Below are 110,006 nucleotides of genomic sequence, written 5' to 3'. Positions count from 1 at the left end.
CGTGGTCTTGCCGGCGCCCGACGGACCGACGAGGGCCACCCGCTCGCCCGGCGCGATCGTGAAGCGGATGCCGTCGAGCGCGGGATGGTCGGGCCGGGCCGGGTACAGGAAGCGCACGGCTTCGAAGGCCACGGCGCCCTTGGCGGGCACCGGCAGGGCCAGCGGCTCGGCCGGTGTGCGGATCGTCGATTCGGCCGCCAGGATCTCGCCGAGGCGCTCGGCGGCGCCGGCCGCCTGGGCGAGTTCGCCGTAGACTTCCGAGAGCTGCCCGAGGGCGCTCGCGCCGAACACCGCGTAGAGGACGAACTGCGAGAGCTGACCCGCCGTCATGGTCCCGGCCAGGACCCCTTGCGCGCCGTACCACATGACGCCGACGACGCTGGCGGAGATGAGGAAGATGGCAACGCCGGTGAGGAGCGCCCGCGCCTGGATCGAATCCCGCGCGGCCGCATAGGCGTTCTCGGCGGCCGCGGCGAAGCGGCTCGCGGTGGTCCGGCCCATGCCGAAGGCCTGCATGGTGCGGATCGCGTTCACGGCCTCGGCGGCATAGGCCGAGGCGTCGGCGAGGCGGTCCTGCGCCGCCCGGGACCGGCGCCGCACGCCGCGCCCGGAGAGGATCAGCGGGAAGACGATGAGGGGAATCGCCGCCAGGACGAGGACCGACAGCTTCGGGCTCGTGATGACCATCATCACCACCGCGCCCGTGAAGAGAAAGGCGTTGCGCAGCAGGATCGAGATCGAGACGCCGAAGACGGCCTTCACCTGCGTGGCATCCGCGGTGAGGCGCGAGATGATCTCGCCCGAGAGCGAGCGGTCGAAGAAGGCGGGATCGAGCTGGGTCAGGCGCCGGAACACGGCGGTGCGCAGATCCGCCACCACGCGTTCACCCAGCGTCGCGACCGTGTAGTAGCGCGCCCCGCTGGAGAGGGCGAGCACCGCCACGACGCCGATCAGAGCGGCGAAGTAGGTGTCGATCACCCCCTGGCCCTCGGGCGAGAAGCCGTGGTCGATGACCCGGCGCAGGGCGATCGGGACCACGAGGGTCGCGCCCGAAGCGGCGAGGAGGGCCAGGAACGCCGCGAGCATCCGGCCGCGATAGACCATCGCGAACGGAATCAGCGGGCGGAGCGAACCGAGCGGTGCCTTCGGCCGGGCCTCCCCGGGAATTTTCTTGTCACGGCCGCGAGCCATGGTGCCTCGTCATCGTTGGTCTTCCAGGAAAAGCGACCGTCCGGCGGTCTCTTCGAGCGGCGCACGCTTGTCGGGCGAAGGTGCGTGAGGTATAGGCGCGCCTTCATCCGATTGCGCGTGATCTATGGCCGCGGGCCGCCAGACGGGCCGGTCGGCTTGGCTATTCAAGGATTTCGTCATGGCAAAGAGCGCGGCCGACAAGGCCAAGGGTACCGAGCATCCCGACTACCACTTCATCAAGGTCGTGATGACCGACGGGTCCGAGTACATGACCCGGTCGACCTACGGCAAGGAGGGCGACACCCTCAACCTCGACATCGACCCGAACACCCATCCGGCCTGGACCGGCGGCGAACAGAAGATGCTCGATCGCGGTGGCCGCGTCTCGCGCTTCAACTCGCGCTTCGGCGCCCTCTCCTTCGGCAAGAAGTAAGGCCATCTTGGTCCGCCGCCGCGCCGACGCAGCGGCGGACCCCTTACAACGCAGAACGGGCGGCTCCCCCCGGAGCCGCCCGTTCTGCGTTTCCAATCCCCTCCCCGGCCCGAGGCCGGGGCGACGTCCGCGTCAGGCGGAGGCGGCTCCGAAGGCCGAGCGCAGCAGGCTCAGTTGGGCAACGACGGGGCTTTCCTGGGGCAGAGGGCTGGGACGCTCGTCGGCGATCAGGCCATCGAGGTGCAGGATCCGACTGTGCAGGCGGCGCGACCGCACGATGAGGTCCTGCAGGGTCGGAGGCAGAACGCCGAACACCTCGCTGCGGAAGGTCTCGGGTGTGGTCAAGCGCACCCGGGTCTTCTCCTGCATCGCCTCGGCCGGCGTCAGCTCGCCCTCGGATACGGCGCGCTGCACCAGGAGCCAGGAGGCGATCTGCATCAACCGCGTGGTGAGGCGCATGCTCTCGCTGGCATAGCTCAGCGTCCCGTCGCGGGACATCAACCGAGATTCCTCGCGGCCGGTCCCGTCGAGATAGGCCGCCGCTTCCTCGACCAGGGTCATGCCCTCGCGGAAGAGCACCTTGAAAGCCTCCGAGGTGACGTAGGTGTCACCGAAATTCACCCAGTCGCGCTCGTCCCGGAACATGACGTCGAACCCGCTCATGGTGCCTCCTGTGCCGCGGCCGGACCGATTGCGTCCCGCGATGGGACGAAGGCGGCGCGTCTGCACCTGTCTGCGCAACTCTAGCGCCGAACGTCCCGGCCCGCGGCCTTTACCCGATGTTAACGTTAACGGAGGCGATCGGTGCCGGGCTGCCGCTGCCGCTGCGAAGACACCGGGCAGAACATCCGGACGTGGGAAGGACCCCAGGGGGGAAGGACCCGGGACGAAAAAAAGGCCGCCCGTCGCGGGCGGCCTGACTAGCGAGTTTCGGGAGCAGTCCAAGCGAGCGAATCGGAAGATCCGCGCGTTGTCCGGAAGAACCGAACAGGATCACAGGATGGCGCGGATCGGTTAACGGACGGTTCACGGATGGCGTCGGGGCGCCAGATCGCGAACCCCGGATTTCGCCGTTTCGGCAGGCTCCGGAATTGACTCGCGCGGGACCTTGCCCCATAAGCCGCGCCATCGCGACGCGGCGCCCTTGAGGGGCGCTGTTCGCGCTTGCAGACACATTTCAGGGCGAGTGAATATTCGGTGCGGCCTTCGGTGCGGCCCGGATCGATCCTCGGCCATTCGGAGATCGCACCATGAAGAGAACCTATCAGCCCAGCAAGCTCGTGCGTAAGCGTCGTCACGGCTTCCGCGCCCGCATGGCCACTGCCGGCGGCCGCAAGGTCATCGCGGCCCGTCGCGCGCACGGCCGCAAGAAGCTCTCCGCCTGAGAGATCCGCGGCGCCGTCACGGGCGGCGCGCCTCATCATGAGCCTGGCCAGGGGCCACAGGACCCGCTGCGAGATCGGATCGGGCATGTCATCGGCCCCATCCGCGATCGGGCGGCTGACGCGACGCTCCGAGTTCTTGGCTGCGGCCGGCGGACGTCGCTTCCACAACGAACGCTTGTCGGCGCAAGGCCTCGTCCGCGCCGTTGAAGCGTCCACGGACGGCGCCCCCGGCGATCCGGCGGGTGACGGACTCCGAATCGGATTTACCATCACCAAGCGGGTCGGCCACGCCACGGAGCGCAATCGCATCCGGCGACGGTTGCGTGCGGCCGTGGCCCAGGTGGCCGGCGATCTGCCGGTGCGCCCGGCCGACGTGGTGCTGGTGGCCCGGCGCCCGGCCCTGCACGCTCCTTTCGAGACTCTCATCGACGACCTGCGCCGTGCCGTCGCCGTGGTGACGAAGCCGCAGGATCAGAAATCTGCGACGTCCGATCCGCGGCCCGCTCGGCGCGGACGCGGCAAAGGCGCGCCCGCGTCTGGCGCATCGGCGGCGGCTCCGCTATTGGCCTCGGGCGCGACGGGCTCCGCCGTGCCGGCCGGTCCCGGTCCGGCGCGCGCGAACGCGCCCTCCCCTCCTCCCAAAGCATGCGACGGACCGACCGATGGGTAATGACAAGACGAACATGATCGTCGCGATCGCCTTGTCGCTGGCGGTCCTGCTCGGCTGGAACTATTTCATCGCCGCTCCCCGCGTGGAGCAGCAGCGTCAGGCCGCCCTTCAGAACAAGGCGGCCACCCAGCCAGCCGGTCCCGACGGAGTGCCCAGCGCCAGCCCGAAGGAAGGCGGCCCGGCCAATCCCGTCCCCGGAACCCTGCCGGGCGCCTCGGGTGCCGGCGGCGGTGTGGTGCCCCGCGAGACGGCGATCGCGCGCTCCCCGCGCGTCACCATCGACACCCCGGCGCTCGCCGGCTCCATCGCCCTGAAGGGCGGCCGCATCGATGACGTCTCTCTCAAGAATTACCACGAGACCGTCGACGACAAGAGCCCGAACATCGTCCTGCTCTCGCCCTCCGGCACCGAGAATCCCTACTACGCCGAGTTCGGCTGGGTCGGCCAGAACGCTGGTCCCCTGCCCAACGGCGACACCGTCTGGGCCGCCGATGCCACCTCCCTGGCGCCGGGCAAGCCCGTGACGCTGAGCTACGACAACGGCGCGGGCCTGCTGTTCAAGCGGACCATTGCGGTGGACGACAAGTTCCTGTTCACCGTTCGCGACGAGGTCGAGAACAAGGGCGGCAACGCGGTTTCCCTCTATCCCTACAGCCTCGTCTCGCGCTGGGGTAAGCCGCACACCCAGGGTTACTACGTGCTGCACGAGGGCCTGATCGGCGTCCTCGGCGCCGACGGGCTGCAGGAATACACCTACGACCACCTCGCCAAGGAGCCGGCGCTCGGCAATGCCAGCACCAAGGGCAAGACCTGGCCGGGCGTGACCGGCGGCTTCGTCGGGATCACCGACAAGTACTGGGCCGCCGCCGCCATCCCGGATCAGGCGACCCCCTACACGGGCAGCTTCACCGAGCGGACCGACGGCGCCACCAAGGTCTATCAGGCCAACGTGCTCGGCAACGTGCAGGTGATCCAGCCCGGTGCCTCGGCCGCCGCGACCCAGCAGCTCTTCGCCGGCGCCAAGGAAGTGAACACGGTCAACGCCTACCAGGCGAACCAGAACATCAAGCAGTTCGACCTGCTAATCGACTGGGGTTGGTTCCACTTCATCACCAAGCCGATGTTTCGGGCGCTGGACTTCTTCTTCCACCTGTTCGGCAACTTCGGCGTGTCGATCCTCGTGGTGACTTTCTGCCTGAAACTGCTCTTCCTGCCGATCGCCAACAAGTCCTACCAGTCCATGGCCAAGATGAAGGCCGTGCAGCCGGAGATGACGTCGATCCGCGAGCGCTATGCTGACGACAAGATGAAGCAGCAGCAGGCGATGATGGAGCTGTACAAAAAGGAGAAGATCAATCCGGTCGCTGGCTGCTGGCCGGTGCTGATCCAGATTCCGGTCTTCTTCGCGCTGTACAAGGTCCTGTTCATCACCATCGAGATGCGGCATGCGCCGTTCTTCGGCTGGATTCAGGATCTGGCCGCGCCGGATCCGACGAACATCCTCAACCTGTTCGGCCTGCTGCCCTTCGCGGCGCCCGACTTCATCCACCTCGGCATCTGGCCCATCATCATGGGCATCACGATGTTCATCCAGATGAAGATGAACCCCGCGCCGCCGGACCCGGTCCAGGCGCAGATCTTCACCTTCATGCCGATCGTGTTCACCTTCATGCTCGGCTCGTTCCCGGCCGGCCTGGTGATCTACTGGGCCTGGAACAACACCCTGTCGGTGATCCAGCAATACGTCATCATGCGCCGCAACGGGGTGAAGGTGGAGCTTTGGGACAACCTGCGGGGGATGTTCCGACGCAAGACTGCCGACAAGAACGCCGTCGCCAAGAGCTGATCGCTCCGTCCACAAGGACCGCGACGCTTGTCCAACCCGGTCCTCTCCGTTTCACGACGGGGAGGACTTCCTGTTTCCGGCGTGTCGGCTCGCGAGAGTGATGAGCACGCCCTCTCCTCCGCCCGGAGCCGCTCGATGTCCCAAGCCGAAGACGATGCCGCCCTGCTGGAGGCCGGCCGCCTGCTGTTCGCGGGCGCGGCCGACTTCATCGCCTCGGCCCCCAACGTGCCCGCCCTTCCGCCGATGAAGGGCGTGGAGATCGCCTTCGCGGGCCGTTCCAACGTGGGCAAATCGAGCCTCGTCAACGCACTTACCGGGCGCAACACCCTGGCGCGGACCTCGCACACCCCGGGGCGCACGCAGCAGCTGAACTTCTTCGATATCGGCGGCCGCCTGACCCTGGTCGACATGCCGGGCTACGGCTACGCGGCGGTGGAGAAGACCAAGGTCGAGGCCTGGACCGACCTGATCCACGACTACCTGAAGGGCCGCTCGAACCTGGCCCGGGTGTTCATGCTGATCGACTCGCGTCACGGCCTGAAGAGCATCGACACCGACGTCCTCGACGGCCTCGACAAGGCCGCCGTGAGCTACCAGATCGTACTGACCAAGGGCGATGCCCTGAAGAAGTCCGAGATGGACGCCCGCATCGCCGGGGTGCAGGCCGCCATCGCCCGGCGGCCGGCCGCCTACCCGGAGATCCTGCTGACCTCGAGCCGCGACGACCGGGGCGTACCCGAACTTCGGGCCAGTGTCGCCCGCCTGCTGCAGGAGCGCGGCGCGTGAACGGCCTCGATCGCGTTCTCCTGGCGCTTGGCGCCCTCGCGGGTCTCCTCGGCGTCGCCGCGAGCGCCGCGGCGTCCCATCTCAGCGGGGCTGACAGCCTGAGGATTGCCGCCCAGTTCCTGCTGTTCCACGCCCCAGCGATCCTCGGGCTCGTGGCGTTGGCCGCCAACGGCACGACGCACCGGCCGGTCACCCGCCTCGCAGCAGCCGCCCTGGTGGTCGGCCTCGCACTGTTCTCGGGCGACCTTGCGCTTCGGGCGCTCCATGGCACACCGCTCTTTCCCATGGCGGCCCCGACCGGTGGCTTCGTCCTGATGGCCGGCTGGCTACTCGTGGCCGCGGCAGCCTTCGTTCCGGCACGTCGGTCCTGAGGTATGAGCCGGCGGCTGGGCGTCGGATGAGCATCGCGTCACCGCGCGGGCGACGCCGCGTCCTCGGCCCTGAAGCCGTGCGCCCTCGTACGCCCTCGACGGCCCCGCAGAGCCGCTGAAGCCCGTCGCTTAACGGATCAGCGGCGGCAGTTGCGGCGCGGCGCCGTCCGGCAGCGCGGTCTGGGCCATATTCATGCTCATGGCGAGCAGCGTGTAATAGCCGTTGATGCCCGCCATCTCGATGGCGCCCTGCTCGCCGAAGGTTTGGACCGCCCGGGCGTAGGTGGTGTCGCTCACCGCCTTGTTGTGATGCAGCTCCGTCGAGAACGCGTAGACCAGCGTCTCCTCCGGCCCCATCGCGTCCGGCCGCCGGCCTTCCCGGATCGCGGCGACGATCGCCGGATCGAGGCCGGCCTTCAGGGCGATCGGCGCATGGATGTGCCACTCCAGCTGCTGCGTCCATTCCCGGGCGGTGATCAGGATGATGAACTCGCTCAGCCGCAGGGGCAGTACGCTGCGGTAGCGCAGGTGCAGCCCCATATTGCTCGCGTTGGTCATCAGCTCGGGACTGCGCAGGAGCGGCACGAACGGACCGAAGACCGGGGTCTTGCGCGCCGCGAGAAAAGCCTCGGAGGCCGCCTTCTGCTCCGGGCTGAGGGTATCGGCCGGAATCGGCGGCAGGCGGTCTTGGGCCAAGGCAGACAGGCTCCCGAAGAGAAGGATCGACAGGACCGGCAGGACGGCGACAAGCATGGGTTTACTCCTCCGGTCCGGCTTCCGGCCGCAATCTACGGCATCACCGGCGGGTGGTAGGTCAGCGTGAAGGCCAGGGCCCAGAGCAGGAACAGCACCACCGGCAGGTGGATGAGGAGCTGTAGGAAACTGAACCCGACGATGTCGCGCGCCTTCAGGCCGAGGATGCCGAGGAGTGGCAGCATCCAGAACGGGTTGATCAGGTTCGGTAGCGCCTCGGCCGCGTTATAGACCATCACCGCCCAGCCGAGATGGACCTGCAACTCGTTGGCCGCCTGCATCACGTAGGGCGCCTCGAGCAGCCATTTGCCGCCGCCCGACGGCACGAAGAAGCCGAGCACCGCCGAATAGACCCCCATCGAGATCGGGAAGCTGCCCGTGGTGTTCAGGCTGACGAAGGCGTGGGTGATCACCTCGGAGACCGAGATCCCGGCGGCGTTCTTCGGCCCGGTCAGCATCGCGCTGATGGCGGCGTAGAGCGGGAACTGGATGAGGATGCCGGCAGTCGCTGGAACGGCCTTGGCCACCGCCACGAGGAAACGCTTCGGGCGCCAATGCAGCAGCAGCCCGAGGGTGATGAACAGGAGGTTGTAGGTGTTCAGGTTCGAGATCGCGGTGATCCAGGATTGCCGCGCGAACTCCTGGTAGATCCAGGCGCCGGCGATCACCACGAGGAGGATCGTGAGGATCGGGGAGTGCTCCAGCCATTCACCGGGTTGCTCGGGCCGGCCGAGATCGGCTTCTTCGCGCGCGACGCTCACGCCGAGATCCTCGGCCGTCACCGCAGTGCTCGGGCGCGGCGCGGAGGCATAGGCGATGATCACCGACATCACGAACAGGATCGCGGCGATCAGCATCGACTGCCAGAGGAAGATGGTTTCGCTGAAGGGAATCACGCCGGTGATCGGCAGGAGCGCCTTCGGCAGGCTCGCCGGGTTCGCCTGGAGCTGGGCCGCAGAGGAGCTGAGGCCCATGGCCCAGGTGGCGCCGAGCCCGAGATAGGCGGCGGCCCCGGCGGCACGGTAATCCATGCGGAGTTCCGTGCGACGGGCGAGCGCGCGGGCGAGAAGGCCACCGAAGATCAGGCTCAGGCCCCAGCTCAGGAACGAGGACAGCATGGTCGCCGCGGCCACGAACCCGACGGCGCCGCGGCCGGTCTTCGGGATCGCGGCGAGGCGATCGATCAGCGCCTGGACCGGGGGTGCCGTCGCCACCACGTAGCCACCGATCGTCACGAAGGCCATCTGCATGGTGAAGGGGATCAGGCTCCAGAAGCCGTCGCCGAAGCTCTTGGCGATGGCGGGCGCCGGGGCACCGTTGGCCAGCGCGCCGAGGGCAACGATGACCACCGCGATGGCGACGAAGATGAAGGCATCGGGAAACCACTTCTCGGCCCAGGCGGTGAAGCGGATGCCGGCCCGCGACAGGGCGCTGTCCAGCGCGGCGGAGTCGGCGCGACGCTCCGGCGTGGGTGTCGACATCGGAAAGTCCTGGGAACGAGGGAATGGCCTTGGGAGGCGCATTGTCCGCAATTGCCGATCCGGCTCAAGACGGAATCCCGCCGGTACACAGGCTTGCCTGTGATGATCGGGTGAGACTGTCAGGGTCGCCGCTTCAGGCTTCCTTGAGGGTTCGCCTCTACGATGCGCCCTGTTCTCGCGTGGGAGATCCTGTTCGTGGCCGAAATCTCGAAGCTCCGAGACCTCGATGCGAGAATGGCCGAACGGCGTCAGGCCAGCACCAAGGTGCGGGATCTGGCCCGTCAGGAGCGGGACAGGACGGACTTCGAGAAGCCCTTCCTGTCGCCCCTCGGGTGGATGATCGCGGTCATCCTGAACTTCGCCCTGGTGCTGGTCGTGGGCCTCGGCACCGTGCTGGTCCCGCCCCTGATGGCCTGCCGCGAGCAGAGTGCGCGCGGTTTCTTCGCCGGCGACTCCTTCCAGGCCTGCGCCGGCCGGGGCATCTCGGCCAGCTTCCAGGACTTCGACCGTCGCATCCGCCGCCTCGTCCTGCGTTCGGGACAGTGAACGGCCGGCCTGACGATGCCCGCAACGGCGGCTGCCGTCGCGGGCCCCGGGATGTCGGGATGACGCCCGGCCTCAGTTGAGGGTGACGCTCTCCGGCCGGCGCTCGGTGCTGAGGCCCGATTTGCCGACCTTCAGCCCGAGGGGACCGACCTCCACCGGCACCACTTCCCCATCGTGGATCAGCCCGGACAGGAGCTGCTCCGCCAGCCGATCCTGCACTGCCTTCTGGATCACCCGCTTCAGGGGACGCGCCCCGTAGGCCGGGTCGTAGCCCTTGTCCGCGAGCCAGTCGCGGGCCTTCGGATCGACGTCGAGGGTGATCTTGCGCTCGTCGAGGAGCTTCTGCAGGCGCTTCAGCTGGATCTCGACGATCGCACCCATCTCCGACCGCTTGAGACGGTGGAACAGGATGATCTCGTCGATCCGGTTGAGGAATTCCGGCCGGAAGTGGCTGCGCACCACACCCATCACCTCCTCGCGCACGACATCGGTGTCGTCGCCCTCACTCTGGTTGACGAGGTATTCCGAACCGAGGTTCGAGGTCATGATCAGGAGCGTGTTGCGGAAGTCCACCGTCCGACCCTGTCCATCGGTCAGCCGGCCGTCGTCGAGCACCTGGAGCAGGACGTTGAACACGTCCGGATGCGCCTTCTCGACCTCATCGAACAGCACGACCTGGTAGGGCCGGCGCCGAACCGCCTCGGTGAGTGCTCCACCCTCCTCGTAGCCGACATAGCCCGGAGGCGCACCGATCAGCCGGGCCACGGAGTGCTTCTCCATGTATTCCGACATGTCGAGACGCACGAGTGCCGTGTCGTCGTCGAAGAGGAAGCCGGCCAGGGCCTTGGTCAGCTCGGTCTTGCCGACACCGGTGGGCCCGAGGAAGATGAACGAGCCGATCGGCCGGTTCGGATCCTGGAGACCGGCGCGGGCCCGGCGGACGGCGGTCGCCACCGCCTCCACCGCCTCGCGCTGCCCGACGACGCGCTCGCCCAGCACCGTCTCCATGGCCAAGAGCTTGTCGCGCTCGCCCTCAAGCATCTTGTCGACGGGAACCCCGGTCCAGCGCGAGACGACACCCGCGATGTGGGCCGGCGTCACCGCCTCCTCGACCATGCCGTCGCGGACCACGGCGCTCTCGGCCTGGGCCTCGATCTCGGCGAGCTGGCGCTCCAGCCCCGGGATCACGCCGTAGGCGAGCTCGCCCGCGCGCTGATACTGCCCCTGGCGCTGGGCCGAGGCCAATTCGTTGCGCGCCTCGTCGAGCTTGCGCTTGAGTTCGGCGGCAGCACCGAGCTTGTCCTTCTCGGCCTTCCAGCGCGAGGTGATCGCGGCGGACTGCTCCTCGAGGTCGGCCAACTCCTTCTCCAACCGCACGAGGCGGTCGCGGGAGGCGGAATCGGTCTCCTTCTTGAGGGCCTCGCCCTCGATCTTCAGGCGCACGATCTCGCGGTCGAGGTTGTCGAGCTCCTCGGGCTTCGAATCGACCTGCATGCGCAGGCGCGACCCGGCCTCGTCCATCAGGTCGATGGCCTTGTCCGGCAGGAAGCGATCGGTGATGTAGCGGTTCGACAGGGTCGCGGCCGCCACCAGCGCCGCATCCTGGATGCGCACGCCGTGGTGCTGCTCGTACTTCTCCTTGATCCCGCGCAGGATCGAGACCGTGTCCTCGACGGTGGGCTCGGACACGAAGACGGGCTGGAAGCGCCGTGCCAGGGCCGCGTCCTTCTCCACGTGCTTGCGGTACTCGTCGAGGGTGGTGGCCCCGACGCAGTGCAGCTCGCCGCGGGCCAGCGCGGGCTTCAGCAGGTTGGAGGCGTCCATCGCCCCATCCGCCTTGCCGGCCCCGACGAGGGTATGCATCTCGTCGATGAACAGGATGATCCCGCCTTCGGCCGCCGTGACCTCGGAGAGCACGCCCTTCAGCCGCTCCTCGAATTCTCCGCGGTATTTGGCACCGGCGATCAGCGATCCCATGTCGAGGGCGAGCAGGCTCTTGTCGCGCAGGGATTCCGGCACGTCGCCGTCGACGATGCGCAGGGCGAGACCCTCGACGATGGCGGTCTTGCCGACGCCGGGCTCGCCGATGAGGACGGGGTTGTTCTTGGTGCGCCGCGACAGGACCTGGATCGTGCGACGGATCTCCTCGTCACGGCCGATCACCGGGTCGAGCTTGCCCTCGCGCGCCGCTTCCGTGAGGTCGCGGGCGTATTTCTTCAGCGCATCGTAGGCGTTCTCGGCCGTGGCGTTGTCGGCGGTCCGGCCCTTGCGCAGGGCGTTGATCGCGCCGTTGAGCGAGGCCGGCGTGACGCCGGCCGCCGCCAGCGCGCGACCGGCTTCGGTGTCCTTCTCGACCGCGAGGGCGAGCAGCAGGCGCTCGACCGTGACGTAGCTGTCGCCCGCCTTCTCGGCCGCCTTCTCGGCGGTGTCGAACAGGCGCACGAGTTCGCGCGTCGCCTGCGGCTGGGACGCGTTGCCGGACACCTTCGGCTGCTTGGCGAGCCAGGCCTCGGTCTGCGCGAGGGCGACCCGCGACTGACCACCCGCCCGATCGATCAGACCGGCGCAGAGGCCCTCGGGATCGTCGAGCAGGACCTTGAGGATGTGGCCCGGCTGGAATTGCGGATGGCCCTCGCGCATCGCGAGGTTCTGCGCCGCCTGGACGAAGCCGCGGGCGCGCTCGGTATAGATCTCGAAATTCATCTGTGTCCCACCTCCCCGTGTCGGCACGACCCGCCGCCCGCTCCTCGCGGCACGACCGATCGCCGAGACGTCGCCCCCACGGCCGATGCCGCTGGAGACCCCGGCGCCACCTAGCCACCGGTCTTCGAGATGTAGTGTTGCAAATCGGCACCACAAGGGTGTGGAGCGCGATGGCAGGCGGCCGGCCGCGGGCTTGCGCCCGGATGCCTTTCAGGGCCACGCTCGGCGCATGACGGACACGCCCAGCCTGCGCCTCGACGCCCTCCATCGCTACCCCGTCAAGGGGCTCTCGCCCGAGCCGATGGACCATGCGACCTTGACGGCGGGTGACTACTTTCCGGGCGACCGCCTGTTCGCGGTGGAGAACGGCCCATCGGGCTTCGACCCGGCTGCCCCGGTGCACCAGCCCAAGATCAAGTTCCTGATGCTGATGCGCGACGAGGCGCTGGCGCAGCTCGACACGCTCTACGATCCCGAGGACGGGACGCTGACGATCCGCCAGGGTGGCGCGATCGCGGCCCGTGGCGACCTCGCCCAGCCGGAGGGACGGGCCGCCATCGAAGACTTCCTCACCCGCACCATGCCCGGATCCCTGCGAGGCCCAGCCCGCATGTTGTCGGCACCGGCCGGTTATCGCTTCACGGATTCCCCGCGCGGGTTCGTCTCGCTTCTCAACCTCGCCAGCGTCGCGGCACTCGAGACCATGACCGGCGCGGCGGTGGACCCCCTTCGCTTCCGGGCGAACCTCCACGTCACGGGCCTCACCCCCTGGGCCGAGCTCGATCTCGTCGACCGCACGCTGACGACGGAGGGCGGCGTGCGCCTGCGCATCCACAAGCGCACTCAGCGCTGCGCGGCGACCAATGTCGACCCGATGACGGGCCAGCGCGATCTCGCAATCCCCCGCACGCTCGCGCAGCATCTCGGCCACACGGATTGCGGTGTCTACGCGGAGGTGCTGGAGGGCGGCGTGCTGACGGTGGGCGAGGCTCTCACCCTGGGCTAGATGGCGTCGCGGTGCACGAGGACGATGGCGGCGGCGTACCCGGCCCGGCGCAGATGGCGCAGGTCCGCGTGACGGCGCTCGCAGGTGACCTTGAGGTAGCGGCTCTCGCCTGCGGTCAGGCCCGTGGCGGCCGCGGCGGTCTGCCCGTGCATCAGGCACTCCATGGGGGTGCGGGCAGGGGCGACCATGACGTCGAGGGCGGTGTCGCGGGAGCAATCCTTGGCGAGGAGCGTCGCGGCACAGACGAGGGCGACGGAGAGCAGTTCAGACATGACGGACCCCTTGTTCGAGATGGCGAATAAGGTCCGCGGTGTGGCTCCGGCGTGTGAGCGGCCGCGTGATCGTTGCCTTGGTGTTCCCCGTATCGTTGTTGTCGTTGGAGAGGGCGAAGCACGGCGTGTGCCAGCGTCGTGTCCCAGGAGGCGCGGATCACCGTCCTACGAGGATGGGGCCGCCGTTGGCGCGACCTCGGTCAGCGGCGGATCTGCAACCAATGCGGCTCGGGCTCGGATCGCGGCAGGACCGCCGCGACGGCGTCGAGATCGACGGTGAATTGTTCGGTCAGGAGGCGCCAGACCTCGGATGGGGAGGCCGCCTGCGGGTTGAGCTGGTCGACCGCGCTGGCGATGTGGTGCGGGCTCAACAGGGTGGGACGCGGATGGTACGGATCGGCATTCAGCATGGTGCAGGATCCCCGGCGACTTTCCGATCATGGTTCGTCAACCTTAAGGAACCCTTACCGGTGAGCGGTTGCAACCCCGTTCTCGATGCCTCCGCGAAATGGTCCCGCGCGCGCTCCGGCAGCTCCGTCACGCGATGGGGGCCGGCAACACCCGGCATCGCCGCGTGAAATTCATTTCCCCGCTGCTTCGCACCGTCGCGATGCTGCGCTAGAAGCCCGGCGTCGCGCGCGGTGCCCGACGCGCCATCGAGGACGAGCCCCACGATGAAAGAACCGCTGCCCAACGTCCATGTGCGCGCCGAGGTCCTGGTCCAGGCCCTGCCGCACATGCAGCGCTACGACCAGGAGATCGTGGTCATCAAGTATGGCGGCCACGCCATGGGAGACCGGGCGGCGGCGGAGGATTTCGCCGAGGATATCGTGCTCCTGGAGCAGTCCGGCCTGAAGCCGATCGTGGTCCATGGCGGCGGCCCGCAGATCGGGCGGATGCTCGGCCGGCTCGGCATCGAATCGGAATTCCGCGGCGGGCTGCGCGTCACCGACGAGGCCACCGTCGAGGTGGTCGAGATGGTCCTGGCCGGCTCGATCAACAAGCAGATCGTCGGCTGGATCTCGGCCGAGGGCGGTCGCGCCATCGGCCTCTGCGGCAAGGACGGCAACATGGTGCGGGCCCGCAAGGCCACCCGGACCATCATCGATCCCGAGAGCCAGACCGAGCAGGAGGTCGATCTCGGCCTCGTGGGCGAGCCCGAGCACGTCGAGCGCGGCGTTCTCGACGCGGTGCTGAAGGCCGAGCTGATCCCGGTCCTGGCTCCCGTGGCCTTCGGGGCGGACGGCCAGACCTACAACGTCAATGCCGACACCTTCGCGGGCGCGATCGCGGGGGCGCTGCGGGCCAAGCGCCTGCTGCTGCTCACCGATGTTCCTGGGGTGCTCGACAAGGACAAGAAGCTCATCCCCGAGCTGTCGATCGACGATTGCCGCCGGCTCATCGCCGACGGCACCATCACGGGCGGCATGATCCCGAAGGTGGAGACCTGCATCTACGCCCTGGAGCAGGGCGTCGAGGCGGTGGTCATCCTCGACGGCAAGGTCAGCCACGCGGTGCTGCTGGAGCTGTTCACCGATTACGGTGCCGGCACCCTGATCCGTCGGGGCTGAACCCCCTCCCCTGCCTCGCGCTCAGGTCGCGCGGGGCAGCGTCCGCGGCCGGAAGGCCACCAGGGTCATGTCGTCCCGACGCGTCTCCTCGCCGCGATAGGCGGTGAGCGCCGCATCGAGGATCGTCACCTGCTCCGCCAGGGGCGCCGCCTGATGGTTGCCCAGGATCTCGGTCACGCCGCGATGGCCGAGGAGGCGTCGGGCCGATCCGGCACCGCCCATCTGGTCGGTGATGCCGTCCGTCATCAGGTAGAAGGTCGTGCCGGGGGCAACGCGCAGGCGCGTCTCCTCGACGGCGAAGCGCTCGCCCGGCCGCTGCGGATAGCCGAGGCCGCGCTTGGCGCCGCGGATGCGGGTCACCGCCGCGCCTTCGAGGGTGGTCAGGGCCGAGCCGGCGCCGGCGAAGCGGATCTCGGCCGCGGCCGGGTCCCAGACGCAGAGGCCGCAATCGAGGCCGTCGTCGGATTCCGATCCCCGTCCGTCCTGGCGCAGCTGGGTCCGCACCATGCCGTCGAGGGCCTCCAGGATGGCGGCCGGATCGCGCAGGCCGCGCTCGTGAATCAGACGGTCGAGGGCGGTGGCGACGATGAGGGTCAGGAAGGCGCCCGGAACACCGTGCCCGGTGCAGTCGGCCACCAGCAGGATGCCGAGGCCGTCGATCTCCTCGAGCCAGAAGTAATCACCCCCGACCAAGTGCAGCGGCTCCCAGAGCACCGCCACCTCAAGGCCCGTGCCGTCGAGGGCCGACCGGTCGGGCAGCACCGAACTCTGGATGCGGCGGGCGTAGCCGATGCTCTCCATCACCAGGTGGTTGGCCTGGGCCAGCTTGTGGTGCGCCTGCTCCAGCTGCTGCAGGAGCTGCTTGGCCTCGTCGCCGGCGCGGAGTCCGTCGACCATGCGGTTGAAGGCTTGGGAGATGACGTCGATCTCGTTGCTGGCGCGGAAGGCGCCATCGAGCTCCACCGGCACCCAGCGCTTGTGCTCGACCTCTCGCATGGCCAGCAGCAGGCGCTTCAGGGGGGCCAGCACGTGCCGCCGCACGTTGGCGTGCAGGGTCAGCACGAAGGCGAGCATCAGGATCAGGCTGGTGACGACGGCGAGGATCGCCTGCTTCTCGGCGTTGCCGCGCAGGGCCTCGGCCGAGATCGACAGGGTCAGGTGCCCCACCGGGGGGGCGACTGGGCCGGCGAAGAGATCCGCCTGCGTGGTGATCTGCTCGAAGGACCGCCCGCGCTTCGGCTCGCCCAGCGTCATCACCACGGTGCCGGCGGCGTCGCGCAGGGTCGCCGCGCGGAAGGCCGGGTCGAGGGTCAGGGCCTCCATCGGGCGGCGATAGACCTCCGGGCTGCCGCTCCAGCCGGGGCCGGCGATGGCCTTGGCAGTCAGGGACGCCATCAGGCCTGCGCGCTCGGTGTAGAGGTGGAGCTGGTCGCGATAATTGACCCAGGCGATGCCGATCTGCGTCACCAGGACGACCACCGCGATCACGGGATAGATCCGCAGGAAGAGGGTGTGGGCGAGGCTGTCGAGGTCACGCCCCTGGGCCGCGCCGCGCAGGGCGCCCGGACGCATCGCGCCCGGCTCGCCGGTCGGGACATCGACGAAGCCAGCCGCGCTGAGGAAATCGCTGCTGCGCCGCGGGCCGGCGCCGCGCAGGGACCCGCCGCGTCCCTCGCCGGAGGCAGGCCGGCTGCCGGCGGACGCGCCGGGGGCGGCGCCGAGGGCCGGGGTCTCTGCGGTCATGGCCGAATCGCGGCGCCGGAGACGTCCGGCGCGCCGGGCCTCAGCGCGATACGATTGCGACCGCAATCCTTGGCCGCGTAGAGGGCCGCGTCGGCCCGCTGCATGGCGCTCTCCAGGGTTTCGCCCGGCTCGGACTGGGCGACGCCGATGCTCACGGTGATCCGCATGGCGGCATCCATCATGGGCACCGGCGTGGCGGCAACGGCCTCGCGCAGGCGTTCCGCGAAGGCCGCGGCGCCCTCCAGGCCGGTATCGGACAGGACAATGGCGAACTCTTCGCCGCCCGTGCGGCCGATGAAGTCGAGGGTGCGCAGGTGCGCTCGACAGATCGCGACGAAGGAGACCAGCGCGGCGTCGCCGGCCGCGTGGCCGAAGCTGTCGTTGAGGAGCTTGAACCGGTCGAGATCGAGGATGAGGATGGAGACCGGGGCGCCGCTGCGGGCGTGGCGCAGCCATTCGCGCGCCGCGACCTCCATGAAGCGGCGACGCGCCAGGGCACCCGTCAGGTCGTCGGTATCGGCCAGACGCCGCAGCTCGGCCTCGAGCCGGGTGCGGTGCTCGATCTCACCGGACAGGGCGGCATTCAGGGCCTGGAGATCCCGGCGCTGATCGGCGAGGCGCTGGTTCGCCTTCTGCAGGTCGAGCTGCATCCGGTCGCTCATCCGGACCAGCCTCTGCTGCTCGCGAAAGCCCCGGCGATAGGCGTCGGCCAGCGCCTGGACGCCGCCGGCGACGTCCGAGAGCCCCGACAGCATCGCCTCGGTGCGGGTCAGCACCGCTTCCTCGGCGTCGTAGAGGCTGAAGGAATCAGCTGGTTCGGAGGCCGCGCCTCCGACGGCTCTGATCGCGCGGGTCATGCGGCCTCCCTCACCATCTCGAACCGCGCGTAGGAGAAGTCGGCGGCGAAGTCCTCGCCCGCCTCCTCAATGGTCTCGTCACCATCGGCGAACCGCCAGCGCACCGTGACCGCGCGCCCTTCCTCGGCGGCGTCCTCGAGGGGCATGAACAGGTTCATCAGCGCTTTGGCGCTCGACGAGTTGAAGTAGGCCAGCCCGACCTCGAACACGATCGGGGTCGCGGAGGTGTCCGCCAGGTAGGCGCGCAGGGCCTGGAGCAGGGGGCCGAAGAAGGCGGCCGCATCCTCGGGGTAGGATTCGCCGTGCAGGGACAGGTGCCCGGTCGCGAAGTCGAAATCGACCCGCGGCGAGCGGTCCGTGGCGGCAAGCTGGATTCGGTCCATCGGTGGTCGGCCCGTCAGATATAGGCTTTGAGGCAGAAGAAGCTGCGCCCGGAGCCGAGCGCCTGGAAGTCGTACTCGACCGGGGCGCTGGAACGCCGTGCGATCTCGATCAGGCCGATGCTGCCGCCGAGGCTTCCCTCGTCCGGTGGCTGGCGGAGCTTCTCGCGGTAATACGCCTTCAATTCGTCGCTGCTCAGGCTCGCGATGTGGTCGAGGCGGGCGCGCAGGGGCGGGACGTCGGGATCGGGCAACTCGTTTCCGCAGACGACGTAGAAGCGTCCCGCCTCCATGCCGACGACGATCACTCCGTTGCTGATCAGGCTCGCCTGCGGACCGGACGGCTTCACGACCTTGTCGGCGGAGTAGCGGATGACGTTCTGGGCCTGCTCGACGAAGATCGCGAAGACCCGCTTGGCCACCGACGCATCGGTCTCGCCCTGGCTCATGCGCAGCTTGAGCACTTCGCCGAGAGAGAATAGGACATTCTCCGAGATGTCGCCGCCGAAGGAGAGGATCACGCCCTGGCGCCGGGACGCATCGAAGAAGTTCATGAAATCGCGTGCGAGCAATGCAATTTCTCCCGCCTCACGGGGCCGGCAGCAGACTTGGACGTCGCGCAATACCGCTCTGATCGAATAGCTCGTCGTTCGTATATGTGGAGTTAATCTGGCCTTTTCGTCACGTCTTTCCGCCAGCAAGCAGAATAGCGCCAGGACAATGACTAAGCTGCCTATTTCGAATCCACACAGGACTGATTCTGCCTAACCACTGATCACTCCATCTCGGGCGCGCGTGGAGAGGCGGCCGTCAACGAACCGGTCGGACGAGGTGGACCCAGGGTACGGTTGGGGGAATGCTTGCGGGATGCCGACGGCCATGCTCTGAAAAGCACGCGCCCCGCTTCCCTTCGCGGTGTCCGGTCCCCATCTCGAACGGCCGGGCTTCGTGGCCCACCCAGAACCACATCGACCGACCTTGTTTCTGCCCGGCGAACCCCACTTCACCACCGCCCAATCCCGCGGCTTTCGTCAGGTCGACACCTGGGTGTTCGATCTCGACAACACGCTCTATCCGAGCGACGCCCGCGTCTGGCCGCAGGTGGACGAGCGCATCACCCTCTACGTCATGCGCCTCTACGGACTCGACGGTCTCTCGGCTCGGGCGCTACAGAAGTATTTCTACCATCGCTACGGGACGACCCTGAAGGCGCTGATGGTGGAGTCGGCCATCGATCCGCACGACTTCCTCGACTTCGCCCACGATATCGACCATTCGTCGATCCGCCTCGACCCGGCGCTGGGCGCTGCCATCGAGCGCCTGCCCGGCCGCAAGCTCATCCTCACCAACGGATCGCGCCGGCACGCCGAGAACGTGGCGGCCAAGCTCGGCATCCTCGACCACTTCGAGGACGTGTTCGACATCGCCGATGCCGATTTCATTCCGAAGCCCGAGCGCTCCACCTACGAGCGGTTCCTGAAGCGCCACGGCGTGGAGCCGCGCCGGGCGGCCCTGTTCGAGGACATCGCCCGCAACCTGATCGTGCCGCACGACATCGGCATGTCCACGGTGCTGGTGGTGCCTCCGACGATCGACCCCTTCCGGGAAGCCTTCGAGCAGGAAGCCGTGCGCGAACCGCATATCGACCACATCACCAGCGATCTCGCCGGCTTCCTGGCGGAGCGCGTGTTACCGGAACTCCCGTGAGCGGCGGCGAACTGGACTGGACGTCGGCTCGGGCACCGGACCTCGGTGCGATCGAGGATCTGGCGCATGCGGCCTTCGCCAATCTGCCCCTGGCATTCCGGAATCTCTGCGCCGGCCTCGTGATCCACGTGGAGGACTTCCCCGACGAGGAGACCCTGCGGGAGATGGATTGCGAGAGCCCCTTCGATCTCCTCGGCCTGTTCCGTGGGATCGGTCTCGCCCAAAGCGGCGAGGCGGCGACCGGACAGATGCCGAATCAGGTCTGGCTCTACCGTCGCCCCCTGCTCGACGACTGGGCCGAGCATGACGAGACCCTCGGCCACCTCGTCACGCACGTCCTCGTCCACGAGATCGGGCACCATTTCGGCCTCTCCGACGCCGATATGGAGGCGATCGAGGCGGCTGCGGACGCCTGAGGCGTCAGGCCTTCTGGGCGGACGGCAACAGGCTGGCCTTGGGCCGGCGGGTGCGGAACTGCCCGCGCTCCACCGCGACGAAAACCAGGACCGCGAGCGCCAGGGTGGTGAGCCACCACATCACCGTCATCCCGACGCCGATGCAGGCGATGAGGAAGGCCGAGGCGAAGGCCGCCATGGCGCCGGGCACCAGCACCGATGCCTCGCGACCCGCGCGGCGGATCGCGGCGTGCAGGGCGAAGGCCGCCGCGAAGGCCCCGACGAGGCCGAGTTCGTACCAGAGCTCGAACAGCAGGGTCCGCGGCGCGTTCATCGGCAACAAGTTGACGTAACGACCTCGCAGGGCCGTCTCGAGGCCGTGCCCGGTGACGAGCCGCAGCGGCTCGCTGGTCACGATGGTCTGCCAAGCCTTGAGGCTCAGGACGCCGGGCGCACGCCCGCCGAACACCGTCGCACCGATCGGCCGGGCGATGAAGGGCAGGACCGGTCCCAACACCAGCAGGGTGGCCGCCGTGACGCCGAGGAGGCGCGGCGCGAGCATGGGCCGGAAGGCCGCGAGCGCGAAGGCGACCGCACCCAGCGCCAAGGCGACCAGGGTTGTCGGGCCGGGCGAGACCAGGAGTGCGACCGAGACGAGCAGGGCGAGCCCGAGGGCCTCGCTGTTGCGCCCGCGCGAGCGGAGCCACGAGACGGCCGGCCAGACGAACAGGATGAGCAGGATCAGGCCCCGGTCGAGGATCGCGTCCTCGTCGGGTCCGAGGAGCCCCTGTCCGAACGGCCCCTGCCCCGTGAGCCCAAGCCCGATGGCGAAGATGGCCGCCGCCGCCACGCCCACCGGCAGGAGATAGAGGTTTGCCGAGCGCATGCGGTCCGGCAGAGCGAGATAGGCCGCCATCGTCATCAGAAGCGTGGCGATGACGTTGAGCAGCCGTTCGGTGGCGAGGCTCAGAAACGGCGTCCAGACCAGCGACAGGGCCGACCAGAGGATCACCAGGCAGCCGGCCAGGAAGGCGCGCGAGCGCAGCAGGCGCGTGGAGGCCGGGCGGACCGGTCGCGCGCGGCCGTCGATGGCGCTCGCCAGGAGCAGGAGTACGATGGAGATCGGCGCGAGGATGACCACCGCGCGGCGGGCGACCTGCGCCGCCACCGGCATGATCACGAACAGGCCGATGAAGCCGATGCGACGCAACAGGGCGGCGGCATCGATGGCTGGGTCGACCGAGGTGGAAGGAACGCGCGCCATGGGTTCGAAGGAGGCCGTGAAACGGCGCCAGGATGAGGCCCGCGCGCTAACCGTCAGACCCTAGTGCAGCCGCGGGAGCCGCGCTGTAGACGGCGGGCAACAGTCGCGTCCTCACGCCGGTCGGGTCATGGACTGCCGGCCACGACCCGCCAGGAGCCACCGACCGAGATCGGCGAGGATGCGCCAGCCGGCCCAGGTGGCCAGGAAGCCGAGCAGGCCGGCGGTCAGGCCGTCGACGGTGGTGGGGATTGCCGGAGTGTAGTCCTGGTAGGTGGCCCGCGCGAGGGCGAGGTCGGGATCGCGCATCAGGGCCACGACGCGGCCGAGGGGGCCGCCGGCCTCCGCGAGCTCCCGGCGCTGCCGCTCAAGGGCGGCGAGGCGCACGATATCCTGGCGCGCCGCCTCGCCGCGCCGGGCGACGAGAGGGTCGCCGTCGCCGCGCAGGCGTGCCACCGCATCGTCGCGACTGCGGCCGGTGGCAACGGCATCAGCCTCGAAACCGGAGACCACGCGGCGCAGTTCGTTCAGGGTGCCGCCGAGCCGCTGGGCATATTGCTGGGCGAATTCCGGCGCCTGCGCCGCCAGCGCGCCGCCGAGGAGTCCGAGGGCAAGCCCCAAGGTGCGTAGGACGCGAAACACCGGCCCCTCCGCGCGGGTGGCAACGGAGGACAAGAGCCCGACGGCGCGGCGGGTTCCGGCGCCCCGCTCAGCCCTGCGACGCCGTTCCCTCCCCGGCGAACGCCGCGGCGATGTCCGCTTCGGTCACGTCGGGCAGGGGGCGGCCTACCTTCAGGGCGCGGGTCGGGAGCCCGGGGGCGAGGATCAGGATGACGGTCTCGATACCCGGGCAGGCCGGGTCGGCACAGACGATCTCGCTCGCCTTGACGGTGATGGCCTCTTCGAGACCGCCGCAGCGGCGGACCCAATCGACGATCGCCGCGCGGGCCTCCTGATCCGCCGGCGGGCGGCGGTTGCCGAAGCCGAACAGAGCCATCGGGGTCAGGCCGGGAGAGTCAGGAGGCCGGCCTGCCCGTCGGCGCAGCCGAAGGCGAGGCGGCTGCCGCGCCCATCCCAGGCCAGGGCCGAGATGGCGCTGCCCTTCACCGCGGGCCGGACCAGCAGTTCCGAGGCGTCGGCGAAGCGCACGAGCAGGATGCAGCCGTCCTCGTAGCCGATGGCCAGGACCAGGGCCTTGGGGTGGAACGCCACCCGCGAGACCCGGGCGGGCCGCACGCCGCACTCGCGGGGTGCCTTGCCGGTGGGGCCTTCCTTGGAGTCAAAGGGCCAGACGATGGCGGCCTCGGCGCCGCTGGTCGCGAGCCAGTGTCCGTCGCCCGACCAGGAGACCGAGCGCACCTTCGCAGGGTATCCCGACATCCGCATGTGGCCCCGGTCGGGTTGCAGACGCCAGCCGTGCAGGGAGTTCTCCTGCATCGTCGTCACGACGAACCGGCCGTCCGGCGACCAGGTCACGTCGATATGCGAGCCCTTCCACTCGATGAAGTCGGGCGCGGTGTCGAGGTTGGGGTACCAGAGGGTGGCGCCGTTGTAGTGCGCCACCGCGAGACGGTAGCCCTTGGGCGCGAAGGCGAGGCCGCGGGCGGTGGAGGGCGCCGCGAAGGTCTTCTCCCGCCCCTTCGCGTCGCGGGCGACGACATTGCGCCCGGCCGCATAGGCGAGGCCGCCCTCGGGATGCAGGGCAAGGGCGTCGATCCAGGCACCGTTCTTTGCGCGGGCGACCTCGACGACGTCGCCCGCGTCGGAGGTCGCCACCACCCGGCCATCGTCGCCGCCGGTGACGAGGCGGCGGCCGTCGCCGGCCGCCACCAAGATGCCGGCCTCCGGATGCGCCTCGACCCGGCGGAGTTCGGCGCCGGAGGCCAGGAGCACGCCGCCGTCCCCGAGGGCGAGGGCCAGGGTGTCCTTCAACCAGACCGTGGCGGTGACGTGGGCACCGGCCGCCAGCGGCGTCACGTGATCGAGGAGGGAGGGGACACTCATCGCAACGGGTCTCTCAACCAGGGGCTCGCGGGCTCACTTGGCGACGGCGGCCTTCGCCGGCGCCGCGCGCCGTCAGGACCGTCGCGACGAGCGCGAGGAGGCCGGCGATGCCGGCGGGAATGGCGAGGGCATACAACGCCAGCCTTCCGTAGGCGACCGTTCCGGCCACGGATCCGACGAGGAGCGCGAGCCAGACGACGCCGTCGCCGATCCAGGCGGTGCGCGCACCGCGCCGGGCGAGCGCCAGGGCGAGCTTCTGGCCGAACCCGAACAGGGCGCCGGTCACGAAGGTGGTCCCGGCCCGGAAGCCCTGGACATGGGACAGCACAGCGTTCTGCGCGCCCATCGCCAAGGCCAGCATCAGCGAGGCGATGCCGGAATCCGGCGCGGCCGTGGCGGCCTCGAAGGCGGCGCCGACGATCGCGGTCTCGAAGCCGAGGATGACCGGGGTGACCCAGCGCGCGGGCGTCAGGGCCGAGAGGCCGCCGCCGCAGATGCCGCCCGTGAGGAAGGCCGCAATCAGCAGGGCCGGCAGAAGAGCGTGGTGCGGGTCGCCGTACCCGAGGGAGACCGCGAACTGGGTCGTGTTCCCGCTCATGAACGAGGTGTAGAGGCCGCCGAGCCTGATGAACCCGAGGGCGTCCACGTAGCCGGCCAGGGCCGTGAGGACGAGGCCGAAGCCGAGATGCCAGGGACGGGTCATGGACGCAACGCGCACCCGCTCACCGGCACCGCCGCAGGGTTAAAGCTTCGCTTACCAAGTCCGCGCAATTGGAGTGATCGGCGGCGAACGATGCGCCTCGGCGACCCGTTTGTCTTGCGATCCGGCTCGGCCCCCAGGGGCTCACGCCGGATGAGTAGGAGTTGCGTCATGATTTCCTTCGCCTGCGCCTTTCCCGCCCATCCCGCCTTCAACCCGCGCGCCGCCGCCGAGACCGTCCTGGTGGTCGAGGATGAAGCCATGGTCTGCGAGCTCGCCGCCGAGGCGCTGCTCGACGAGGGCTACCGCGTCCTCACCGCCGCCGATGCCGACGCGGCGGAGGACATCCTGGCGCGGGAGCGCGTCGACCTGCTCTTCACCGATATCGATCTGGCCCGCAACACGAACGGGATCGCCCTGGCGCATCGCGCGCGCCGCTACTTGCCGAACCTGCCGGTGGTCTACACCTCCGGTGGACGCGGCCACCTCTCGCAGGCCGAGGCCGTCACCCAATCCGTCTTCGTTCCGAAGCCCTACCGCCTGAGCCATCTCGTGGCCCTCGCCAACGAGATCCTGCGTCCCCACCCCCACCACGGTTGAGACCGGACCGCGCGCGGCGCGGGTTCGGCCGCCGGAGCCCGGAGCCTTCCCATGCGCAATCTGTTCCTCCCTCTCCTCGTCCTCCTGGCCGGCACGGCGACGGCCTCGGCCGCCTGCGACGTGAAGGGCGCCAAGCTTGAGGAGGCCATCGCGGCCAAGGCCGAGCTGCGCGAGACGGCCAACAAGCAGACGGTGCGCGACCTGCGCACCCTGCGCGACGCGGCCATCGTGCTGGAGACCTACAAGTACGCCGCCGAGTGCGAGCGCTTGGTCGAGATCGTGCGGGCCCTCGCCGCGAACCCCGAGAAGACCATCGAGCGCGGCGGCGATACCGACGAGGACAAGGCCGAGGACCTGATGGAGGCCCGCGAGCCGAAAGCGCCGGCCCCGGCCGAAACCGCCAAGCCCAAATGAACGCGCCGTGCGTTGAGCTGCGCAGAACGACACGACGAGGGGCAAGCGGAGCGGCATGGCGAAGGACACTCAGATCCGCGAGGCGGGCATCGCGCACGCGGCGCAACGGCTGCCGTCGGTGGTGGTCGACGATTACAACATCGAGCTGAAGGACGGCGACGGCTTCATCGGCGACCGGGTTTCGAAGTCTGCGTTCCGCGAGATGCTGGAAGCGTGCCGGGAGCGCCTGCGCGCCGTGGGCGCCGATCCGCTGGGCGACAAGGCGAGCTGCGATTTCTCCAAGCGCCGCATCGACCAGATCCTCCTCGGCGAGGATCCCCTCGCCGCGGGCGTGGTGTTCAGCGCCATCGAGGACTTCGCGCAGGAACTCGCCCGCGTGGCCCGCCTCTTCCTCGGCCAGGACGGCTGGGAGGGAACGCAGGCGATCGTGGTTGGCGGGGGCTTCAGCGACAGCCGGGCCGGCCGCCTCGCGGTCGCGCGGGCGGGCTACCTTCTGCGCGCCGGGGGCCTCGGCATCACCCTCGAACCGATCCGGCACCATCCCGACGAGGGCGGCCTGATCGGCGCGGTGCACCTGGCGCCGTCCTGGATGTTCTCCGGATACGACAGCCTGCTGGCCGTCGACATCGGCGGCAGCAACATCCGCGCGGGCGTCGTGGTTACGAATCTGAGGAAGGCCGCGGACCTCTCGCGCAGCGAGGTCTGGCGCTCTGAGATCTGGCGCCATTGCGACGAGGACCCGATGCCGAGCCGCGACGAAGCGGTGGAGCGCCTCGTGGGCATGCTCGGCGACCTGATCCGCCGGGCGGACCGCGCCAGCCTGACGCTGGCTCCGTTCGTCGGCATCGGCTGTCCCGGCATGATCGAAGCCGACGGCACGATCGATCGCGGGGGCCAGAACCTGCCCGGCAACTGGGAGGGCCGTGACTTCAATCTCGCCGAGCGGGTGACGGCCGCGATCCCCCGGATCGGCGAGCATCCGACCATGGTTGTCATGCACAACGATGCCGTGGTGCAGGGCCTCAGCGAAGTTCCGCACCGGACGGACGTGACCCGATGGGGGGTACTCACCATCGGCACCGGCCTGGGCAACGCTCGGTTCACCAACCGCGGCACGGAGGACGAGATCTAGCCGCCGGGGCGGCCTCAGCGCGCCTTCGCGCCGGTGCGCGCGAAGGCCTGGGCGATGCGCTCGCGCAGCTCGTCGTTCAGCTCGATGTCGACGATGCGCCAGGTCCAGGCGCGCAGGCGCAGGCGGATCCGCAGGCGGCGGTCCCGGCCCGCCTCCGGCGGCACGCCGACGACCACGGTGCGGAAGCCCCGCATCTCGGAAGCGAGATAGAACGGGATCAGCCGGCGCAGGGTCTCGATCCGCAGGCCCCCGCCCCCCGATTTCTGCTCCGGCCCGTCGCGGCCAAATTCCACCGATTGCGGCCACCCGTCATCGAGGAGGTCGACGACCGTCCTGGGCGTGACCAGGGCCTCGGCGATCGGGATTGCCAGGGCCGCAGCGGCCTCGGCGATGCGCTGGCGCTCCCGGGGCTCCGCATCCGGCGCGGCGGGATCCCGCGCCTGGGCCGCCGCGGCGGCCTGTCGGATCACCGAGAGGCGCAGGGATCGGAAATTGACGTGCTGGGTGATGTAGTCGGTGTCGTGCGCCTGGACCGCGCGGGCGATGTCGTAGAGCGCCCAGAGCGGCGTCAGCGTGTACGCGAACCAGCCGAGCACCAAGAGGATCGGGATCGACCACCACCGCATCGGGCGTCAGGCCGTCACGCCGGGACGCGCCACGTCGTGAACCCGGAGAAAGCGTCGACCACGCCTTCGTAGACCGGCCGCTTGAAGGGCACGATCAGATCCGGCAACCCGGCGATCGGCTCCCAGCGCCAGGCATCGAACTCGGACGTGAAGGCACCGTTGCCCGGCGTTGCGACGTCGATCTCGTCGTCCGAACCGAGGAAGCCGAAGGCGAACCACTTCTGCGTCTGGCCGCGGTAACGCCCCTTCCAGGCCTGCTTCAGCACCTCCTGGGGCAGATCGTAGGAGAGCCATCCCGGGGTCTCGCCGAGGCGCACCACGGAGCCGGCCGAGACGTTGGTCTCCTCGTACAGCTCCCGCAGGGCGGCCGCTTCCGGATCCTCCCCCTCGTCGATCCCGCCCTGGGGCATCTGCCAGGCCCGTCCGTCCGCCACGTGCTCCGGCCCGGCATCGGCCCGCCGCCGCCCGATGAAGACGAGACCGGCGCGCGAGATCAGCGTGATGCCGACGCAGGGACGGTAGGGAAGGTCGGCGCCGTCGGCGAACGGGGATGCGGTCATGGCGGCGACCATAGGCAGGCGGGGCATGTGCCGCAACGCACGAAACGGCGCCGCAGCGCAATTCCGAGCCGGGTCGCCCGGCCCGATCCATTACTCCGGATGTCTCAGGGCTTGGCGCTGGTGAGCCGGGTACTTGCGCCGCTCCCACGCAGGGCGACGCTGACGGGAACGAGGCGGATGCCGCGCGCCTCCGCCTCGGCGGCCCAGCGGGCGATTCGATCGATGCTCATCGGCAGGGCAGAGGCGGAGCCGAAGGCGAAACCCTTCTGACGCGCCTGCGCTTCGAGCCGGGCCAGTTCCCGGTCGATGGCCTCGGGTCGCGCCAGGGCGTCGAGGACGATCTCGGCCCGGGTGAAGGGCACCTTCCCCTTGGCGGCCAGCGCGGGGGCGATCGAGCGCGGGGAGGTGCCGTCGTCGACGAAGCCGAGGCCCCGGGCCCCGATCTCGCGCAGGACCGGCTCCAGGGCAGCCGGATCGCTGGTGAGCTTCGCACCCATGTAGTTGACGATGCCGACGAAGCCCGAGAACCGGCTCATCACCCAGCTCAGGCGATCGAGATTCTCCGGCGGGCGCGAGCTGGTGAGAAGCGTCTGGGGACCAGGATCGCTGTCGGGATAGTCGAAGGGCTCCATGGGCACTTGGAGCAGGGCCTCGTGTCCGGCCTCGCGGGCCCGGGCGACGGTCCGCTCGAGGTCGCTGCCATAGGGCGCGAAGCCCAGGCTGATCGCCGGGGGCAGGCGGGTGATAGCGCTGGCGGTCGCCGCCTGGCCGATCCCGAGGCCCGAGACCAGGATGGCGATGCGGGGCCCGGAACCACCGGGATCCGGCCGTGCGTAGACGTCGAGAGGGCGCAGGCGCCCCTCGCCGAGGCGGGGGATGTTGCCGTGGCGGCCGCGTTCGACGAGCCGCGGATCCGGAGCGGCGCTCAGCTTCACCGGGGTCGTGGACGGAACCTGGATGACCACCGCATCGGTGGGGGCGGCCGTGCCCGTCGGGCGAACGACGGTGACGCCGGAGGCGGTCTCGACGTCGCTGGCGCTGCTTGGACCGGATTTCGCGGCCTCGGGCTTCGATGCCTGTACGGCCGGCTCCGGTAGGACCGGTTCGCGGAGCGCGATGACCGCCACGGCGCTGGGCTCGCCGCCCTCGGGATCCCCGGCCACGACGAGGATGCTGGCGCCGAGCACGAAGCCCGCCACGAGGCCGCCGAGCACCATCGGGGCGGTCACCCGCACCTGCCGCAGCGCCCGCAGACGCTGGCCGGCGGTCGGCTTGCCGCCGAGCGGACGGGTCAGGATGTCGTCGGTGGCCACGCGCAGCCGCTTCCCCAGGCTCCCGGACCGGGGATCGCTGAGGGACTGGCCGAAACGGCCACGGCCCCCAGCGTCGGTCCTGAACCGACATTGGGGGCCGCCATGGTTAACGCTTCGCTAAGGCGCCGCGGATCGCGCTTAGTTCGGGACGGCGGCCTTCGGCGTGTTGGCCGCGCCCTTCTGGATCCCACGCAGGAAGTCGAAAGCGGCGATGAGCTGCTTGTCCTTGGCCGGGTCCGGCGGGACGTAGGCGGACGAACCGCCGCGCTCCTCGACGTCCTTCTGCTTCAGGTGCCCCTTCAGGCCGGCCTCGCCCTTCGTCTCGTCCTTGCCCTTCAGCTCGTCCGGCACCTCCTGCAGGATCTCCTGGTCCGGCTCGATGCCCTTGGCCTGGATGGAGCGGCCCGACGGCGTGTAGTAGCGGGCGGTGGTCAGACGCAGGGCGCCGCTGCCGCCCAGCGGAATGATCGACTGCACCGAGCCCTTGCCGAACGAGCGCGTGCCGAGGACCGTGGCGCGCTTGTGATCCTGCAGGGCGCCGGCCACGATCTCGGAGGCCGAGGCCGAGCCGCCGTTCACCAGCACGACGATCGGCTTGCCCTTGGTCAGGTCGCCGGCCTTGGCCGAGAAGCGCTGCGTCTCGTCCGGGTTGCGGCCGCGGGTGGACACGATCTCGCCCCGGTCGAGGAAGGCGTCCGACACCATCACGGCCTGGTCGAGGAGACCGCCCGGATTGTTGCGGAGATCCAGCACGTAACCCTTGAGCTTGTCGGCGCCGATGTCGGTGTTCAGCTTGTCGATCGCCGCACGCAGACCGTCGAAGGTCTGCTCGTTGAACTGGGTCAGGCGGATGTAGCCGACGTCGCCTCCCTCGGCGCGGGAGCGCACGGGCTTGATCTTGATCACGTCGCGGTTGAGCGTGACCTCGATCGGGTCCTTCGACTCCTTGCGGCTGATCTTCAACTTCACCGGCGAGTTCACCGGGCCGCGCATCTTGTCGACGGCCTGATTCAGGGTCAGACCCTGGACCTGATCCTCGTCGATCTGCGTGATGACGTCGTTGGTAAGGATACCGGCCTTCGAGGCGGGCGTGTCGTCGATCGGGGTCACGACCTTGATCAGGCCGTCTTCCATCGTGACCTCGATGCCGAGGCCGCCGAACTCGCCGCGGGTCTGCACCTGCATGTCGCGGAAGCTCTTGGCATCCATGTAGCTCGAATGCGGATCGAGCGAGGTCAGCATGCCGTTGACGGCCGCCTCGATCAGCTTCGCCTCGTCGGGCTTCTCGACGTAGTCGGTGCGCACCTTCTCGAACACGTCGCCGAACAGGCTGAGCTGGCGGTAGGTCTCCGCGGAGGCCGCGACCGCGCTCGTCCCCGAGAGCAGTCGGGTCTGGGTCGCCACCATGGAGGACCCGACGCCGAGGAACGCGCCGAGCAGAACGAGGGAAACCTTGCGCATTATCCGCGAACCTTCTCGCTGGGGCTTTTCGCCCACCAAGGCTCCGGATCGATGGAGCCGCCGTCTTTTCTGAACTCTACGTACAGGACCGGATCGCCGCGATCCGCGGCTGCCGCATCGGCGCCGGTACCGCCCTCCCCCATCGCCGCCACCGGCTCGCCCGCGAGCACGAACTGGCCGACTTCGACGTTGATCTGGTCCATCCCCGCCAACAAGAGATAGTAGCCATCGCCGGCGTTGATGATCAAGAGTCGCCCGTAGGAGCGGAACTGCCCGGCGAAGGACACCCAGCCATCGGCCGGTGACGAAACCACGGCCTTCGGCCGTGTCGCGAGCGATATGCCGCGGGTGGTGCCGCCGTTGCCGTCGGGCTGGTTGAAGCTGCGCAGGAGCGCCCCGCTGACCGGACGCGGCAGGTCGCCACGGGTGTCGACGAAGCGCACCTTCGGCGAAAGCCGGGCAGGATCCCGGGCCCCGGCGGCAGCGAAGCGCTCCTGCGTCGCCCGGGCCTCGCGGGTCTCGGCGGCCTTGGCCTCCTCCGCGGCCCGGCGGGCGGAGGCGACCTCCCCCTCCATCCGGTCGAGGAGATCTTTGAGGCTGCGGGCCTGTACCGACAGCTCGGCCGTGCGGGTCCGCTCGGCCGCGAGGCCGCTCTCGACTTCGGCCTGACGGGTGCGGCGCGCGGCGATGAGGGCGTTCAGGCGCTGCTGCTCGCGGGCCCAGCCCGCGAGATCGTTGGTCAATCCTTCGCGATCGGCTGCGATGAGGCCCTTCAGCCTCACGAGTTCGGAGAGGTCGGCGGCAAGGGTCTCGGCCTCACCGCGCAGTTCGGGCACCACGGCCCCGAGCAGCATCGAGGTACGGATCACGGCGAGCACGTCTTCCGGCCGCACCAGCACGGCGGGGGGCGGCCGCCGCCCCATCCGCTGCAGGGCCGCCAGGATTTCCGCGATCACGCCGCGGCGGGAATCCAGCGAGCGGCGCAAGGCCGCCTCGCTGGCACCGAGCGTCTTGAGGCGCTCCTCCAGCCGGCTCATCCGGACCTCGGTGGCCTGCGCCTGGCGCGCAGCGTCCAGAAGCGCGGTGTTGAGCTTGGCCCGGTCGCCGCCGATGCTGGCGATCTCCGCCTCGTACTTGGCGCGGGCCCCGGTGCTGGCGGTGAGGGCGTCCTCGATGCGCCTGAGGTTCTCGGCGCGACGGGTCTTCTCTTCGAGAGCCTTCTGAACCGCCTCCGGCGTCGCCGGTTCCTCGGCGCGGAGTGCGGCCGGCGCGGCGAGGAGCGGGGGCGCCAGGAGGACGAGCGCCAGCACGCCGCCCCTCATGCAGTCTCGCCTGCGTCGCGTAGCCGGGTTCATCGCTCGTCGAGGTTTCCGCGGTGGTACGGGTGGCCGGCAAGGATCGTCAGCGTGCGATACACCTGCTCCAGGGCGAGGACGCGCACAAGCCCGTGCGGCAAGGTGGCGGCTCCGAACGAGAGGCTGAGTTCGGCCCGGTCCCGCACGGTGGTGTCCAGGCCGTCGGCGCCCCCGATGGCGAGGACGAGGACGGAGCGGCCCGCATCGCGCCAGGCGCCGACGCGCGTCGCGATGGTCTCGCTCGTGAGATCGGCGCGGCCGCGCTCGTCATAGACCGCCAGCGCCGCGCCGGCGGCCGCATGGGCGAGGATCGCAGCTCCTTCCTCGACGGCGCGGTCCTGCGCGCGGCGAGCCCGGCTCTCGGGGATCTCGGCGATGTCGCAGGCGGCGAATCCGAGGCCGCGCCCGAGCTGTGCGGCCCGTTCGCGGTAGCGGGCGGCAAGGTCGCGCTCGGGTCCGGGCTTCAGGCGGCCGACTGCCGCCACGAGGAGGCGCACGAAGCGGTGCCGGCGCTCACTCGGCGACGGCGGAAAGGGGACGATCGCTGGTCGGCCGATCGGCGCCCCACATCTTCTCGAGATTGTAGAAGCCGCGCACCTCCGGCCGGAAGATGTGCAGGATGATGTCGCCGGCATCGATGAGCACCCAGTCGCAGGCCGGGAGGCCCTCGACGCGGGCAGTGCCGAGCCCCTTCGACTTCATCTCCTGCAGGACCCGGTCTGCGATGGCGCCGACATGGCGCTGGGAGCGGCCGGAGGTGATGATCATGGTGTCGGCCAGGGAGGTCCGGCCCATCAGATCGATCTCGATCGTCTCTTCGGCCTTCATGTCCTCGAGGCAATCGAGAGCCAAGCTCCGGAGATCGTCGATCTTCCGGTTGGTGGAGTCTTCGGAGCCGGGGGCTCCGGTATGGACCGCGTCGTTCAGCGTCTGGGTTCCTGCAATCGCCATCGTCATCCCGTGATCGTACCCTGTATGCGGATAAAGTGGAACGTGGCTCTTGCCTTTTCCATGACCGGCCTAGGCACCGTCCCCCGTCCTGGCCCGCAGCGCCGTCGACGAGAGGGTCGAGCGTGGCCCGTGCAGGAAGACCCAGGCCGGGGCCGGCTTGTCGGCCAGGGTGGGCGCCTCCGCTTCGGGAAGACGCCAGCGCGCCAGGGCCCGGGCGGCGCGGGCGGCCGGGGCCGTCAGCGTGAAGCCGGGCCGGTCGATGATCGCGATTGGCATCACGCGCGCGATCTCGAAAAATCCCTGCCAGCGATGAAATGTCGCGAGGCTGTCGGCGCCCATGATCCAAACGAAGCGCACCGATGGATTGCGGCGGGTGAGGAAGCGCAGGGTCTGGCGGGTGTAGCGCGCGCCGATCCGCGATTCGAAATCGGTGACGTCGATGCGTGGATGGTCGGCGACGCGGTCCGCCTCGGCGACCCGCCGGTCGATGGCCGCGAGTTCGCCCCGATCCTTCAGCGGATTGCCCGGCGTCACCATCCACCAGAGGCGGTCGAGGCTCAGCCGCCGCAGGGCGACGAGACTGACATGCCGGTGCCCGAGATGGGCCGGGTTGAACGAGCCACCGTAGAGGCCGATGCGCAGGCCCGGCGCGACGGGGGGCAGGTGCACCGGCCCCGACGCGTCAAGGCGCATCGGGACCCGGTCGGGTCAGGCGAGACCGCGTCAAGGACGCGTCTGCCCGTTCCCGTGAACGCGATATTTGAAGGTCGTCAGCTGCTCGACACCCACCGGCCCACGCGCGTGCATCCGTCCGGTGGCGATGCCGATCTCTGCGCCGAAGCCGAACTCGCCGCCATCGGCGAACTGGGTCGAGGCGTTGTGGGTCACGATCGCCGAGTCGACTTCGGCGAGGAAGCGGGTCGCCTCGGTCATGTCGTCGGTGACGATCGCGTCGGTGTGGTGCGAGCCGTTGGTCTCGATGTGCTCGATCGCGGCGTCGAGGCCGCCGACAACCCGTACCGAGATGATGGCGTCAAGATACTCGGTGCGCCAGTCCGCCTCGCTGGCGGCGGTGACCCGGTCGTCGACCGCCTGGGTAGCGGCGTCACCGCGCACGGCACAGCCGGCATCCAGGAGGGCGGAGACGAGGGGGGCTAGGTGCGTGTCGGCACAGGCATGGTCGACGAGCAGGGTCTCGGCGGCCCCACAGATGCCGGTGCGGCGCATCTTGCTGTTGAGCAGAACGGTACGGGCCATGTCGAGGTCGGCGTCGGCCGCCACGTAGACGTGGCAGATGCCGTCGAGATGGGCGAAGACCGGAACCCGGGCCTCCGCCTGCACGCGTTCCACCAGGCCGCGCCCACCACGGGGCACGATGACATCGATGCCCCCGTTGAGGCCGGTGAGCATCGCTCCCACCGCGGCGCGGTCGCGGGTCGGCACGATCTGTATGGCGTCGGCCGGGAGGCCGGCGGCATCGAGCCCGGCGCGCATGACGCGGGCGATGGCCATGGCGGAACGGTGACTGTCCGAGCCCGCCCGCAGGATTGCGGCGTTGCCGGCCTTCAGGCAGAGCGCACCGGCATCAGCGGTCACGTTGGGCCGGCTCTCGAAGATGACGCCGATCACGCCAAGCGGGACGGCGATGCGCTCGATGAGCAAGCCGTTGGGCCGCTCGAAGGCCGCGACCTGACGTCCGACGGGATCGGGCAGCGCGCCAATCTTGGCCACAGCGTCCGCGATGCCGTTGAGACGGCCCGGATCGAGGGTGAGGCGGTCGATGAGCGCCTGGGTCTGGCCGGCAGCACGAGCCGCCTCAACGTCAAGGATGTTCTCGGCCAGGATGACGTCGCGCTCGGCGCGCAGGCGCTCGGAGATCAGGCGCAGGGCCGTGTCCTTGGTCTGAGCTGGCGCGAGGGCGATCTGGCGGGCGGCGGCGCGGGCGCGCCGGCCGATGGCGTTCATCTCCTCAGAGAGATCGCCGGGGGGCGCAAAATCGGTTCGCAGGTTCAGAACGGGCACGGCCTTCATCCTCGCGACCGTCGCGGAAAGGGGCGCGGCCGCTATGTGTTCCCGCCCGTCATGCCATGCCGGATACCGTCTCAACAAGCATCGCCGCTGACAGAGCTGCTATTCCCACACCATAGCGAGGTCGTCGCGGTGGACCATCTCGGCCCGACCCGGATGGGTGAGGAGGTCCGCGATCTCCCGGCTCGGCCGGCCGATGATGCGCAGGGCCTGATCGCTGTCATAGGCCACGAGCCCGCGCCCGAGGATGCGCCCGGCCTCGTCGCGGATCACCACCGCGTCGCCGCGGCCGAAGCCGCCCTGGACTTTCGTCACGCCTACGGGCAGCAGGCTCGCGCCGCCCTGGAGGGCCCGCGCCGCGCCGGCGTCGACCGTGAGGATGCCACGCGGCTCCAGGGAGCCGGCGATCCAGCTTTTGCGGGCGGTGACGGGGTTCGAGCCGGACAGGAACCAACTGCAGCGCCCGCCCCGGAGGATGGTGCGCAGGGGATTCTTCTCGCGCCCGTCGGCGATGATCATGTGGGTGCCGCCGCTCGCGGCGATCTTGGCCGCCTCGACCTTGGTGCGCATCCCGCCGCGGGAGAGTTCCGAGGCCGGCCCACCCGCCATGGCCTCGATCTCGGGGGTGATCCGCTCGATCAGGGGCAGGTGGCGCGCCGCCGGATCGGTGTGCGGGGGCGCGGTGTAGAGCCCGTCGATGTCCGAGAACAGCACCAGCACATCGGCCCCGATCATCGTGGCGACGCGGGCAGCCAGGCGATCGTTGTCGCCGTAGCGGATCTCGCTGGTGGCCACCGTGTCGTTCTCGTTCACGACGGGTACGGCGCGCACCTCGAGGAGCTTCAGCACCGTGGCACGGGCATTCAGGTAGCGCCGGCGCTCTTCGGTGTCCTGCGGCGTCACCAGGATCTGGCCGGCGGCGATGCCGTGATGGCCCAGAGCTTCGGACCAGTGCCGCGCCAGGGCGATCTGTCCGACGGCCGCCGCCGCCTGGCTCTCCTCCAGGCGCAGAGTTCCGGGCGGGTAGCCCAGCACCGTGCGTCCCAGGGCGATGGCCCCGGAGGAGACGACCAGCACGTCGGCGCCGCTGGCATGAAGGTCGGCGATGTCCTCGGCGAGCGCACTCAACCAGGCATGGCGCAGGCGCCCGCGCGTCCGGTCGACCAGGAGGGCCGAACCGACCTTGATGACGATGCGACGGAAATCTTGGAGATTGGGGGGCTGAACGGCGGAGGTCATCGGAAGCGTCGGCGAGAGGACGATGGAGCGCTTGTGACGACCGGTTGCCCGCCGCACAAGACCGGGTTGCCCCTCCTCAGGGTTGCCACGCCTCCGCCGGCCGCGCCTCGGCCTCGGCGAGCTTGGCGGCGTCCATCTCCCGGGCGAGCGCCCGCAGGGCGTCCTGCACGCCGAGGCCGGTGGCCGATGAAAGGATGAGGGGCTTCTTCTTCGAGGCACGCTTCAGGCGCGCGACCTGCTCCTTGAGCACGTCCGGATCAACGACGTCGGCCTTCGAGAGCGCCACGATCTCGGGCTTCTCGTCGAGGCCGTGGCCGTATGCTTCGAGCTCGCGCCGAACGAGCTTGTAGGTCTGGCCCGCATGTTCATTGGTGGCTTCGACGAGGTGCAGCAGCACCCGGCAGCGCTCCACATGGGCCAGGAACTTGTCGCCGAGGCCGACGCCGTCATGGGCGCCCTCGATCAGGCCTGGGATGTCGGCGAGAACGAACTCACGCTCGTCGGAGCGCACCACGCCAAGGCCCGGGTGCAGCGTCGTGAAGGGGTAGTCGGCAATCTTGGGCTTGGCCGCCGTCACGGTGGCGAGAAAGGTCGACTTGCCGGCGTTCGGCAGCCCGACGAGACCCGCATCCGCGATGAGTTTCAGGCGCAGCCAGACCCATTGCTCGTGGCCTTCCAGGCCCGGGTTGGCATGCTTCGGGGCGCGGTTGGTCGAGGTGGTAAAGTAGGCGTTGCCGAAGCCGCCGTTGCCGCCCTTGGCGAGACGTACACGCTGGCCGACATGGGTCATGTCGGCGATCAGGGTCTCGCCGTCCTCGGCCAGGATCTCGGTGCCGGCCGGCACCTTCAGCACCACGTCGGCACCGTTGGCCCCATGGCGGTTCGAGCCCATGCCGTGCTCGCCCTTCTTGGCCTTGAAGTGCTGCTGGTAGCGGTAGTCGATCAGGGTGTTGAGGCCGTCGACGCACTCGACCCAGACGTCGCCGCCGCGCCCGCCGTCGCCGCCGTTCGGGCCGCCGAACTCGATGAACTTCTCGCGCCGGAACGCGACGCAGCCGGCGCCGCCGTCACCGGAGCGGACATAGACCTTGGCTTCGTCGAGGAATTTCACGGGCGGACTCGGATCGGTTTGGGGCTCGGCACGGACGCGGCGCCGAAACGTCGACGGGCGACACGTTGGACGAAACGACAACGGGGAAGACGGTTTCCCATCTTCCCCGGGATCATCTGGTGGTCGGGCCCGCCTGGCGGAAGGCCCTGGCTCGGCGCCTTACTCGGCGGCTTCCTGCATCGGCACGACGGTGACGAAAGCGCGACCGCGCTTCGTCTCGAACAGCACCCGACCTGCGGCCTTGGCGAACAGGGTGTGGTCCGTGCCGATGCCGACATTGGTGCCGGGATGCCACTTGGTGCCGCGCTGGCGCACGATGATGTTGCCCGGAATGACGGCTTCCGAACCGAACTTCTTCACGCCGAGGCGCTGGCCGGCCGAGTCGCGGCCGTTGCGGGACGAGCCGCCTGCTTTTTTATGAGCCATGGGGAATTACTCCGAATTCTTGGATCTCAGGTCGGATCGTCAGGCGCTGATGCCGGTGATGCGGACCACCGTGTGATGCTGGCGGTGGCCCCGCTTGCGGCGGGAGTTCTGGCGGCGGCGCTTCTTGAAGGCGATGACCTTCGCGTCGCGGCCGTGGCTGACGATCTCGCCGGTGACGCTGATGCCCGAGAGCAGCGGCGCGCCGACCTGAGTGGCGCCTTCGCCGTTCGTGAACAGGAGCACGTCACCGAAGGTGACGGCCGAACCGGCCTCACCCGCGAGGGTGGCGATCGTGATGGTGTCGTTGGCGGCGACGCGATACTGCTTGCCGCCTGTCTTGATGACTGCGAACATCGTTCTCTCTTCGTGTTCTCTGCCGGTCTCCCGCTCGCCGCGAAGCGAGCCTGGACCGTCTTCTTGTTCAGGTCATCCGCGACACCGGATCGGGGCTTGATGCCTGGGCCGAGCGCGAACGCGAAACGCGCGGACTTCGTCGAGGAAGCCGCGCGAGAGGCGGTGGATAGGCGGGGACGGGGTGATTTGTCAATGCGGGCGCGAAGCCTCGGCGCCCGACAAGCTACCGCTTCGTCAAGCCGCCCAGGACGTTCCGCAGGATCGCGTTGCCCACCTCGGTCCCGACCTTGCGGGCCATCGAGCGGGCGGCGTTGCCGAGCACCTGCTCGGCGAGGCCGGGGGCCGGCCGGCGGCCGCCCTTACCGGCGGGCTTGCCGCCAAGGACGCCCCCGAGCCAGCCGCCGAGCATTCCGCCCAGGCTCCCCTCGGCGGCCTGGGCCCCGTCCGCTCCGCCGCCGAGGCCCTTGCGGGCGGCCAGCATCTCGTAGGCGCTCTCGTTATCGACCGCTTGGTCGTACTTGCCGCGCACCGGGCTCTTCGCCAGGAGCTCGGCGCGCTCGGCCGGGGTGATGGGACCGACGCGGCCCTGGGGCGGGGCGATCAGGGCGCGCTCGACGACCGAAGGCGTGCCTTTCGCTTCCAGGAACGAGACGAGGGCCTCGCCGACGCCGAGCTCGGTGATGGCCTTGGCGACGTCGAAACCGGGATTCTGGCGGAAGGTCTCGGCCGCGGCCTTCACGGCGCGCTGGTCGCGGGGCGTGAAGGCGCGCAGGGCGTGCTGCACCCGGTTGCCGAGCTGGCCGAGGACCGATTCCGGTACGTCCAGGGGATTCTGCGTCACGAAGTAGACGCCGACGCCCTTCGAGCGGATCAGGCGCACCACCTGCTCCACCGCGTCGAGGAGGGCCTTCGGGGCGTCGTCGAACAGGAGGTGCGCCTCGTCGAAGAAGAACACCAGCTTCGGCTTGTCGAGGTCGCCGACCTCGGGCAGCTGCTCGAACAGCTCGGAGAGCATCCAGAGCAGGAACGAGGCGTAGAGCCGAGGCCGTTGCATCAGCTTGTCGGCGGCCAGGATGTTGACGATGCCCCGGCCCTCGCGGTCCACCCGCATGAAGTCGTTGAGGTCGAGGGCCGGCTCTCCGAAGAAGCGGTCCGCTCCCTGGTTCTCGAGCATCAGGAGCTGGCGCTGGATGGCGCCCACGGAGGCCGCCGAGACGTTGCCGTACTGGCCCGAGACCGCCTTCAGGTTCTCGGTGAGGTAGAGAAGCAGGGCCCGCAGATCCTTGAGGTCGAGGACCGGCCACTTGTTGTCGTCGGCGACCCGGAAGGCGATGTTGAGGACGCCCTCCTGGGTGTCGTTGAGCTCCAGCAGGCGCGCGAGCAGCAACGGCCCCATTTCGATGACGGTGCAGCGGATCGGATGGCCCTGATCTCCGAACAGGTCCCAGAACACCGTCGGGAACCGGTCGGGCTCGTAGGGGATCCCCAGTTCCGCGGCGCGCCCGACGAAGACCGGCTTAGATTCCCCGGCCGCCGCGAGGCCCGAGAGATCCCCCTTGATGTCGGCGGCGAAGACGGGGACGCCGGCGTTGGAGAACCCTTCCGCCATGACCTGCAGGGTCACGGTTTTGCCGGTGCCGGTGGCCCCCGCCACAAGGCCGTGGCGATTGGCGAGCCGGAGGGTTAGGCCCTCGGGCTTCAGGCTGCCGTCCTTCAGCGGCGCCTTACCGACCAGGATCGTGCCATCGTCCTGCATGACCGTCCGTTCCTCTTCGCCGGCCTGGGCGCGGCGGCATCGACCGTGAGGGTTATGGGCCGCGACCGCGGCATTTTCCAGCGCTTCGCGGGCCGGCCTTGATTTCGGGGCGACGAGGCCGGAAGGACAACATCCCGACCGAGCAGCAATCCCGGCCGCGCGGAACACCCGGCCACCCAGGAGCCCGTTTGAGATGGAAGAGTTGATCGCCCGCGTGACGAACCGGACCGGCCTCGACGCCGCCACGGCCCAGACCGCCATCGGCCATATCCTGGCCTTCCTCCAGAAGGAGGGGCCCGCCACCGAGGTGAGCCAGCTGCTCAGCGCCCTGCCGGGATCCGAGACCACGATCGCCGAGGCCAATGCCGGCGAAGGCGGCGGCGGCCTGATGGGCATGCTCGGCGGCATGATGGGCGGCGGCGGCGTCATGGCGCTGGGCCAGAAGCTGATGTCGGCCGGTGTGCCGATGGGCCAGATGCAGCCCCTCGGCCAGGAACTGTTCGCCTACGGCCGCGAGAAGGCCGGAGAGGACGTGATGGGACCGATCGTCGGCTCGATCCCGGGTTTGAACCAGTTCGTCTGAGTCCATTCGTGTGCGATCGGCGGGCCCGGTCCTTCGGCGACTACCCATCGGGCGGTCGCCGAGCTGCCGGGTCCTTCCCGTTGCAAACCTCTCTGGCTAAACGGCAATCCGTGTCATAAAAGCGTGTGGGCTTCGTGATGTTGTGACGTCCCGAAGGCACGAGGCCAGGGGCTCCCGCGGAGCCGCCTCGGTGTCCCGACAGGGCGGATTGGACGATGGTCCCGAACTTCGCGCGCGATGCCTCCATGGCGTGGCTCAATGGCTGGGAGGCGCATGTGCACGCCCCCTTCGCCCGGCTGAAGCAGCGCACCGCCGAGGCGGGACGCGGCGGCCTGCCGGCCTTCCATCCCCGCGGTCTGCTGCTCCCGCCCGGGGCGGCGCCGATCCGGTTCAAGCCCCGCCTAAGGAAGCCCCTGGCCGCGCCAGGCCTCCCCCCGACCCTCGGCCGGATCGGTACCCTGGAGGTCCGCCTCGCCACCACCGTCGCGGAGATCCGGCGGGCCCAGCGCCTGCGCTACCGGGTGTTCTACGAGGAGATGTCGGCGGTCCCGAGCGGCTTCGCGATGCTGTCGCGCCGGGACATCGACGATTACGACGCGGTCTGCGACCACCTCCTCGTCATCGATCACGCGGCCGTGAACACCACGCCCTTCGCCACCAAGCCCTTCCGCCGGGCCCGGCCGAAGGTGGTCGGCACCTATCGGCTTCTGCGCCAGGAAGCGGCCGACAGCCACTTCGGCTTCTACACCGCAGGCGAGTACGACATCGCCCCGATGATGGCGGCCAATCCGGGGGCGCGCTTCCTCGAACTCGGGCGCTCCTGCGTGCTGAAGCCCTACCGGACGAAGCGGACGGTGGAACTGCTCTGGGCCGGAATCTGGGCCTATGTCCAGCACCACCGCATCGACGCCATGCTGGGCTGCGCCAGCCTGGAGGGAACCGACCCCGACCGCCTCGCCCTCCCCCTGAGCTTCCTGCACCACCATGCCCGCGCCGCGGAGGGCTGGTGCGCCCGCGCCCTGCCCGAGCGCTACGTCGCCATGGACCGCCTCGCGCGTGAGGCCGTGGATCCCAAGGCGGCGCTGCAGGCGCTGCCGCCGCTGATCAAGGGCTACCTGCGCGTCGGCGCCACCTTCGGCGACGGGGCCGTGGTGGACCATCAGTTCGGCACCACGGACGTCTTCGTGGTGCTGCCCGTCTCGGCCATCGCGGAGCGCTACCGCGACCATTTCGGACCGGCGGCGAACCGCAGGGCTGCCTGACGGCCCATCGGCTCAGGGTCTCGCCGTCCCGGTGGCGGCAAGCCCCGGACGGCCCTCGACGGCGGGGGCCGTCCGGCTTCCGAGGGCACGCAGGAGTGGCCGCTCGAGGGCGTGATAGGCCACGAAGCCGACAGCGACGCCGAGGACCAGCGCCAGGGCGACGAGGAGGTCGGGCGCCAAGCTGTCCCGCGCCACCGCAGCCCGCAGGAGTTCGAACGTGATCGTGTGGGTGAGATAGATCGAGTAGGACGCGTTCCCGAGGCCCTCCAGCGCCGTTCCGATCCGCATGCCGGCGCGCTCCATGAGCAGCAGGCCGCCGACCACGCCGGCGCTCGGAACGCCGAAGACCAGCACCCGGTAGGCGGCCCCCGGCAGGGCGACGGTGCATTCCAGTTCCGAGGCGTGACCGAAGCCGAAGACCAGGTTCAGGGCAAAGCCGAGCAGACCGAAGGCCAGAAGATAGCCCGCATCCGTGCGCCCGACGGTGCCGCGCTGGTAGAGCCACGCGAGGCCGATGCCGAAGCCGAATTCGAGGATGACCGGATTGAGGAGGAACAGGGTGAGGTGCTCGGGCCGCACGAGGGCGAAGAGTCCCGCGAAAAGGGCGAGCGCCGCGGAGAACCGGCCCCTCGGCGTCCAGAAGAGCCAGGCGCGGGCGAGATAGACGCAGAGATAGAACAGCATCTCGAAACAGAGCGTCCAGCCGACGGCGAGGTACGGCATCTCGAAGCCACGCTCACTGAACGGGATGAACAGCACCGTCGCGGGAATTCGGTGCGGGTCGGGCAGCCCGGACAGGAGCGTCAGGCCGACGACGAGGCCGCTCAGGAGCCAGTAATACGGCACGACGCGCAGGACGCGACGCAGGGCGAAGCGATGCGCGGAGGGCAGATCGACGATGCGCTGCGCCGTGAGGGTGATGATGACGCCGCTGATGACGAAGAAGACGTCGACGCCGACGGCTCCGAAATCCTCGAGGTGGCCGAGGCGGCCCTGAACGGGCTGCCGGGCACTCAGGGTCCTGGCGAGGTCGAAGGCGTGGGCGTAGACGACCAGGCACGCCGCGATTCCCCGTAACGCCTGAAGGGAATGGAGGATTTTCACGGCGTGGTCCCTCGGTGAGGCGGGCCGAACCGTCGCGATGGCCGGTGCGACCGGACCCGGGCGTCCACGGGGCAGGCCGGGCCGCTACGCCGTTCGCGCATCCGCCACGAGGGCGGCCAGGCCCTCGCGGTAGGTCGGATAGGCGAGGTCGACGCCGAGTTCGTCCCGGATGCGGTGGTTCCGGACCCGCTTGTTCTCGCCGTAGAAGCTGCGCGCCATGGGGCTGAGGTCGGCGGTCTCGAAATCGACCTCCGGCGGCAGCGGCAGGCCGGCGAGCTTGGCGGCGTACTCGGTGACCACCTGCGGCGGCGTCGGCTCGTCGTCGGTGACGTTGTAGACCGCGCCGCCCCGGGGCTTGTCGATCGAGGCCAGGAGCGTCGTGGCGATGTCGTCCACGTGGATGCGGTTAAAGACTTGGCCCGGCTTGATAATCCGCTGCGACTTGCCTTCGCGCAGCTTCACGATCGGGTTGCGGCCCGGGCCGTAGATGCCCGACAGGCGGAACACCTGGACGGGTTTGCCGGTCTCGCGGCCCAGCGCCAGCCAGGCCTCCTCGACGGCGAGGCGCCCCTGCGAGCGCCCGCTCACCGGACTGGGAGCGGTATCCTCGTCGATCCAGGCGCCCTGGTGGTCGCCGTAGACGCCGATGGTCGAGAGATAGCCGATCCAGCCGATGCCGCTCTTCGCGATGGCGTCGCGGTATACGCCGAGGGTCGTGTCGAGGTCGCGGACCGGAGGGGCCGAGACGAGGAGCACGTCCGTGTCGGCGAGGTCGGCCGCGATGCGGGGGTCGTCGGAACCCGGTCCGAAGGCCCGCATCGCGGCGATGTCGCCGGGTCCGGTCCGCGCCGGATCGGTGACCGTGGCGCGGACCGCGTCGAAGCGGTCGCGAGCGCGCTCCACGAAGCGCCGGGCGGTGAAGCCGAGACCGAAGACGAAGAGGTTCATGCAGCAACGGGTCCTGTCGTCTCGGGGCCGTCGGAATCGAGGGCCAGGCGCCACTCGGCCCGGACGGCATCGTCGGTTTCGCCGAAACCCCGGGCGTTGAAAAGGGCCCGCAACCCTCCCGGAGGGACGAGGCGCCCGAGGGCCCACACCGCCATGCCGCGCACGAGGGGCGACGGATCGGACAGGTTCGCCTCGGCCGCCGCGGCGAGACCGGGCTCGCCGGAGTTGCCGATGGCGATGAGGACGTTGCGCAGGAAGCGGTCCCGGCCCGTGCGCTTCACGGGCGTGCCGGCGAAGCGGACCCGGAAGGCAGATTCATCCAGGCCGGCGAGCTCGGCCAGGGGCGGCGCCGCGAGATCGGCGCGGGCGGCCATGCGGCCCTCGGCGGCCACCGCGGCGAACTTGTTCCAGGGGCAGACGGCGAGGCAGTCGTCGCAGCCGAAGACCCGGTTGCCGATGGCGGTGCGGAACGCCGTCGGAATCGGCCCGGCATGCTCGATCGTGAGGTAGGCGATGCAGCGGCGCGCATCGAGCTGGTAGGGCGCCGGAAAGGCGTTGGTCGGGCAGATGTCGAGGCAGCGGCGGCAGGAGCCGCAATGGTCGGCCTCCGGCGCGTCCGGCTCCAGCTCGGCCGAGGTGTAGATCGCCCCCAGCAGCAGCCAGTTGCCGAGGTCGCGCGAGACCAGCACCGTGTGCTTGCCCTGCCAGCCGAGGCCGGCGGCGGCGGCGAGCGGCTTCTCCATCACGGGGGCGGTGTCGACGAAGACCTTCACCCGGACGTCGCCCTTGGCCGAGAGGTAGCCGCCGAGCTCCTTCAGCTTGCCCTTGACCACCTCGTGGTAGTCGCGCCGCTGGGCATAGGCCGCGATGGCGCCCCGGTCGCGCCGGGCCAGGAGGGCCAGGGGATCGTGCTCCGGGCCGTAATTCATGCCGAGCATGACCACGCTGCGCACCCCCGGCCACAGGGTGGCGGGGTCGGCGCGCTGGTCGGCCCGCTCGACCATCCACTCCATGCTGCCGTGGTGGTCGGCGGCGAGCCAGGCGGGGAGCCGGGCCTTCAGTTCGGGCACGGCGTCGGGCCGGGTGACGCGGACGGCCTCGAAGCCGAGGAGGCGAGCGCGCGCCTCGACGGCGCGACGCAGGTCGGCGCCCGCGAGGACGGTTCGGGGCGCCCTGGTGGCGGCCCGGGCCTGCGGCGTCCGCTTTGGGTTCAAAAATCCAGGTTCGCGTAGTGGTCCGCCGGCGCCATGCCCGGCACCCGGTCGGCCAGCAGGGTGCGGAAGCACGGGCGGGATTTCACCCGCGCGTACCAGTCCCTCGCCGTCTCGTCCTCGTCCCATGGCACGTCGCCGAGATAATCCACGCAGGACAGGTGGGCCGCCGCGGCGAGATCGGCATAGGTCAGATGGTCGCCCGCCAGCCATTTCCGGCGGGACATGAGGTAGCCGATATACTTCATGTGGTAGCGCACGTTGGTGCGCGCGGCGCGAATGGCGTTCATGTCCGGCGGGCCGCCGCCGTTGGCGCTGTTCATGAAGCGCTTCGAGATCTTCTCGGTGACGAGGTACTCGGTCACCTCGGCGTTGAACTTCACCAGGAACCAGTCGAGCAGGCGGCGGACCTCGACCCGGGCCGCCGGGGTCTCGGGCAGGAGGCGCCGGCCGCTGAGGCCGAGCCCGCGGGTCTCGTCGAGATACTCGGCGATGATTCCGGCTCCCGGCACGGCGAGCCCGGTCTGCTCCACCAGCACCGGCGTCGTCCCGGCCGGGTTGATCAGCAGGAAGGCTTCGCGCCGGTCCCAGGCACGCTCCTCCATCAGCGTCGGCTCCATGCCCATCTCGGACAGGACGAGGCGGATGAAGCGGGAATGCGGGCAGAAGGGAGAGTGGTAAAGCGTCGCCATCGAGGCCGTTTCGAACGGGGAGGGTGTGCCGGGGGACGGGCCGCGTCGGTGCCCCGCGGGGATGGTCGGCGGCGATAACACTTATGGCCCGATGATTGCCGCCTCATTAACATGCCTGGCGCGAACGCGATAACCATCCGTCAACCTTGACGGATCAGCCTCGATCCGCGAAGGCCGCGCGAGGTGGATCCACACCCCCCGCTCCGGACCGGCCCGGTCCCCCGAAACACCCCCAACCGTCGAGGCGCTGAGATGATGGATGCGATGGGCATCGCGAAGGCGGTCGTGCTTGCCGTGGTGGAGGGGGCGACCGAGTTCATCCCGGTCTCGTCCACCGGGCACCAGCTCCTCGTCGGCCACTTCATCGGCTTCGAATCGCCCAACAACACCTTCGAGGTGCTGATCCAGCTCGGCGCGATCCTGGCGATCCTGGCCGTCTATTTCCGCCGGCTCCTCGGCATCACCCTGGCGCTGCCCAACGACCCCAAGGCCCGTCGATTCGTCCTCGGAATCCTGGTGGCCTTCCTGCCGGCGGCGATCATCGGCGGCCTCTTCTCGAAGTACATCAAGTACTATCTCTTCAATCCCTGGATCGTCTGCGCGACCCTGGTCGCCGGCGGCATCGTCCTCCTCGTCCTCGACGAGACCGACCTCGAGGTGAAGAAGCGGGACGTCTTCGACTTCACCCTGCCGATGGACTTCCGAATCGGCCTGTTCCAGTGCCTCGCGATGATCCCCGGCGTGTCGCGCTCGGGCGCCACCATCGTGGGCGCGATGCTGATGGGGGCCGACAAGCGCTCGGCCACCGAGTTCTCGTTCTACCTCGCGATCCCCACCATGGCGGGGGCCTTCGCCAAGGACCTGCTCGACAACTACAAGAACCTGTCGCGGGACGACACCGGCCTGATCGTGATCGGCTTCATCGTCGCCTTTATCTCGGCCTTCATCGTGGTCCGGACGGTGCTCGACTACGTCGCCTCCCACGGCTTCCGGCTGTTCGCCTGGTGGCGCATCATCGTCGGCTCGCTGGGCTTCGCCGGCCTCATCATCTTCGGCTGACGCGCGTCGCCCGGTCCCCGGATCGATCGGGATAAAAAATACAGAACGGGGAGGCGATTGCGTCCGCGCGCCGCCCCGTGCAAGGGCTGTCCGGATAAGGATGTCCGGCCACGCTTGGCTGGCGCCAAGCCGCTTGGCCGGAGCCAAGCATCTGCGGAGGCCAGCCCCGATGGAAGACCGTCCCCTCGCCGACCTGTTTCCGCCCGCGACCCGCGCGCGCTGGCTCGGCCTCGTCGACGGTGTTCTGAAGGGCGGCGACTTCGAGAAGCGCCTCGTCGCGAAGACCGCCGACGGCATCCGCATCGAACCCCTCTACGACGCCGCCGCGCCGGTGGCGCAGCCGGTGCGGGCCCCCGGCCCGTGGCGCGTGGCCCAGCGGGTCGACCACCCGGACGGCGCCCAGGCGAGCGCCCTCGCCCTGGCCGATCTCGAGGGCGGCGCCGACGCCCTCACCCTGGTCTTCGCCGGCGCCCCCTCCGCGCGGGGCTACGGCCTCACCGCCACCACCGCCGCCGACCTCGACGCAGCCCTCGGCAACGTGATGCTGCCGCTGATCGCCACCCGCCTCGATGCGGGCGCGCGCGGAATCGAGGCCGCCTTCCTGATCCGGGACGTGGTCGCGGCCCGCGGCGAGACCCTGAAGGGCCTCGACCTCGACCTCGGCCTCGACCCCATCGGCACCCTGGCGGCCGGTGGGTCCCTGGCGGAGGATTATGGCGCCGAGATCGCCCGCACCCTGGCGGCCTTCGACGCGGAGGGCTTCTCGGGACGCGCCTGCCTTGCCGATGGCCGGCCCTACCACGAGGCCGGCGCCAGCGAGGCGACCGAGCTCGCGGCCGTGCTGGCCACCGCGGTGGCCTATCTGCGCGCCCTCGAAGCCAACGGGCACCCGCTGGAGCGCGCCCGGGAGGCCGTGGCGGTGCTGCTCACGGCCGATGCCGACGAGTTCCTGACCATCGCCAAGTTCCGGGCCATGCGCCGGCTCTGGGCCCGGGTGGAAGCGGCCTGCGGCCTCGACCCCCGGCCCCTGCGCCTCCATGCCGAGACCGCCTGGCGGATGATGACCCGGCGCGACCCCTTCGTGAACATCCTGCGCACCTCCATGGCCGCCTGCTCGGCCGGCCTCGGCGGCGCCGACGCGATCACCGCCCTGCCCTACACGGCGGCCCTCGGCTTGAGCGACGCCTTCGCCCGACGGGTGGTGCGCAACAGCCAGATCGTCCTCATCGAGGAATCGAACCTCGCCCGCGTGGCCGACCCGGCCGCCGGCGCCGGCAGCTTCGAGACCCTCACGGACGAGCTGACCACGGCTGCCTGGGCCGCCTTCCAGGCCATCGAACGCGAGGGCGGCCTCGTCGCGAGCCTGCGGGCCGGTGCGATCCAGGGACGGATCGCCGCGATCCAGGCGACGCGGGCCCGGAACGTCGCCACCCGCCGCGAGGCCCTGACCGGCGCCAGCGAATTCCCCTACCTCGCCGAGAAGCCCGTCACGGTGCTGGACGTCGCCCCCGTGGCGGCGCCGCCCGCCGCCGGCTTCGGCAGCGGATCGGCCCTGACCGCCCCGCCCCTGCCGTCCCTGCGCCTCGCCGAACCCTACGAGGCCCTGCGCGACGCCTCCGACGCGGCGCTGGCCGCGAGCGGTCGACGCCCCGCGGTGTTCCTGGCCAATCTCGGACCCGTGGCGGTCTTCAACGCCCGCTCGACCTTCGCCGCCAACGCCTTCGCGGCCGGTGGCATCGAGGCGGTGAACCAGGAGGGCTTTACCGATCCGGCGGCCCTGGCCGAGGCCTTCCGGGCCTCGGGCGCCCGCATCGCCTGCCTGTGCTCGTCCGACGCGCTCTACGCCACCCACGCGGTGGAAGCCGCCCGCGCCCTCAAGGCGGCCGGGGCCAGCACCCTGTACCTGGCCGGCAAGGCGGGCGACCTCGCACCCCCCCTCGAGGCGGCCGGCGTCGACGGCGAACTCCATGCCGGCGGCGACGTTCTGGCGCTGCTGACGGGAGCGCTGGCGCACGCGACGAACGCGTAAGCGCGCAACCCTGGGGCGGTCGCGCTCGTTCTCGGCCCAGTCGAGTCGAAGCACGAACGGATTCCCATGCGACGCGCAGCCCTCGCGGTGACCACCCTTGCCCTCCTGACCGCCTCCGCCGGGGTCGCGGATGCCGCCAAGAAGAAGGTCCAGGTGCCCAACCGCTACGACGGCACCTGGAGCATCGAGGTGGTCACCCTCGACGGTCCCTGCGACCGGGCCTACCGCTACGGCGTCCAGATCCGGCGCGGCGAGGCGAGCTATGCCGGCGGCGAGTTCAACATCAACGGGCGCGTCTCGCAGACCGGCGCCGTGCGGGCGGTGATCTCCCGCGGCAGCGACGCCGCCGACGTGGTCGGCCGGCTGGGCCGCTCGGGCACCGGCAACGGCACCTGGAACACCACGGGACTGATCGCCTGCAGCGGACGCTGGAACGCCGAGCGTCGCGGCTGAGGCCGCGCCCAGGATGGCCCTGTGATGGGCGCGCCACAACCGCGCGCCGATCGTCGTCGGACCGCCCGGTGCCGGACTTCTGCCCTTCTCCGGACCAAATCGCTGGTGAATACTCGCGTCGGATCGAGATCGATTTCGCACGGGGCTTCCGACGATGAAGGCTTTGCTGTTCGGCGCTTTGGTGACGACCTTGGGATGGGGCGCCGCGGCGGAGGCGGCAGGGCGCAATCCGGCGCAACCGCACGGGGTCATGTCCCCCCTCGAGCGGGCGGCGACGGAGTGCTTCGCCGAGACCGTGCTGTCCAACCCCGCCGCGACCCGGCACGCCCGCGCGGGCCGCTGGTACGAGGCCGCTGGCGTCACCGGCTTCCTGTGCCGCCCGGAGGTCGACGCGATGATCCAGGCGCATGATCGCCTCTACGGCCGCGGCACCGGCGCCCGCTACTTCCAGACCGCCTACACCCGCCATCTCGGCCAGCAGCTCGCCGAGCGCCTGCAGCCGATGCTGGAGCGCAAGTCGATGGCGAGCGCCGAGCCGCCGGTCGACAAGGTCGAGGCCCAGGACGGGGACAAGCCGGCCGAATAGGTCGACTCCGCCCGAAACTTCTCCCGCCGATGGCCTCCGTTAACCGGCCTCCCCTTAGCGTGATGACGAGAGGACATCTCGAAGCCGGGACGGCATTGCTGACGATCCGTACCTGCTCCGGGCTGAACACCTTGGCGCGAACGGGGCACGCCGCGTGAGTTCTGACGACGATCCCATCGACCCTCTGCCGACGCCGCACCGCCCGCGCCTGGCGTCCGCCGCCCTCCGGCTGGCCACCCGGGCGGTCGACGCCGCTGCCGCCCAGCGCTGGCGGGACACCGCGACGATCCTGACCCTCCGGGGCGAACTCGCCGCCCAGGCGGCCTTGATCCAGCGCCAGGCCGACGCCCTCGCGGACATGACGCGCATTTTCGAGGCGGCCTCGGCCGAAGCGCGGATCGGCCTCTGGCAATGCGACCTCCCGGACGAGTCCCTGCGCTGGAGCGAGGGGGTCTACGACCTCTTCGAATTCCCGCGCGGATCCCCGGTGAGCCGGCCGGAGACCCTTGCCTGCTACACCGAGGAGGCGCGACGCCACCTCGTGGCCGTTCGAGCGGAGGCGATCGGCCGGCGCTCCCCCTTCACCCTCGATGCCGAGATCGTCGCCGGCCGCGGCAGCCGCCGCTGGATCCGCATCACCGGGTCGGTGGAGACCCGCGCGGGCGTTCCCGTGCGCCTGTTCGGGTTCAAGCAGGACATCACCGAGCAGAAGCTCAGCGCCGACCGCACGCGCTACCGGGCGGAATTCGACCGCATGACGGGCCTGGCGAACCGGTCGGTCTTCGACGAGCGCCTGGCGCAGCTGTCGGAGAGTGGGGCCTTGTTCCTGGTCGACCTCGACGGCTTCAAGGCGATCAACGACACCTACGGGCACGCCGTGGGCGATGTCTGCCTGCAGGAGGCCGCGCGGCGCCTGCGGGCGGCCTGCCAGGAAACGGACCTCGTCGCCCGCATCGGCGGCGACGAGTTCGCCGTCCTCGTGGAGCGGGAGGCCGACGGGCCGTTCTGCGAGGCGATCGGCCGGCGGATCGTCGCGGCCATGCGCGACCCCTACCACCATCGCGGCGTCTGCCTGCGGTTCGGCGCCTCCGTGGGCATCGCCCGGGTCGCCGCCTCGGCGCCGGCGGATCTCTTCACCCGCGCGGACGCGGCCCTCTACGCGGCCAAGGCCGCCGGCCGCGGCACCCTGCGCATGGCCCTGCCGCGCTGAGGACGCGTCCGCCCTCAGGCGGGCAGGACGACCACCTTCGTCTTCACCGGCGTGCGGGCGTAGAGGTGGATCATGTCCTGGCTCAGCAGGCCGACGCAGCCGCTGGTGATGCCCGAGCCGATCGTGTCGGGCTCGCTCGAGGCGTAGATCGTGTAGAGCGTGTAGGCGCCGTTCTGGTAGAGGTGCAGGGTGCGGGCGCCGAGGGGGTTGTCGAGGCCGCCCGGCATGCCGCGGGCGTACTTGGCCGCCTCGGGCTGACGCCGGATCATCTCCGCGGGCGGGGTCCAGGTGGCCCATTCGGACTTGCGCCCGACATAGGCGTCGCCGCTCCAGCGGAACCCGTCGCGGCCGACATTGGCGCCGTAGCGCGTCGCGGTCCCGTCGCCCTCGACGCGGTAGACGTAGTAGTTGGCCGGATCGACGATGATCGTGCCGGCGGCCTCCTGGGTCGGGTACGGCACCGTGCGGCGGAAGTATTTCGGATCGACCCTGCTGATGTCGGTGGCCGGGATGGGGAACCTCTCCTCCGGCATCGGGCCGTAGATCTTGGCCGCCTCGGCGCGCAGGACGCCGTCCGAAGAGACGCAGCCGGCGAGCCCGAGGGCGCCGAGGCCGGTTCCCGTGCCGACCAGGAAGGACCGGCGGCTCAAGCGGCCCATTCGCCCGTCCGTCGTGCCGGACTCAACGTTCCTCGTGTCCCTCGTCATCGCAGGCGTCCCGTCTTCCCGTCGCGCGACGGGCCGACAGATCGCCCGGGTCCGCGCGGCCCCTATGGCCAAGCTGACAGTGCCGGTCCCCGGTCCGGCTGGCAAGCCGGGCGCCGGGGGCGGACGTCAATCGCGAGCAGGAACCGACCGATTGCGTCGCGGATGTGGCCGGGCGGGCTCCGGCGGCGCCTCAGCCGGGGGCGTCCGGGGCGGAGCGCTTGGCCCGGCGCAGGAACGGCAGCCCCGTGGAGGGCTGGCCGCGGGTCGCCTCGTGCATCTTCGCGATCCGGATGAAGCGGCCATAGGCGAGGACGCTGGCCATCACGAAACCGTCGAGGCCGGCGAGGAAGAAGCGCCGCAGGATGTAGAACTTCAGGAAGTTGAGGGGGTACTCGAACACCAGCCGCAGGCCGGTCTCGAAGCGCGAGCCGATCGGCTGCGTGTCGGCGGCGAGCTGCCCGACATAGTTCGACTTGGCGATGGCGTGGTTCCAGTCGCGAAAGGTGTGGTGCCAGACCACGGACCGGATCGTCACCGGCTTCGCGTCCGTGGTGATCGCGAGCTTGTCCCAGTTCGGGTTGTCGGTGGTGCGGGCCACCCGCCGGTCGTACAGGTAGATGTTCTCGGTGCAGAAGGCCCAGGGCGAAGGGCGCGCGTGGTGCGGCAGCACCATCGCCTTGCGGACGATCATCAGGGACGGAATGTCGCCCCCCTGGAAGATCCCCCGGATCTCCCGCACGATCTCCGGCGTCAGGATCTCGTCGGCATCGACGCTGAAGACGTGGTCGTGCCGGCAGAGGTCCTCGCCGAAGCGCCGCTGCGGCCCGAACCCCTTCCAGGGGTTCACCACCACCCGCGCCCCGAGGGCCTCGGCGATGGACACGGTGGCGTCCGTCGAACCCGCGTCGATGACGAGGATCTCGCACCGGAGCGGCAGCACCGAGCGGAGGCAGGCCGCGATGCGGTCGGCCTCGTTCAGCGTCCGGATCAGGACGGTGAGCGGGATGGGGGCGTTCGGGTCCCGGTGCGGATCCACGGTCGGGCGGCCCGGCTCAATCGTCCATCTTCAGGGCGGCGATGAAGGCCTCCTGCGGGATCTCGACCTTGCCGAACTGGCGCATCTTCTTCTTGCCCTCCTTCTGCTTGTCGAGGAGCTTGCGCTTGCGCGAGATGTCGCCGCCGTAACACTTGGCGGTCACGTCCTTGGACAGGGCCTTGATGGTTTCGCGGGCGATGATCTTGCCGCCCAGCGCCGCCTGGACCGGGATCTGGAACAGGTGGCGGGGGATCAGGTCCTTCAGCTTCTCGCACATGGCGCGGCCGCGATGCTCGGCGCGGGTGCGGTGGACCAGCATCGAGAGGGCGTCCACCGGCTCGGCATTGACGAGAATCGACATCTTGACGAGGTCGCCCTCGCGGTAATCCGAGATGTGGTAGTCGAACGAGGCGTAGCCCTTGGAGATCGACTTCAGGCGATCGTAGAAATCGAACACCACCTCGTTGAGCGGCAGGTCGTAGACCACCATGGCGCGCTTGCCGACGTAGTTCAGATCGACCTGGGTCCCACGCCGGTCCTGGCAGAGCTTCAGGACGCCGCCGAGATACTCGTCGGGGGTGAGGATGGTGGCGCGGATCCACGGCTCCTCGATGGCGGTGATCTTCATCACGTCCGGCATGTCGGCCGGGTTGTGCAGCTCCTTGATGGTGCCGTCCGTCATCTGCAGGCGGTAGACCACGGAGGGCGCCGTGGAGATCAGGTCGAGGTTGAACTCGCGCTCCAGGCGCTCCTGGATGATCTCGAGGTGGAGCAGCCCGAGGAAGCCGCAGCGGAAGCCGAAGCCCAGCGCGGCGCTCGTCTCCATCTCGTAGGAGAACGACGCGTCGTTGAGCCGGAGCTTGCTCATGGCGCTGCGCAGGGTCTCGAACTCGGCCGCGTCCACCGGGAAGAGCCCGCAGAACACCACCGACTGCACGTCCTTGAAGCCCGGCAGCATCTCCTTGCAGGGGCGCTTGTCCTCGGTGAGCGTGTCGCCCACGCGGGTGTCGGCCACCTCCTTGATCGAGCCGGTGAAGAAACCGACCTCGCCGGGACCGAGCTCGCCGATATCGGCCATCTTCGGCCGGAACACGCCGATCTTGTCGACGCCGTGGACGGCATCGGCCCGCATCATGCGGATGTTCATGCCCTTCTTGAGCACGCCGTCGACGATGCGCACCAGCACGACGACGCCGAGATAGACGTCGTACCAGCTGTCGACGAGGAGCGCCTTCAAGGGCGCGTCGCGGTCGCCCTTGGGCGGCGGCAGGCGCGTCACGATCGCTTCCAGCACCGCCTCGATGTTGAGGCCGCTCTTGGCCGAGATCGCCACGGCCTCGGAGGCGTCGATGCCGATCACCTCCTCGATCTGGGCGCGGATGCGCTCGGGCTCGGCCGCCGGCAGGTCGATCTTGTTGAGGACCGGCACGATCTCGTGGTTGGCGTCCAGCGCCTGGTAGACGTTGGCCAGCGTCTGCGCCTCGACGCCCTGCGAGGCGTCGACCACCAGCAGCGAGCCCTCGCAGGCGGCGAGGCTCCGGGACACCTCGTAGGCGAAGTCGACGTGGCCGGGGGTGTCCATCAGGTTGAGAACGTAGTCCTTGCCGTCCTCGGCCCTGTATTCGAGCCGCACGGTCTGGGCCTTGATGGTGATGCCGCGCTCCTTCTCGATATCCATCGAGTCGAGCATCTGCTCGCTCATGTCGCGCAGGGCCACGGTGCCGGTGGTCTGGATCAGGCGATCCGCGAGGGTCGACTTGCCGTGGTCGATATGGGCGACGATGGAGAAGTTGCGGATGTTGTCGATGGGGGTCGTTGTCATCGAGGATGCGATCTCCGGCGCGCGCGGCCCGCCGTCCAAGGGACGGACCCGGCGCACGGTTTCTTGGAATGGGAAACAGGTCGCCCGCAGATAGCAGTGCCGGCTCCGTGCGCCAAGCGCAGGCCCGGTGCGCCAAGCGCGCGCCGGACGCGGCCGGGGGCCGAGCCCGGCCCCGGGCTTGCGGCGGCCCGCGATTTCCGGCTGATTCCCCGCGCCCGCCGATTCGCGACGGTGGCCGCATCCTCGGAGCCGAGCCAGAACCATGAACCCGTTGGAGGGCGCCGGGCCGATGCCGGAGCTGGGCCACGTCCTCCTGGTGGAAGACGACGACGGCCTGCGCATCCTGGTGAGCCGGGCCCTGCGCGACAGCGGCTACCGGGTCACCGGATGCCGGAGCGGCGCCGAGATGTGGCGGCTCCTGCCGGAGGGCGGGGTCGACCTGATCCTCCTCGACGTCATGCTGCCCGGTGCATCGGGCCTCGACCTGCTGCGCGCCCTGCGGGCCCGCTCCACCGTGCCGGTCATCGTCGTCAGCGCGCGCGGCGAGGAGGCGGACCGGGTGCTGGGCCTGGAACTCGGGGCCGACGACTACATCGCCAAGCCGTTCGGGCGCCCGGAGCTGCTCGCGCGCGTCCGGGCGGTCCTGCGCCGCTCCGTCCTGGCGCCGGCGGCCTCCCTGGGCGGCGAGACCCTCGTCTTCGCGGGTTGGCGCCTCGACCTGCGCAGCCGCGCCCTGGTCGATCCGGACGGCGCCGGCGTCGACCTCTCGGGCGCGGAATACGACCTCCTGCTGGTGTTCCTCGACCATCCCGGGCGGGTCCTCGGCCGCGAGCAGATCCTCGAACTGTCCCGGGCCCGCCTCGGCTCGCCCTCCGACCGCAGCGTCGACACCCTCGTCAGCCGCCTGCGACGCAAGCTCGACCCGCCCGAGGGCGAACCGCCGGTGATCAAGACGGTGCGGGGGTCGGGCTACATGCTGGCCGCGAAGGTCGAGCGCCGGTGAGGCGCCTGTTCGCCCTGTCGCGCAGCCTGGAGGCCCGGACCCTCGTCGTCCTCCTCGTGGCCATCCTGGCGGTGCATGGCGGGGCCCTGCTGCTCTATCGCCGATCGGCGGCCGCCGCCTCCGCCGAGGCGTTCGCCGCCCAGGTGGCGACACAGCTCGCCCTGGCCCGCGAGGCGGTGATGCGGCGCCCGCCGGCGGCGCGCAACGCCGAGGCCCAGGCCCTGTCCAACCCCCATTTCGAGGTCGCCTGGACGGACGCCCCCGCCCCGGCCGGGCGACGGAGCGACCCGGCCCTGGAGCCCCTGCACCAGCGCCTGACCGCCCTCGACCCCAGCCTCGGCCCCAACCTCTCCCTGGTGATGGAGGGCGACGCGGACCCGCTCCACCGGCTCGATCTCGGCGGCACGCTGGCGCTCCCGGACGGCAGCCAGCTGACCTTCCACTCCGCCCACGCCTCGGGCATGGCGCTGAGCAATCCCTGGGCCATGCTGGCCACCGCGATGGCGATCCTGGTCGGCCTCGCCGCCGTGCTGCTGACCCACCGGATCGCCCGGCCCCTGCGGGCGCTCGGCCATCTCACCGGGCTGATCGGCCACGCCGTCGGCCAGGGCCGGGTGGTCCCGGTGCCCGAGGTCGGCCCCGACGAGACCCGCGCGATCGCCCGCGCCCTGAACGGCATGCAGATGCGCATCCGCGACCTCGTCACCGAGCGGACCCAGGCCCTCGCCGCCGTGTCCCACGACCTGCGCACGCCGATCGCGCGCCTGCGCCTGCGCCTCGACGGCGTCGCCGACGACGGGCAGCGGCACGCGATGGCGTCCGACCTCGACGACATGCAGGCGATGATCGACTCGACCCTGGCCTACCTGCGCGGCGATGCCGATCCGGAGGTCCGGCGGGTGACCAACGTCGCCAGCCTGCTGATGAGCATCGCCGATGCCGGGCAGGATGCCGGACACACGGTGGTGTACGAGGGGCCCGGCCGGGCGCTCGCCGCCATCCGGCCGGTGGCGCTCCGGCGCGCCCTGGACAACGTGGTCGACAACGCCGTCCGCTACGGGGACCGCGCCCGGATCGGCCTGGCGCTCGCGGACGCGAGCCTGGAGCTCTGGATCGACGACGACGGCCCCGGCCTGCCGCCCCACGCGGTCGACCGGGCCTTCGCGCCGTTCACCCGCCTGGAAACCTCCCGCAACCGCAACACCGGCGGGACCGGCCTCGGCCTGACCATCGCCCGCCGGGTGATCGAGGCCGAAGGCGGCCGCATCGGCCTGGAGACCCGGCCCGGCGGCGGCCTGCGGGTGCGGATCACCCTGCCGCGCCCGGTGGGCTGAGGCGGGATCGGATCGGCGACGCGGGCGCGCCGCCGCGTGCCACACTTCGTCACGGACCCGGCATCGGGCAGCCAAACGCCTCGGCTACATCAGGTCTCGACGCAGCCGACGGGGCTGCGGGACACGAGGACGAGACCATGTCGCGCATCAGCATCACCCTTCTCTCCCTGGCCCTGATGACCGCCCTGGCGGGACAGGCCTCCGCCACGGAGGGCAACGGAAACTCCGAGAACCCGTCGCAGGCCGTCCCGAATACCGGCGGCGTCTCGGGCGGCCCGAACCACCACACCGAGCGCGGCGCGTCCGCTACGGCGCCCGAGAGCGGCAAGCCCGTGCAGGCGGCCAAGGACGGCCACACCCACACCCACGCCAAGACGCACACGCACGACAAGAAGTGAGGGCGCGACGGAGCCTGCAGGGCCGAACGCCGATCCGAGCGTTCGGCCCGGCGCCCCCGGTCCCGCGCAGGGGTCCGGGCCCGCGCCTAATCCGCCGGCGCGCCGTCCCCGGCCCGGACCTGGGCCGCCATCGCCACCAGGGCCTTGCGCAGGGCGCCCATCTCGCGGACCGGCTCCGGGTAGAGCACCCGCGCGGTCCGGTCGCCGGTGAGGAGATCCATCCCCTCCGGGTCGAGGCCGGTGAGCCGCCACGGGCCGGGCTCGGCTCCGGCGGCCTGGGCATAGAGGGCGAGGGCGTCGGCGTGGTCGGCGTTCATGTGCGCGACGGCCCCTTCCTCCCCCGCCACCAGCCCTTCCGCGCCGGTGAGGTCGAGGCGCAGCTCGTCGGCCGTCAGCACGGCGGCCTTGGCGAACCCGCCGTTGAGGTGCCCGGCCGTGGGCGCGAGGGCGAAGAAGCCGAAATCGGGGAAGTCGGCGTAGAGCTTCGACTTCGGATGCCGGGCCACGAAGCGGGCGCGGGCCCGCGGCTCCAGGGTCTGGGTCACCCGTCCCGTGACGGTGAGGCGCGGATGGGCGAGCGGGTCGCCCTTGCCGCCGGCGCTGAACAGCAGCGAGGCGCGCGGGTCCTTCAGCAGGTTGCGGGTATGGGCAGAGAGCCGCGAGAGCAGCATCAGGGGCGTGCCGTCGACATCCGTGGCGATGGTCACCAGGGAGGCGAAGGGCGTGCCGTCCTCCGGGTCGAGGGTGGCGAGCGCCCCGGAGCGGATGCTGCGCAGGAGATGGCGGGCGAGGCCGATCGCATCGAACGGCGCCTCGGAGGCCGGCAGCGGCACCGCCGGCCCGCGCCGCTCCCCCCCGGTCCTGGTCTCGCCTTCGGCCATCTTGGTCTCGCCCTCGGCCATGAAGATCCCCCTCGATTCGGTGCCCGCGGACCGGCGCTCAGGCCGCGTTCAGCCGCCGGATCATAGCCAGGGTTCGGGGCTCCGCACGAGGGCACCGGACTGCGGCCCGTTGGCATCAGTCAAGCGCCAAACGAACAAACGACCGAGGTCGCTCGCTTTTTCAGCATATTGCCATTACACAGCCTGACTCTCCGCGCGAACGCGGCCCGCCTCCCCGGCACGGTCGCCACCGCGTTTTTGCCGATCTCTGCCCTCTGTCCGCGACGGAGGATGGGGTGGGATGCGGAGGGGCTGGCGCCATCAGACGTCCGCCGAGCCGCATCCGAGCAACAGGACACGCGCATGCCGACCATCGCCCTCGTGGACGACGACCGAAACATCCTCACCTCCGTCTCGATCGCGCTCGAGACCGAGGGATACCGCATCCAGACCTACACCGACGGCGCCTCGGCGCTGGACGGCCTGAAGCATTCCCCGCCCGATCTCGCGATCTTCGACATCAAGATGCCGCGCATGGACGGGATGGAGCTTCTCAGGCGTCTGCGGCAGAAATCCGACCTTCCGGTGATCTTCCTGACCTCGAAGGACGAGGAGATCGACGAACTGTTCGGCCTGAAGATGGGCGCCGACGACTTCATCCATAAGCCGTTCTCGCAGCGCCTCCTCGTGGAGCGCGTGAAGGCCGTGCTCCGGCGCTTCGCTCCGAAGGACGGCCCGGGCGCCGCCGCCCGCGAGGCCGATGCCGCCGCCCGCTCCCTGGAGCGCGGCCTCCTGATGATGGACCCCGAGCGCCACACCTGCACCTGGAAGGGCGAGCCCGTCACCCTGACGGTGACGGAGTTCCTGATCCTGCAGGCCCTGGCCCATCGCCCCGGCGTCGTGAAGAGCCGCAACGCCCTGATGGATGCGGCCTACGACGACCAGGTCTACGTCGACGACCGCACCATCGACAGCCACATCAAGCGCCTGCGCAAGAAGTTCAAGGTCACCGACACGAGCTTCGACATGATCGAGACGCTCTACGGCGTCGGCTACCGCTTCAAGGAGAGCTGAGGCCCGGCCCGGGCCTCCATTCCCTCCCGCAACGCTGTTCCCTCACCACCGGACGCTCGTGGCCACCACAGATCAAGGCGAAATCCCGTCGCGCGGCATGCTGGGCTGGCCGCGCCAGATCTGGAACGGGATCGGCCAACGGGCCTCGTCGAGCCTGACGCGACGCATCGTCGTGCTCAACCTCGTCGGGCTGATCGCGCTCCTGTTCGGCTTCCTCTACCTGAACCAGTTCCGCCAGGGGCTGATCCAGGCGCGGGTGCAGAGCCTCCTGATCCAGGGCGAGATCATCGCCGGCGCCATCGCCTCCTCGGCCTCGGTCGAGACCGACACGATCCGGATCGACCCCGACAAGCTGCTCCAGCTCCAGGCCGGCGAGGCCGAGGAGCCTTCCTCCCCCCTCACCTTCTCGCTGAACCCGGAGCGGGTGGCCCCGCTGCTGCGCCGGCTGATCACGCCCACCGGCAACCGCGCCCGGGTCTACGACCAGGAGGGCGGCCTCCTGTTCGACACCCGCACCCTCTCGGCGCGGGGCGAGATGAACCGCAGCGACCCGGATGTCCGGCCACGCAAGCGCACCTGGCTGGAGAAGGCCTGGGAGGGCGTGCAGGCGAAGCTCGGGACGAAGCTCGGCGGCGACGGCGCGCCCCCCGGCGTCGAGGATGTCGGCCCGGCCAGCGGCCACGGCCTGAAGGAGGTCCAGGTGGCGCTCACGGGGGCCCGCGGCACCATCGTCCGCCGCAACCCGGCGGGCGAGACCATCGTCTCCGTGGCGGTGCCGATCCAGCGGGCCAACTCCGTGCGCGGCGCCCTGCTGCTATCGACTCAAGGGGGCGACATCGACCGCGTCATCGCCTCGGAGCGCTTCGGCCTGCTGCAGGTCTTCCTGATCGCCGCGGCGGTGATGCTCGTCCTCTCGATCCTGCTCGCGGGCGCCATCGCGGGGCCGGTGCGGCGCCTCGCGGATGCGGCCGAGAAGGTGCGGCTGGGCATCAAGTCCCGCGAGGAGATCCCCGACTTCACCGGGCGCACCGACGAGATCGGCCACCTGTCGGGGGCCCTGCGCGACATGACCCAGGCGCTCTACCGCCGGATCGACGCCATCGAGAGCTTCGCGGCTGACGTGAGCCACGAGCTGAAGAACCCCCTCACCTCGCTCCGCAGCGCCGTCGAGACCCTGCCGCTGGCCAAATCCGATGATTCGCGCGGGCGCCTGCTCGCCATCATCCAGCACGACGTGAAGCGCCTCGACCGCCTGATCTCCGACATCTCCGATGCCTCGCGCCTCGATGCCGAGCTCGCCCGCGCCGAGGCCCGCCGGGTCGACATGCGCAAGCTGATGACCACCGTCGTCTCGGTGGCCAACGAGCGCCGGCGCCCGAAGGACGCGGCGATCCAGTTCGACGTGGACACGCCCGCGGGCGAGATGGACGCGCCCTTCACGATCTTCGGCCACGACAGCCGCCTCGGCCAGGTGGTGAACAATCTCCTCGACAACGCCCGATCGTTCTCGCCCCCCGATGCCAAGGTGCGGGTGGCCCTGCGGCGGGTGCGCAGCGACGTCGAGCTCATCGTCGAGGACGAGGGCCCCGGCATTCCCGAGCACGCCCTGGAGCGGATCTTCGAGCGCTTCTACACCGACCGCCCGGAGCAGGGCTTCGGCCAGAATTCGGGCCTCGGCCTCTCGATCTCGCGCCAGATCGTCCAGGCTCATCGCGGCACGATCCGGGCCGAGAACCGGCCAGGCCCAGCCGACGAGGACGGCGAGCCGACGGTGCGCGGCGCCCGCTTCATCGTCCGCCTGCCGGCCGTGACCCGCTGAGCGGGGAGGCCGGCCGCGCCATGGGCGATCCGTCGAGCCGCACCGATTCGGTGCATGCCACCTGCATCGCGCTGGGCGACGCGGGCGTACTCATCCGGGGAGCGTCGGGCACCGGCAAGTCGACCCTCGCGCTCCTCCTCCTCGACCGGGCGGAGCTGATGCAGGGGTCGGCGCACCTCGTGGCGGACGATCGGGTCCGGCTGACCCGCGCGGGCGAAACCGTGGTGGCCCATGCCGACCCCGCCCTCGGCGACCGGATCGAGGTGCGGGGCCTCGGCCTGCTCCGGGTCGTCGAGGTCCTGCCCCGCGTTCCGGTTCGCCTGGTGGTCGACTGCGTCGCCGACGCCCCGCGCCTGCCCGAGAGCCCCTTGAGCCGCACGCCGCTCCTCGGCCTCGACCTGCCGGCCCTGCGCCTCGACGCGGCCCTGCTGCGCTCTGGCCTCGCGCCGCGCCTCGTGCTCGATGCCCTGGCCGCGTGCTCCGGCGTGGCAAGCGGGACGCACCGTCCGGTCTTGCGTCTGCCGCCGCTCCCGAGACCGTAGCGCCCGTGCCACCAGCGTGGCATGATGATGACGTTCGAGCACACAAAATGCCGCATTCACCTTGCGCTCGACCTTGCGCTGCACAAAATGGCGGCTCCGCTCACAAGGCGTTGGAACCCGCGTCGATGATTGGAATGGTGCTCGTCACCCACGGGCTATTGGCGACCGAGTTCAAGGCTGCCCTTGAGCATGTCGTCGGGCCGCAGAAACAGATCGAGACCATCACCATCGGTCCCGAGGACGATATGGAGCTGCGCCGGCTCGACATCATGAATGCGGTCAGCCGCGTGAATACCGGCAAGGGCGTCGTCGTGCTCACGGACATGTTCGGCGGCACGCCCTCGAACCTCGCCCTCTCGTGCATGAACGGCGGCCAAGTCGAGGTGGTGGCGGGCATCAACCTGCCCATGCTCATCAAGCTCGCCAGCGTCCGCGATGCCGAGCCCCTCGGCGACGCCGTCCTCCACGCCCAGGAGGCCGGCCGCAAGTACATCAACGTCGCGTCGCGCGTGTTGGCCGGCAAATAGGCTTTCTTCCCTTGCCGCCACGGCTTACAGGCAGTCTCGGGCCCCTGGCATGAGCGGTGGGCCGGCCGAGGCCGCAGGATGCGGCGCGGCGCGCCAGCGAGGGGACGGCCGACGCCCATGAGCTACGACGACGACGACGCCGAGGACAGCCTGCCGCCGGTGCCCGAGGGCGGGCTGATCCAGGTCCTTCCGATCATCAACCGGCGCGGCCTGCATGCCCGGGCCTCGGCCAAGTTCGTCCAGACCGTCGAGCGCTTCGATGCCGCCGTCACGGTGACCCGTTCGGGCGAGACGGTGGGGGGCCGCTCGATCATGGGCCTCCTCACCCTCGGCGCCGCGCAGGGGACCTCGATCGCGGTGGTGACCTCGGGCGGCGACGCGGAGGCCTGCATGACGGCGATCACCGACCTCCTCGCCAACAGGTTCGGCGAAGACGAGTAGGCGGAGGGGCGCGGCGCGCTCCCCTCAGGCGCGGCGGCCGAACCGCTCCGGCACCCCCTCGCCCGCGACCTGTCGCCAGAGAACGGCCTGCGCGCCGTGGCCAAGCGTGATCGTGGCCGCGACGATGGCATCGTCCCGCCGGGTCAGGGTGACCGTGGCCTGCCGACGCTGCGCGAACAGCCGCGTCACCACCCGCACCAGGGCCGCCTCCGACGGATCGCCGATGATCGGGGCGGACGAAACCTCGGCATCGAGGAGCAGGAACTCCTCCACCGCATCGCGGACGAGGCCCGGCTCGCTGACCCGCTCGACCTGCGCCGGGTTCGCCCGCACGCCGACGAGGCTGTGGGCCGGGATCCCGGCGCGGCGCGGGACGGCCCGGAGCGGGGCGATGGCGGTCTCCGGCCTAGGCGCGGCCACGGGCTCGAGCGCCAGGACGGCGCGGGGACGCAAACGGCGCAGGCAATCGGCCACGGCCGCGCGCACGGGCTCGAAGCAGGCCGGGGCGATGGCCGGGGTGAGCGTCGTGCCATGGGGCTGCCAGAGGCCGATCCGCTCCTGGCCCCAGAGGGTGTGCGGCATCGCCAGCGGCAGCACGGCGGCGAGCTGGTCGGCCCCCTGCCCGGTCGCCCAGGCGAGGGCGAAGACGAGGTCGCGCCCTCCCGCCTGATGCTGGGCCACCGACAGCAGGTGGTCGGGATCGGACAGGACCGGATCGGCGACCCGGGCGCGCACCAGCAGCGCACGCCACGCCGCGATCTCCGCCTCGCTCACCGCCGCCGCCCGGCGCAGGTCGACGCGCCAGGACACGGATGCCCCGATCGGCGAAGCGGGCGCGCGCTCGATCGCATCGGCCAGAGAAGCGCCGGCCACCGAACCCGCGACCACCGAACCTCCGGCCGCTGCGCCGCCCTCGATCACCGTGAAGCGCTGTCTCATGTCCCGATCCGATCCCGCCGACGTCCCATTCCGGGACACTGGGGCGCCCCGAGGCGCCAGTCGGCATTAAGATTTCAAGATCGGTGCCGCCCGTTTCCGGACGGGGTGCCTCCTAGAGCATGTTCAAGCGAGGGGGATTCCGGCTCGCGTGAAGAAAATGCGACCACACAATAGATTAGGGCAATTTCGGTGATCCAGAGATCACCGAAATTGCCCTAGCCGCCCGGAATCGCCAGGGGATTGTGGGTCAGCGCCGCCGCGTCGGGCGCATCGATGCGCGGCCGTCCGAGGAAGGCGTCCCACAGGCGGGTGACGAAGGCCGGGTCGAGGTCGCGCAGAATCAGGACGAGGCGCGAGCGATGGTCAGCATCGGGCCAGGCCTCGAGATGGACCGGGGCGTGGATCACGTGCTGCACCCCGTGCACCACCAGCGGCCGGTCGGGGGCATCGGCCAGGGCCACGAGCCCCTTCAGGCGCAGCAGGTTCGGACCGTGGGCCGAGCGCAGGAGATCGAGGAACATCTCGAAGGCGGCCCGGGGCACGGGCACGTCGCTGGTCAGGCTGAAGGCGCGGATCGCGGCATCGTGCCGGTTCACGTCGTGCCGGTGGTGGCCGTGGTGGTGGTGCCCCGCGTGGTCGTGCCCGTGATGGGCCTCGCGCGCGGCCTCTTCGCCGAGCCAGGCGCGCACGTCATCGCTCTTGCCGTCGAGGCCGAACAGGCCGCCGAGGAGCTCGGCGGGCGCCACCGCGGCCGCGTGCAGGGGCGCCGTCGGGTTCAGGGCCCGCAGGCGCGCCTCCAGGGCGCGGCCGTCATCCTCCGCCAGATCCCGTTTCGTCACCACGATCTGGTCGGCCACCGCCACCTGCCGCACGGCCTCGGCATGGGCGTCGAGGGTCGCGGCGCCGTTGACCGCGTCGACCACGGTGACGACGCCCTGCAGACGGTACCGGATGACGAGATAGGGGTGGTAGATCAGCGCGTGCAGGATCGGGGCGGGGTCGGCGAGGCCCGTCGTCTCGATCACCACCCGGCGAAAGGGCTGGATGCGGCCGTTGTCTCGCTTGCGCAGCAGGTCTTCCAGCGTCGCGATGAGATCGCCCCGCACCGTGCAGCACAGGCAGCCCGCCCCCAGCAGGACCATGTCCTCGTCGATCCGCTCGATCAGCAGATGGTCGAGGCCGATCTCGCCGAACTCGTTGACGATGACCACGGTGTCGGCCAGCGCCGGATCGCGCAGCATCCGGTTCAGCAGCGTCGTCTTGCCGGCCCCGAGGAAGCCGGTGAGGACGGTGAGCGGGATCGGCTCGGGCGCGCGGGGATCGGGCTTGGACAGGTCGGTCATCCCCCTGACCTAGCCCTCCGGGCGGCGGCGCTCAATCCTCGTGGGTGTTATAATGTTACAGAACACACACGTGTGGGGTTGGCACATGGGGCTGAAGCAGGGCCGTCGTCCCGGAACGCATGATGTAACGCATACCGTCATTCCGGGGCGCCGAAGGCGAGCCCGGAATCCAGAACCGCTGACTTTGGACAGTCCTGCACCCTCGGCGTGTCTGGATTCCGGGCTCCGCTCCGCGGCCCCGGAATGACGTGGGGCTGAAACGGACCCGTGGGCGAGGCCGGCCGCACCGCGCGAACCGCCCCCCGAAACCGTCCTACTCGTCCGCCTGGGCCTTGCTGGCCGCCTTGGTCGCCTTCGCCTTGGCGGCGGCACCGGCCGGCTTGTTCTCGGCCTTGGCACCCGCCTTGGGGGCCGCCTTCGCCGCCGGCTTCTTGACCGCGCCGACCTTCAGCTTCGGGGCGCCCTCCATCACGGGCGTCGACTCGGCGGGGGCGTAGGCGCTGGCCGTGGCCGGAACGCCGGCCTTGCCGCGGGCGAGGGCCTTCTTCGGCTCGGGTTTGCCCGTCGCTTTGGCGGCGGCCTTCGGGGCGGGGGCGGCCGCCTTGGCCTGGTGGGCGGCCTCGCGCTTGGCCGCGACCGCCTCGAGCTTGGCCTTGCGGGCCTCCGCGAGCTTGGCGGCCTTCTCCGCCTTCTCGGCCTCTTCCTGCTCGTTCAGCGCAATGGCGCCCTCGGCCGGGTCGCGGCCGATCCAGACCAGGATCGGCTGCAGCGGGGCGCGGGGCGGCAGGGCGCGGTTGCGCAGGGCGGCGCTGTTCATGGTGGCGAAGGCCAGCGCCGCGGACGGCGGAGCGGCGGCGGCCATCAGCTGCGCGTTGGCGTTGTCGGCGCTGGCGCCCGCGGCGCTCGCGCTGGCCGTGATGGCGCCCTGGCCCTCGTCCACCGGCATCGGCTTCTTGCGGTCGCAGATGTAGGGCCGCATGTCCGGCGGCTCCGAGAGGCCGGAGGACGGCAGGGCGTCGAGGGTCTGGGCGCCCCAGCCGGGGGACTGGCTGAAGCCGTAGTCGAACAGGTCGGCCGCCTTCAGGTCGCGCTCGCGGGCGCTGGGCTGGCCCATCACCACGGTGAGGATGCGGCGTCCGTTGCGGGTCGCGGTCGCCACCACGTTGAAGCCGCCCGAGCAGATGAAGCCGGTCTTCATGCCGTCGGCGCCGGCATAGCGGCCCAGGAGACCGTTGTGGTTGGCCATCACCGAGCGGCCGAACTGGATCGCGCTGATCGAGAACAACGCGCGGCTCTCGGGGAAGTCGCGGATCAGGGCGCGCCCGAGGACCGCCATGTCGCGCGCCGAGGTCCATTGCCGGGCATCGGGCAGGCCGTTGGGGTTGGTCCAGCGGCTCTCGCGCATGCCGATGCGCTGGGCGGTCTCGTTCATCATCTGGGCGAAGCCCTCGACGGAGCCGCCGAGATTCTCGCCGATCGCCCAGGCCACGTCGTTGGCCGACTTGACCATGATGATCTTCAGGGCGTTGTCGAGGGTGAGCTTGGTGCCCGGGCGGAACCCCATCTTCGAGGGCGGCTCGGCGGCGGCCGCCGGCGAGATGGTCAGGAGCGTGTCGAGGGAGAGCTTGCCCTGCCGGACGAGGTCCAGGGCGACGTAGGTCGTCATCAGCTTGGTGATGGAGGCCGGGAACCACGGGTCCGTGGCCGCCTGCCCGTAGATCACCTTGCCGGAATCGACATCGACCACGAGGATCGGTGCGGTGGTGGCGCTCGCGGAACCCGCACCCAGCAGGCCCGCCGCCACCGCGAGACCGACGACGAGGCGCCTCAACAATCCGTTCGACATCAGGCCTGTCTCAAGAAGGAACGCCCCGGCCCGATCGATGATCGGCCCTAGCGGGAAGCCGGTCAACGGCCAAGCTGGCATGCCACCCCTCCGGGAGCGGCGGCAAGCGCGCCTCGCCGGATCGTGACACGGTCTCCACAAAGCCGCGTTCCGTGGCAGGAGCATGGCAGAGCCTCTCGCAGATGCGAGAGGCCGGCGAAATCATGGTATACCGCCGCCCTCCGCATGGGTGGGGGCCGCCGGGCCCCGTGGTGCCCGCGCCGGGGACCGCTTATGTGCGCGTGGGGCGCTTATCGCGGCCGACGGATGTTTCAGAGGATGGGGTGCGCTTGGCCCGGACGGTTCGCCGGGGCGGGTACCGAGGACGTGATGGCGTACGCAGTCAAGGAACTGTTCCACACCCTGCAGGGCGAGGGCGCGCAGGCCGGCCGCGCGGCGGTGTTCTGCCGCTTTTCCGGCTGCAATCTCTGGTCGGGCCGCGAGGAGGACCGCGCCACCGCGGCCTGCCGGTTCTGCGACACCGACTTCGTCGGGATGGATGGCGAGGGCGGCGGGCGCTTTTCCACGGCGCCGGACCTGGCCGACGCCATCGCGAAGACCTGGGCCGGCGGGCCGCGTCACCGCTACGTCGTGTTCACCGGCGGCGAGCCGCTGCTCCAGCTCGACGACGCCCTGATCGCGGCCGTCCACGCAGCCGGCTTCGAGATCGCGGTGGAGACCAACGGCACCCTGGCGGCCCCGGCCGGGATCGACTGGATCTGCGTCAGCCCCAAGGCCGGCAATCCGATCGTCCAGCGCAGCGGGCACGAGCTCAAGCTCGTCTTCCCGCAGGCGGAGGCGGGACCGGAGGCCTTCGCGGATCTCGACTTCCGCCACCACTGGCTCCAGCCCATGGACGGGCCGGACCGGCTCGCCCACACCGCCGAGGCGGTCGCCTATTGCCGGCGCGACGCGCGCTGGCGCCTCTCGCTCCAGACCCACAAGATCATCGGGATTCCCTGAGGGTCCCTGCCGCTCGCACCATGAAGATTGCTCGATGAAGATTACCCAAGCCTTCACCTTCGAGGCGGCCCACCGCCTGCCGAACGTGCCCGAGACCCATCGCTGCCACCGCATGCACGGGCATTCCTACCGGGTCGAGCTCACCCTCTCGGGGGCCGTCGACCCGGCCAGCGGCTGGGTGGTGGATTTCTTCGACGTCGAGCACGCCTTCGCGCCGGTGCTGGCGCGCCTCGACCATTACTGCCTCAACGAGATCGAGGGGCTGGAGAACCCCACCGCCGAGCACATCGCGTCCTGGATCTGGGACCGCACCAAGGCGGCGCTGCCGGCCCTCTCCTCCGTGAAGGTCTACGAGACGCCGATGTCCTGGGCTGAGTACGAGGGCGAGAGCCAGCGATGAGCGCGGGGCGCGCCCTGGTCCTGTTCTCGGGGGGCCAGGATTCCACCACCTGCCTCGCCTGGGCCCTGGAGCGCTTCGCGCATGTCGAGACCCTCGGCTTCGATTACGGCCAGCGCCACCGGATCGAACTCGACTGCCGGGACGCCCTGCGGACGGGGATCGCGGCCCTGAAACCCGAATGGGCCGCGCGCCTCGGCGACGACCATACGCTCGCCCTCGACGCCCTGGGCCAGGTCTCCGAGACGGCCCTCACCCGCGACACCGCCATCGCGTTCGAGGCCGGCGGATTGCCCAACACCTTCGTGCCGGGCCGCAACCTCCTGTTCCTGACCTTCGCGGCGGCGCTGGCCTATCGCCGCGCGCTGACGCACCTCGTCGGCGGCATGTGCGAGACCGACTATTCGGGCTACCCGGATTGCCGGGACGACACCATCAAGGCGCTGCAGGTGGCGCTGAACCTCGGCATGGACCGGCGCTTCGTCCTGCACACGCCCTTGATGTGGATCGACAAGGCCGAGACCTGGGCCCTGGCCCGGGACCTCGGCGGACAGCCGCTGGTCGATCTCGTCGTCGAGGACAGCCACACCTGCTACCTCGGCACCCGCGGGGACCGCCATCCCTGGGGACACGGCTGCGGCCAGTGCCCGGCCTGTGATCTACGGGCCCGGGGCTATGCCATGTTCGTCGCCGAATCGGTCGCCTGAACCGCCGGCGCCCGGGCCGCGATCCGGTCGAGGAGGACGTGCGGCACCGTCAGGGCCGACAGCATCCGCAGGGTGAGGCACAGCAGAGTGGCGGCGGGGTCGTCCGTGCCGCCGGCGTAGAGCGGCCACAGGGCTGCGCCGAGCAGGAGCGTCAGGCCGAACACCGGCAGCGACGCGCGGACGGCCTTGCCCATCGTGTCGATGCCCGGCGCCCGGGTCGGATCGCGCACCAGCGCCCGCATGTGCCGGGGACCGTGGAGTCCGACGAAGTACAGGGTGAAGGCGGTGAGCGGCGGCAGCAGCCAGAAGGCGGCCGCCAGGGCGGCCATCTCGCCGCGCACGGACCAGGGTCGCCGCCCCGCGAACACCCAGGAGGCCGCGAGGGCGAGCCAGACCCAGGACGCCGCCACCCACCAGCCGGGAATCTCCTGCATCGGCAGGCGCGTGACGGCCGCGAACAGCCCGGCGGTCTCCTCGGGCCGCAACAGCGCCGGCAGCGCGACCGGCAGCCCCCCGCGCACCAGGACCTCGACGGGCCGGTCCGGGCCGGCATCCTCCTCGCCGAAATGCAGGACCGACAGGGCGAGGAAGCCCGCCAGGGTCGCCAGCGGGGCGACCTGCCAGGCGAGCAGGACCAGGCCCGCGAGGCCCAGATACGGAACCGCGAAGATCCCGAACCAGGCCCATCCGAAGCGGGGGCGCAGCAGGGGCGCCGCCACGGCCCCGTCCAGGGCGCCGTGCGGCACGCCGAGCCCGATCACCATCGCCAGGGGCGCGAGCCAGGACGCCTCGCGCGGCAGGGCCGCGGAGGCGACGAGGGCGAGCGCCGCGCCGGCCCCCGCCAGGGGCAGGAGCCCCACGAGGGAGGCGCGCGCCGCCATCCGGATCAGGCCGCCCGGCGCAGGGGCTTGGCCGTGACCTTGCCTTCGGCGAGGTCCCGGTCGACGGCCCGCGTGGTCTGCAGCGTCGCCATCACGCCGTAGACCACCTTCGCGGTCAGATCGAGGATCGCCACCACGGCCAGGGCCACGGCGGGGGACAGGAAGCCGAGGCCGTCCTGGCCGACGAGGAGCACCACCGGATAGGCGCACCAGACCGCCGAGAGGAACACGGCGTTGCGCAGGAAGGCGGAGCGAACATCGGCCCGTTCGGCGGCGTTCTCCTCCCGCAGCTGCACGAAGATCCCGTAGAACACGGCCAGGAACGCGCCGCAGGAGATGGCGAACCAGGTCCACTTCACCCAGGCGACCGTCGAGAGGCCGAAGGCCAGGGCGGTGACGATCATGATCAGGTCGGAGCCGACGAGGCCCCAGACGACGGCCGGACGGCGCATCCCCGAATGCATCGCCGTGCGGGCGAGGCCGACGAGCAGCAGGGGCGTGGTGAAGGTCCAGTCGATGTAGCGGGCGAAGTAGAACTGCCGCGCGGCGTCGGCCGCTTCCGGACCGGCCGGCAGGGCGATGCTCCCCTGCCCCGTCGCCATGGCGAAGTAGGAACAGGCCGCGATGATCGGCACGATCCCGTGGATGATGGCATCCGCCTCCTCCGCGGGGGTCCGCCGCTTCCCGAGGAACAGAATCGCGGCGGCACCGGCCGCCATGCCCGCGAAGCCGAGCCAAAGCCAGAATTGAGGCGTCATCAACATCTCGTTGCTACAGGGATGAAAGGCTCGCCCCGAACGTGGCGGCACCCCTGCCCAAGTTGCCTCGGCGTCGATCGTTGCACGGAGAAGAGGTCACAGTCGGGTGAGACCGGAAGGCCTCCGCCGAGCCATGCGCGAAATGCAGGGGCAGGACCGGAAAGCCGGCCTCGGCAGCCAGCAAATCGGCAGCGACGATCGCGGATGCGAGCCGCGGCGCCGCCCCGGAGCGACCCTGCCCCCCTTCACGCCGGAGCCGCAGATTCAGGCCGCAATACCGAGCGCCGCGATTCGCCCTCTTGGGCAAGCCGACGCCCAATAGTGCAGTAAAGAACAGAGTTCTGTTTTAATCCGCTATCACGAAAATTTTATTACCAGGAGATCCATTGGAATTTCTGTTGCAGATGGATCACTGCAGCATTGGAAAGCGGCGGATCTGCTTCGGAATACGACGCCTGAACGCCGCAAGATCTATGCATGGTCGCAAGGGATCGGCATGTCGAGGGTGGGCGGGCACCGTCCCTCCATCCCGAAAGTCCTGAACCCGAAGGCCCTTTGCCGATGCTCAAGACGCTGCTCCTGGCCGGCGGTGCCGCCGCGCTTCTCTCCAGCGCCGCCGCCGCCGCCGACCTGCCCCGCCGTCAGGCCCCCCCGCCGGTCTTCACGCCCATCCCGGTCTTCACCTGGACGGGCGCCTATTTCGGTATCAATGCCGGCTACGCCTTCAGCGAGAACGACGCCATCCGCACCACGGGCATCAACACCCCCGGCGGCGCGCAGCTGCAGAACAACGTCGTCAACGGCCTGCGTCAGGCGTCCGTGCGGAATGCGTCGGAAGGATTCACCGGCGGCGGCCAGGTCGGCTACAACTATCAGTTCACCCCGGGCAGCGGCATCGTGGTCGGCCTCGAAGCCGATGCGCAATACACCGACCTCCAGCGCACCACGACCCAGGTCATCTTCAACCCGGTCTTCAACCCGAACCAGCTGACCAACAGCTACCGCACCGAGCTGTCGTTCCTCGGCACCGTCCGCGGCCGGATCGGCTACGCCTTCGACAAGTTCCTGATCTACGGGACCGGCGGCTTCGCCTACGGCGACGTCACCCAGCGCATCACCTTCACCACCGGCCTGCCCGTCACCTATGCGGGGTCGCGCTCCAATATCGAGACCGGCTACGCCTATGGCGGCGGCATCGAGTACGCCCTGCCCACGGACTCGTTCTTCAACTTCTTCAAGTCCAGCGCCGTGACCCTCAAGGCCGAATACCTGCGCTACGATCTCGGCAGCCGCAATCTGCTCGTCGCCAGCGTCGGCGGTCCCGGTGTCGGCTACAACAGCCGCATCTCCACCGAGGGCAGCCTCGTCCGCGCCGGCCTGAACTACAAGTTCGGCAGCTACTAGGCCCGACCCGGCCGACACCCCGGGGATCGCGCCCGGGGTGTCGGCTCCGTTGTCTCCCGACCTCGATCCGTTTGCCCGTGGGGTGCGCCCGTGATGAGACCGAACCTGCTGCTCCTCGGCGGTATCGCCGCCCTCGCCTGCTCGACGCCTGCGAAGGCCGAACCCGAGACGCAGGCCATCGTCGACGCCCTGTTCAAGGCCGGCGGCAATCAGCCGAACGTGCGCGGGAGCGGGGCCAAGGGCGTCTGCGTCACGGGCAGCTTCACGCCCTCGGCCGAAGCGCAGGGCCTGTCCAAGGCGCCGCACTTCAGCCGCGCCCCCGAGAAGCCCCTGCCGGTGACGGCCCGCTTCTCCATGGGGGGCAGCAACCCGAAGGTCTCCGACAAGGCCAAGCCCGTCACGCGCGGCTTCTCCATGCGGATCAACCACCCCGCCGGCGACATGGTGTTCGTGTTCATCTCGGCCCCGGTCTTCGGCTCCAAGACTCCGCAGCAATTGCTCGATTTCGCCAGCGTGCGGGCGCCGGGACCGGACGGAAAACCGGATGCCGAGAAGATCAAGGCGTTCGGGGTGGCCAACCCCGAGACGACCCGGCAGGCGGCCTGGCTCAACGCGCGCCCGGTGCCGGCGAGCTACGCGGGCGTCGATTACTGGGGCGTCCACGCCTACACGCTCACCGACGCCGCCGGAAAAGCCACGGTGGCCAAGCTGAAGACGGTGGCGACGGCGGGCCAGCTCGGCCTCACGGACGACGAGGCCAAGGCCAAGCCCGACGCGTTCTACGCCGACGAATTGACGGCGCGTCTCGCGCAGGGGCCGGCGACGTTCGACCTCGTGGCGATCCTCGGCGAGCCCGGCGATCCGACCCAGGATCCCACCGTCCTCTGGCCCGAGGAGAATCGCAAGTCGGTCAAGCTCGGCACCCTGGCGGTCGCCGCCCTCGCGCCGGCCGCCACCTGCGACGCGGCGACCTTCGATCCGGTGGTCGACCTGCCCGCGGGCGTGGCCGGCCCCGCCGACGACCCGATGTTCGCCATCCGCTCGCCGGCCTACGCGATCTCGCTGTCGCGGCGGTCGAACTGAGGCCAAGCACCCGGCCGGGGCGGTCCCGGACGGGCGATGGCGGGATGCCGGCCCGGGACCGCCTGTGGGGCGGAGCGACCCCCGTACGGCGGCGCCCGCATCGCGACCGGGCGATTCGCGCCCGGTCCGCGCCCTAAGCCCAGGCCCGGAGCCCCTCCGGCGTCGTGAATTCGGGGGGCCGGACGTCGCGGGCGGCGCCGCGCATCGCGTCGATGCCCTTCGGGAAACCGCTCCGGCTCCGATAATCCGCACGAACGCGCTCCGAGGGCGCCAGGGGGGCGTCGGACAGGGCCTGGGCGCAGAGCACGTCGATCACGCCGACGCCCGCCAGGGCGCCGAGGGCGATGCCGGTGTTGGCGCGGTGGCGCGGATCGCCCGTGAGGCCGGGCAGGACGGTGGCGACGTCGAGGACGTCGCCGGCCACCCGGGCCCAGATCCACGGCGTCGGATCGTGGGAGCCGAGGATACCGGCGCCCTGGACGATCTCACGCACACCATAGGCGCGCACCAGCGCGCCGGCGCGGGGCATGCCGAGCCAGCGCGCGATGGCGTCGCCGCAGGTCAGCTCGGTGATCCCGAGGGCGAGGGAGAACCAGCCGAGGCCCTGCGCCACCTGGCGCGTGGCCGGATCGGGCCGGCGCCGGCGGTCCGAGGACAGCCGGGCGGGCGGGACTTCGGGCCTCATCCGACCGGAACGAACGGTCGGATCCGGACGGGACGCGGATGCGGGCATGCGGACTTCCTCCATCGGGAAAACGGGCGGCGCTCAGGGCCGGAGCACGACCTTGATGCAGTTGTCCTTCTTGTCGCGGAACGTCTTGTAGAGATCGGGCCCGTCTTCGAGGCGGCCCCGGTGGGTGATGACGAAGGAGGGGTCGATCTGCCCGTCGGCGATCCGCTTCACGAGGTCGTCGGTCCAGCGGTTGACGTGGGTCTGCCCGGTGCGGACGGTGAGGCCCTTGTTCATCAGGGCGCCCATCGGGATCTTGTCCACGAGGCCGCCATAGACCCCCGGGATGGAGAGGATGCCGGCCGGGCGGCAGACATAGATCATTTCCCGCAGGACGCTGGCCCGGTCGCTCTCCAGCATCACCGCCTGCTTGACGCGGTCGTAGACCTGTTCGAGCGCGCGCGGAGAATGGGCCTCCATGCCGACGGCATCGATGCACTTCTCCGGACCCTTGCCGGCCGTGAGCTGATTCAGCCGCTCGACGGTGCTCTCCGTGCCGTTGTCGATGGTCACGGCGCCCCCGGCCCGGGCCATCTCCAGGCGCTCGGGCACGCGGTCGATGCACACTACCTGCCTGGCGCCGAGCAGGATCGCAGAGCGGATCGCCATCTGGCCGACCGGGCCGGCGCCCCAGATCGCCACGGTGTCGGTGGGCTGGATGTCCGCCTGCACCGCCGCCTGCCAGCCGGTGGGGAAGATGTCGCCGAGGAACAGGACCTGCTCGTCGGTGAGCCCCTCCGGCACCTTGATGTGGGTTTTGTCCGCGAAGGGGACGCGGACGTACTCGGCCTGGCCGCCCGCATAGCCCCCGGTGAGGTGGGTGTAGCCGAAGAGGCCCGCGGTGGTGTGCCCGAAGACCTTGGCGGCGAGGTGCTTGTTGCGGTTCGAGCGCTCGCAGACCGAGAAGAAGCCGCGCTTGCACTGGTCGCATTCGCCGCAGATGATCGTGAACGGGATCACCACCCGTTCGCCCTTGCGCAGGCTGCCGCCGACGCCCTTCCCCGTCTCGACCACCTCGCCCATGAACTCGTGACCCATGACGTCGCCCTTCTCCATGCCGGGCATGACGTGGTCGTAGAGGTGCAGGTCCGAGCCGCAGATCGCGCAGGCCGTGACCTTGATGATCGCGTCCCGGTCGTCCTCGATCCGGGGATCGGGGACGGAGTCGCAGCGAATGTCCTGAGCGCCGTGCCAGACGAGAGCCTTCATCGTATCTCTCCCACGTGCGGTGTCGTGTCGCCGATATGCTGAGAACCCGGCGACGGGACGTGAGTTCGGTTCGGGATCGCAGGTCTCAATCGGGCGCGAGGATCGGTTCCGGAACCAGCGCGTCGCGCTCCAGGCGAAGGAAGTCGATCAGGCGCTCCGCGAGGCGCCCCGGCGGGCGGCCCGCCGGCCGGATCAGCGCGGTCTCGATCGGCAGGGCCGGCCGGAACGGGCGCAGCACGATCGGCAGGCCGGTGAGTTCACCGGCCGGGACCGGATCGACGATGGCGAGGCCCAGGCCCTCTGCGACGAGCCCGCAGCGCGCCGCCGTGTACTGGGCCATCAGGGGAAAGCGCGGCACGCACCCGGCCTCCGCGAACCGCGCCTCGACGGCCTCCTGGAACAGGCCGGGACCGCCGGCGATCAGGGTCTCGCCGACGAGGTCCTCCACCCCGATGGCGCGCCGGCGGGCCAGCCGGTGCCGGCGCGGCAGGGCGCAGACCGCGTCGACCGTGAGGAAGCCCTCGGCCGCCACCCCCGCATGGCCGGAGCGCGGGCGGGCGAGGCCGAGGTCGCACCGGCCCGAGGCGGTCCAGGCCCAGATCGTGTCGGGGCTCGGCACATGGACGGCGACGCGGGCGCCCGGATGCTCGGCCATGAGGCGCCGGATCGCCCGCGGCAGCAGGCGGGAGGCCAGGGACGGCTGGCAGGCGACGCGCAGGGGCCCGGTGCCGAGCTCGCGGATCTGCCGGGCGGCGTGGGTCAGCTGTTCGAGGCCGGCATGGCTCCGCTCGACCTCGCGGGCGAAGGCCTCCCCCTCGGGCGTCGGCCGGGCGGTGCCGTGGCCGCGCACGAACAGCGAAAGGCCGGTCTCGGCCTCGAGCTGGGCCATGGCCCGGCTCACGTGCGGCTGGCCGATGCCCAGCGCGGCGGCGGCCCGGGTCATCCCGCCATGGCGCATCACCGCGCGAAAGAGATCGAGATGGCCCGGATTGATCATGCCCCATCCGCATGGAAACGCGCCGATCCGTCATTTGACGGCATGGCCACGGAATGGTTGTCAAGGCGCCCGTGTCCCGAACAGGTGCCAGGCCGATGCTCAACCTCCTGCTTCCCGTGGCCCTCTCCGTCATGGCGGGCGCCAGCATCGTGGTGCAGCAGGCGCTGATCGCGAATCTGCGGATCGCCCTGAATTCCTCCGCCTGGGCGGGCTTCGCCAGCTACTTCGTCGGCCTCCTGTCCATGGTGGTGCTGGCCCTGGCCCTGCGCGACCCGCTGCCGGCGGCCAGCCTGACCGGGCGCATTCCGTGGTGGGGCTGGAGCGGCGGGTTCTTCGGCGCGGTCTTCATCGCGCTCGCCACGATCCTGGTGCCGGAACTCGGCGCGGCGACCTTCCTGGCCCTCCTCGTCACCGGCCAGATGCTGGCCTCGGTGGCCTTCGACCATTTCGGCTGGCTCGGCCTCGCCCAGCGCGAACTCGACGCGACCCGCGTGGTCGGCGTGGCGCTCCTGATCGGCGGCGTGGTGCTGATCCGGCGCTGATCCGGCCGGTTCTCAGGCGCCGAGCCCCTGCAGGACGATTTCCCGGCGGTGCGGCCGGTCCCGGTGCTCCACGAGGTAGATGCCCTGCCAGGTGCCGAGGGCGAGGCGCCCGCCCCTCACCGGGATCGCCAGATTCGAATCCGTCACCATCGTGCGGATATGGGCCGGCATGTCGTCCGGCCCCTCGGCGCCGTGCGCGTAGCCGGCATGGCGCGGCGCGAGCCCGTCGAGGGCGGTAAGGAGGTCGGTCCGCACATCGGGGTCGGCATTTTCCTGGATGGTCAGGGAGGCCGAGGTGTGCCGGCAGAACACGGTGACGAGGCCCTCCGCGATCCCGCTCTGCGCGCGGAAGGCCTCCACCGCCCCGGTGATGTCGGTGAAGCCCTGGCCGGGCGTCGAGACCGTGACCGTGGCCGCCGCCTGACGCGCCACCGGGCCGCTGGCAAAGCCCTGCAGCGCACAGATCTTGCCCGCCTGCCTCATGCGTCCGCCTCCGTCAGGGTCTCGCCCGGCGCGATCTCGCGCTCGCCCCGGGCCAGGATGGTCTCCAAGGCGTCGATCCGGTCGGCCTCCGCCGCCGGCTTGTCCCAGCGGATGCGCGCCACCCGGGGAAACCGCATGGCGACGCCCGACTTGTGCCGGGTCGAGCGCTGCACCCCCTCGAAGGCGATCTCCAGCACGAGGCCGTGGTCGAGGCCGTAGGACACCTCGCGCACCGGGCCGAAGCGCTTGGTGGTGTTGTTGCGGACGTAGCGGTCGAGCTTCTGCAGCTCGGCATCGGTGAAGCCGTGATAGGCCTTGCCGACCGGCACGAGCTCGGGCGTGCCGTCCTCGCGCGCGCGCCAGACCCCGAAGGTGTAGTCGGAGTAGAACGACGAGCGCTTCCCGTGTCCGCGCTGGGCGTACATCATCACGGTGTCGACGCGGAACGGCTCGCGCTTCCATTTCCACCACGGCCCCTTGGGCCGGCCCGGCAGGTAGACGCTGTCGCGGGCCTTGAGCATGACGCCCTCGATGGCGTCGGCATCCTCGCCCGCCCCCACGGCGGCCGGGTCGGCGCGGGCCGCGGCCAGATCCGCCCAGGTCGCGAAAGGCACCAGGGGCGAGAGGTCGATGCGGGCGTGATCGAGGGCGGCGACGAACGCCTCCAGGCGAGCCCGGCGCTCGGTGAAGGGCAGCGGGCGCAGGTCCTCGCCGTCCGCCTGCATCAGGTCGTAGGCGCGGACATGGGCCGGGAACTCCTCCAGGAGCTTCGGGGTCACGGCCTTCCGGTTCAGGCGCTGCTGGAGCACGTTGAAGCTCTGCACGCGGCGCTCGCGCAGGATCAGCAACTCGCCGTCGATGGCCCCCGAGAAGGTGATCGCCTCGGCCAGATCCGGGAAGGCGCCGGAGATGTCCTCGCCGGTGCGCGAGTAGATCCGCGCCACCTGTTCCCCGGCCGCGTCCCGTCCGCCGACGAGCTGGACCCGGATGCCGTCCCACTTCCACTCGCCGGAAAACGCCGCCGGATCGAGCTTTTCGAAATTGCCCTCCTCGTCGATGGGGTGGGAGAGCATCGGCGGCCGGAACGGGGCCGGGTTCAGGGTGGTGGGGCGCTCGCCCCGGCCCTCGACCCAGGCGAACAGGCTGGCGTAGGGCGGCTCGAGCCCGTGCCAGACCTCCTCGACCGCGTCGGCCTCGTGGCCGCCCAGCGCCCCGATGGCGGTCTTGGCGAGGCGCGCCGAGACGCCGACGCGGAGCGCGCCGGTGATGAGCTTCAGCAGCGCCCAGCGCCCGGTCTCGTCGAGGGCATCGAGCCACGCGGCGATGCGGGCGGGCAGGTCGGCCTTCTTCACCGTGCCCAGCGTCTCGACCACCTCGGCGAGCGTCGGCACGTGCGGGGGAGGATTGTTGTGGCCGGGGCCGATGACCGGCTCGCCATCCGAGGGCACGGGCGCCGGCCAGATCAGCGCTGTGGTCTCGGCCAGATCGCCCACGTAGTTGTGCGACAGCCCGAACAGCACCGGGTCGACGCGGGCTTCGACCAGGCCCCGGATCATCGCCGGCTTGGCCTCGCGAAAGGTCAGGCCGCCGGTCATCGCGGCGAGCGCGTAGCCGCGCTCCGGGTCGGGAGCGTGGGTGAAGTAGTCCTGCAGCAGGCGCAGCTTGGCGTTGCGGCGCGGCTCGTAGGCGAGGCGGTCGAGGAGGTGGGCGAAGTCGTTCATGCGACGGCCTCCTCCGGCGGGGCGACCGGCTCGGACTCGCCGTCGTCGCCGTAGCCGAGGAGGTGCAGGGGCTTGGCCTTGATGCCCTTCGTCCCGCACCAGTGCACCAGGGCGTCCTCCTGCCCGTGGGTGACCCAGACCTCCCCGGCCCCGGTCTCCAGGATGGTGCGGCAGAGATCGGGCCAGTCGGAATGGTCGGAGATGCAGAGGGGCAGCTCGACCCCCTTCTGCCGGGCCCGGGCCCGCACCCGCATCCAGCCCGAGGCGAAGGCCGTCACGGGGTCGGGGAACTTGCGCGACCAGACGTCCTGGATCGACGAGGGCGGGCAGAGCACGATGGCGCCGTGCAGCTTGGCCCGCTCGGTGGCCACCACCTTGGGGGTCTCGCCGAGCGGAATGCCCTCCTGCCTGTAGAGCTCGGTCAGCTTTTCCATGGCGCCGTGCAGGTAGATCGGCCGGTCGTAGCCGGCCTCCCGCAGCAGGGCCATCACCCGCTGCGCCTTGCCGAGCGCGTAGGCGCCGACGATGTGGGCGCGCTCGGGGAACAGGGCCACGGAATCGAGGAGCTTTTGCACCTCGTCGCGGGTGTCCGGCATCCGGAACACCGGCAGGCCGAAGGTCGCCTCGGTGATGAAGACGTCGCAGGGCACCACCTCGAAGGGCAGGCAGGTCGGGTCGTCGGCGCGCTTGTAATCGCCCGACACCACCACCCGCACGCCCTGCGCCTCGATCGCGATCTGGGCCGAGCCGAGCACGTGCCCGGCGGGGGCGAAGCGCACGGTGACGTCGCCGATGCGGATCGCCTCGCCGAGGGGGGCCTCCTGCCGGCTCGCGCAGAAATCGGCGCCGTAGCGCACCGCCATGATGCGCAGGGTCTCGCCCGTGGCCATCACGCGCCCGTGCCCCGCCCGGGCATGGTCGGCATGGCCGTGGGTGATGAGGGCGCGCGGCACCGGCCAGGTCGGATCCACGTGGAAGCCGCCGAGGGGGCAGTACAGGCCCTCGCGGGTCAGGGTGAGAAGATCGCTGGCGCTGAAACTCATTGGCGCGGCATATAGGGCGCCCGACGCCCATGCGCAGCCACATGTCCCGCACGATCACCTCCGGCGACCTTCGCGCCGACCGGCGCTACGCCTACGCCCAGGGCTGCCTCGACGACGGCGATCCGGACGCTGCCGCCGAGATGGCGGAGCAGGCCCTGGAGATCGCCCCCCGCTTCGCCCCGGCCTGGTTCCTCCTCGGCCGGGCCCGCGAAGGCCGGTACGCCCAGAGCGGGCGGGCCAGCGATCACCACGCGGCCCTGCGCGCCTATGCCAGCGCCCTCGACCTCGACCCCGAGGACGCGCAGGGCGCCCGCCTCGCCCTGGTTCGCATCGGCGCCGGCGAGGCCGCCAGCGCGATCTCGCCGGGCTACGTCCGGGCGCTGTTCGACGCCTACGCGCCGCGCTTCGACCGCCACCTTGTGGAGGGCCTGTCCTATCGCGGGCATACGCTCGTCGCCGATGCGCTCGAGGCATCGGCAGGTCCGGCCACGCCCCTCGGGTGGGTGATCGACCTCGGCTGCGGTACCGGGCTCGTCGGGGCCGCCCTCGCCGGCCGGGCGCAGTTCCTGACCGGGATCGACCTCTCGCCCGGGATGCTGGCCGAGGCCGGGCGGCGTGGCGGCTATCACCGGCTGGTGGAGGGCGAGCTGGTGGCGGCGCTCGGTGCCGAGCCCCCCGCCTCGGCCGATTGCGTCACGGCCGCCGACGTCATGATCTACGTGGGCGATTTCGCCGGCGTAGTCTCCGGCAGCGCCCGCGTCCTGCGCCCGGGCGGGCGCTTCGCCTTCACGGTGCAGTCCCATCCGGGCGACGGACTCATCCTGGGAGCGGATGCGCGCTACGCCCATGGCGACGCGCTGGTGCGGGAGACCCTGGCGGGGGCGGGGCTCGCCCTCGAACGCGCCGAGCCGGCCGTCGTGCGACGGGAAAACGGCGCCGACGTCCCCGGCCAAGTCATCGTCGCCCGGCGGCGGTAACATTCACGTGTCCGTCGCCGCCCTTGAGCGCCAGCGCACGACGCGGTTGAACCAATCGGGAGCGTGACTGTTGCCCCGGACGCATCGGAGCACCCCGCCCGGGACCTGACGTCGAGGTCCGGCGGTGCACTGAGCGTATCGGCCTTACGCCACCGTAGTTCAGCCGCCGCACGGGACGGAGGATAGCAACCCTATGGCAGAGACGCAGAACAAGTCGTTTCCGGCGAGTGCCGCGACGCGCATCCCCTTCGCGCTGGCCCTCTCGGCCGTGGCCGGTTGCGCCGATTCCATCGGCTTTCTCGAATTCTCGCAGCTCTTCATGTCGTTCATGAGCGGCAACACGACCCGATTCGGCGTCTCGGTCAGCCGCTTCGACTGGGAGAGCACGTCGCGGGTCGCCTCGGTCATCGTCCTGTTCTGCTTCGGCGCCTTCGCCGGCACCCTGATCGCCGCCTGGGTCGGGCGCTGGCGCCTCTCGGTGCTGCTCCTGCTGCAGTCGGTGCTCCTGACCATCGGGCTCATCGTCCCCCACGGCACCTTCGCCTTCCCGCTCCACGCCTACCCGATCGTCATCGCTCTGGGCCTCCAGAACGCGACGCTGCAGGACGAGGGCGGGCGCAGCCTCGCGCTCACCTACGTCACCGGCGCGGTGGTGCGGTTCGGAACCGGGCTCGCCAACCTGATGCTCGGCACGGTGGCCCCCTCGTTCTGGATCCAGGCCCCCCTCTGGGCGGCGCTGAGCACCGGCGCGGTCATCGGCGGCTTCCTGCAGATGCGCTACGGCGAGGATGCGTTCCTGTTTCCGGCCGCGGTCTCGGCGCTGCTCGCCCTCATCGCCCTGGTGCTGACGATCATGAAGCCGGGCAGCCGCTACGTCAGCGGAGAGGTCGAGACGCATCCGCCGGATGGTACGGCGGCGGCCAAGATCTGAGTGGCGATCTGAGCGGAGATCCGAGGCGCGGCCCCTAATCCAGGCCGCTGCCGCGCAGGCGCTTGGTGGCGCTCCGCTTCGACTTCTCGTCGAGGCGGCGCTTCTTCGAGGCCAGCGTCGGGCGCGTGGCGCGCCGGGGCGTCGGCGGCACCGCCGCCTCGGCCACGAGTTCGGCCAGCCGCTCGCGGGCATCGGCCCGGTTGCGGTCCTGGGTCCGGAAGCGCTGGGCGCTGATCACGATCACCCCGTCGACGGTGAGGCGCCGCCCCGCCAGCCGCATCAGGCGGACGGCCACCGCGTCCGGCAGGGCGGCCGACCGCCGGGCGTCGAAGCGCAGCTGCACCGCCGTCGAGAGCTTGTTGACGTTCTGTCCGCCGGGGCCGGATGCACGCACGAAGGTTTCCTCCAGCTCCGCCTCGTCGATGGCGATGTGGGGCGTGCATTGAAGGGCCACGGCGGAATCTCTCGCAGGATCTGGGATCAGGTCGCCGCGTTCAGGCTGCTTCGGCGGGCGTGCGGGCGCGCACCGCCAGGGCGTGGAGTCCGCGCTGGAAGGCCGGCTCGAGGGCGGCGTTGACGAGGCGATGACGTTCGACGCGGCTCTTGCCCTCGAAGGCGGCCGCGACCACGTCCAATCGGAAGTGCGTCTCTCCTTCGGGCCGCGCTCCCGAATGGCCCGCATGCAGGTGCGATTCGTCGATCACCGCCAAGTCCTGCGGCGCCAGTTGCACCCGGAGCGTGTCGGTGATCCAGTCCTTCAGGGTCACGGTCTCGGTCATCGCGGGCGTCTCCTCGTTTTTGGACTGCGGTCAAGCGCCGGCGTCCGGTCTCACGCGTCAACCCCCGAACACCGCATGCGGCATCAGGCCCGCCGCTCTTGTGTCTCCGACCCACCCCCTCATAATCGCCCCATCATGGATCTCAACTCGCCCCTGTTCGACAGCATCCGCATCAAGCCGTCCTGCGACGAGCCGAAGACGGCCGCAGCCCAGACCTGCGAGACGCCCGGGTGCAAGAACCCCGGCCTCTACCGCGCGCCCAAGGGCCGCAAGGCGGAGGGGCAGTACTGGCGTTTCTGCATGGATCACGTGCGCGCCTACAACGCCACGTACAATTACTTCGACGGCATGAACGATGCGGCCGTGCAGGCCTTCCAGAAGGACGCGATCATCGGGCATCGCCCGACCTGGGCGATGGGCGTGAACCCGGCCACCGCGGGGGAGCGCGGCAAGGCGGCTCCGAAGCGCGATTGGGCCTATGTCGATCCCCTGGACATCCTGCGGGCCGAGGGCGTCGGCGAGACCGCCCGGCGCAAGGCCGCACCCGAGCCGCGCCGACCCCGGCACTCGGCGGCGACCCTCAAGGCTCTCGACGTACTCGGCCTCGACGAGAATGCGGATTCGGCGGCCATCAAGGCGCAGTACAAGACCCTGGTGAAACGCTTCCACCCCGACGCCAATGGCGGCGACCGCTCGTTCGAGGAGCGTCTGCGCGACATCATCCGGGCGCACGATGCCCTGCGCGCCGCCGGCCTCTGCTGACGCGGCGACCGACGCCGGCCCGAGGTTCCGGCACGATCGATGCACGTTTTCTGGGTCTCCCCTGCTCAGGATGGGGCGGCAATTGCCGCGTGAGGCCCTATATGCAGTCCCGACACCCCTTGGCGCCGCCCGGCGCCGACCTTTAGATGGCGGTCGCGCGCGGCTCATCGTCCCCGAGCCGCGAGACCCCGAAGTCCGACATAGCCCGCGTGTTCCGTGACACCCCCGCGGCACCCGCGCCCCGACGAGGTCCTTATGCTTTCTGACGTCTCGCCCGCCTCGCTCCCCGACCGGGAAGTCTCCGTCCGAGAAGCCTTCGGCATCGACCTCGATCTCCGGGTCCCGGCCTTCTCGCAGAGCGAGGAGCACGTGCCGGACCTCGATCCGGACTACATCTTCGACCGGGAGACCACCCTGGCGATCCTGGCGGGCTTCGCCCGCAACCGGCGCGTGATGGTCACGGGCTATCACGGCACCGGCAAGTCCACCCATATCGAGCAGGTCGCGGCACGCCTCAACTGGCCCTGCATCCGGATCAACCTCGACAGCCATGTCTCGCGCATCGACCTCGTCGGCAAGGACGCGATCGTGCTGCAGGACGGAAAGCAGGTCACGGCCTTCCAGGACGGCATCCTGCCCTGGGCGCTGCAGAACAACGTCGCCCTGGTCTTCGACGAGTACGATGCCGGCCGCCCCGACGTGATGTTCGTGATCCAGCGCGTGCTGGAACTCTCCGGCCGCCTGACGCTGCTCGACCAGAAGCGCGTGATCCGCCCGCACCCGGCCTTCCGCCTCTTCGCCACCGCCAACACGGTGGGCCTCGGCGATACGTCCGGCCTCTATCACGGCACCCAGCAGATCAACCAGGGCCAGATGGACCGCTGGTCGATCGTCACCACCCTGAACTACCTCGCCCATGACCGCGAGGTCGACATCGTGCTGTCGAAGGCGGCGCACTACCAGCGCGACGGCGGCCGTGACATCGTCAACCGCATGGTGCGCGTGGCGGACCTGACCCGCAACGCGTTCATGAACGGCGACCTCTCCACGGTCATGAGCCCCCGCACGGTGATCACCTGGGCCGAGAACGCCGACATCTTCCAGGATATCGGCTTCGCCTTCCGGGTGACCTTCCTCAACAAGTGCGACGAGCTGGAGCGCACCCTCGTGGCGGAGTTCTACCAGCGCGCCTTCGGCAAGGACCTGCCCGAGAGCGCCTCGAACGTCGCCCTGAGCTGACCCCCTCCCGTCCGTTTCGAGGAAACCGTCGACCCGCATGTCGATCTCCAACCGCAAGCCCGGCGACCGGCGCGAGCCCGTCGCCGAACCGCTCAAGCGCTCGGTGGCGGGCTGCCTGCGCGCCATCGCCAAGCGCTCCGAGATCGAGGTGGTCTATGCCAGCGACCGCCCGGCGCTGACGGGTGATAAGGCGCGCCTCCCCGAACCGCCGCGCAAGCTGACGCCGGAAGACGTCGCGATCCTGCGCGGGAACGCCGACTCGATGGCCCTGCGGCTCGGCTGCCACGACGTGGCGGTGCATCGCCGGCTGGCGCCGGAGAATGCTGGCGCCCGGGCGGTCTTCGACGCGGTCGAGCAGGCCCGCGTGGAGGCGATCGGCTCGCGCCGCATGTCCGGCGTCGCCGCGAACCTCTCGGCGATGCTGGAGGACCGCTACCATCGCGGCGGCAAGTACGAGGACATCACCGACCGGGCCGACGCACCGATGGAGGATGCCGTCGCCCTGATGGTGCGCGAGCGCCTGACCGGTGCGGCGCCCCCGGAGGCGGCCCGCAAGATCGTCGACCTCTGGCGCACCCACATCGAGGAGAAGGCCGGCCCCAACCTCGACGGGCTGATCGGCTCGATCGAGAACCAGCGCGCCTTCGCCCGCTCGGTGCGCGACCTCCTCAGTTCCCTCGACATGGCGGACGAGACGCCGTTCGATCCCGAGGACGACGAGAACGAGGACGACAACGAGGCCCAGGACGACGAGCAGACCCCGAGCGAGGGCGAAGCCGAGGAGCAGTCCCAGGGCGACCGCTCCGAGATGGAGACCTCGCAGGAGGCCTCCGACGAGTTGCAGGAGGGCGCCACCGAGGCCGCCGATGCGCCCTCGGGCGAATTGCCCGACGAGGCCGAGAACGCCGAATCCGAGGAAGCGTCGGAGGCCTGGCGGCCGCCGTCGCAGCGGGCGAACGAGCCGCGCGGGCCGGAATACAAGGTCTTCAACCCGCGCTTCGACGAGATCATCCACGCCGAGGACCTCTGCGACGCCGAGGAGCTGGCGCGCCTGCGGACCTATCTCGACAAGCAGCTCGCCCATCTCCAGGGCGTGGTCGGGCGCCTCGCCAACCGGCTGCAGCGCCGGCTCCTGGCCCAGCAGAACCGGGCCTGGGACTTCGACCTCGAAGAGGGCCAGCTCGATCCCGCCCGCCTCGTGCGCGTGGTCACCGACCCGTTCCAGCCGCTCTCGTTCAAGCGCGAGAAGGACACGAATTTCCGCGATACCGTGGTGACGCTCCTGCTGGACAATTCCGGCTCGATGCGCGGGCGCCCGATCACGGTGGCGGCGACCTGCGCCGACATCCTGGCGCGGACCCTCGAGCGCTGCGGCGTCAAGGTCGAGATCCTGGGCTTCACCACGCGCGCCTGGAAGGGCGGACAGTCGCGCGAGGCGTGGCTCGCCGGCGGCAAGCCGAACACGCCGGGGCGCCTCAACGACCTGCGCCACATCGTCTACAAGAGCGCCGACGCGCCCTGGCGCCGGGCGCGCAAGAACCTCGGGCTGATGATGCGCGAGGGCCTGCTCAAGGAGAACATCGACGGCGAGGCGCTGGACTGGGCGCACAAGCGCCTGCTGGCCCGGCCCGAGCAGCGCAAGATCCTGATGGTGATCTCGGATGGCGCGCCGGTCGACGACTCGACCCTGTCGGTCAATCCCGGCAATTACCTCGAGCGCCACCTGCGCTGGATGATCGAGGACATCGAGACCCGTTCGCCGGTGGAACTGCTGGCCATCGGCATCGGCCACGACGTGACGCGCTACTACCGCCGCGCCGTGACGATCATCGACGCCGAGGAACTGGGCGGCGCCATGACGGAAAAGCTCGCCGAACTCTTCGAGGAGGATTCGGGCACGTCGGCGCCGCAGAAGCGGGCCGCCGGCGGGCGGCGGTAGCGTGTGTCAGGGATAAGGGGGAACCGGTTACCCGGAAAAGACTCACGCTGAGAAAGGATTAGGGAGTCTGTCCGGCTCAGGATGAACCTGACAGACTCTCGGGCTCACGCTGCCCTCTGCGCCAGCGTGTCGAGGGCGGCCGCGACGGCGTCGGCATCGAGCCGGCGGATGACGGGCCCCGAGGTCCAGACCAGCATCGGCACCACGCGGTGGCGCGGGTAGATCTCCGCCAGGAGCGCGGCATAGAGAGCGATCTGCCCGGCTTCCGCGCGCGGCAGAGGCGCCCCGTCCCGCGGGGGCCGGCCCGTCTTGAAGTCCGCCACCCAGACCGTGTCCGGGGCGATGGCCAGGCGGTCGACACGACCGAAGACCGGGCGCGAGACGCCACCGACCACGACCCGCCCCGACAGCGTCACCTCGGCCCTTGCCTCCGGCGCGAAGAGCGGCGCCAGGTCGGGCTCCGCGAACAGGTGCAGGGTCGCGGCCACGATGCCGTCCTGCTTGGCACGGTCGAATCCGGGTGCACGGGCGCGCACGAAGGCGGTCGCGGCGGCCTCCCGCTGGGCCGGGTCGATCCGCGGCAGGTGCTCCACCAGGGAATGGATCAGGGTCCCGCGCCGGCGCGCCTCGCTGTCGGCCTGCCGCTGGCCCGGCTGGCGGCGGGTGTCGGCGGCCCCGAGGGCGCCGGACGGCGTCACCGGAGGGGCGGCCTCGACCTCGGCCGGGACGGGGGCCTCCAGCCAGGCCGGCAGGTCCGGCGGCCCCTCCGCCGCGGAGGGGGACGGGGCCGCCGGCTCCGCCGCGCCGCCGTCGCGCCACAGGGTGGCGGGGCCGTGGGGGGTCTCCAGGACCTCCCCGAGACCGAAGGACCGTTCCAGGCCGGTGCGGACCATCTCGCACCAGGCGGCCTCGCTCGGGGCCTCGTGCCCGCGATAGGGCGCGATGACGAGGCGGTCGGCGGCACGGGTCATCGCCACATAGAGGAGGCGGTTGTGCTCTTCGCGGGCCCGGGATTGCAGGGTGGCGCGGGCCTGGGTCACGGCCTCGCAGTCGCCGGCCTTGGCCCCGGCCCAGACCGGCGGCAGCAGCGCGGCGCCGTGGCCGAACCGCTGTGCCCCCGGCACGAGCGGCAGGAGCGGCGGGTCGTTGCGCCCCAGGGCCTCGCAGCCGTCGATGACGACGACCACCGGGGCCTCCAGCCCCTTCGCCCCGTGCACCGTCATCACCCGGACCTCGTCGCGGCCGGAATCGAGATCGCGCTTGACCGTGTGGCCGCCCTCTCCGCGCCCCGGAACGGTGTCGTAGCGGGCGAGGAACCCGCCGAGCGAGGGCGCGTCGGGCGCCTGCTCGGCCTGGGCCGCCGTCATCAGGAAGACGTCGATGGCGTCGCCGGCCTCGCCGCCGAGGCGGGAGACCAGGGCACGGCGGCCGCCGCGGGCCCCGAGCAGCGCCGCGTAGAATCCGAACGGGCCCTCGCAGGCCGCGAGGGTGATCCAGGACGTGAGGGCCGCGTGGCCGCGGATCGCCGCGGGGTCGCCGGCCGCCGCATGGCGCGCGAGGGAATCCTCGAGGGTTTCGTCGAGGTCGCGCCGTCCGGCGATGCGCACGAGGTCGTCGTCGTCGAGTCCGACCAGGGGCGTCTTCAACGCGCCGGCGAGGGTCAGGTCGTCGGCCGGCAGGAGGCCGGCGCGGCCCACCGCCACGAGGTCGTTGACGGCGATGTGGGCGGCGATGTCGAGGCGGTCCTGGCCGGCGACGGGCACCCCGAGGGCCTTCATGGCGCGGATGACCTCCTCGAAGGCCGCCGAGCGCTTGCGTACCAGGATCAGGATGTCGCCGGGGCGCCAGACCCGGCCGGTCTCGTCGCCGGCGGTGATCCAGGTCAGGGCCGCCCGGGCGACCCGGCGTGCGGTGACGATGGCCGGTGCGTTGGTCTCCGGCGCGTCGACGGGGGCGGCCCAGGCATCGGGCTCGGGCTCGTCCGCCGGCTCCTCGATGGGCCAGAGTTCGACGGTGCCGGGCGCCGTGACCCGGGCGGTGCTGTGGGTGGTGCCGACGGCCGCGTCCTCGAAGGACAGGCCCTCGTAGTGCTCGGGGATCGCGAAGGTGGCGTCCACGGCCCTCAGGACCCCGCCGGCCGAGCGGAACGACAGGTTCAGGTGGACGTCCTCGAAAGCGAGATCGGCGCCGGCCGCCGCCCGCTGCCAGGCGCGCCGGGTGGTCTCGAACTCGCGGGGCTCGGCCCCCTGGAAGCTGTAGATCGACTGCTTGGGGTCGCCGACGGCGAAGCGGGTCCGGGCGACCTCGCGGGCGCCCTCGCCGGAGGCGAACTCGGCGGTGATGCGGCGCAGGATCTCCCACTGGTGCGGGTTGGTGTCCTGCGCCTCGTCGATGAGCACGTGGTCGACGCCGCGGTCGAGCTTGTACAGCACCCAGGTGGAATCCACCCGGCCGAGGAGGTCCAGGGTCTTGTGGATCAGGTCGTCGAAGTCGAGGGCGCCGAGGCGGGCCTTCTGGGCTTCGACCCGGCGGTGGATCTCGCCCGCGAGGGTGAAGAGCGCGCGGGTGCGTTCCAGGGCGCGCACGCCGCGCAGGGCGTCCCGCAGCGGCTCCAGGCGGTCGCGCTCGTCGCACAGGGCCTGCTTGGCATCCTCCGGCACAGCCTTGGTGCCGAGGCTCCTGTCGGCCTTCGGGGCGCCCTCCTTGGTGAAGAAGACCCCGAGGTAAGTCTCCAGGGCCTCGGCGGGCGCGGCCGCCGCCGCCGCCGCGAGCAGCCTTTCGGCGATGCCGTCGTCGGTGGCCTTGCCGGTGCGCAGGCGGCCGGCGAACGCGGTGAGATCGCCCAGGCCCCCATCCAGCATCCGTGCCTCGATCGCCGCCGCGCTGTCGCCGGGCCGGACGCCGAGGGTGTCGGCCAGCGCGGCGAAGGGGCCGTCGAGGCCGACGCGGCTGTCGAGCACGTCGCGGGCCCGCATGGCGCTGCGGATCGCCTTGCGCAGGGCGTCCCCCGTCGCCTCGGGGCCGACGACGGCGAGGGCCTCGCCGAGAGGCCGATGCCCACCGCCGATGGCATCGGCGAGCACGTTGCCGGTCTCGATCCGGAAGGCCTCCGCGGCCTGGGTCTCGTCCAGCACCACGAAGCGCGCCGGCACGTTCGCCTCGAAGGGGAACATGTGCAGCAGGCGCTCGCAGAGGGCGTGCAGGGTCTCGATCTTCAGGCCGCCCGGCGTCTCCACCGCGCGGGCGAACAGCCGCCGGGCGACCTGCAGGGTCTTGCGGGCGGGGCGCTCCCCCGTGAGTTCCGTGAGTTCGGCCGAGAGGGCGGCGTCGTCCAGCGTCACCCAGCGGCCGAGGACCCGGAACACCCGGATCGACATGTTGGCCGCCGCCGCCTTGGTGAAGGTGAGGCAGAGGATGCGGGCGGGCGGCGCCCCGTCGAGAAGCAGGCGCACCACCCGGTCGGTGAGGACCTTGGTCTTGCCCGCGCCGGCATTGGCCGAGACCCAGGCCGAGGCGCGCGGATCGGCGGCCTGGCGCTGCGCTGCCTTGGTGAGGTCGTCGACGACGAAGGTTTCTCGGACGGTCGCGGCGCTCATCGATCCGACCTCATCCGGTCCTTCGCCTCGGGGGGGACGTCGGGGGCCCCGTCGAGCAGGGCCAGGGCCGCCTCCACGTCGGCGCGCTCGGCCCGCGCCTGGAGCGCCTTCAGGCCGCGACGGTGCCCGAGGCCCTCCGCGATGAAGGCGACGAGCAACTGGTTGATGGAGACGTTGTCCTCGTCAGCGGCCGTCTTGGCCTGGGACATGACGTGGTCGGGCAGGCGGAGTGCGAAGTTCGGCATGGCCCATCCTCGTATCTGTCAGCGGGTCAGGTAGGCTTGCGGAGTCATCGCCCGAAGACCGAAAGCCGACAGGACCGGCTTTCGGAAGTGGCGATCGTGGGTCAGGATCAATTCGGCTCCGGCGGCCAGGGCGCATTCGACGTAGAGATCATCCTTCGGATCATCCAGGAACGGCCTGAAGCGGAACCAGGGCAGGGTCAGGACCGCGGTCGCGCACAAAGCGTCCAGAATCGTGTCGATCCCGGCCTCTTCGATCCAGGGCGTAGGCCCCAGGAGCCCCGGACGTTTGAGGACATCCTCGTACTCGAACACCATCGCGGGCGAGAGCGCGAACGAAAACCGGCGGGTGAGCAGCCCCCGCAGCACGGCGTGGGATGCGCCGTTGCGGGATCGCAGCGCGCCGAGCACGACGTTGGCATCGACGACGATCATCTTCTCAAGATGATATTGCGGGCGATATCGGTCAAGAGCGAAATCAGGCTTGTCCCGCGCGGTCCTTCAGCCCTCCCCCTCGCCGCCGAGCGACCATTCGAGCACCCGGGCGAGGTGGTCGTAGTCGCCGTAGGACTTGGCGTATTTCGGGTAGGGTCGGGAGGTGTAGGCGGCCTCGCCCGTGAGGAAGCGGGCGACGAGGCCGCGGAAGCGGGCGACGTGCTCGGCCACGATGGCGGCGACCTCGCGCTCGTCGCCCCGCGGCGGCTTCACCGCCAGGGGCTCGAAGGGTTTGCGGCCGCCCGAGGCGTGGACGTAGAGGAGGTCCGGCGTCAGCGTGGTGGCGGGGAAGCCGTCGAAGGCCCCGGCCATGAGCATCGCAGCCTCCAGGGTGAGCTGGGGCGAGAATCCGGCGAAGACCTCCTTGTTGCTCGGCGGCAGCCCGGTCTTGAAGTCGACGATGCAGGCCCCGCCGTCGCGGCGCCGCTCGATCCGGTCGGCCCGCGCCCGCAGGGTGAAGGTCTCGGTGCCCATCGGGATCACCCATTTGCCGGAGATTTCCGGATGCACCCGGCCCAGCTGCGCCCGGCGCTCACCCTCCCAGGCGAGATATTCTTCCGACAACCTCACGAAGCGGGGCCACCATTCCGCGTACAGCGAAGGGTAGGTATCGTTGATCGACGCAAAGGCGTTCGCCGCCATGCCGGCCAAGACCTCTGCTGCCAAGGTGCCGTCCGGAAGGGAATCCGGGTAGCGCTCGGCGAAATCTCCGAGAATCTCGTGGATCAGCGTGCCGCGGTCGGCGGCCCCCGGCTCGGCCGCCACCGGATCCAGCGGATCGAGGCCGAGGACGTGCCGGGCGAAGATCACATAGGGGTCGCGCACCAGGGTCTCGACCTCGGTGACGCTCAGGGACCGCGGGAACAGGGCCGGATCCGGCCTCGGACGGGGCTGCTTGAGACGGGCCTGCGCCGGGCCGGTACCCTGGTCGAGGGCGGCGGCGTAGGCCGAGAAGCGGCGCCCGGCGGCCAACGCCCGGTTCCAGCCGGCGTCGCCCGTGAAGGCGCGCAGGCGCTGCAGGAAGCGCGACGGCACGGTCGGCGCGCCTTCGCGCTTGGCCGCCCGGGTGATGAGGGCGTCGTGGTGGCCGAGGGCCTGGACGAAGTCGTGGGCGCTCTGGCCGATCCGGCGCTCGGGCGGGTTGAGGCCGATGCGCTCGCGCATGGGCCGGTTGAGGAAGGCGTCGGTGGTCGTCTTCATCGGCCAGACGCCCTCGTCGAGGCCGCCGAGCACGACCCGGTCGACGCTCATCAGCCGGGCCTCCAGCAAACCGAGGATGCGCAGGCGCGGATGCGGGCGCCCGTCGCTGCAGGCCACCAGCCGCTCGCGGGCGAGCGCCGTGAAGAAGGCGGGGTAGTCGCCGAAGCGGCCGGGCAGCAGGCCGGGTTCGGCCATCTCGAGGTCGTCGAAGAGGGTGTCGAGCACGCCGAGCGACGCGTCGTCGACGGCCTCGCCCTCGGCCGCGTCGATCAGCCGGTCGAAGGTGGCGCGGTGGCAGGCGGCGTAGGCGACGAGGTTGCCGACGTCGCGGTGATCGGCGTCGAGGAAGCCGTCGAAGGCCACCTGCAGCCGGTCCAGGAGTCCGGCGGCGAGGTCCCAGTCGCGCTCGGTCAGGCGGCGCTTGGCGCGGGGCCGTCGCCCGGTGGCGCTGCGCTGGTCGGACAGGGCCTGCCGCAACCCGGCGAAGCCCGGCGCCGGGGCGGGCCCGCGCAGGGTGCCGATCTCCAGGGCGGCGGCGGCCCGGACCACGTCCCTGCGCGGCAGGCCGAGGCGGACATAGGGATGGGACAGGAGCGTGATCAGCCGGGCCGGCTGGAGATCGGCCGCGACCTCGGCGGCGAGCCGCGCCAGGCGCCCGGCCCGGCTGCGCGACAGGGCCTCGCCGCCGGAATCCTCCGCGACGATGCCCCAACGGGCGAGTTCGGCCGCGACGCGCAGGGCCAGGGCGCGGTCCGGAGTCACCAGAGCCGCGGTCGCACCCGGCGTTTCCAGGGTCTCGCGCAGGGCGATGGCGATGATCAGCGCCTCTTCCCGCTCGTCGCTGGCCTCGACCACGGCGAGGCCCCGCAGGCCCTCCTCCGCCAGCCGCGCGCGGTCGGCAGGGTCGAGGGCGGCCCAGGCCTCGGTGGTCTCGGCCGGGCGCAGGGCCTGCGACAGCAGCCCGAAGCGGGCCTGCGCCTCGGCAGAGGTCTCTCCGAGGGTCGCCACCTGCGCCCGGTCGCGGTCGAGACCGGCCGGACCGAGGAGGCGATGCAGGACCGCCTGCGGATGGCCGTGGGCGATCTCGCGCGAAAAGCCCTCGCCGGTCTCGATGGCGTCCCAGCCATCGCCGTCGAGCTCGGAGTCGAGGCCCGGCAGAACCACGGCGCCGCGGGGCAACCCGGCCACCGCGGCGATCAGCTTCGCGGTGGCCGGCACGGAGCCGGTGGAGCCCGCCACGATCACCGGGTCGGCGGGCCGATCCCGCATCAGCCGGTCGGCTTCGGCCAGGACGAGGCGGCGCGAGCGCGAGACCGGGTCGCTCATCCCGCGCTCGGCGAGGATCCCGGGCCAGGCCTCGGCGGCGATCCTCACGAAATCCAGGGTCAGGCCGAAATAGCGCGAGTACTCGGCCTCCACGGCGCCGCCGATCTCGTCCCAGGGCAGCCCCTCGACGGTGAGCGCGTCCATGAGGCGTTCGAGGTCGGCGGCGAGCCCGATCGCGTCGGCGGGGGAGGACGGCACCAGGAAGGGCACGTCGTCGTCGATGGGCAGCAGCGTGCGGTCCACCGCCTCGGCCCAGCCCTGGACGAGCCGGGCGAGGATGAGGCGGCGCTCCAGAGGCGGCATCGCCGGGGCGAGACGGTCGGGGCCGTTCTCGAGGAGCGGGTTGGCGGCGAGATCCAGCTCCGCCTCGTCGGCCTCGCCGAGGGGGACCATCCGGGGCAGCAGGGCGGCGTGACCGAGGCGCGCGGCGAGGATCGCGGCCAGCGCCCGCACCGCCCTCTGGGTCGGCAGGTAGAGGGTGACGGAGGCGAGCGCGAAGGGGTCGTCGCCGATCGCGCCCACGAGGCGCCCCGAAATCAGGGCGTCGGCGAGGGTCGGCAGGAAGGGCGCGCCGGGCGGGATCGAGAAGACGTGGGCGGTCGGGACGTCTGAGGTCGGCATCCCACCCTCCATGCCACCAAATCCCCGGCCCGGGAATGCGATGCCCCGCGGAATCGCCGACCTGCGCTCAGAGCGTCGGCGCCGTGGACTTCACCCGGGCCTCGGCGGCCGTGATCGCCTCCGGCGTGCCGACGTGGAGCCATTGCCCGTCGAGGCGAAGGCCATGCAGGCGGCCGGCCGCGATGGCCCGGTCGAACAGGAGGTTGAGGGAGAAGGCCCCTTCCGGGGTCCCGGCGAACAGGCCGGGCTTCAGGATGGCGACGCCGGCATAGATGAACGGCGCCACCTCGCGCTCGCCCCGTCGCTCCAGGGCCCCGGACGAATCCATCGCGAAGTCGCCGTTGCCCTCGTAGCCGAGGCTCGTCGCGGTCGGGGCGACGAGGAGGAGGATGTCCATCGCCGCCGGGTCCCAGGCGGCGATCAGGCGGCCGAGATTCGACTCCGGGCCCTCCAGCCAGAACGAGTCGGCGTTGAAGACCACGAACGGGTCCTCGCCGAGGAGCGGCAGGGCCTTCTTCACGCCGCCACCGGTCTCCAGCAGGGCGTCGCGCTCGTCCGAGAGCACGATCGCCGGGGCGGTCCGGCGCTTGCCCACGTGCCCCTCGATCAGGTCGGCGAGGTAGTGGACGTTGACCACCGCCTCGGTGATGCCGCCCTCCGCCGCCCGGTCGAGGGCGTGGTCGAGGAGCGCCCGGCCGGCCACCTCCACCAGGGGCTTGGGCACCGTCGCGGTGATCGGGCGCATGCGCTTGCCGAGGCCCGCCGCGAGGACGAAGGCGCGGGTGATGGGGGCTGTGTCGGACATGGCGTTCGTCTCGTCGGAGAGGTCTCGGGCGGGCGCGGCCGCCCTCCGGCAGCCTCCCCGCGGGCATCGCGGGTCTTCAGCCGCCCGCGGCCGGCTCGCCCCCGGCCTTCGGCACGAGGTGCGGCAGGTGCGCCTCGTGCCAGAGGCGCAGATGGGTCAGGGCCGGGTGGTTGAGGTTGCGCGCGAGGTAGCCCTCGATGCGCGGCAGGTGCGCGAGGTAGGCCGGCTTGCCGTCGCGCCGGTCGAGGCGGGCGAAGATGCCGAGGATCTTGGTGGCGCGCTGGGCGGCCAGCACCGCGTAGGCCCGGGCGAAGGCCTGCATGTCGAAGTCGGGCTCGCGGGCCCGGCGCTCGCGCACGTAGAGGCCGAGGAGGCGCAGCTCGAACTCGGCGGTCGCGTCCACCCGAGCGTCCTGGAGGAGCGAGGCGACGTCGTAGGCCGGATGGCCGAGAACCGCATCCTGGAAGTCGATGACGCCGATGCGCTCCAGCCCCTCGCGCTCGGGCAGCCAGATCAGGTTCGGCGAGTGGTAGTCCCGCAGGGTCCAGGTCGGGCGGTCGGGCTTGATGCTGTCGAGCACCTCCGCCCACAGGGCCACGAATTCGGACCGGGCCGCGTGGGGCAGCTCGCCCCCCCGGATCGCCGGGCAGTACCAGTCGGGCAGCAGTTCGGTCTCGAACACCAGGGCTTCGAGGTCGTAGGGCGGCAGCACGTGGTCGATGCCGTCGGCCACGGGGAGGACGCCCGGCAGCTCGGTGGCGTGGAGCTTGGCCAGGAGGCGCACCGCCTCGGCGTAACGCTCCGGGCGCGGCCCGTTGGCGTCGACCACCGGTTCGGTGCCGAGATCCTCCAGGATCAACAGACCCTCGGCGAGGTCCTCGCCGTAGATGCGGGGCGCCGAGAATCCGAGGGCGCGCAGGCCGCGATCCATGCCGACGAAGGCGTGCACGCTCTCGGCGAGCTTGACGATGGCGCTGTAGGGGCGGCCGTTGCGGACCGGGGGGCCGTCGGCGCGGGGCGGCGAGATCATCAGCACGGCGGTCTTGCCGTCCGGCTTCACCAGCCGCTCGTAGGCCCGCGAGGAGGCGTCGCCCTGCATGTTGACGCGGGCGGCCTCGTCCCAGCCGCTGCGGACGAGGAGGAGGCGCAGCGCGCGCGCCCGCTTGAGCCGGGCGGCCATGCCGCCGCTGCCGTCGATGCGGGCGAAGCGCGCCCCGTCCCCGAACTCGGCCCGCAGGGACAGGTCGACGGTCAGCATCGGCGCGTCGCGGTGTCCCAGGCGCTCGGGCCACTCCACCAGGGTGATGGCGGTCTCGGCCATCTCGTCGAAGCCGAGCTCGACGAGTTCGTCGGGGCTGCGCAGGCGGTAGAGGTCGGCATGCACGATGGCCCGCCCGTCGGCGGCCTCGTAGGGCTGGATCAGCGTGAAGGTCGGGCTCGGCACGTCGAGGTCCGGGTCGCCCACGAGTTCCCGGATCAGCGCGCGCGCGAGGGTGGTCTTGCCGCCGCCGAGGCCGCCGGACAGGGCGACGATGTCCCCCGGCACGAGGAGCCCCGCGAGGAAGCGGCCGAGATCCTCGGTGGCGCTCTCCTCCGGCAGCATGATCTCCCAGGCCGATTTCACCTCACGCTGGGGCGTGTCGGCACCATCCTCGTTCAACGCCCAACTCCTCCATGGCCGTGCGCCGCCCCGGCCGGACCCGGATCGCGCGGAGCCCCGCTGTCATACCGGAGCATCCTTAACCAAATCGCGGACGGACCGAAGGCTCCATGGGGACGCCCCCGTCCGGCGCTCCTACTCGGCGGCATCCCGCCGCGCGGTCGGCTCGGTGATCGGGAAGGTGCAGGTGACGCGGGTGCCGGCGCCGGGGGCCGAGTCCAGGCCGACGCGTCCGCCATGCAGTTCCACGAAGGAGCGCACGATCGACAGGCCGAGGCCGACGCCGCGATGGCGGGTGCCGAGGGTGTGGCTCTCGAAGCGGTCGAAGACCCGCGCGGCGACGTCGGGCGGCATGCCCTGCCCCTGGTCGGCCACCGCCAGGGTCAGTTCCGAGGCGTTGCGGCGGACCTCCACGCGGACCTGCTGGCCCGGCGCAGAGAAACCGACGGCGTTCGACAGGAGGTTGAACAGGATCTGGCGGACGCGCTTGCCGTCGGCCACGAAGGTGCCGACGTCGTCGGGCACGTCGAGATCGAGGGCGATGGCGGAATCGGCGAGCCGGTCCTCCAGCCCGCGCACGGCGGCATCGACGGTGGCGCGGACGTCGACCACCTCGCGGGTGAGCTCGAGGGAGCCCGCATCGATGGAGGCGAGGTCGAGGATGTCGTTGATCATCACGAGCAGCGCGCCCGACGAGCGCATGATGTGCCCGGAATACTCGCGCTGGCGCTCGTTCAGGGCGCCCACCGTCTCGTCGCCGAGGAGCTGGGTGAAGCCGATGATGTTGGTGAGCGGCGAGCGCAGCTCGTAGGAGACGTGGTTCACGAAGGTGTCGCGCAGCTGCGAGGTCCGCTCCAGGGCGTCGTTCTTGTCGGTGAGCGCGCGCTCCACGTTCACGCTGGCGGTGACGTCGATGAGGGTGAGCAGCGTCGCGCCCTCGGGCAGCGGTTGGGCGGCGCAGTCGAGCACGGTGCCGTCGACGATCTCCAGGCGGCAGGTCAGGCCGGCGCGGCTTTCCAGGCCGGTGATGGCGCCGCGGATGTCGATCCACGGGTCCTCGTCGGGCGAGAGGGTCTGGCAGGCGGCGATGACGGCATCGACCCGGGGGCGCTCGCGCAGGGTCTCGGGATCGAGGCGCCACAGGGTCGCGAAGGCACGGTTGGCGAAGGTCAGCCGGCCGTCGGCGCCGAACACCGCCACGGGCTCCTTCAGGGTGTCGAGGGTCTCGGCCTGGACCCGCATCAGCGCGTTGTAGCGGGATTCGAGCTTCATGTTCTCCGAGACGTCGTCGAACAGGTAGGTCAGGCCGCCCTGGGGGTTGGGATCGGCGACGACGCGCAGCGAGCGCCCGTCGGGCAGGTACCACCAGGCCTCGTTGGCCTCCACGGCGCGGTAGGCGGCGAGCACGTCGGCCTTCCAGGACTTGAAGTCGGCCTGCTCGGGCAGTTTCCGGGCGGCGCGCAGCCGGTCGAGGATCTCGCCGTCGAGGGGGCGGCCGTCGAGGAAGGCCGGGTCGAGGTCCCAGAGCTGGCGGTAGGCGGCGTTGTGGAAGATCAGGCGCTGGCGGGCGTCGAACATCGCCACGGCGGTGGGCAGCTGGTCGAGGGTGCGGACGTTGGCATCCATCTGCCGCTGCAGGTCGGCGCGGACGCTCTCGAGCTCCGAGACGTCGACGGCGATGCCGACGCGGCCGGTCTCGATGGCGCTCTCGGTGACGTCGAGGGTCCGCCGGCCGCCCGCCACCACGGCGGAGAGACGATGCGGGACGCGCCCCCCGGTGGCCAGGCGGCCGGATTCGTCGCGGGCGATGAGGTCCCGGGCCTGCCGGTCGAGGAGCTCGACGCCGGCCTCGAGGGCGTGCTCCCGGGTGCCCCCCTCCACCGCCGCGACGTAGGCGAGGTTGACCCAGGCGAGCGCCCCGTCGCGGTTGCGGCGCCAGACCGGCTGCGGGATCGCGTCCAGGAGACTGCCGAGCGCCGAGAGGCCGCGCTTGGCCTCGTACAGGGTGAGGCGCAGGTCGATGAGTTCGCGCTTCTCGTCGGTCGTCTCGCGCAGGCGCAGGATCGCGCGGCCGGACAGGGCCTGCCCGTGCGCGTCGATGAAGCGGCCCGACTGGGTGCGCAGGCTCAGGCGGAAGCCGGCGCCGCGGGCGCGCAGCGCCTCGACGGCCGTGTTCAGGGCGTCGGCGTCGACCGCATGCAGCCAGGTCTCGAAGCCGGGCAGGCCGGGATCGGCGTCGCCGGGCGCGCGCCGGCCATCGATGAGGCCGAGATCGCCCTCGATGGTCGGCGCGCCGCGGCCCGACCAGGTGATGAGGACCTGGCGCTCGGCGTTCAGGAGCATTTCGGCGCGGTCGTGGGACTCGCGCAGGGCCGACAGTTCGGTCACGAGGTCGCGCTCGCGCCGGGTCCAGCGGCTGCGCTCGCGCATGTGCAGCAGGGCCACGATGGTGGCGAACACCGTCAGGCCGATCAAGATGGCGAGACCGGCCGCGTTGTGCGTGTGTTGCCCGAACCCCGAGACGGCAGCGCCGGCATCCAGCCCCGTCCCGGCCGCCCGCGCCGGGGGACCGGCCACGGCGACGGCGAGAGAGCCGGCGCACAGCAGGGCGCGCGCCGTTCGTTCGACCCTCATGATCCGTCCCGCCTCCACGAATCTTCGATGAGACGCCGAAAGGCGCCCATCCCGCAACCGGCCGGAGGCCGGCTGCGAGCCACTCCATCTGAGGAATCAGCCCACACTAGCGCGAGGCGGAATCGTCCCGGAAGAGGCTTAAGCTTAACTTTAGAGGCTTCGGAGGCGATGGCTGCGCAGGAGCGCAGAAAAGCCACACTGCGACGGCGCGTCCAGCAGGGACCGGACGCGCGAAAGCCCGGCACGGGGCCGGGCTTCGCTGGGGCCGATCGGAGGTCGTCGCGGCGCCCCGCGAGGGGCGCCGGAGCGGTCTTCAGTAGCGGTAGTGGTCGGGCTTGAACGGGCCGTTCTCGGAGACGCCGATATAGGCGGCCTGGTCGGGACGGAGCTTGGAGAGCTTCACGCCGATCTTCTCGAGGTGGAGGAGCGCCACCTTCTCGTCGAGGGCCTTCGGCAGGGTGTAGACCTGCTTCTCGTACTTGCCCGGGTTGGTCCAGAGCTCGATCTGGGCCAGGGTCTGGTTGGTGAAGGAGGCCGACATCACGAAGGACGGGTGGCCGGTGGCGTTGCCGAGGTTCACCAGGCGTCCCTCCGACAGGAGGATGATGCGGTGGCCGTCGGGGAAGGTGATCTCGTCCACCTGCGGCTTGATGTTCGACCACTGCATGTTCTTCAGGCCGGCGACCTGGATCTCGTTGTCGAAGTGGCCGATGTTGCACACGATGGCGCGGTCCTTCATCGCCCGCATGTGCTCGATGGTGATGATGTCCTTGTTGCCCGTCGCGGTGACGAAGATGTCGGCGCGCGGCGCGGCGTCCTCCATCGTCACGACCTCGTAACCTTCCATCGCGGCCTGGAGCGCGCAGATCGGATCGACCTCGGAGACGAGGACGCGGCAGCCGGCGTGGCGCAGCGACGAGGCCGAGCCCTTGCCCACGTCGCCGAAGCCCGCGACCATGGCGACCTTGCCGGCCATCATCACGTCGGTGCCGCGACGGATGCCGTCGACCAGCGACTCGCGGCAGCCGTAGAGGTTGTCGAACTTCGACTTGGTGACGGCGTCGTTCACGTTGATCGCCGGGAAGAGGAGCTTGCCCTCCTTGGCGAGGTTGTAGAGGCGGTGCACGCCGGTGGTGGTCTCCTCGGAGACGCCCTTGATCGAGTCGGCGAGGCCCGCGAACCAGCCCTTCGGCTTCTCGCTGAGCTTCTTCTTCAGGAGCGCGAAGAAGATCTCCTCCTCCTCGGATTCCGGCTTGTCGAGGAAGGCGGTGTCGCCGTTCTCGGCGCGCAGGCCCAGGTGCACGAACATGGTGGCGTCGCCGCCGTCGTCGAGGATCATGTTCGGCAGGCCGCCGTCATGCCAGTCGAACAGCTTCGAGGTGTAGTCCCAATACTCCTCCAGGGTCTCGCCCTTGATGGCGAAGACCGGGATGCCGGCGGCCGCGATGGCGGCGGCGGCGTGGTCCTGGGTCGAGTAGATGTTGCAGGAGACCCAGCGGATGTCGGCGCCCAGCGCCTTCAGGGTCTCGATCAGCACGGCCGTCTGGATCGTCATGTGCAGCGAGCCGGCGATCTTCGCGCCCTTCAGGGGCTGCGACGGACCGAATTCCTCGCGCGTGGCCATCAGACCCGGCATCTCGGTCTCGGCGATCGAGATCTCCTTGCGGCCGTACTCGGCCAGACCGATGTCCTTGACGATGTAATCCTGGGCCGGGGAAATCTGGGCCATTTCGTAACTGCTCCGTCTCTCGTTGCGTCTCGGCGAGGCCTATAGCAGGGCGCCGGGCCAGAGGCAATCAAGATATAAAGATGTCTTTATGCGAATGATTCCAGTCGGTCCCGCCTGGGCCGGTCGGTCGCCCGCGCGTTATAAATCCCGCAGAACGTGTCTTTTAGGGATCGGTTGTGTCTGCGCCGGGCCTGCGACTCGGGCATGCTCCGGCGCAGTGTTCCCAAGAGCGGGGCAGCCCCCATGATCCGGCAGGTCGTCCTGGCCAGCGCCATGGGTCTCGCTTCAGGCGTGACCGCCCAGACGAGCCCGAGGCGCGTGGCCACGTTCGAGAAGGTTGTGTTCGGAAGCAGCCGGCTCACGGCCGCCTCGTTCTCCTCGCTCGATCCGACGTGCAAGTCTCTCGGCCCGATGACGATCAGCCTGATCGAAGCGCCGCATGACGGCCGCGTGCAGATCGCGCAGGGACAGGATTTTCCGAGCTTCCCGATGTTCAATGCGCGGGCGCACTGCAATGCCCGCAAGCGGCCCGCGACCTTCGTGTTCTACACCGCGGCGCCCGGCTATACCGGCCGCGACGCGTTTGCGCTCGAACTGGTCGATCCCGTGGGAAATGTCAGCCGCGTCCGCTACCGCGTGACGGTGCGGTGAGCCTCACCCCTCGTCGCGCAGCTGCCGGCGGATGATCTTGCCCGTGGTGGTCATGGGCAGATGATCGCGAAACGCGATCGCGCGCGGGTATTCGTGGGCCGAGAGGCGGGTGCGCACGAAGGCCTGGATCTCGGCGGCCAGGGCATCCGAGGCCTCGTAGCCCGGGCGCAGGACGACGTAGGCCTTCACGATCTCGGTACGGAGCGGGTCCGGCTTGCCCACCGCGGCGGCGAGGGCCACGGCCGGGTGCGCGCCGAGGCAATCCTCGATCTCGGTGGGACCGATGCGATAGGCGGCCGAGGTGATGAGATCGTCCTCGCGCCCGACGAAGTGGACGTAGCCGTCGGCGTCGCGCCGGGCGGTGTCTCCGGTGAGCATCCAGTCACCGAAGAACTTCTTCGCCGTCGCCTCGGGCTGGTTCCAGTAGCGCAGGAACATCACGGGGTCGGGCCGGGCGACGGCGATCTCGCCGGGCTCGTCGGCGGCGGCCTCGCTGCCGTCCGGCCGCAGGATCGCGACCCGGTGCCCGGGGACCGGGCGTCCGGTGGAGCCGGCCCGCGCCACCCCGGCCGCCCGGCAGGCGGCCAGGACGAGGTTGCACTCGGTCTGGCCGTAGGCCTCGCCGATGGTGAGCCCCAGTTCGCGCCGCGCCCAGTCGAAGGTTTCCGGACCCAGGGCCTCGCCGGCGGAGGCGATGTTGCGCAGGCGGGACAGGTCGAAGCGCCCGCGCGGATCGGCGACGCCGCGCAGCATGCGCAGGGCCGTCGGCGGCAGGAACGCGAGGCTGATCGCCCGCTCGGCGATCAGCCGGAACGCGGCCTCCGGCTCGAACCGGAAATTTGGGCAGGCCAGCACCGGCACGCCGAAATGCAGGCTCGGCAGCGTCGCGTTGAGGAGGCCGCCGGCCCAGGCCCAGTCGGACGGCGTCCACATCCGGTCGCCGGCCTGCGGCGGAAAATCGTGCATCATGCAGAAGCCCGGCAGATGCCCCAGGAGCACCCGGTGGGCGTGCAGCGCGCCCTTGGCCGGCCCGGTCGTACCGGAGGTGTAGATCATCAGGGCGGGATCGTCGGCCCGGGTGTCGACCGGCACGAACCCGCCCGGCGCCTCGGCGAGCAGGGCATCGCAGCCGAGGGCCTCGCCCCGCGCGCCGTCCACGCAGACGACGAGGTCGAGGTCCGGCAGGTCGGCGCGGAGGGCCTCGATCTTGGAGAGGCCCGCCGCGTCGGTGATCAGGACGCGGGCCCCGGCATCGGCCAGGCGGTAGCGCAGGGCGTCCGGCCCGAACAGGCCCGCGAGCGGCAGCGCGATCGCCCCGAGCTTGTAGGCGGCCGCATGGGCGATCACCACGGCGGCCGATTGCGGGAGCAGGACCCCGACGCGGTCGCCGGGCACCACGCCCCGGGCCCGCAACCCGGCCGCCAGACGATCGGAGCGATCCTTCAGGTGGCCGAAGGTGACGTCCGAGACCCGCGCCCCGACGAGCTCCTGGATCGCGACCCGATCGGGCGCGCGCAGAGCCCAGCGGTCGCAGACATCGACGCCGATGTTGAACCGCTCCGGGATGTCCCAGGCGAACCCGGCGACGAGCCCGGCATAATCGGGGGCGGATCTCAGCACGGCGGACGACTCAGGCTTCGCGGGCCTTGAAGGCACCGGCGAAGGCGAAGTCGCTGATCGGCCGCCGGCCGTTCGGCACCTCCTTGGCCCGCTGCTCCTCGGTGAGATCGGCCGGGTTCGCCGCGCGCCCGACGGCGTAGGCCGCCTCGACCTGATGGTCCGGCGGCACGTTGAGCACGCTGACGGAGCGCGCCTTGTCGAACCCGCCCATGCCGTGCACGTGCCAGCCCTGGCGGATCGCCTGGAGCTGGAAGTTCGCCGAGGCGGCCCCGGTATCGAGGGAATGGCTCGCCGAGGGCGTCAGGCCGTCACCGGTCTTCATCAGCTTGCTCGAGACCAGGATGACGAGGGCGCCGGCCCCCTCCGCCCACTTGCGGTTTCCCGGCACCAGCAGGTCGAGGAAGGTCTCCCAGGCCGGGGTTCCGCGCAGGGCGTAGACGAAGCGCCAGGGCTGGGAGTTGTAGGAGGACGGCGCCCAGCGGGCGGCCTCGATCATCCGCAGAAGCTCGGATTCCGGCACGGCCTCGCCCGTGAAGGCGCGCGGGGACCAGCGCTCGAGGAAGAGCGGATCGATGTCGTGGTCGGGCTGGCGTGGGTTCGAGAGGGTCACGGGCAGGCTCCAGAAGGCGTAGAGATCCGGGTCGAGGGGTGGCGACGGGCAGCCCCGAACGCGGTCCGCGGCGGCGCGCGCCCGGATCTGGACGAGGCATGCACGAGGTGGCCCCCGGGAGGCAATCGTCCATTCGGTCGGGCACCGTCACATCCCAAGATTGTTAGATACATTTTTGCACGTCCTGGTCATTCTGTGCCATCGATCGCTCGGATTTTAGCGATCGGGGCAAGCATGCCGACAGGAGTTGCGGTCACTCTTGCCCGTGGGGCCGAACGCTTGGCCCGGGAGCCGAACGCTTGGCCCGGAAGCCGAACTTCTGGCCCGGGGGCCGAACTCTTCGCCCGGGAGCCAAAGTGGCTCGCCTGCCCACCGCCCGCCTGCCCGCTTGCCCATGGATTTTTCCGCGCGTGATCGCTTCGTCTGCTGCCCGATCGTCCGACGATCCGGGCTCCCTGTCGTTTCGCACCAGCGACCGTCTGCTGGCGCTCATCGAACGGACGCTGCAGGCGACGCGCTGGCGCCTCGTCTTCCCGGCCGAACTCGAAAGCCGGTTCGAGGCGGAGACCGGACGCCGGCGGGTTCGGCACCTGCGGCGCACCACCCTCATCGGCCTCGCGGTCTTCCACCTCTATGCCGGGGCCGCCTTCGTCACCACGCCCGACGTCGCGATGCTGAACCTGGTCCTGCGGTTCGCCGTGATGACGCCGCTGGCCATCGGGATCTTCGTGGGCCTGAGCCGGGTGAGCGCCCCCATTCGGGAGGCCCTGTGCGGCCTCGGCGTCCTGGCAGCGGTGACGATCCCGGTGCTCACGCTCTGGCTCGGCCACGGACCCAACGTCGCCCACGCGACCACGGCGATCTGGCTGACGGTGATCTTCGCCAACATCTCCCTGGCGCTCCGGTTCACCTGGGCCTGCATCGTCTCCGGCACGACCGCGCTCGCCGGCGGCCTCGCCATCGCAGCCCACCCGGAGATTGCCTCGGATCTGGCGGGCCTGGTCCGGCTCGACATGCTGATCGGCATCGCCTTCAGTCTGGGGGCCGCGCATGAGATCGAGAGCGCCAACCGACGCAACTACCTCTACACGCTGCGGGAATCCTTGCGGGCGCAGCAGCTCGTGGTCGCCAACGCCCGGCTGACCCGTCTCTCGACCACGGACCCGCTCACGGGCCTCGCCAATCGGAGGGCCTTCTCGCAGCGTCTCGAAGCCCTGTGGCAGGCCTCCCGCGACGGCGATCCGTTCGCCCTGATGCTGGTGGATGTCGACCACTTCAAGCGCTTCAACGACCATTACGGACACGGGGCGGGCGATGCTTGCCTGTGCGAGATCTCGCGGCTGCTGACCGCCCGGGTCAGCGGGACCACCGACCTCGTGTCGCGCTACGGCGGCGAGGAATTCGCCCTGTTGCTGCCGGGCCTCGACAGCGCGGCGGCCATCGTCCTGGCGGAGCGGGTCCGCCAGTCGCTGAATGCCCTCGCCCTGCCCCATGCCGGGCGCGGCGACGGCCTGGACCACGTCACCGTCAGCGTCGGCGTCGCGGCGAGCCCGGACGGCGCGGAGACCCCGGCCGCCCTGGTGGAGGCCGCCGATGCGGCGCTCTACCGGGCGAAGTCGGCGGGGCGCAACCGCACCAAATGCGAGGGCGCGCCCCCTCGCGCGGGGACCGGACCGGGCCTCGAGGTCGAGCCGGCCCTGGCCGCCTGGCCGGCCGGTGGGACCCCGCCCCGGCGACGCTCGGCCTGACCGCCGCCGGACCGGGACCGGACGTCAATCGACCACGCGGGCCGTCGGACGATCGTTGCCCTGGGCGGTCTCGTCGTGCCAGGCGCCCTGGCTGTCCTGGTAGCGGATGCCCTCCGTCGAACCCGGAACCTGCTGCTCGGCCGCAGCGGCCTGGGCCGCCTGCAGGGCCTCGTCATGGCTCGGATAGGTCTCTGAGAACACGTCGCCGACCTTGTAGGCGAAGCCGCCATCGTGCTCGACGATGCGATAGGTGATCTCGGACATCGGCTGTTCCTTCCCGTTTCACGCACCCGCGCGTCTGCGAGCGCAGCATCCGGGAGGGCGAACACGGGGCGGTTCGGGAGGTTCCGCTCAGTGTCGGGTCGGGCTCGCCCAGGACAGGTTGGGAAGCGCCGCCGCGCAGCCCGCGATCAGCGAACCGCGCACATCGGCGGGGTCGTAGCCCGGCCCATCGGGAAACCCGATCGCGTGGGTGGTTTCGCTGTCGGAGCGGCGGATATGGGCGACCCAGCCCTCCGGCGCCCGCTCGAAGGCGATCTCGAAGACGATACCCGCCTGCTCGAACCGGTGCGGCTTCATCATCCCGTTCCTCGACCCGTCCCGCGCCAGCCCGGATCTCAGGGTGATTCCGGGGCGGCCTCTCGCGGGATGTGGGGGTTTGCGATATCGGGACAAGGCAGTCAGCCGACCCCGGGAACACGCATGCGCCGCCTTTGCCTCGCTCTCCTCCTGACGCTGCTGGGCGCGGACCAGGGCGCCCGGGCGGAGTTCAGCCTGTTCGGCAGCGCCGATCGCACCCCGGCCAATCCCTTCGCCTCGAACTACGCCTCGCCGCCTGTGCGCGGGACGTCGGAGCGGGCCCGGCGCCCCCGCCGCGCACCGCCTCCACCGGGGTCCCTGCGCCCGCCCCGGGACATCCCGCGCTGAACGCTCAGGCGGCGGGCAGCGCGTTGGCGATCGCGGTGACGATGCGCGGATCGTTGGGCTCGACCGAGGACGGGAAGGCGCCGATCAGGCTGCCGTCGCGGTCGACCAGATACTTATGGAAGTTCCAGCCGGGCGTGCTGCCGGGCTTCTCGGCGGCCGCCCAGCGATAGAACGGATGCGCGGCGGGACCCCGGACATGGGTCTTGGCGGTGACCGGAAAGGTCACGCCATGGTTCTTGCGGGCGGCCTCCGCGATGGCGACGCCGTCCAGGGGTTCCTGGTTGCCGAAATCGGGCGACGGCACCGCGATGACGGTGAGGCCCCGGTCACCGAAGCGGGTCCAGAGGCCCTGCAGCCCCGTGAATTGCCCGGCATAGCCGCAGGCCGTAGCCGTATTGACCACGAGGATGGGCCGACCGGCATAGGCCGAGAGCGGCAGGGTTCCGCCCTCCGGCGTCTCGAAGGCGAAGTCGCCCGCCTTCCTGGCGTCGGCCACGGCCGGGCGGACACCGCAGACGAGGGCCCCACCGAGCAACGCGAGGGCGTGACGGCGCGGCAACCGCGCGAGCCGGGCGTTGGCGGGCCGGGCGTTGGGCAGCAGGACGTTCGACATGGTGCGGCACCCCGTTACGGGCGCGCGGACCGGTTCCGCCGCCCCTTGGACCGAGAAATCTAAGGCCCGACCGGCGTTCGTCCATTCACCATGCCGGATCGCGGGAACCTTTGGCGGAAGCTTGAACTTGAGCTGTGGCACCACGCCCCCCCTCGTTCGCCCTTCGGCCCGACCTTTCGAAAGACTTCGTCCATGCGCAGCCTGTTGCTCGGCACGACTCTCCTCGCTGCCAGCGCCACCCTCGCTCTCGCTCAGTCGCCGGATGCCACCGCGCCCGCCGCCTCGCCGGCACCGGTCCAGGCCGCCCCCGCGACCCTCGCCAACGATCTGCGCCCCACCTTCGTGGTGCAGAACAAGAGCGACATGGTCACGTCGAAGCTGGTTGGCCTGACCATCCAGAACGCCGCCAACGAGACCATCGGCGAGATCGCCGACGTCGTGCTCGACGAGAAGAATACGGTCAAGTCGTGGGTGGTCGGCGTCGGCGGCTTCCTCGGGATCGGCACGAAGTACGTGGCCATCGACCCGAGCGCCATGAAGCTCGTCCGCGTCGACGACACCACCCTGAAGGCGACCATCGACACCAACAAGGACCAGCTCCGCGCCGCGCCGGAATACGTCTACCTCGGCAAGGCCAAGCCCAATGCGGATGCCACCAAGACGAACACGGATGCCAATCCGAAGCCGGCGGACGCCCCCAAGGCGCAGTGATCCGGCCCCGGATGGGTTGAACGGACGCCTTCGCATCCCTGCGAGGGTGTTTTTCGTTTCCGGGCATCGCAGGTCTGACCCGCACCGGACCGTCAGAAAACCGTCACGTCGTTGGGGTATTCGGCTCGCCAATCGGAGGCCAACGGCACCGCCGGTCGATCCCGAAGGGGACGGTTTCGAAGAGCCGGTCGCGTGCAGCGAAGGCGGATGAGATCAGGCAGGGCTGCGCAGAGCGTCCCGCACCGTGCTGGCGACGTTGTCGATGCGCCGGACCGCGATCAGGCCGTCGCGGTCGTCGGGGAATTGGGCGTCGAACAGCTCCTCGAGCCACGGCGTCGGATCGTCTTCGCTCGCCAGCGATTCCAGGTCGCTGGCAAAGACGATGCGCAGATCCGGGCGCAGAGCACGGGCTTCCAAGGCCAGCTTCTGGCAGCAGAGCTTGCCCTGCAGGCTGACGTCCGTCACGAGAACATCGACGGGAAGGCCGAGGGCCAGGACCGTCATCGCGTCGACGCCGCAATCCACCGTGGTGGCCGCGAAGCCCGCTCGTCGAATCTGCGACGTCACCTCATCGCGCCAATGCTTCTGGCGACCGGCGATCAGAACCTGAACGCCGTAGGCGCCACCTGGCGAAGTCGGTCGTTCCATAGTCGAGACTCCCCCCTCGCGCCTGGACATCCGTGCCGATCACCTCGGAAACTGTGCGTCGCAGCATGCTATGTCACGTTCGCTCGTACAGACAAGCCCCCCATCCTGCCGAGGCGAGTGTCTTTCGGGCCCGCCTTCGTCTGATGTCCCGGACCGTCGACCCGGAGAACTCCCGCACGACACGATGCTGCACCGCAGCACTGGCTCAGGTCTGCAAGCGGATCCCCTGGACAAGTCCCTGGTCTGACAGGACTCGTGGCCGGCGCGTCCGATGCGACAGGGGGATGACGGTGGTCGCGGTTGACGCGGACGGCGCGCGCGGGGCAACACCGGCCTCGCCGCGCGCCCGAGACGGCCGCGGAGATCCGGAGCCCTCGCCCATGTCGTCTGCCAAGAGCCCCCCCGTCTCGCCGCTGGCGCCCCAGACACAACCGCAGCTCCCGGCGATTCGCGGCGTCGGGCTCGCGACCGCGCAGGCGGGCATCCGCTATTCCGGGCGGACCGACGTGCTCTACGTGGCGCTCGCCGCGGGCACGCAGGCGGCCGGCGTGTTCACCCGCTCGAAATGCCCCTCCGCTCCGGTGGATTGGTGCCGCGAGGCGCTGGGCAGTGCGGGTGCCCGAGCCCTCGTGGTGAATTCCGGCAACGCCAATGCCTTCACGGGCCTGCGCGGGCGCGAGGCCGTTGCACTGACGGCCCGGATCGCCGCCGAGGCGGCACAGTGCCGGCCGGAGGAGATCTTCATCGCTTCCACCGGCGTGATCGGCGAGCCCCTCGACGCCACCAAGTTCGAGGGCGTGCTGGCCGACTGCGCCGGGCGGACCCGGGACGGCGCCGAGGCTTGGGCCGCGGCCGCCCAGGCCATCATGACCACCGACACCTTCCCCAAGCTCGCCACGCGCCGGGCCACCATCGACGGCGTCACCGTCACCCTCAACGGCATCGCCAAGGGCGCGGGCATGATCGCCCCCGACATGGCGACGATGCTGAGCTTCGTCTTCACCGATGCCGCCCTGCCCCAGGGGGTGCTCCAGGCGCTCCTCTCCGCCGGCACGGCCACCAGCTTCAACTGCGTGACCGTCGACGGCGACACCTCCACCTCCGACACCCTGATGCTGTTCGCGACGGGCGCGGCCGGCAACGCCGCGATGTCCGACGCCGGCGATCCGCGCCTCTCCGGGTTCCGCGCCGCCCTCGACGACCTCCTAGTCGATCTGGCCCAGCTCGTCGCCCGGGATGGCGAGGGGGCCCGCAAATTCGTCACCGTGCGGGTCACGGGGGCGACCAGCGACGCCTCGGCCCACCGCATCGCGATGTCGATCGCCAACTCGCCCCTGGTGAAGACCGCCATCGCGGGCGAGGATGCCAACTGGGGCCGGGTGGTGATGGCGGTGGGCAAGGCCGGCGAGCCGGCCGACCGCGACCGCCTCGCGATCTGGTTCGGCGACGTGCGCGTGGCGCGCGCGGGCGCCCGCGATCCCGATTACAGCGAAGCGGCGGCGAGCGCCGTGATGCGCGAGTCCGACGTCACCGTGCGGGTCGATCTCGGTCTCGGCGAGGGCAGCGCACGCGTGTGGACCTGCGACCTGACCAAGCTCTACATCGAGATCAACGGGGATTACCGCTCATGAGGCGCACCCAGGCGGTCGCCGTCTCCGCCTTCCTGGCGCTCGCCCTGCTCGACGTCCCGGGCGCGGCGCGGGCCGAGGACAGGCCGGGGCTCGCCGAGGGCCGGATCAGCGTCGTCGGACGCGCCCGCTCCGAAGTGGCACCGGACTTCGCCTCGGTGGAGATCGGCGTCGAGGCCAGGGGCGCGACCCCGGCCGCCGCCCTCGACGGCGCCAGCACCGCCGCGAAGGCGATCCTGGCGCTGGCCGCCGACTTCAAGGTGCAGGAGGCGGATCTCGGCACCTCCGCGGTGACGCTGCAGCCGGTCACCCGCTCAGTCCGACAGGCGGACGGGTCCTTCGCCGAGAAGCCGGACGGCTACCGCGCCGCCAACACGGTGCGGGTGCGCCTCGCCGATATGGGGCGCCTCGGCGACCTGATGCGGCGGGCCCTCGACGGGGGGGCGAACCGCATCGACGGCGTCGGCTTCGGCCTGCGCGATCCCGACGCGGCCGAAAGCGCCGTGCGCAGCGCGGCGATGAAGGATGCGCGGACCCAGGCCGAACGGCTGGCCGAGGCGGCCGGCGTCACCCTCGGGCGGGTGGTGTCGATCCAGTCCCCGGCGACGGCCTCGGGGCCGCCGATCGCCTTCGCGGCGCCCGCGCCGATGCGCGCCAAGCGCGGCGGCACGCCGGTGCCCCTCGTCGCCGGCACCATCGAGACCGCCGCCGATGTCGCCGCG

Annotated in this window: 111 protein-coding genes (2 of these 111 cut by a window edge); 46 read left to right on the top strand and 65 right to left on the bottom strand. The window is 70.7% G+C overall.

The window, feature by feature from the left end; translation table 11 throughout:
- Nucleotides 1–1,191, bottom strand: the 5' portion of a protein-coding gene (locus tag ASF20_RS15965) for an ABC transporter transmembrane domain-containing protein (protein ID WP_056215246.1). Its footprint begins 657 nt before the window's first position; 1,191 of the gene's 1,848 nt are visible here — the first part of the coding sequence; its start codon is at nt 1,189–1,191; its stop codon lies beyond the left edge, outside the window.
- A gap of 178 nt (nt 1,192–1,369) precedes the next feature.
- Here ASF20_RS15965 and rpmE point away from each other — a divergent pair, with 178 nt between their 5' ends.
- The gene (gene rpmE, locus ASF20_RS15960; protein WP_055948879.1) at nt 1,370–1,624 is read left to right on the top strand and encodes a 50S ribosomal protein L31; all 255 of its coding nucleotides are present in this window, start codon (nt 1,370–1,372) and stop codon (nt 1,622–1,624) included.
- Between the two features lie 132 nt (nt 1,625–1,756).
- Here the strand turns inward: rpmE and ASF20_RS15955 are convergent, their stop codons facing one another.
- Nucleotides 1,757–2,287, bottom strand: coding sequence for a DUF1465 family protein (locus ASF20_RS15955; RefSeq protein WP_056215243.1), 531 nt, complete (start codon nt 2,285–2,287; stop codon nt 1,757–1,759).
- A 587-nt stretch (nt 2,288–2,874) separates the two neighbouring features.
- Between ASF20_RS15955 and rpmH the strand changes: the two genes are divergently transcribed.
- The 5 genes from rpmH to ASF20_RS15930 all read left to right on the top strand — a co-directional run bounded on the left by rpmH (nt 2,875) and on the right by ASF20_RS15930 (nt 6,682).
- Nucleotides 2,875–3,009, top strand: a complete 135-nt coding sequence (gene rpmH, locus ASF20_RS15950; RefSeq protein WP_055947927.1) for a 50S ribosomal protein L34 — start codon at nt 2,875–2,877, stop codon at nt 3,007–3,009.
- A gap of 85 nt (nt 3,010–3,094) precedes the next feature.
- Nucleotides 3,095–3,679: a ribonuclease P protein component gene (gene rnpA / locus ASF20_RS15945; protein WP_056275616.1), complete on the top strand. Its 585-nt coding sequence runs from the start codon at nt 3,095–3,097 to the stop codon at nt 3,677–3,679.
- The gene (gene yidC / locus ASF20_RS15940) at nt 3,672–5,525 is read left to right on the top strand and encodes a membrane protein insertase YidC (RefSeq protein WP_056275612.1); all 1,854 of its coding nucleotides are present in this window, start codon (nt 3,672–3,674) and stop codon (nt 5,523–5,525) included. Before rnpA ends, yidC begins: the two co-directional genes overlap by 8 nt.
- Before the next feature lie 135 nt (nt 5,526–5,660).
- Nucleotides 5,661–6,311: a ribosome biogenesis GTP-binding protein YihA/YsxC gene (gene yihA / locus ASF20_RS15935; RefSeq protein WP_056215233.1), complete on the top strand. Its 651-nt coding sequence runs from the start codon at nt 5,661–5,663 to the stop codon at nt 6,309–6,311.
- Nucleotides 6,308–6,682 carry a DUF423 domain-containing protein gene (locus ASF20_RS15930; RefSeq protein WP_056275608.1) on the top strand — a complete coding sequence of 125 codons (375 nt, stop codon included), beginning with the start codon at nt 6,308–6,310 and terminating at the stop codon, nt 6,680–6,682. The genes yihA and ASF20_RS15930 overlap by 4 nt, the downstream gene beginning before the upstream one ends.
- 129 nt (nt 6,683–6,811) lie before the next feature.
- Here ASF20_RS15930 and ASF20_RS15925 read toward each other — a convergent pair whose 3' ends face one another.
- The gene (locus ASF20_RS15925; RefSeq protein ID WP_056275605.1) at nt 6,812–7,435 is read right to left on the bottom strand and encodes a hypothetical protein; all 624 of its coding nucleotides are present in this window, start codon (nt 7,433–7,435) and stop codon (nt 6,812–6,814) included.
- Nucleotides 7,436–7,470: 35 nt separating this feature from the next.
- Nucleotides 7,471–8,916 carry a TIGR00366 family protein gene (locus ASF20_RS15920; protein ID WP_056215223.1) on the bottom strand — a complete coding sequence of 482 codons (1,446 nt, stop codon included), beginning with the start codon at nt 8,914–8,916 and terminating at the stop codon, nt 7,471–7,473.
- 162 nt (nt 8,917–9,078) lie between these two features.
- Between ASF20_RS15920 and ASF20_RS15915 the strand changes: the two genes are divergently transcribed.
- Nucleotides 9,079–9,462 carry a hypothetical protein gene (locus ASF20_RS15915; protein WP_056215220.1) on the top strand — a complete coding sequence of 128 codons (384 nt, stop codon included), beginning with the start codon at nt 9,079–9,081 and terminating at the stop codon, nt 9,460–9,462.
- A gap of 72 nt (nt 9,463–9,534) precedes the next feature.
- Here the strand turns inward: ASF20_RS15915 and clpB are convergent, their stop codons facing one another.
- Entirely contained in the window at nt 9,535–12,165 is a 2,631-nt protein-coding gene (gene clpB, locus ASF20_RS15910; RefSeq protein ID WP_056215216.1) for an ATP-dependent chaperone ClpB, read from the bottom strand.
- A 229-nt stretch (nt 12,166–12,394) separates the two neighbouring features.
- Between clpB and ASF20_RS15905 the strand changes: the two genes are divergently transcribed.
- Nucleotides 12,395–13,171 carry an MOSC domain-containing protein gene (locus ASF20_RS15905; protein WP_056275602.1) on the top strand — a complete coding sequence of 259 codons (777 nt, stop codon included), beginning with the start codon at nt 12,395–12,397 and terminating at the stop codon, nt 13,169–13,171.
- Here the strand turns inward: ASF20_RS15905 and ASF20_RS15900 are convergent.
- Complete coding sequence (locus ASF20_RS15900) at nt 13,168–13,443, bottom strand: hypothetical protein (RefSeq protein ID WP_056215210.1); 276 nt, start codon at nt 13,441–13,443, stop codon at nt 13,168–13,170. The genes ASF20_RS15905 and ASF20_RS15900 overlap by 4 nt on opposite strands.
- A gap of 200 nt (nt 13,444–13,643) precedes the next feature.
- Nucleotides 13,644–13,853, bottom strand: coding sequence for a hypothetical protein (locus ASF20_RS15895; RefSeq protein ID WP_056215206.1), 210 nt, complete (start codon nt 13,851–13,853; stop codon nt 13,644–13,646).
- A gap of 264 nt (nt 13,854–14,117) precedes the next feature.
- On the opposite strand from ASF20_RS15895, the gene argB reads away from it, so the two are divergent.
- Nucleotides 14,118–15,014, top strand: a complete 897-nt coding sequence (gene argB, locus ASF20_RS15890) for an acetylglutamate kinase (protein ID WP_055947887.1) — start codon at nt 14,118–14,120, stop codon at nt 15,012–15,014.
- 21 nt (nt 15,015–15,035) lie between these two features.
- Here argB and ASF20_RS15885 read toward each other — a convergent pair whose 3' ends face one another.
- Genes ASF20_RS15885 through ASF20_RS15870 form a run of 4 tightly spaced genes read right to left on the bottom strand, consistent with a single transcriptional unit; the run spans nt 15,036 to nt 18,566 of the window.
- Nucleotides 15,036–16,757, bottom strand: coding sequence for a SpoIIE family protein phosphatase (locus tag ASF20_RS15885; RefSeq protein WP_056275600.1), 1,722 nt, complete (start codon nt 16,755–16,757; stop codon nt 15,036–15,038).
- Nucleotides 16,754–17,614 carry a diguanylate cyclase gene (locus ASF20_RS15880; protein WP_056275597.1) on the bottom strand — a complete coding sequence of 287 codons (861 nt, stop codon included), beginning with the start codon at nt 17,612–17,614 and terminating at the stop codon, nt 16,754–16,756. Before ASF20_RS15880 ends, ASF20_RS15885 begins: the two co-directional genes overlap by 4 nt.
- Entirely contained in the window at nt 17,611–17,997 is a 387-nt protein-coding gene (locus ASF20_RS15875) for a DUF1987 domain-containing protein (RefSeq protein WP_056215197.1), read from the bottom strand. The genes ASF20_RS15880 and ASF20_RS15875 overlap by 4 nt, the downstream gene beginning before the upstream one ends.
- A 14-nt stretch (nt 17,998–18,011) precedes the next feature.
- Nucleotides 18,012–18,566, bottom strand: a complete 555-nt coding sequence (locus ASF20_RS15870) for a SiaB family protein kinase (protein WP_056275594.1) — start codon at nt 18,564–18,566, stop codon at nt 18,012–18,014.
- Between the two features lie 406 nt (nt 18,567–18,972).
- On the opposite strand from ASF20_RS15870, the gene ASF20_RS15865 reads away from it, so the two are divergent.
- Together ASF20_RS15865 and ASF20_RS15860 are read left to right on the top strand one after the other, a co-directional pair.
- On the top strand, nt 18,973–19,701 hold the full coding sequence (locus tag ASF20_RS15865) for a pyrimidine 5'-nucleotidase (protein ID WP_056215191.1): 729 nt from the start codon (nt 18,973–18,975) through the stop codon (nt 19,699–19,701).
- Nucleotides 19,698–20,117 (top strand): metallopeptidase family protein, encoded by a 420-nt coding sequence (locus ASF20_RS15860; RefSeq protein ID WP_056275591.1) that lies wholly within the window; start codon nt 19,698–19,700, stop codon nt 20,115–20,117. Before ASF20_RS15865 ends, ASF20_RS15860 begins: the two co-directional genes overlap by 4 nt.
- Before the next feature lie 4 nt (nt 20,118–20,121).
- Here the strand turns inward: ASF20_RS15860 and ASF20_RS15855 are convergent, their stop codons facing one another.
- The 5 genes from ASF20_RS15855 to ASF20_RS15835 all read right to left on the bottom strand — a co-directional run bounded on the left by ASF20_RS15855 (nt 20,122) and on the right by ASF20_RS15835 (nt 24,064).
- Entirely contained in the window at nt 20,122–21,360 is a 1,239-nt protein-coding gene (locus tag ASF20_RS15855) for a hypothetical protein (protein WP_056275589.1), read from the bottom strand.
- 111 nt (nt 21,361–21,471) lie between these two features.
- The gene (locus ASF20_RS15850; protein ID WP_056275721.1) at nt 21,472–21,999 is read right to left on the bottom strand and encodes a DUF2937 family protein; all 528 of its coding nucleotides are present in this window, start codon (nt 21,997–21,999) and stop codon (nt 21,472–21,474) included.
- Between the two features lie 67 nt (nt 22,000–22,066).
- On the bottom strand, nt 22,067–22,354 hold the full coding sequence (locus ASF20_RS15845) for a hypothetical protein (protein WP_056275586.1): 288 nt from the start codon (nt 22,352–22,354) through the stop codon (nt 22,067–22,069).
- Between the two features lie 5 nt (nt 22,355–22,359).
- Nucleotides 22,360–23,361: a hypothetical protein gene (locus tag ASF20_RS15840; RefSeq protein ID WP_056215174.1), complete on the bottom strand. Its 1,002-nt coding sequence runs from the start codon at nt 23,359–23,361 to the stop codon at nt 22,360–22,362.
- Between the two features lie 13 nt (nt 23,362–23,374).
- Nucleotides 23,375–24,064, bottom strand: coding sequence for a YoaK family protein (locus ASF20_RS15835; protein ID WP_056275583.1), 690 nt, complete (start codon nt 24,062–24,064; stop codon nt 23,375–23,377).
- A gap of 168 nt (nt 24,065–24,232) precedes the next feature.
- On the opposite strand from ASF20_RS15835, the gene ASF20_RS15830 reads away from it, so the two are divergent.
- From ASF20_RS15830 to ASF20_RS15820, 3 genes are read left to right on the top strand one after another with little or no spacing between them, the layout of a single operon-like run.
- Nucleotides 24,233–24,661 (top strand): response regulator, encoded by a 429-nt coding sequence (locus tag ASF20_RS15830; RefSeq protein ID WP_056215166.1) that lies wholly within the window; start codon nt 24,233–24,235, stop codon nt 24,659–24,661.
- 51 nt (nt 24,662–24,712) lie between these two features.
- Nucleotides 24,713–25,075 carry a hypothetical protein gene (locus tag ASF20_RS15825; RefSeq protein WP_056215163.1) on the top strand — a complete coding sequence of 121 codons (363 nt, stop codon included), beginning with the start codon at nt 24,713–24,715 and terminating at the stop codon, nt 25,073–25,075.
- Nucleotides 25,076–25,130: 55 nt separating this feature from the next.
- Complete coding sequence (locus tag ASF20_RS15820) at nt 25,131–26,207, top strand: ROK family protein (RefSeq protein ID WP_056215160.1); 1,077 nt, start codon at nt 25,131–25,133, stop codon at nt 26,205–26,207.
- 14 nt (nt 26,208–26,221) lie between these two features.
- On the opposite strand, the gene ASF20_RS15815 is transcribed toward ASF20_RS15820, so the two are convergent.
- The 14 genes from ASF20_RS15815 to ASF20_RS15750 form a co-directional block, all read right to left on the bottom strand.
- A complete protein-coding gene (locus tag ASF20_RS15815; protein WP_056215156.1) occupies nt 26,222–26,833 on the bottom strand; it encodes a DUF2939 domain-containing protein in 612 nt (203 codons plus the stop codon).
- A gap of 14 nt (nt 26,834–26,847) precedes the next feature.
- Complete coding sequence (locus ASF20_RS15810; protein WP_056275718.1) at nt 26,848–27,405, bottom strand: RNA pyrophosphohydrolase; 558 nt, start codon at nt 27,403–27,405, stop codon at nt 26,848–26,850.
- A gap of 92 nt (nt 27,406–27,497) precedes the next feature.
- Nucleotides 27,498–28,706: a divergent polysaccharide deacetylase family protein gene (locus ASF20_RS15805; protein WP_056275580.1), complete on the bottom strand. Its 1,209-nt coding sequence runs from the start codon at nt 28,704–28,706 to the stop codon at nt 27,498–27,500.
- A 138-nt stretch (nt 28,707–28,844) separates the two neighbouring features.
- Complete coding sequence (locus ASF20_RS15800) at nt 28,845–30,167, bottom strand: S41 family peptidase (RefSeq protein WP_056215148.1); 1,323 nt, start codon at nt 30,165–30,167, stop codon at nt 28,845–28,847.
- Nucleotides 30,167–31,489 carry a peptidoglycan DD-metalloendopeptidase family protein gene (locus ASF20_RS15795; RefSeq protein ID WP_244476451.1) on the bottom strand — a complete coding sequence of 441 codons (1,323 nt, stop codon included), beginning with the start codon at nt 31,487–31,489 and terminating at the stop codon, nt 30,167–30,169. The genes ASF20_RS15800 and ASF20_RS15795 overlap by 1 nt, the downstream gene beginning before the upstream one ends.
- 29 nt (nt 31,490–31,518) lie before the next feature.
- A complete protein-coding gene (gene rlmH, locus ASF20_RS15790; RefSeq protein WP_056275575.1) occupies nt 31,519–32,019 on the bottom strand; it encodes a 23S rRNA (pseudouridine(1915)-N(3))-methyltransferase RlmH in 501 nt (166 codons plus the stop codon).
- Between the two features lie 16 nt (nt 32,020–32,035).
- Nucleotides 32,036–32,479 carry a ribosome silencing factor gene (rsfS, locus tag ASF20_RS15785; protein ID WP_082501367.1) on the bottom strand — a complete coding sequence of 148 codons (444 nt, stop codon included), beginning with the start codon at nt 32,477–32,479 and terminating at the stop codon, nt 32,036–32,038.
- Between the two features lie 63 nt (nt 32,480–32,542).
- Entirely contained in the window at nt 32,543–33,166 is a 624-nt protein-coding gene (locus ASF20_RS15780) for a nicotinate-nucleotide adenylyltransferase (protein WP_056275573.1), read from the bottom strand.
- Nucleotides 33,167–33,196: 30 nt separating this feature from the next.
- Nucleotides 33,197–34,495 carry a glutamate-5-semialdehyde dehydrogenase gene (locus tag ASF20_RS15775; RefSeq protein WP_056275714.1) on the bottom strand — a complete coding sequence of 433 codons (1,299 nt, stop codon included), beginning with the start codon at nt 34,493–34,495 and terminating at the stop codon, nt 33,197–33,199.
- A 108-nt stretch (nt 34,496–34,603) separates the two neighbouring features.
- Entirely contained in the window at nt 34,604–35,740 is a 1,137-nt protein-coding gene (gene proB, locus ASF20_RS15770; RefSeq protein WP_056215418.1) for a glutamate 5-kinase, read from the bottom strand.
- A 76-nt stretch (nt 35,741–35,816) separates the two neighbouring features.
- Complete coding sequence (obgE, locus tag ASF20_RS15765; protein ID WP_055947820.1) at nt 35,817–36,851, bottom strand: GTPase ObgE; 1,035 nt, start codon at nt 36,849–36,851, stop codon at nt 35,817–35,819.
- Nucleotides 36,852–37,010: 159 nt separating this feature from the next.
- Complete coding sequence (gene rpmA / locus ASF20_RS15760) at nt 37,011–37,277, bottom strand: 50S ribosomal protein L27 (RefSeq protein ID WP_056179428.1); 267 nt, start codon at nt 37,275–37,277, stop codon at nt 37,011–37,013.
- 39 nt (nt 37,278–37,316) lie between these two features.
- Nucleotides 37,317–37,631 (bottom strand): 50S ribosomal protein L21, encoded by a 315-nt coding sequence (gene rplU / locus ASF20_RS15755; RefSeq protein ID WP_056215136.1) that lies wholly within the window; start codon nt 37,629–37,631, stop codon nt 37,317–37,319.
- Nucleotides 37,632–37,854: 223 nt separating this feature from the next.
- Nucleotides 37,855–39,387, bottom strand: coding sequence for a helicase HerA-like domain-containing protein (locus tag ASF20_RS15750; protein ID WP_056275570.1), 1,533 nt, complete (start codon nt 39,385–39,387; stop codon nt 37,855–37,857).
- Between the two features lie 148 nt (nt 39,388–39,535).
- On the opposite strand from ASF20_RS15750, the gene ASF20_RS15745 reads away from it, so the two are divergent.
- A complete protein-coding gene (locus tag ASF20_RS15745) occupies nt 39,536–39,970 on the top strand; it encodes a DUF2267 domain-containing protein (protein ID WP_274534728.1) in 435 nt (144 codons plus the stop codon).
- 215 nt (nt 39,971–40,185) lie between these two features.
- Nucleotides 40,186–41,232 (top strand): GNAT family N-acyltransferase, encoded by a 1,047-nt coding sequence (locus ASF20_RS15740; protein WP_056275567.1) that lies wholly within the window; start codon nt 40,186–40,188, stop codon nt 41,230–41,232.
- Nucleotides 41,233–41,244: 12 nt separating this feature from the next.
- On the opposite strand, the gene ASF20_RS15735 is transcribed toward ASF20_RS15740, so the two are convergent.
- The 4 genes from ASF20_RS15735 to ASF20_RS15720 all read right to left on the bottom strand — a co-directional run bounded on the left by ASF20_RS15735 (nt 41,245) and on the right by ASF20_RS15720 (nt 45,187).
- Nucleotides 41,245–42,336 (bottom strand): acyltransferase, encoded by a 1,092-nt coding sequence (locus ASF20_RS15735; protein ID WP_056275564.1) that lies wholly within the window; start codon nt 42,334–42,336, stop codon nt 41,245–41,247.
- 84 nt (nt 42,337–42,420) lie between these two features.
- A complete protein-coding gene (locus tag ASF20_RS15730; protein ID WP_056275561.1) occupies nt 42,421–43,284 on the bottom strand; it encodes an SDR family oxidoreductase in 864 nt (287 codons plus the stop codon).
- Complete coding sequence (gene queG / locus ASF20_RS15725) at nt 43,281–44,426, bottom strand: tRNA epoxyqueuosine(34) reductase QueG (protein ID WP_082501377.1); 1,146 nt, start codon at nt 44,424–44,426, stop codon at nt 43,281–43,283. Before queG ends, ASF20_RS15730 begins: the two co-directional genes overlap by 4 nt.
- 68 nt (nt 44,427–44,494) lie before the next feature.
- The gene (locus ASF20_RS15720; protein WP_056215114.1) at nt 44,495–45,187 is read right to left on the bottom strand and encodes a glutathione S-transferase family protein; all 693 of its coding nucleotides are present in this window, start codon (nt 45,185–45,187) and stop codon (nt 44,495–44,497) included.
- A gap of 255 nt (nt 45,188–45,442) precedes the next feature.
- On the opposite strand from ASF20_RS15720, the gene ASF20_RS15715 reads away from it, so the two are divergent.
- The 5 genes from ASF20_RS15715 to ASF20_RS15695 all read left to right on the top strand — a co-directional run bounded on the left by ASF20_RS15715 (nt 45,443) and on the right by ASF20_RS15695 (nt 50,524).
- Nucleotides 45,443–46,246: an undecaprenyl-diphosphate phosphatase gene (locus ASF20_RS15715; protein ID WP_055948865.1), complete on the top strand. Its 804-nt coding sequence runs from the start codon at nt 45,443–45,445 to the stop codon at nt 46,244–46,246.
- A 169-nt stretch (nt 46,247–46,415) separates the two neighbouring features.
- Nucleotides 46,416–48,275, top strand: a complete 1,860-nt coding sequence (locus ASF20_RS15710; RefSeq protein ID WP_056275558.1) for a methylmalonyl-CoA mutase subunit beta — start codon at nt 46,416–46,418, stop codon at nt 48,273–48,275.
- A gap of 66 nt (nt 48,276–48,341) precedes the next feature.
- On the top strand, nt 48,342–48,728 hold the full coding sequence (locus ASF20_RS15705) for a hypothetical protein (protein ID WP_056215104.1): 387 nt from the start codon (nt 48,342–48,344) through the stop codon (nt 48,726–48,728).
- Nucleotides 48,729–48,882: 154 nt separating this feature from the next.
- Nucleotides 48,883–49,314 (top strand): hypothetical protein, encoded by a 432-nt coding sequence (locus tag ASF20_RS15700; RefSeq protein WP_056275555.1) that lies wholly within the window; start codon nt 48,883–48,885, stop codon nt 49,312–49,314.
- A 154-nt stretch (nt 49,315–49,468) separates the two neighbouring features.
- Entirely contained in the window at nt 49,469–50,524 is a 1,056-nt protein-coding gene (locus ASF20_RS15695; protein WP_244476450.1) for a sensor domain-containing diguanylate cyclase, read from the top strand.
- A gap of 14 nt (nt 50,525–50,538) precedes the next feature.
- Here the strand turns inward: ASF20_RS15695 and ASF20_RS15690 are convergent, their stop codons facing one another.
- The 3 genes from ASF20_RS15690 to lepA all read right to left on the bottom strand — a co-directional run bounded on the left by ASF20_RS15690 (nt 50,539) and on the right by lepA (nt 54,089).
- Nucleotides 50,539–51,231, bottom strand: coding sequence for a L,D-transpeptidase (locus ASF20_RS15690; protein ID WP_056275553.1), 693 nt, complete (start codon nt 51,229–51,231; stop codon nt 50,539–50,541).
- Between the two features lie 190 nt (nt 51,232–51,421).
- Nucleotides 51,422–52,267 carry a glycosyltransferase family 2 protein gene (locus ASF20_RS15685; RefSeq protein ID WP_082487559.1) on the bottom strand — a complete coding sequence of 282 codons (846 nt, stop codon included), beginning with the start codon at nt 52,265–52,267 and terminating at the stop codon, nt 51,422–51,424.
- 16 nt (nt 52,268–52,283) lie between these two features.
- On the bottom strand, nt 52,284–54,089 hold the full coding sequence (lepA, locus tag ASF20_RS15680; protein WP_056215406.1) for a translation elongation factor 4: 1,806 nt from the start codon (nt 54,087–54,089) through the stop codon (nt 52,284–52,286).
- Nucleotides 54,090–54,351: 262 nt separating this feature from the next.
- Here lepA and ASF20_RS15675 point away from each other — a divergent pair, with 262 nt between their 5' ends.
- The 3 genes from ASF20_RS15675 to ASF20_RS15665 all read left to right on the top strand — a co-directional run bounded on the left by ASF20_RS15675 (nt 54,352) and on the right by ASF20_RS15665 (nt 56,824).
- The gene (locus ASF20_RS15675) at nt 54,352–55,092 is read left to right on the top strand and encodes a response regulator transcription factor (protein WP_056275550.1); all 741 of its coding nucleotides are present in this window, start codon (nt 54,352–54,354) and stop codon (nt 55,090–55,092) included.
- The gene (locus tag ASF20_RS15670; protein ID WP_056275547.1) at nt 55,089–56,426 is read left to right on the top strand and encodes an ATP-binding protein; all 1,338 of its coding nucleotides are present in this window, start codon (nt 55,089–55,091) and stop codon (nt 56,424–56,426) included. The genes ASF20_RS15675 and ASF20_RS15670 overlap by 4 nt, the downstream gene beginning before the upstream one ends.
- A gap of 137 nt (nt 56,427–56,563) precedes the next feature.
- The gene (locus tag ASF20_RS15665; RefSeq protein WP_056275544.1) at nt 56,564–56,824 is read left to right on the top strand and encodes a hypothetical protein; all 261 of its coding nucleotides are present in this window, start codon (nt 56,564–56,566) and stop codon (nt 56,822–56,824) included.
- An 86-nt stretch (nt 56,825–56,910) separates the two neighbouring features.
- Here the strand turns inward: ASF20_RS15665 and ASF20_RS15660 are convergent, their stop codons facing one another.
- Nucleotides 56,911–57,726, bottom strand: coding sequence for a DUF2470 domain-containing protein (locus tag ASF20_RS15660; protein WP_200917608.1), 816 nt, complete (start codon nt 57,724–57,726; stop codon nt 56,911–56,913).
- A 342-nt stretch (nt 57,727–58,068) separates the two neighbouring features.
- On the opposite strand from ASF20_RS15660, the gene ASF20_RS15655 reads away from it, so the two are divergent.
- From ASF20_RS15655 to ASF20_RS15635, 5 genes are all read left to right on the top strand, one after another.
- On the top strand, nt 58,069–58,779 hold the full coding sequence (locus ASF20_RS15655; RefSeq protein WP_055947774.1) for a response regulator transcription factor: 711 nt from the start codon (nt 58,069–58,071) through the stop codon (nt 58,777–58,779).
- A gap of 97 nt (nt 58,780–58,876) precedes the next feature.
- On the top strand, nt 58,877–60,598 hold the full coding sequence (locus tag ASF20_RS15650; protein ID WP_082501365.1) for a sensor histidine kinase: 1,722 nt from the start codon (nt 58,877–58,879) through the stop codon (nt 60,596–60,598).
- A gap of 20 nt (nt 60,599–60,618) precedes the next feature.
- Nucleotides 60,619–61,140 carry an HPr kinase/phosphatase C-terminal domain-containing protein gene (locus ASF20_RS15645; RefSeq protein ID WP_056275540.1) on the top strand — a complete coding sequence of 174 codons (522 nt, stop codon included), beginning with the start codon at nt 60,619–60,621 and terminating at the stop codon, nt 61,138–61,140.
- 125 nt (nt 61,141–61,265) lie between these two features.
- Nucleotides 61,266–61,667: a PTS sugar transporter subunit IIA gene (locus tag ASF20_RS15640; RefSeq protein WP_055947765.1), complete on the top strand. Its 402-nt coding sequence runs from the start codon at nt 61,266–61,268 to the stop codon at nt 61,665–61,667.
- A 117-nt stretch (nt 61,668–61,784) separates the two neighbouring features.
- On the top strand, nt 61,785–62,108 hold the full coding sequence (locus ASF20_RS15635; protein ID WP_056215079.1) for an HPr family phosphocarrier protein: 324 nt from the start codon (nt 61,785–61,787) through the stop codon (nt 62,106–62,108).
- A 24-nt stretch (nt 62,109–62,132) separates the two neighbouring features.
- Here ASF20_RS15635 and ASF20_RS15630 read toward each other — a convergent pair whose 3' ends face one another.
- The 3 genes from ASF20_RS15630 to ASF20_RS15620 all read right to left on the bottom strand — a co-directional run bounded on the left by ASF20_RS15630 (nt 62,133) and on the right by ASF20_RS15620 (nt 66,236).
- Entirely contained in the window at nt 62,133–63,047 is a 915-nt protein-coding gene (locus tag ASF20_RS15630) for a hypothetical protein (RefSeq protein ID WP_056275538.1), read from the bottom strand.
- 215 nt (nt 63,048–63,262) lie between these two features.
- Nucleotides 63,263–64,390, bottom strand: a complete 1,128-nt coding sequence (locus ASF20_RS15625) for a GTP-binding protein (protein WP_056275534.1) — start codon at nt 64,388–64,390, stop codon at nt 63,263–63,265.
- 313 nt (nt 64,391–64,703) lie between these two features.
- Nucleotides 64,704–66,236 carry a D-alanyl-D-alanine carboxypeptidase family protein gene (locus tag ASF20_RS15620; RefSeq protein ID WP_056275531.1) on the bottom strand — a complete coding sequence of 511 codons (1,533 nt, stop codon included), beginning with the start codon at nt 66,234–66,236 and terminating at the stop codon, nt 64,704–64,706.
- 369 nt (nt 66,237–66,605) lie between these two features.
- Between ASF20_RS15620 and queE the strand changes: the two genes are divergently transcribed.
- Genes queE through queC form a run of 3 tightly spaced genes read left to right on the top strand, consistent with a single transcriptional unit; the run spans nt 66,606 to nt 68,342 of the window.
- Nucleotides 66,606–67,238, top strand: coding sequence for a 7-carboxy-7-deazaguanine synthase (gene queE, locus ASF20_RS15615; protein ID WP_056275529.1), 633 nt, complete (start codon nt 66,606–66,608; stop codon nt 67,236–67,238).
- Between the two features lie 34 nt (nt 67,239–67,272).
- Nucleotides 67,273–67,638, top strand: a complete 366-nt coding sequence (gene queD / locus ASF20_RS15610) for a 6-carboxytetrahydropterin synthase QueD (protein ID WP_056275526.1) — start codon at nt 67,273–67,275, stop codon at nt 67,636–67,638.
- Nucleotides 67,635–68,342 (top strand): 7-cyano-7-deazaguanine synthase QueC, encoded by a 708-nt coding sequence (gene queC, locus ASF20_RS15605; RefSeq protein WP_056275523.1) that lies wholly within the window; start codon nt 67,635–67,637, stop codon nt 68,340–68,342. Before queD ends, queC begins: the two co-directional genes overlap by 4 nt.
- Here queC and ASF20_RS15600 read toward each other — a convergent pair.
- Both ASF20_RS15600 and ASF20_RS15595 read right to left on the bottom strand, forming a co-directional pair.
- Entirely contained in the window at nt 68,309–69,223 is a 915-nt protein-coding gene (locus ASF20_RS15600) for a Brp/Blh family beta-carotene 15,15'-dioxygenase (protein WP_056275520.1), read from the bottom strand. The genes queC and ASF20_RS15600 overlap by 34 nt on opposite strands.
- Nucleotides 69,224–69,228: 5 nt before the next feature.
- A complete protein-coding gene (locus ASF20_RS15595) occupies nt 69,229–69,981 on the bottom strand; it encodes a bacteriorhodopsin (RefSeq protein ID WP_056275516.1) in 753 nt (250 codons plus the stop codon).
- 561 nt (nt 69,982–70,542) lie between these two features.
- Between ASF20_RS15595 and ASF20_RS15585 the strand changes: the two genes are divergently transcribed.
- Both ASF20_RS15585 and ASF20_RS15580 read left to right on the top strand, forming a co-directional pair.
- Nucleotides 70,543–71,385, top strand: a complete 843-nt coding sequence (locus ASF20_RS15585; RefSeq protein WP_056275513.1) for a porin family protein — start codon at nt 70,543–70,545, stop codon at nt 71,383–71,385.
- 93 nt (nt 71,386–71,478) lie between these two features.
- A complete protein-coding gene (locus ASF20_RS15580) occupies nt 71,479–72,468 on the top strand; it encodes a catalase family peroxidase (RefSeq protein ID WP_056275510.1) in 990 nt (329 codons plus the stop codon).
- Between the two features lie 133 nt (nt 72,469–72,601).
- Here ASF20_RS15580 and ASF20_RS15575 read toward each other — a convergent pair whose 3' ends face one another.
- From ASF20_RS15575 to ASF20_RS15565, 3 genes are all read right to left on the bottom strand, one after another.
- Nucleotides 72,602–73,153, bottom strand: a complete 552-nt coding sequence (locus ASF20_RS15575; RefSeq protein ID WP_056275507.1) for a hypothetical protein — start codon at nt 73,151–73,153, stop codon at nt 72,602–72,604.
- An 81-nt stretch (nt 73,154–73,234) separates the two neighbouring features.
- Nucleotides 73,235–74,407, bottom strand: a complete 1,173-nt coding sequence (locus tag ASF20_RS15570) for a zinc-dependent alcohol dehydrogenase (protein ID WP_056275505.1) — start codon at nt 74,405–74,407, stop codon at nt 73,235–73,237.
- Nucleotides 74,408–74,492: 85 nt separating this feature from the next.
- Nucleotides 74,493–75,404 (bottom strand): LysR family transcriptional regulator, encoded by a 912-nt coding sequence (locus ASF20_RS15565; RefSeq protein WP_056275502.1) that lies wholly within the window; start codon nt 75,402–75,404, stop codon nt 74,493–74,495.
- Nucleotides 75,405–75,499: 95 nt separating this feature from the next.
- On the opposite strand from ASF20_RS15565, the gene ASF20_RS15560 reads away from it, so the two are divergent.
- On the top strand, nt 75,500–75,946 hold the full coding sequence (locus ASF20_RS15560) for a DMT family transporter (protein WP_056215022.1): 447 nt from the start codon (nt 75,500–75,502) through the stop codon (nt 75,944–75,946).
- Nucleotides 75,947–75,958: 12 nt separating this feature from the next.
- On the opposite strand, the gene ASF20_RS15555 is transcribed toward ASF20_RS15560, so the two are convergent.
- From ASF20_RS15555 to ASF20_RS15545, 3 genes are read right to left on the bottom strand one after another with little or no spacing between them, the layout of a single operon-like run.
- The gene (locus ASF20_RS15555) at nt 75,959–76,429 is read right to left on the bottom strand and encodes a secondary thiamine-phosphate synthase enzyme YjbQ (protein ID WP_056275499.1); all 471 of its coding nucleotides are present in this window, start codon (nt 76,427–76,429) and stop codon (nt 75,959–75,961) included.
- The gene (locus ASF20_RS15550; protein WP_056275495.1) at nt 76,426–78,150 is read right to left on the bottom strand and encodes a cisplatin damage response ATP-dependent DNA ligase; all 1,725 of its coding nucleotides are present in this window, start codon (nt 78,148–78,150) and stop codon (nt 76,426–76,428) included. The genes ASF20_RS15555 and ASF20_RS15550 overlap by 4 nt, the downstream gene beginning before the upstream one ends.
- Nucleotides 78,147–79,193, bottom strand: coding sequence for a ligase-associated DNA damage response exonuclease (locus tag ASF20_RS15545; protein WP_056275492.1), 1,047 nt, complete (start codon nt 79,191–79,193; stop codon nt 78,147–78,149). Before ASF20_RS15545 ends, ASF20_RS15550 begins: the two co-directional genes overlap by 4 nt.
- A gap of 41 nt (nt 79,194–79,234) precedes the next feature.
- On the opposite strand from ASF20_RS15545, the gene ASF20_RS15540 reads away from it, so the two are divergent.
- A complete protein-coding gene (locus ASF20_RS15540; RefSeq protein ID WP_056215400.1) occupies nt 79,235–80,170 on the top strand; it encodes a methyltransferase domain-containing protein in 936 nt (311 codons plus the stop codon).
- A gap of 193 nt (nt 80,171–80,363) precedes the next feature.
- Entirely contained in the window at nt 80,364–81,101 is a 738-nt protein-coding gene (locus ASF20_RS15535) for a YoaK family protein (protein WP_056215006.1), read from the top strand.
- A 34-nt stretch (nt 81,102–81,135) separates the two neighbouring features.
- On the opposite strand, the gene arfB is transcribed toward ASF20_RS15535, so the two are convergent.
- Nucleotides 81,136–81,555 (bottom strand): alternative ribosome rescue aminoacyl-tRNA hydrolase ArfB, encoded by a 420-nt coding sequence (arfB, locus tag ASF20_RS15530; RefSeq protein ID WP_056215003.1) that lies wholly within the window; start codon nt 81,553–81,555, stop codon nt 81,136–81,138.
- Nucleotides 81,556–81,595: 40 nt separating this feature from the next.
- The gene (locus ASF20_RS15525; RefSeq protein WP_056215000.1) at nt 81,596–81,880 is read right to left on the bottom strand and encodes a BolA family protein; all 285 of its coding nucleotides are present in this window, start codon (nt 81,878–81,880) and stop codon (nt 81,596–81,598) included.
- 135 nt (nt 81,881–82,015) lie between these two features.
- On the opposite strand from ASF20_RS15525, the gene ASF20_RS15520 reads away from it, so the two are divergent.
- From ASF20_RS15520 to cobT, 3 genes are all read left to right on the top strand, one after another.
- On the top strand, nt 82,016–82,642 hold the full coding sequence (locus ASF20_RS15520; protein ID WP_056214996.1) for a DnaJ domain-containing protein: 627 nt from the start codon (nt 82,016–82,018) through the stop codon (nt 82,640–82,642).
- 255 nt (nt 82,643–82,897) lie between these two features.
- Nucleotides 82,898–83,881 carry a cobaltochelatase subunit CobS gene (cobS, locus tag ASF20_RS15515; protein WP_056214992.1) on the top strand — a complete coding sequence of 328 codons (984 nt, stop codon included), beginning with the start codon at nt 82,898–82,900 and terminating at the stop codon, nt 83,879–83,881.
- 37 nt (nt 83,882–83,918) lie between these two features.
- Nucleotides 83,919–85,820: a cobaltochelatase subunit CobT gene (gene cobT, locus ASF20_RS15510; protein ID WP_056275490.1), complete on the top strand. Its 1,902-nt coding sequence runs from the start codon at nt 83,919–83,921 to the stop codon at nt 85,818–85,820.
- Nucleotides 85,821–85,924: 104 nt separating this feature from the next.
- Here the strand turns inward: cobT and addA are convergent, their stop codons facing one another.
- The 8 genes from addA to ahcY form a co-directional block, all read right to left on the bottom strand.
- Entirely contained in the window at nt 85,925–89,416 is a 3,492-nt protein-coding gene (addA, locus tag ASF20_RS15505) for a double-strand break repair helicase AddA (protein ID WP_056275486.1), read from the bottom strand.
- The gene (locus ASF20_RS15500; protein ID WP_056275483.1) at nt 89,413–89,661 is read right to left on the bottom strand and encodes a hypothetical protein; all 249 of its coding nucleotides are present in this window, start codon (nt 89,659–89,661) and stop codon (nt 89,413–89,415) included. The genes addA and ASF20_RS15500 overlap by 4 nt, the downstream gene beginning before the upstream one ends.
- An 18-nt stretch (nt 89,662–89,679) precedes the next feature.
- Entirely contained in the window at nt 89,680–90,093 is a 414-nt protein-coding gene (locus tag ASF20_RS15495; RefSeq protein ID WP_056275480.1) for a PIN domain-containing protein, read from the bottom strand.
- Nucleotides 90,094–90,159: 66 nt separating this feature from the next.
- Nucleotides 90,160–93,300, bottom strand: coding sequence for a double-strand break repair protein AddB (gene addB / locus ASF20_RS15490; RefSeq protein WP_056275478.1), 3,141 nt, complete (start codon nt 93,298–93,300; stop codon nt 90,160–90,162).
- 67 nt (nt 93,301–93,367) lie between these two features.
- Nucleotides 93,368–94,105: a nucleotidyltransferase family protein gene (locus tag ASF20_RS15485; protein ID WP_056275476.1), complete on the bottom strand. Its 738-nt coding sequence runs from the start codon at nt 94,103–94,105 to the stop codon at nt 93,368–93,370.
- A 76-nt stretch (nt 94,106–94,181) separates the two neighbouring features.
- Nucleotides 94,182–95,708 carry a tRNA (adenosine(37)-N6)-threonylcarbamoyltransferase complex ATPase subunit type 1 TsaE gene (tsaE, locus tag ASF20_RS15480; RefSeq protein WP_082501375.1) on the bottom strand — a complete coding sequence of 509 codons (1,527 nt, stop codon included), beginning with the start codon at nt 95,706–95,708 and terminating at the stop codon, nt 94,182–94,184.
- A gap of 192 nt (nt 95,709–95,900) precedes the next feature.
- Nucleotides 95,901–98,399: a PAS domain-containing sensor histidine kinase gene (locus tag ASF20_RS15475; RefSeq protein ID WP_056275702.1), complete on the bottom strand. Its 2,499-nt coding sequence runs from the start codon at nt 98,397–98,399 to the stop codon at nt 95,901–95,903.
- Nucleotides 98,400–98,712: 313 nt separating this feature from the next.
- A complete protein-coding gene (gene ahcY, locus ASF20_RS15470) occupies nt 98,713–100,119 on the bottom strand; it encodes an adenosylhomocysteinase (RefSeq protein ID WP_156389726.1) in 1,407 nt (468 codons plus the stop codon).
- Nucleotides 100,120–100,371: 252 nt separating this feature from the next.
- On the opposite strand from ahcY, the gene ASF20_RS15465 reads away from it, so the two are divergent.
- The gene (locus tag ASF20_RS15465; protein ID WP_056275471.1) at nt 100,372–100,779 is read left to right on the top strand and encodes a hypothetical protein; all 408 of its coding nucleotides are present in this window, start codon (nt 100,372–100,374) and stop codon (nt 100,777–100,779) included.
- A gap of 3 nt (nt 100,780–100,782) precedes the next feature.
- On the opposite strand, the gene ASF20_RS15460 is transcribed toward ASF20_RS15465, so the two are convergent.
- Nucleotides 100,783–102,399: an AMP-binding protein gene (locus ASF20_RS15460; RefSeq protein ID WP_056214965.1), complete on the bottom strand. Its 1,617-nt coding sequence runs from the start codon at nt 102,397–102,399 to the stop codon at nt 100,783–100,785.
- A gap of 10 nt (nt 102,400–102,409) precedes the next feature.
- Nucleotides 102,410–103,009, bottom strand: coding sequence for a nitroreductase family protein (locus tag ASF20_RS15455; protein ID WP_056214962.1), 600 nt, complete (start codon nt 103,007–103,009; stop codon nt 102,410–102,412).
- A 410-nt stretch (nt 103,010–103,419) separates the two neighbouring features.
- Here ASF20_RS15455 and ASF20_RS15450 point away from each other — a divergent pair, with 410 nt between their 5' ends.
- Nucleotides 103,420–104,757, top strand: a complete 1,338-nt coding sequence (locus ASF20_RS15450) for a diguanylate cyclase (protein ID WP_056275469.1) — start codon at nt 103,420–103,422, stop codon at nt 104,755–104,757.
- A 24-nt stretch (nt 104,758–104,781) separates the two neighbouring features.
- On the opposite strand, the gene ASF20_RS15445 is transcribed toward ASF20_RS15450, so the two are convergent.
- The gene (locus tag ASF20_RS15445) at nt 104,782–105,021 is read right to left on the bottom strand and encodes a hypothetical protein (protein WP_056275467.1); all 240 of its coding nucleotides are present in this window, start codon (nt 105,019–105,021) and stop codon (nt 104,782–104,784) included.
- An 87-nt stretch (nt 105,022–105,108) separates the two neighbouring features.
- Nucleotides 105,109–105,339 (bottom strand): hypothetical protein, encoded by a 231-nt coding sequence (locus ASF20_RS15440; RefSeq protein WP_244472713.1) that lies wholly within the window; start codon nt 105,337–105,339, stop codon nt 105,109–105,111.
- A 120-nt stretch (nt 105,340–105,459) separates the two neighbouring features.
- On the opposite strand from ASF20_RS15440, the gene ASF20_RS15435 reads away from it, so the two are divergent.
- Nucleotides 105,460–105,684: a hypothetical protein gene (locus ASF20_RS15435; RefSeq protein WP_056275463.1), complete on the top strand. Its 225-nt coding sequence runs from the start codon at nt 105,460–105,462 to the stop codon at nt 105,682–105,684.
- A gap of 4 nt (nt 105,685–105,688) precedes the next feature.
- Here ASF20_RS15435 and ASF20_RS15430 read toward each other — a convergent pair whose 3' ends face one another.
- Nucleotides 105,689–106,297, bottom strand: a complete 609-nt coding sequence (locus tag ASF20_RS15430; RefSeq protein WP_056275460.1) for a glutathione peroxidase — start codon at nt 106,295–106,297, stop codon at nt 105,689–105,691.
- A gap of 192 nt (nt 106,298–106,489) precedes the next feature.
- Here ASF20_RS15430 and ASF20_RS15425 point away from each other — a divergent pair, with 192 nt between their 5' ends.
- On the top strand, nt 106,490–107,008 hold the full coding sequence (locus ASF20_RS15425) for a PRC-barrel domain-containing protein (RefSeq protein WP_056214946.1): 519 nt from the start codon (nt 106,490–106,492) through the stop codon (nt 107,006–107,008).
- Nucleotides 107,009–107,221: 213 nt separating this feature from the next.
- Here the strand turns inward: ASF20_RS15425 and ASF20_RS15420 are convergent, their stop codons facing one another.
- On the bottom strand, nt 107,222–107,656 hold the full coding sequence (locus ASF20_RS15420; RefSeq protein WP_056214943.1) for a hypothetical protein: 435 nt from the start codon (nt 107,654–107,656) through the stop codon (nt 107,222–107,224).
- A 380-nt stretch (nt 107,657–108,036) separates the two neighbouring features.
- Between ASF20_RS15420 and argJ the strand changes: the two genes are divergently transcribed.
- Both argJ and ASF20_RS15410 read left to right on the top strand, forming a co-directional pair.
- Entirely contained in the window at nt 108,037–109,287 is a 1,251-nt protein-coding gene (gene argJ, locus ASF20_RS15415; RefSeq protein WP_056214940.1) for a bifunctional glutamate N-acetyltransferase/amino-acid acetyltransferase ArgJ, read from the top strand.
- Nucleotides 109,284–110,006, top strand: the 5' portion of a protein-coding gene (locus ASF20_RS15410; RefSeq protein ID WP_056275459.1) for an SIMPL domain-containing protein. The gene runs 21 nt beyond the window's last position; 723 of the gene's 744 nt are visible here — the first part of the coding sequence; the start codon lies at nt 109,284–109,286; the stop codon falls past the right edge of the window. The genes argJ and ASF20_RS15410 overlap by 4 nt, the downstream gene beginning before the upstream one ends.

The organism is Methylobacterium sp. Leaf88 (genome assembly GCF_001422795.1).
In the GTDB taxonomy this organism is placed as follows: domain Bacteria; phylum Pseudomonadota; class Alphaproteobacteria; order Rhizobiales; family Beijerinckiaceae; genus Methylobacterium.
Note: the sequence above shows the minus strand (reverse complement) of the source record. Positions and strands in the feature narration are given on the sequence as shown.

Excerpts from the sequence above, each read along its gene's own strand:
- rpmE (WP_055948879.1), top strand. The coding sequence starts at position 1,370 with ATGGCAAAGAGCGCGGCCGACAAGGCCAAGGGTACCGAGCATCCCGAC.
- ASF20_RS15955 (WP_056215243.1), bottom strand. The coding sequence starts at position 2,287 with ATGAGCGGGTTCGACGTCATGTTCCGGGACGAGCGCGACTGGGTGAAT.
- rpmH (WP_055947927.1), top strand. The coding sequence starts at position 2,875 with ATGAAGAGAACCTATCAGCCCAGCAAGCTCGTGCGTAAGCGTCGTCAC.
- rnpA (WP_056275616.1), top strand. The coding sequence starts at position 3,095 with ATGTCATCGGCCCCATCCGCGATCGGGCGGCTGACGCGACGCTCCGAG.
- yidC (WP_056275612.1), top strand. The coding sequence starts at position 3,672 with ATGGGTAATGACAAGACGAACATGATCGTCGCGATCGCCTTGTCGCTG.
- yihA (WP_056215233.1), top strand. The coding sequence starts at position 5,661 with ATGTCCCAAGCCGAAGACGATGCCGCCCTGCTGGAGGCCGGCCGCCTG.
- ASF20_RS15925 (WP_056275605.1), bottom strand. The coding sequence starts at position 7,435 with ATGCTTGTCGCCGTCCTGCCGGTCCTGTCGATCCTTCTCTTCGGGAGC.
- ASF20_RS15920 (WP_056215223.1), bottom strand. The coding sequence starts at position 8,916 with ATGTCGACACCCACGCCGGAGCGTCGCGCCGACTCCGCCGCGCTGGAC.
- ASF20_RS15915 (WP_056215220.1), top strand. The coding sequence starts at position 9,079 with ATGCGCCCTGTTCTCGCGTGGGAGATCCTGTTCGTGGCCGAAATCTCG.
- clpB (WP_056215216.1), bottom strand. The coding sequence starts at position 12,165 with ATGAATTTCGAGATCTATACCGAGCGCGCCCGCGGCTTCGTCCAGGCG.
- ASF20_RS15905 (WP_056275602.1), top strand. The coding sequence starts at position 12,395 with ATGACGGACACGCCCAGCCTGCGCCTCGACGCCCTCCATCGCTACCCC.
- ASF20_RS15900 (WP_056215210.1), bottom strand. The coding sequence starts at position 13,443 with ATGTCTGAACTGCTCTCCGTCGCCCTCGTCTGTGCCGCGACGCTCCTC.
- ASF20_RS15895 (WP_056215206.1), bottom strand. The coding sequence starts at position 13,853 with ATGCTGAATGCCGATCCGTACCATCCGCGTCCCACCCTGTTGAGCCCG.
- argB (WP_055947887.1), top strand. The coding sequence starts at position 14,118 with ATGAAAGAACCGCTGCCCAACGTCCATGTGCGCGCCGAGGTCCTGGTC.
- ASF20_RS15885 (WP_056275600.1), bottom strand. The coding sequence starts at position 16,757 with ATGACCGCAGAGACCCCGGCCCTCGGCGCCGCCCCCGGCGCGTCCGCC.
- ASF20_RS15880 (WP_056275597.1), bottom strand. The coding sequence starts at position 17,614 with ATGACCCGCGCGATCAGAGCCGTCGGAGGCGCGGCCTCCGAACCAGCT.
- ASF20_RS15875 (WP_056215197.1), bottom strand. The coding sequence starts at position 17,997 with ATGGACCGAATCCAGCTTGCCGCCACGGACCGCTCGCCGCGGGTCGAT.
- ASF20_RS15855 (WP_056275589.1), bottom strand. The coding sequence starts at position 21,360 with ATGGCGCGCGTTCCTTCCACCTCGGTCGACCCAGCCATCGATGCCGCC.
- ASF20_RS15845 (WP_056275586.1), bottom strand. The coding sequence starts at position 22,354 with ATGGCTCTGTTCGGCTTCGGCAACCGCCGCCCGCCGGCGGATCAGGAG.
- ASF20_RS15840 (WP_056215174.1), bottom strand. The coding sequence starts at position 23,361 with ATGAGTGTCCCCTCCCTCCTCGATCACGTGACGCCGCTGGCGGCCGGT.
- ASF20_RS15835 (WP_056275583.1), bottom strand. The coding sequence starts at position 24,064 with ATGACCCGTCCCTGGCATCTCGGCTTCGGCCTCGTCCTCACGGCCCTG.
- ASF20_RS15830 (WP_056215166.1), top strand. The coding sequence starts at position 24,233 with ATGATTTCCTTCGCCTGCGCCTTTCCCGCCCATCCCGCCTTCAACCCG.
- ASF20_RS15825 (WP_056215163.1), top strand. The coding sequence starts at position 24,713 with ATGCGCAATCTGTTCCTCCCTCTCCTCGTCCTCCTGGCCGGCACGGCG.
- ASF20_RS15820 (WP_056215160.1), top strand. The coding sequence starts at position 25,131 with ATGGCGAAGGACACTCAGATCCGCGAGGCGGGCATCGCGCACGCGGCG.
- ASF20_RS15815 (WP_056215156.1), bottom strand. The coding sequence starts at position 26,833 with ATGCGGTGGTGGTCGATCCCGATCCTCTTGGTGCTCGGCTGGTTCGCG.
- ASF20_RS15810 (WP_056275718.1), bottom strand. The coding sequence starts at position 27,405 with ATGGTCGCCGCCATGACCGCATCCCCGTTCGCCGACGGCGCCGACCTT.
- ASF20_RS15800 (WP_056215148.1), bottom strand. The coding sequence starts at position 30,167 with ATGCGCAAGGTTTCCCTCGTTCTGCTCGGCGCGTTCCTCGGCGTCGGG.
- ASF20_RS15795 (WP_244476451.1), bottom strand. The coding sequence starts at position 31,489 with ATGAGGGGCGGCGTGCTGGCGCTCGTCCTCCTGGCGCCCCCGCTCCTC.
- rsfS (WP_082501367.1), bottom strand. The coding sequence starts at position 32,479 with ATGACGATGGCGATTGCAGGAACCCAGACGCTGAACGACGCGGTCCAT.
- ASF20_RS15780 (WP_056275573.1), bottom strand. The coding sequence starts at position 33,166 with ATGCGCCTTGACGCGTCGGGGCCGGTGCACCTGCCCCCCGTCGCGCCG.
- proB (WP_056215418.1), bottom strand. The coding sequence starts at position 35,740 with ATGACCTCCGCCGTTCAGCCCCCCAATCTCCAAGATTTCCGTCGCATC.
- rpmA (WP_056179428.1), bottom strand. The coding sequence starts at position 37,277 with ATGGCTCATAAAAAAGCAGGCGGCTCGTCCCGCAACGGCCGCGACTCG.
- rplU (WP_056215136.1), bottom strand. The coding sequence starts at position 37,631 with ATGTTCGCAGTCATCAAGACAGGCGGCAAGCAGTATCGCGTCGCCGCC.
- ASF20_RS15750 (WP_056275570.1), bottom strand. The coding sequence starts at position 39,387 with ATGCAGGACGATGGCACGATCCTGGTCGGTAAGGCGCCGCTGAAGGAC.
- ASF20_RS15740 (WP_056275567.1), top strand. The coding sequence starts at position 40,186 with ATGGTCCCGAACTTCGCGCGCGATGCCTCCATGGCGTGGCTCAATGGC.
- ASF20_RS15730 (WP_056275561.1), bottom strand. The coding sequence starts at position 43,284 with ATGAACCTCTTCGTCTTCGGTCTCGGCTTCACCGCCCGGCGCTTCGTG.
- ASF20_RS15720 (WP_056215114.1), bottom strand. The coding sequence starts at position 45,187 with ATGGCGACGCTTTACCACTCTCCCTTCTGCCCGCATTCCCGCTTCATC.
- ASF20_RS15715 (WP_055948865.1), top strand. The coding sequence starts at position 45,443 with ATGGATGCGATGGGCATCGCGAAGGCGGTCGTGCTTGCCGTGGTGGAG.
- ASF20_RS15710 (WP_056275558.1), top strand. The coding sequence starts at position 46,416 with ATGGAAGACCGTCCCCTCGCCGACCTGTTTCCGCCCGCGACCCGCGCG.
- ASF20_RS15705 (WP_056215104.1), top strand. The coding sequence starts at position 48,342 with ATGCGACGCGCAGCCCTCGCGGTGACCACCCTTGCCCTCCTGACCGCC.
- ASF20_RS15700 (WP_056275555.1), top strand. The coding sequence starts at position 48,883 with ATGAAGGCTTTGCTGTTCGGCGCTTTGGTGACGACCTTGGGATGGGGC.
- ASF20_RS15690 (WP_056275553.1), bottom strand. The coding sequence starts at position 51,231 with ATGACGAGGGACACGAGGAACGTTGAGTCCGGCACGACGGACGGGCGA.
- lepA (WP_056215406.1), bottom strand. The coding sequence starts at position 54,089 with ATGACAACGACCCCCATCGACAACATCCGCAACTTCTCCATCGTCGCC.
- ASF20_RS15675 (WP_056275550.1), top strand. The coding sequence starts at position 54,352 with ATGAACCCGTTGGAGGGCGCCGGGCCGATGCCGGAGCTGGGCCACGTC.
- ASF20_RS15665 (WP_056275544.1), top strand. The coding sequence starts at position 56,564 with ATGTCGCGCATCAGCATCACCCTTCTCTCCCTGGCCCTGATGACCGCC.
- ASF20_RS15660 (WP_200917608.1), bottom strand. The coding sequence starts at position 57,726 with ATGGCCGAGGGCGAGACCAAGATGGCCGAAGGCGAGACCAGGACCGGG.
- ASF20_RS15655 (WP_055947774.1), top strand. The coding sequence starts at position 58,069 with ATGCCGACCATCGCCCTCGTGGACGACGACCGAAACATCCTCACCTCC.
- ASF20_RS15650 (WP_082501365.1), top strand. The coding sequence starts at position 58,877 with ATGCTGGGCTGGCCGCGCCAGATCTGGAACGGGATCGGCCAACGGGCC.
- ASF20_RS15645 (WP_056275540.1), top strand. The coding sequence starts at position 60,619 with ATGGGCGATCCGTCGAGCCGCACCGATTCGGTGCATGCCACCTGCATC.
- ASF20_RS15640 (WP_055947765.1), top strand. The coding sequence starts at position 61,266 with ATGATTGGAATGGTGCTCGTCACCCACGGGCTATTGGCGACCGAGTTC.
- ASF20_RS15635 (WP_056215079.1), top strand. The coding sequence starts at position 61,785 with ATGAGCTACGACGACGACGACGCCGAGGACAGCCTGCCGCCGGTGCCC.
- ASF20_RS15630 (WP_056275538.1), bottom strand. The coding sequence starts at position 63,047 with ATGAGACAGCGCTTCACGGTGATCGAGGGCGGCGCAGCGGCCGGAGGT.
- ASF20_RS15625 (WP_056275534.1), bottom strand. The coding sequence starts at position 64,390 with ATGACCGACCTGTCCAAGCCCGATCCCCGCGCGCCCGAGCCGATCCCG.
- ASF20_RS15620 (WP_056275531.1), bottom strand. The coding sequence starts at position 66,236 with ATGTCGAACGGATTGTTGAGGCGCCTCGTCGTCGGTCTCGCGGTGGCG.
- queE (WP_056275529.1), top strand. The coding sequence starts at position 66,606 with ATGGCGTACGCAGTCAAGGAACTGTTCCACACCCTGCAGGGCGAGGGC.
- queD (WP_056275526.1), top strand. The coding sequence starts at position 67,273 with ATGAAGATTACCCAAGCCTTCACCTTCGAGGCGGCCCACCGCCTGCCG.
- queC (WP_056275523.1), top strand. The coding sequence starts at position 67,635 with ATGAGCGCGGGGCGCGCCCTGGTCCTGTTCTCGGGGGGCCAGGATTCC.
- ASF20_RS15600 (WP_056275520.1), bottom strand. The coding sequence starts at position 69,223 with ATGGCGGCGCGCGCCTCCCTCGTGGGGCTCCTGCCCCTGGCGGGGGCC.
- ASF20_RS15595 (WP_056275516.1), bottom strand. The coding sequence starts at position 69,981 with ATGACGCCTCAATTCTGGCTTTGGCTCGGCTTCGCGGGCATGGCGGCC.
- ASF20_RS15585 (WP_056275513.1), top strand. The coding sequence starts at position 70,543 with ATGCTCAAGACGCTGCTCCTGGCCGGCGGTGCCGCCGCGCTTCTCTCC.
- ASF20_RS15580 (WP_056275510.1), top strand. The coding sequence starts at position 71,479 with ATGAGACCGAACCTGCTGCTCCTCGGCGGTATCGCCGCCCTCGCCTGC.
- ASF20_RS15575 (WP_056275507.1), bottom strand. The coding sequence starts at position 73,153 with ATGAGGCCCGAAGTCCCGCCCGCCCGGCTGTCCTCGGACCGCCGGCGC.
- ASF20_RS15570 (WP_056275505.1), bottom strand. The coding sequence starts at position 74,407 with ATGAAGGCTCTCGTCTGGCACGGCGCTCAGGACATTCGCTGCGACTCC.
- ASF20_RS15565 (WP_056275502.1), bottom strand. The coding sequence starts at position 75,404 with ATGATCAATCCGGGCCATCTCGATCTCTTTCGCGCGGTGATGCGCCAT.
- ASF20_RS15560 (WP_056215022.1), top strand. The coding sequence starts at position 75,500 with ATGCTCAACCTCCTGCTTCCCGTGGCCCTCTCCGTCATGGCGGGCGCC.
- ASF20_RS15555 (WP_056275499.1), bottom strand. The coding sequence starts at position 76,429 with ATGAGGCAGGCGGGCAAGATCTGTGCGCTGCAGGGCTTTGCCAGCGGC.
- ASF20_RS15550 (WP_056275495.1), bottom strand. The coding sequence starts at position 78,150 with ATGAACGACTTCGCCCACCTCCTCGACCGCCTCGCCTACGAGCCGCGC.
- ASF20_RS15545 (WP_056275492.1), bottom strand. The coding sequence starts at position 79,193 with ATGAGTTTCAGCGCCAGCGATCTTCTCACCCTGACCCGCGAGGGCCTG.
- ASF20_RS15540 (WP_056215400.1), top strand. The coding sequence starts at position 79,235 with ATGTCCCGCACGATCACCTCCGGCGACCTTCGCGCCGACCGGCGCTAC.
- ASF20_RS15535 (WP_056215006.1), top strand. The coding sequence starts at position 80,364 with ATGGCAGAGACGCAGAACAAGTCGTTTCCGGCGAGTGCCGCGACGCGC.
- ASF20_RS15525 (WP_056215000.1), bottom strand. The coding sequence starts at position 81,880 with ATGACCGAGACCGTGACCCTGAAGGACTGGATCACCGACACGCTCCGG.
- ASF20_RS15520 (WP_056214996.1), top strand. The coding sequence starts at position 82,016 with ATGGATCTCAACTCGCCCCTGTTCGACAGCATCCGCATCAAGCCGTCC.
- cobS (WP_056214992.1), top strand. The coding sequence starts at position 82,898 with ATGCTTTCTGACGTCTCGCCCGCCTCGCTCCCCGACCGGGAAGTCTCC.
- cobT (WP_056275490.1), top strand. The coding sequence starts at position 83,919 with ATGTCGATCTCCAACCGCAAGCCCGGCGACCGGCGCGAGCCCGTCGCC.
- addA (WP_056275486.1), bottom strand. The coding sequence starts at position 89,416 with ATGAGCGCCGCGACCGTCCGAGAAACCTTCGTCGTCGACGACCTCACC.
- ASF20_RS15500 (WP_056275483.1), bottom strand. The coding sequence starts at position 89,661 with ATGCCGAACTTCGCACTCCGCCTGCCCGACCACGTCATGTCCCAGGCC.
- ASF20_RS15495 (WP_056275480.1), bottom strand. The coding sequence starts at position 90,093 with ATGATCGTCGTCGATGCCAACGTCGTGCTCGGCGCGCTGCGATCCCGC.
- addB (WP_056275478.1), bottom strand. The coding sequence starts at position 93,300 with ATGCCGACCTCAGACGTCCCGACCGCCCACGTCTTCTCGATCCCGCCC.
- ASF20_RS15485 (WP_056275476.1), bottom strand. The coding sequence starts at position 94,105 with ATGTCCGACACAGCCCCCATCACCCGCGCCTTCGTCCTCGCGGCGGGC.
- tsaE (WP_082501375.1), bottom strand. The coding sequence starts at position 95,708 with ATGCTGCCGGAGGAGAGCGCCACCGAGGATCTCGGCCGCTTCCTCGCG.
- ASF20_RS15475 (WP_056275702.1), bottom strand. The coding sequence starts at position 98,399 with ATGAGGGTCGAACGAACGGCGCGCGCCCTGCTGTGCGCCGGCTCTCTC.
- ASF20_RS15465 (WP_056275471.1), top strand. The coding sequence starts at position 100,372 with ATGATCCGGCAGGTCGTCCTGGCCAGCGCCATGGGTCTCGCTTCAGGC.
- ASF20_RS15445 (WP_056275467.1), bottom strand. The coding sequence starts at position 105,021 with ATGTCCGAGATCACCTATCGCATCGTCGAGCACGATGGCGGCTTCGCC.
- ASF20_RS15440 (WP_244472713.1), bottom strand. The coding sequence starts at position 105,339 with ATGATGAAGCCGCACCGGTTCGAGCAGGCGGGTATCGTCTTCGAGATC.
- ASF20_RS15435 (WP_056275463.1), top strand. The coding sequence starts at position 105,460 with ATGCGCCGCCTTTGCCTCGCTCTCCTCCTGACGCTGCTGGGCGCGGAC.
- ASF20_RS15430 (WP_056275460.1), bottom strand. The coding sequence starts at position 106,297 with ATGTCGAACGTCCTGCTGCCCAACGCCCGGCCCGCCAACGCCCGGCTC.
- ASF20_RS15425 (WP_056214946.1), top strand. The coding sequence starts at position 106,490 with ATGCGCAGCCTGTTGCTCGGCACGACTCTCCTCGCTGCCAGCGCCACC.
- ASF20_RS15420 (WP_056214943.1), bottom strand. The coding sequence starts at position 107,656 with ATGGAACGACCGACTTCGCCAGGTGGCGCCTACGGCGTTCAGGTTCTG.
- argJ (WP_056214940.1), top strand. The coding sequence starts at position 108,037 with ATGTCGTCTGCCAAGAGCCCCCCCGTCTCGCCGCTGGCGCCCCAGACA.